102 protein-coding genes, 1 tRNA gene and 3 pseudogenes (1 of these 106 running past the window's edge) are annotated in these 115343 nt (G+C 63.7%); 36 read left to right on the top strand and 70 right to left on the bottom strand.

The features are described 5' to 3' along the window. Window positions 1-303 precede the first annotated feature (303 nt). From I4X03_RS00005 to apaG, 7 genes are all read right to left on the bottom strand, one after another. Window positions 304-1857: a hypothetical protein gene (locus tag I4X03_RS00005; RefSeq protein WP_223464025.1), complete on the bottom strand. Its 1554-nt coding sequence runs from the start codon at window positions 1855-1857 to the stop codon at window positions 304-306. Window position 1858: 1 nt separating this feature from the next. Next, window positions 1859-2791, bottom strand: coding sequence for an ATP-binding cassette domain-containing protein (locus tag I4X03_RS00010; RefSeq protein ID WP_223464026.1), 933 nt, complete (start codon window positions 2789-2791; stop codon window positions 1859-1861). 118 nt (window positions 2792-2909) lie between these two features. Continuing rightward, entirely contained in the window at window positions 2910-3632 is a 723-nt protein-coding gene (locus I4X03_RS00015; protein ID WP_223464027.1) for a LuxR family transcriptional regulator, read from the bottom strand. A gap of 134 nt (window positions 3633-3766) precedes the next feature. Beyond that, complete coding sequence (locus I4X03_RS00020) at window positions 3767-4543, bottom strand: enoyl-CoA hydratase (protein WP_223464028.1); 777 nt, start codon at window positions 4541-4543, stop codon at window positions 3767-3769. Between the two features lie 77 nt (window positions 4544-4620). Beyond that, window positions 4621-6252 (bottom strand): choice-of-anchor I family protein, encoded by a 1632-nt coding sequence (locus tag I4X03_RS00025; protein ID WP_223464029.1) that lies wholly within the window; start codon window positions 6250-6252, stop codon window positions 4621-4623. Between the two features lie 162 nt (window positions 6253-6414). Further along, window positions 6415-7644, bottom strand: coding sequence for a murein transglycosylase A (gene mltA, locus I4X03_RS00030; protein ID WP_223464030.1), 1230 nt, complete (start codon window positions 7642-7644; stop codon window positions 6415-6417). Between the two features lie 169 nt (window positions 7645-7813). Next, entirely contained in the window at window positions 7814-8188 is a 375-nt protein-coding gene (apaG, locus tag I4X03_RS00035) for a Co2+/Mg2+ efflux facilitator ApaG/CorD (protein ID WP_223464031.1), read from the bottom strand. Between the two features lie 299 nt (window positions 8189-8487). Here apaG and rpe point away from each other — a divergent pair, with 299 nt between their 5' ends. From rpe to trpC, 6 genes are all read left to right on the top strand, one after another. Further along, entirely contained in the window at window positions 8488-9159 is a 672-nt protein-coding gene (gene rpe / locus I4X03_RS00040) for a ribulose-phosphate 3-epimerase (RefSeq protein WP_223464032.1), read from the top strand. After that, window positions 9159-9857, top strand: coding sequence for a phosphoglycolate phosphatase (locus I4X03_RS00045; RefSeq protein WP_223464033.1), 699 nt, complete (start codon window positions 9159-9161; stop codon window positions 9855-9857). Before rpe ends, I4X03_RS00045 begins: the two co-directional genes overlap by 1 nt. Window positions 9858-10049: 192 nt before the next feature. Continuing rightward, window positions 10050-11546, top strand: a complete 1497-nt coding sequence (gene trpE / locus I4X03_RS00050) for an anthranilate synthase component I (protein ID WP_223464034.1) — start codon at window positions 10050-10052, stop codon at window positions 11544-11546. A 1-nt stretch (window position 11547) separates the two neighbouring features. Further along, window positions 11548-12120: an anthranilate synthase component II gene (locus I4X03_RS00055; protein ID WP_223464035.1), complete on the top strand. Its 573-nt coding sequence runs from the start codon at window positions 11548-11550 to the stop codon at window positions 12118-12120. Between the two features lie 15 nt (window positions 12121-12135). Then, window positions 12136-13170, top strand: a complete 1035-nt coding sequence (gene trpD / locus I4X03_RS00060) for an anthranilate phosphoribosyltransferase (protein ID WP_223464036.1) — start codon at window positions 12136-12138, stop codon at window positions 13168-13170. 6 nt (window positions 13171-13176) lie between these two features. Beyond that, complete coding sequence (trpC, locus tag I4X03_RS00065) at window positions 13177-13977, top strand: indole-3-glycerol phosphate synthase TrpC (protein WP_223464037.1); 801 nt, start codon at window positions 13177-13179, stop codon at window positions 13975-13977. Between the two features lie 89 nt (window positions 13978-14066). On the opposite strand, the gene I4X03_RS00070 is transcribed toward trpC, so the two are convergent. Genes I4X03_RS00070 through I4X03_RS00085 form a run of 4 tightly spaced genes read right to left on the bottom strand, consistent with a single transcriptional unit; the run spans window position 14067 to window position 18556 of the window. Next, the gene (locus I4X03_RS00070; RefSeq protein ID WP_223464038.1) at window positions 14067-15884 is read right to left on the bottom strand and encodes a M61 family metallopeptidase; all 1818 of its coding nucleotides are present in this window, start codon (window positions 15882-15884) and stop codon (window positions 14067-14069) included. A gap of 34 nt (window positions 15885-15918) precedes the next feature. Then, window positions 15919-16509 (bottom strand): nucleotidyltransferase family protein, encoded by a 591-nt coding sequence (locus I4X03_RS00075; protein ID WP_223464039.1) that lies wholly within the window; start codon window positions 16507-16509, stop codon window positions 15919-15921. A gap of 57 nt (window positions 16510-16566) precedes the next feature. After that, on the bottom strand, window positions 16567-17289 hold the full coding sequence (locus I4X03_RS00080) for a DsbC family protein (RefSeq protein WP_223464040.1): 723 nt from the start codon (window positions 17287-17289) through the stop codon (window positions 16567-16569). Between the two features lie 43 nt (window positions 17290-17332). Further along, window positions 17333-18556: an FAD-dependent monooxygenase gene (locus I4X03_RS00085; protein WP_223464041.1), complete on the bottom strand. Its 1224-nt coding sequence runs from the start codon at window positions 18554-18556 to the stop codon at window positions 17333-17335. A gap of 119 nt (window positions 18557-18675) precedes the next feature. On the opposite strand from I4X03_RS00085, the gene I4X03_RS00090 reads away from it, so the two are divergent. Continuing rightward, window positions 18676-18751 (top strand) — tRNA-Phe (locus I4X03_RS00090). A gap of 192 nt (window positions 18752-18943) precedes the next feature. Beyond that, on the top strand, window positions 18944-19579 hold the full coding sequence (locus I4X03_RS00095; RefSeq protein WP_223466127.1) for a flavin reductase family protein: 636 nt from the start codon (window positions 18944-18946) through the stop codon (window positions 19577-19579). 49 nt (window positions 19580-19628) lie between these two features. Here I4X03_RS00095 and I4X03_RS23080 read toward each other — a convergent pair whose 3' ends face one another. Beyond that, window positions 19629-19757, bottom strand: coding sequence for a hypothetical protein (locus I4X03_RS23080; protein WP_267874013.1), 129 nt, complete (start codon window positions 19755-19757; stop codon window positions 19629-19631). A 230-nt stretch (window positions 19758-19987) separates the two neighbouring features. Then, window positions 19988-20542, bottom strand: a complete 555-nt coding sequence (locus I4X03_RS00100; protein ID WP_223464042.1) for a TetR/AcrR family transcriptional regulator — start codon at window positions 20540-20542, stop codon at window positions 19988-19990. Window positions 20543-20678: 136 nt separating this feature from the next. Between I4X03_RS00100 and maiA the strand changes: the two genes are divergently transcribed. The 3 genes from maiA (at window position 20679) to I4X03_RS00115 (ending at window position 23665) form a co-directional block, all read left to right on the top strand. Continuing rightward, window positions 20679-21341, top strand: a complete 663-nt coding sequence (gene maiA / locus I4X03_RS00105) for a maleylacetoacetate isomerase (RefSeq protein WP_223464043.1) — start codon at window positions 20679-20681, stop codon at window positions 21339-21341. A gap of 164 nt (window positions 21342-21505) precedes the next feature. Beyond that, window positions 21506-22255 carry an alpha/beta fold hydrolase gene (locus I4X03_RS00110; protein WP_229428021.1) on the top strand — a complete coding sequence of 250 codons (750 nt, stop codon included), beginning with the start codon at window positions 21506-21508 and terminating at the stop codon, window positions 22253-22255. Between the two features lie 609 nt (window positions 22256-22864). After that, complete coding sequence (locus I4X03_RS00115; RefSeq protein WP_223464045.1) at window positions 22865-23665, top strand: HDOD domain-containing protein; 801 nt, start codon at window positions 22865-22867, stop codon at window positions 23663-23665. Window positions 23666-23886: 221 nt separating this feature from the next. Here the strand turns inward: I4X03_RS00115 and I4X03_RS00120 are convergent. The 3 genes and pseudogenes from I4X03_RS00120 to I4X03_RS00130 all read right to left on the bottom strand — a co-directional run. After that, a pseudogene (locus tag I4X03_RS00120) lies at window positions 23887-24147 on the bottom strand (IS3 family transposase); the annotation flags it as partial. A gap of 28 nt (window positions 24148-24175) precedes the next feature. After that, window positions 24176-25263 (bottom strand): annotated as a pseudogene (locus I4X03_RS23245) (low temperature requirement protein A). A gap of 303 nt (window positions 25264-25566) precedes the next feature. Next, the gene (locus I4X03_RS00130; protein WP_229428024.1) at window positions 25567-26487 is read right to left on the bottom strand and encodes an LLM class oxidoreductase; all 921 of its coding nucleotides are present in this window, start codon (window positions 26485-26487) and stop codon (window positions 25567-25569) included. Between the two features lie 623 nt (window positions 26488-27110). On the opposite strand from I4X03_RS00130, the pseudogene I4X03_RS00135 reads away from it, so the two are divergent. The 3 genes and pseudogenes from I4X03_RS00135 to I4X03_RS00145 form a co-directional block, all read left to right on the top strand. Continuing rightward, window positions 27111-28493, top strand: a pseudogene (locus I4X03_RS00135) (FAD-binding oxidoreductase); the annotation flags it as partial. Between the two features lie 30 nt (window positions 28494-28523). Next, complete coding sequence (locus I4X03_RS00140) at window positions 28524-28967, top strand: nuclear transport factor 2 family protein (RefSeq protein WP_370660482.1); 444 nt, start codon at window positions 28524-28526, stop codon at window positions 28965-28967. Window positions 28968-29215: 248 nt separating this feature from the next. Beyond that, the gene (locus tag I4X03_RS00145; RefSeq protein WP_223464046.1) at window positions 29216-30139 is read left to right on the top strand and encodes a cation diffusion facilitator family transporter; all 924 of its coding nucleotides are present in this window, start codon (window positions 29216-29218) and stop codon (window positions 30137-30139) included. 100 nt (window positions 30140-30239) lie between these two features. On the opposite strand, the gene I4X03_RS00150 is transcribed toward I4X03_RS00145, so the two are convergent. The 3 genes from I4X03_RS00150 to I4X03_RS00160 form a co-directional block, all read right to left on the bottom strand. Continuing rightward, window positions 30240-31820 carry a family 16 glycosylhydrolase gene (locus tag I4X03_RS00150; RefSeq protein WP_223464047.1) on the bottom strand — a complete coding sequence of 527 codons (1581 nt, stop codon included), beginning with the start codon at window positions 31818-31820 and terminating at the stop codon, window positions 30240-30242. Between the two features lie 451 nt (window positions 31821-32271). Further along, on the bottom strand, window positions 32272-33327 hold the full coding sequence (locus I4X03_RS00155) for a porin (RefSeq protein WP_223464048.1): 1056 nt from the start codon (window positions 33325-33327) through the stop codon (window positions 32272-32274). A gap of 23 nt (window positions 33328-33350) precedes the next feature. Beyond that, the gene (locus tag I4X03_RS00160; RefSeq protein WP_223464049.1) at window positions 33351-34064 is read right to left on the bottom strand and encodes a MarC family protein; all 714 of its coding nucleotides are present in this window, start codon (window positions 34062-34064) and stop codon (window positions 33351-33353) included. Between the two features lie 225 nt (window positions 34065-34289). On the opposite strand from I4X03_RS00160, the gene I4X03_RS00165 reads away from it, so the two are divergent. After that, entirely contained in the window at window positions 34290-34775 is a 486-nt protein-coding gene (locus tag I4X03_RS00165) for a DUF2231 domain-containing protein (protein ID WP_223464050.1), read from the top strand. Window positions 34776-34782: 7 nt separating this feature from the next. Here the strand turns inward: I4X03_RS00165 and I4X03_RS00170 are convergent, their stop codons facing one another. Next, window positions 34783-35196 (bottom strand): CopD family protein, encoded by a 414-nt coding sequence (locus tag I4X03_RS00170; RefSeq protein WP_229428025.1) that lies wholly within the window; start codon window positions 35194-35196, stop codon window positions 34783-34785. Window positions 35197-35287: 91 nt separating this feature from the next. Here I4X03_RS00170 and coxB point away from each other — a divergent pair, with 91 nt between their 5' ends. The 4 genes from coxB to I4X03_RS00190 are packed head-to-tail and all read left to right on the top strand — an operon-like array spanning window position 35288 to window position 40096. Further along, the gene (coxB, locus tag I4X03_RS00175) at window positions 35288-36301 is read left to right on the top strand and encodes a cytochrome c oxidase subunit II (RefSeq protein WP_223464052.1); all 1014 of its coding nucleotides are present in this window, start codon (window positions 35288-35290) and stop codon (window positions 36299-36301) included. Then, window positions 36301-38832 (top strand): cytochrome c oxidase subunit I, encoded by a 2532-nt coding sequence (gene ctaD / locus I4X03_RS00180; protein WP_223464053.1) that lies wholly within the window; start codon window positions 36301-36303, stop codon window positions 38830-38832. Before coxB ends, ctaD begins: the two co-directional genes overlap by 1 nt. Next, the gene (locus I4X03_RS00185) at window positions 38832-39191 is read left to right on the top strand and encodes a hypothetical protein (protein WP_223464054.1); all 360 of its coding nucleotides are present in this window, start codon (window positions 38832-38834) and stop codon (window positions 39189-39191) included. Before ctaD ends, I4X03_RS00185 begins: the two co-directional genes overlap by 1 nt. Beyond that, entirely contained in the window at window positions 39146-40096 is a 951-nt protein-coding gene (locus I4X03_RS00190; RefSeq protein ID WP_223464055.1) for a cytochrome c oxidase assembly protein, read from the top strand. The genes I4X03_RS00185 and I4X03_RS00190 overlap by 46 nt, the downstream gene beginning before the upstream one ends. Window positions 40097-40113: 17 nt before the next feature. Here I4X03_RS00190 and I4X03_RS00195 read toward each other — a convergent pair whose 3' ends face one another. From I4X03_RS00195 to I4X03_RS00230, 8 genes are all read right to left on the bottom strand, one after another. After that, entirely contained in the window at window positions 40114-40566 is a 453-nt protein-coding gene (locus I4X03_RS00195; protein WP_223464056.1) for an FxsA family protein, read from the bottom strand. A gap of 226 nt (window positions 40567-40792) precedes the next feature. Then, window positions 40793-41770, bottom strand: coding sequence for a substrate-binding periplasmic protein (locus tag I4X03_RS00200; protein ID WP_223464057.1), 978 nt, complete (start codon window positions 41768-41770; stop codon window positions 40793-40795). A 141-nt stretch (window positions 41771-41911) separates the two neighbouring features. Then, window positions 41912-43237 (bottom strand): DASH family cryptochrome, encoded by a 1326-nt coding sequence (locus I4X03_RS00205; protein ID WP_223464059.1) that lies wholly within the window; start codon window positions 43235-43237, stop codon window positions 41912-41914. Then, window positions 43234-43383: a DUF2256 domain-containing protein gene (locus I4X03_RS23250; RefSeq protein WP_223464061.1), complete on the bottom strand. Its 150-nt coding sequence runs from the start codon at window positions 43381-43383 to the stop codon at window positions 43234-43236. The genes I4X03_RS00205 and I4X03_RS23250 overlap by 4 nt, the downstream gene beginning before the upstream one ends. Before the next feature lie 298 nt (window positions 43384-43681). Beyond that, window positions 43682-44824, bottom strand: coding sequence for an ABC transporter permease (locus I4X03_RS00215; protein WP_223464063.1), 1143 nt, complete (start codon window positions 44822-44824; stop codon window positions 43682-43684). Next, the gene (locus I4X03_RS00220) at window positions 44821-46002 is read right to left on the bottom strand and encodes an ABC transporter permease (protein ID WP_223464065.1); all 1182 of its coding nucleotides are present in this window, start codon (window positions 46000-46002) and stop codon (window positions 44821-44823) included. The genes I4X03_RS00215 and I4X03_RS00220 overlap by 4 nt, the downstream gene beginning before the upstream one ends. 9 nt (window positions 46003-46011) lie before the next feature. Then, the gene (locus I4X03_RS00225) at window positions 46012-46989 is read right to left on the bottom strand and encodes an HlyD family secretion protein (RefSeq protein ID WP_223464068.1); all 978 of its coding nucleotides are present in this window, start codon (window positions 46987-46989) and stop codon (window positions 46012-46014) included. Window positions 46990-46991: 2 nt separating this feature from the next. After that, window positions 46992-48428, bottom strand: a complete 1437-nt coding sequence (locus tag I4X03_RS00230; RefSeq protein WP_223464076.1) for a TolC family protein — start codon at window positions 48426-48428, stop codon at window positions 46992-46994. Between the two features lie 292 nt (window positions 48429-48720). Here I4X03_RS00230 and I4X03_RS00235 point away from each other — a divergent pair, with 292 nt between their 5' ends. From I4X03_RS00235 to I4X03_RS00245, 3 genes are all read left to right on the top strand, one after another. Continuing rightward, window positions 48721-49326, top strand: a complete 606-nt coding sequence (locus tag I4X03_RS00235; RefSeq protein WP_223464078.1) for a TetR/AcrR family transcriptional regulator — start codon at window positions 48721-48723, stop codon at window positions 49324-49326. Window positions 49327-49407: 81 nt separating this feature from the next. Further along, window positions 49408-50565 (top strand): iron-containing alcohol dehydrogenase, encoded by a 1158-nt coding sequence (locus I4X03_RS00240; protein ID WP_223464080.1) that lies wholly within the window; start codon window positions 49408-49410, stop codon window positions 50563-50565. Between the two features lie 63 nt (window positions 50566-50628). Continuing rightward, on the top strand, window positions 50629-51306 hold the full coding sequence (locus tag I4X03_RS00245; protein ID WP_223464082.1) for a type 1 glutamine amidotransferase domain-containing protein: 678 nt from the start codon (window positions 50629-50631) through the stop codon (window positions 51304-51306). A 44-nt stretch (window positions 51307-51350) separates the two neighbouring features. Here I4X03_RS00245 and I4X03_RS00250 read toward each other — a convergent pair whose 3' ends face one another. Next, window positions 51351-52616 carry an amidohydrolase family protein gene (locus tag I4X03_RS00250; protein ID WP_223464092.1) on the bottom strand — a complete coding sequence of 422 codons (1266 nt, stop codon included), beginning with the start codon at window positions 52614-52616 and terminating at the stop codon, window positions 51351-51353. Window positions 52617-52832: 216 nt separating this feature from the next. On the opposite strand from I4X03_RS00250, the gene I4X03_RS00255 reads away from it, so the two are divergent. Continuing rightward, a complete protein-coding gene (locus tag I4X03_RS00255) occupies window positions 52833-53591 on the top strand; it encodes a YoaK family protein (RefSeq protein ID WP_223464094.1) in 759 nt (252 codons plus the stop codon). Between the two features lie 15 nt (window positions 53592-53606). Here I4X03_RS00255 and I4X03_RS00260 read toward each other — a convergent pair whose 3' ends face one another. The 3 genes from I4X03_RS00260 to I4X03_RS00270 are packed head-to-tail and all read right to left on the bottom strand — an operon-like array spanning window position 53607 to window position 56732. Further along, window positions 53607-54320 (bottom strand): ABC transporter ATP-binding protein, encoded by a 714-nt coding sequence (locus I4X03_RS00260; protein WP_223464096.1) that lies wholly within the window; start codon window positions 54318-54320, stop codon window positions 53607-53609. Further along, window positions 54313-55515 (bottom strand): ABC transporter permease, encoded by a 1203-nt coding sequence (locus I4X03_RS00265; protein WP_223464106.1) that lies wholly within the window; start codon window positions 55513-55515, stop codon window positions 54313-54315. Before I4X03_RS00265 ends, I4X03_RS00260 begins: the two co-directional genes overlap by 8 nt. A 5-nt stretch (window positions 55516-55520) precedes the next feature. After that, a complete protein-coding gene (locus tag I4X03_RS00270) occupies window positions 55521-56732 on the bottom strand; it encodes an efflux RND transporter periplasmic adaptor subunit (protein WP_223464108.1) in 1212 nt (403 codons plus the stop codon). A 214-nt stretch (window positions 56733-56946) separates the two neighbouring features. On the opposite strand from I4X03_RS00270, the gene I4X03_RS00275 reads away from it, so the two are divergent. Then, complete coding sequence (locus I4X03_RS00275; RefSeq protein ID WP_223464110.1) at window positions 56947-58629, top strand: DUF4394 domain-containing protein; 1683 nt, start codon at window positions 56947-56949, stop codon at window positions 58627-58629. Window positions 58630-58638: 9 nt separating this feature from the next. Here the strand turns inward: I4X03_RS00275 and I4X03_RS00280 are convergent, their stop codons facing one another. The 4 genes from I4X03_RS00280 to I4X03_RS00295 form a co-directional block, all read right to left on the bottom strand. Beyond that, on the bottom strand, window positions 58639-59355 hold the full coding sequence (locus tag I4X03_RS00280; protein WP_223464112.1) for an anti-sigma factor: 717 nt from the start codon (window positions 59353-59355) through the stop codon (window positions 58639-58641). Further along, window positions 59352-59912 (bottom strand): sigma-70 family RNA polymerase sigma factor, encoded by a 561-nt coding sequence (locus I4X03_RS00285; protein WP_223464113.1) that lies wholly within the window; start codon window positions 59910-59912, stop codon window positions 59352-59354. Before I4X03_RS00285 ends, I4X03_RS00280 begins: the two co-directional genes overlap by 4 nt. 48 nt (window positions 59913-59960) lie before the next feature. Next, complete coding sequence (locus I4X03_RS00290) at window positions 59961-60914, bottom strand: chemotaxis protein (protein WP_223464114.1); 954 nt, start codon at window positions 60912-60914, stop codon at window positions 59961-59963. A 101-nt stretch (window positions 60915-61015) separates the two neighbouring features. Then, window positions 61016-62569, bottom strand: coding sequence for a cryptochrome/photolyase family protein (locus I4X03_RS00295; protein ID WP_223464115.1), 1554 nt, complete (start codon window positions 62567-62569; stop codon window positions 61016-61018). A 52-nt stretch (window positions 62570-62621) separates the two neighbouring features. On the opposite strand from I4X03_RS00295, the gene I4X03_RS00300 reads away from it, so the two are divergent. After that, complete coding sequence (locus I4X03_RS00300; RefSeq protein WP_223466135.1) at window positions 62622-63317, top strand: SDR family NAD(P)-dependent oxidoreductase; 696 nt, start codon at window positions 62622-62624, stop codon at window positions 63315-63317. 5 nt (window positions 63318-63322) lie between these two features. Here the strand turns inward: I4X03_RS00300 and I4X03_RS00305 are convergent, their stop codons facing one another. From I4X03_RS00305 to I4X03_RS00320, 4 genes are all read right to left on the bottom strand, one after another. Next, entirely contained in the window at window positions 63323-64309 is a 987-nt protein-coding gene (locus I4X03_RS00305) for an NAD(P)/FAD-dependent oxidoreductase (RefSeq protein ID WP_223464116.1), read from the bottom strand. A 30-nt stretch (window positions 64310-64339) separates the two neighbouring features. Further along, window positions 64340-64561: a TIGR02450 family Trp-rich protein gene (locus I4X03_RS00310; RefSeq protein ID WP_223464117.1), complete on the bottom strand. Its 222-nt coding sequence runs from the start codon at window positions 64559-64561 to the stop codon at window positions 64340-64342. Window positions 64562-64660: 99 nt separating this feature from the next. Then, window positions 64661-67585, bottom strand: coding sequence for a bifunctional diguanylate cyclase/phosphodiesterase (locus I4X03_RS00315; RefSeq protein WP_223464118.1), 2925 nt, complete (start codon window positions 67583-67585; stop codon window positions 64661-64663). 98 nt (window positions 67586-67683) lie between these two features. Next, entirely contained in the window at window positions 67684-69789 is a 2106-nt protein-coding gene (locus I4X03_RS00320) for a putative bifunctional diguanylate cyclase/phosphodiesterase (RefSeq protein WP_307735322.1), read from the bottom strand. Window positions 69790-70042: 253 nt separating this feature from the next. Between I4X03_RS00320 and I4X03_RS00325 the strand changes: the two genes are divergently transcribed. Continuing rightward, window positions 70043-70747, top strand: coding sequence for a glutathione binding-like protein (locus tag I4X03_RS00325; protein WP_223464120.1), 705 nt, complete (start codon window positions 70043-70045; stop codon window positions 70745-70747). Window position 70748: 1 nt separating this feature from the next. On the opposite strand, the gene I4X03_RS00330 is transcribed toward I4X03_RS00325, so the two are convergent. Both I4X03_RS00330 and I4X03_RS00335 read right to left on the bottom strand, forming a co-directional pair. Next, a complete protein-coding gene (locus I4X03_RS00330) occupies window positions 70749-71594 on the bottom strand; it encodes a sugar phosphate isomerase/epimerase family protein (RefSeq protein ID WP_223464126.1) in 846 nt (281 codons plus the stop codon). A gap of 63 nt (window positions 71595-71657) precedes the next feature. Next, window positions 71658-73307 carry a M28 family metallopeptidase gene (locus I4X03_RS00335; protein ID WP_223464128.1) on the bottom strand — a complete coding sequence of 550 codons (1650 nt, stop codon included), beginning with the start codon at window positions 73305-73307 and terminating at the stop codon, window positions 71658-71660. A 138-nt stretch (window positions 73308-73445) separates the two neighbouring features. On the opposite strand from I4X03_RS00335, the gene I4X03_RS00340 reads away from it, so the two are divergent. Further along, window positions 73446-74084, top strand: a complete 639-nt coding sequence (locus I4X03_RS00340; RefSeq protein WP_223464129.1) for a CatA-like O-acetyltransferase — start codon at window positions 73446-73448, stop codon at window positions 74082-74084. Here I4X03_RS00340 and I4X03_RS00345 read toward each other — a convergent pair. After that, window positions 74078-75046: a MerR family transcriptional regulator gene (locus I4X03_RS00345; protein ID WP_223464130.1), complete on the bottom strand. Its 969-nt coding sequence runs from the start codon at window positions 75044-75046 to the stop codon at window positions 74078-74080. The two genes, I4X03_RS00340 and I4X03_RS00345, sit on opposite strands and share 7 nt — an antisense overlap. 158 nt (window positions 75047-75204) lie before the next feature. Here I4X03_RS00345 and I4X03_RS00350 point away from each other — a divergent pair, with 158 nt between their 5' ends. Next, window positions 75205-75660, top strand: coding sequence for a fasciclin domain-containing protein (locus I4X03_RS00350; RefSeq protein WP_223464131.1), 456 nt, complete (start codon window positions 75205-75207; stop codon window positions 75658-75660). Window positions 75661-75855: 195 nt separating this feature from the next. Continuing rightward, window positions 75856-76392 carry a pyridoxamine 5'-phosphate oxidase family protein gene (locus tag I4X03_RS00355; RefSeq protein WP_223464132.1) on the top strand — a complete coding sequence of 179 codons (537 nt, stop codon included), beginning with the start codon at window positions 75856-75858 and terminating at the stop codon, window positions 76390-76392. A 34-nt stretch (window positions 76393-76426) separates the two neighbouring features. Here I4X03_RS00355 and I4X03_RS00360 read toward each other — a convergent pair whose 3' ends face one another. Further along, window positions 76427-77287, bottom strand: a complete 861-nt coding sequence (locus tag I4X03_RS00360) for a DUF817 domain-containing protein (protein ID WP_370660483.1) — start codon at window positions 77285-77287, stop codon at window positions 76427-76429. A gap of 334 nt (window positions 77288-77621) precedes the next feature. Here I4X03_RS00360 and I4X03_RS00365 point away from each other — a divergent pair, with 334 nt between their 5' ends. Continuing rightward, window positions 77622-78083 (top strand): host attachment protein, encoded by a 462-nt coding sequence (locus I4X03_RS00365; RefSeq protein WP_223464135.1) that lies wholly within the window; start codon window positions 77622-77624, stop codon window positions 78081-78083. Between the two features lie 8 nt (window positions 78084-78091). Here I4X03_RS00365 and I4X03_RS00370 read toward each other — a convergent pair whose 3' ends face one another. Further along, window positions 78092-78628 (bottom strand): DUF2058 domain-containing protein, encoded by a 537-nt coding sequence (locus I4X03_RS00370; RefSeq protein WP_223464137.1) that lies wholly within the window; start codon window positions 78626-78628, stop codon window positions 78092-78094. Window positions 78629-78798: 170 nt separating this feature from the next. Here I4X03_RS00370 and I4X03_RS00375 point away from each other — a divergent pair, with 170 nt between their 5' ends. Continuing rightward, entirely contained in the window at window positions 78799-79686 is an 888-nt protein-coding gene (locus tag I4X03_RS00375; protein WP_223464139.1) for a CAP domain-containing protein, read from the top strand. Window positions 79687-79689: 3 nt separating this feature from the next. Here the strand turns inward: I4X03_RS00375 and I4X03_RS00380 are convergent, their stop codons facing one another. After that, complete coding sequence (locus I4X03_RS00380; RefSeq protein ID WP_223464144.1) at window positions 79690-81699, bottom strand: methyl-accepting chemotaxis protein; 2010 nt, start codon at window positions 81697-81699, stop codon at window positions 79690-79692. 239 nt (window positions 81700-81938) lie between these two features. Between I4X03_RS00380 and I4X03_RS00385 the strand changes: the two genes are divergently transcribed. Beyond that, on the top strand, window positions 81939-82964 hold the full coding sequence (locus I4X03_RS00385) for an LLM class flavin-dependent oxidoreductase (RefSeq protein ID WP_223464146.1): 1026 nt from the start codon (window positions 81939-81941) through the stop codon (window positions 82962-82964). Window positions 82965-82994: 30 nt separating this feature from the next. On the opposite strand, the gene I4X03_RS00390 is transcribed toward I4X03_RS00385, so the two are convergent. The 3 genes from I4X03_RS00390 to I4X03_RS00400 all read right to left on the bottom strand — a co-directional run bounded on the left by I4X03_RS00390 (window position 82995) and on the right by I4X03_RS00400 (window position 84710). Next, window positions 82995-83171 (bottom strand): hypothetical protein, encoded by a 177-nt coding sequence (locus tag I4X03_RS00390; protein ID WP_223464149.1) that lies wholly within the window; start codon window positions 83169-83171, stop codon window positions 82995-82997. A gap of 87 nt (window positions 83172-83258) precedes the next feature. Next, window positions 83259-83495 (bottom strand): hypothetical protein, encoded by a 237-nt coding sequence (locus tag I4X03_RS00395; RefSeq protein ID WP_223464151.1) that lies wholly within the window; start codon window positions 83493-83495, stop codon window positions 83259-83261. Window positions 83496-83603: 108 nt separating this feature from the next. Continuing rightward, on the bottom strand, window positions 83604-84710 hold the full coding sequence (locus I4X03_RS00400; RefSeq protein ID WP_223464153.1) for an S-(hydroxymethyl)glutathione dehydrogenase/class III alcohol dehydrogenase: 1107 nt from the start codon (window positions 84708-84710) through the stop codon (window positions 83604-83606). Window positions 84711-84875: 165 nt separating this feature from the next. On the opposite strand from I4X03_RS00400, the gene kefC reads away from it, so the two are divergent. Beyond that, the gene (kefC, locus tag I4X03_RS00405; protein ID WP_223464155.1) at window positions 84876-86651 is read left to right on the top strand and encodes a glutathione-regulated potassium-efflux system protein KefC; all 1776 of its coding nucleotides are present in this window, start codon (window positions 84876-84878) and stop codon (window positions 86649-86651) included. A 22-nt stretch (window positions 86652-86673) separates the two neighbouring features. Here the strand turns inward: kefC and I4X03_RS00410 are convergent, their stop codons facing one another. Continuing rightward, the gene (locus tag I4X03_RS00410; protein ID WP_223464157.1) at window positions 86674-87537 is read right to left on the bottom strand and encodes a class I SAM-dependent methyltransferase; all 864 of its coding nucleotides are present in this window, start codon (window positions 87535-87537) and stop codon (window positions 86674-86676) included. Window positions 87538-87611: 74 nt separating this feature from the next. Next, entirely contained in the window at window positions 87612-88922 is a 1311-nt protein-coding gene (locus I4X03_RS00415) for a metal-dependent hydrolase family protein (RefSeq protein ID WP_223464161.1), read from the bottom strand. A 174-nt stretch (window positions 88923-89096) separates the two neighbouring features. Here I4X03_RS00415 and I4X03_RS00420 point away from each other — a divergent pair, with 174 nt between their 5' ends. Then, window positions 89097-90896, top strand: coding sequence for a hypothetical protein (locus I4X03_RS00420; RefSeq protein ID WP_223464164.1), 1800 nt, complete (start codon window positions 89097-89099; stop codon window positions 90894-90896). 137 nt (window positions 90897-91033) lie between these two features. On the opposite strand, the gene I4X03_RS00425 is transcribed toward I4X03_RS00420, so the two are convergent. Together I4X03_RS00425 and I4X03_RS00430 are read right to left on the bottom strand one after the other, a co-directional pair. Next, the gene (locus I4X03_RS00425) at window positions 91034-91339 is read right to left on the bottom strand and encodes a hypothetical protein (RefSeq protein WP_223464166.1); all 306 of its coding nucleotides are present in this window, start codon (window positions 91337-91339) and stop codon (window positions 91034-91036) included. Window positions 91340-91424: 85 nt separating this feature from the next. Continuing rightward, window positions 91425-94109 (bottom strand): bifunctional diguanylate cyclase/phosphodiesterase, encoded by a 2685-nt coding sequence (locus I4X03_RS00430; RefSeq protein ID WP_223464169.1) that lies wholly within the window; start codon window positions 94107-94109, stop codon window positions 91425-91427. A 219-nt stretch (window positions 94110-94328) separates the two neighbouring features. Between I4X03_RS00430 and I4X03_RS00435 the strand changes: the two genes are divergently transcribed. Next, window positions 94329-95348, top strand: coding sequence for a sulfate ABC transporter substrate-binding protein (locus I4X03_RS00435; RefSeq protein ID WP_223464170.1), 1020 nt, complete (start codon window positions 94329-94331; stop codon window positions 95346-95348). 114 nt (window positions 95349-95462) lie between these two features. Further along, window positions 95463-96404: a CysB family HTH-type transcriptional regulator gene (locus tag I4X03_RS00440; protein WP_223464173.1), complete on the top strand. Its 942-nt coding sequence runs from the start codon at window positions 95463-95465 to the stop codon at window positions 96402-96404. Window positions 96405-96571: 167 nt separating this feature from the next. Here the strand turns inward: I4X03_RS00440 and I4X03_RS00445 are convergent, their stop codons facing one another. The 17 genes from I4X03_RS00445 to I4X03_RS00525 form a co-directional block, all read right to left on the bottom strand. Then, window positions 96572-98629 (bottom strand): S9 family peptidase, encoded by a 2058-nt coding sequence (locus tag I4X03_RS00445; RefSeq protein WP_223464175.1) that lies wholly within the window; start codon window positions 98627-98629, stop codon window positions 96572-96574. Window positions 98630-98674: 45 nt separating this feature from the next. Beyond that, window positions 98675-100939, bottom strand: a complete 2265-nt coding sequence (locus tag I4X03_RS00450; RefSeq protein ID WP_223464176.1) for a putative bifunctional diguanylate cyclase/phosphodiesterase — start codon at window positions 100937-100939, stop codon at window positions 98675-98677. A 169-nt stretch (window positions 100940-101108) separates the two neighbouring features. Beyond that, window positions 101109-102788, bottom strand: a complete 1680-nt coding sequence (locus I4X03_RS00455; protein ID WP_223464177.1) for a 4Fe-4S binding protein — start codon at window positions 102786-102788, stop codon at window positions 101109-101111. Next, window positions 102785-103405, bottom strand: a complete 621-nt coding sequence (locus I4X03_RS00460; RefSeq protein ID WP_223464178.1) for a DUF3306 domain-containing protein — start codon at window positions 103403-103405, stop codon at window positions 102785-102787. The genes I4X03_RS00455 and I4X03_RS00460 overlap by 4 nt, the downstream gene beginning before the upstream one ends. Continuing rightward, entirely contained in the window at window positions 103395-103859 is a 465-nt protein-coding gene (locus I4X03_RS00465) for a DUF3305 domain-containing protein (protein WP_223464185.1), read from the bottom strand. The genes I4X03_RS00460 and I4X03_RS00465 overlap by 11 nt, the downstream gene beginning before the upstream one ends. 10 nt (window positions 103860-103869) lie before the next feature. After that, window positions 103870-104289: a hypothetical protein gene (locus I4X03_RS00470; RefSeq protein WP_223464187.1), complete on the bottom strand. Its 420-nt coding sequence runs from the start codon at window positions 104287-104289 to the stop codon at window positions 103870-103872. A 4-nt stretch (window positions 104290-104293) separates the two neighbouring features. Beyond that, window positions 104294-104782, bottom strand: coding sequence for a hypothetical protein (locus tag I4X03_RS00475; protein WP_223464189.1), 489 nt, complete (start codon window positions 104780-104782; stop codon window positions 104294-104296). A 17-nt stretch (window positions 104783-104799) separates the two neighbouring features. Beyond that, complete coding sequence (locus I4X03_RS00480; RefSeq protein ID WP_223464191.1) at window positions 104800-105906, bottom strand: formate dehydrogenase subunit gamma; 1107 nt, start codon at window positions 105904-105906, stop codon at window positions 104800-104802. Between the two features lie 13 nt (window positions 105907-105919). Then, window positions 105920-106138 carry a hypothetical protein gene (locus tag I4X03_RS00485; RefSeq protein ID WP_223464193.1) on the bottom strand — a complete coding sequence of 73 codons (219 nt, stop codon included), beginning with the start codon at window positions 106136-106138 and terminating at the stop codon, window positions 105920-105922. Then, window positions 106135-106806 carry a formate dehydrogenase FDH3 subunit beta gene (gene fdh3B, locus I4X03_RS00490; protein ID WP_223464195.1) on the bottom strand — a complete coding sequence of 224 codons (672 nt, stop codon included), beginning with the start codon at window positions 106804-106806 and terminating at the stop codon, window positions 106135-106137. The genes I4X03_RS00485 and fdh3B overlap by 4 nt, the downstream gene beginning before the upstream one ends. Before the next feature lie 30 nt (window positions 106807-106836). Beyond that, window positions 106837-109701, bottom strand: coding sequence for a molybdopterin-dependent oxidoreductase (locus I4X03_RS00495; protein WP_223464204.1), 2865 nt, complete (start codon window positions 109699-109701; stop codon window positions 106837-106839). 26 nt (window positions 109702-109727) lie between these two features. Then, a complete protein-coding gene (locus tag I4X03_RS00500) occupies window positions 109728-109961 on the bottom strand; it encodes a formate dehydrogenase (protein WP_223464206.1) in 234 nt (77 codons plus the stop codon). Window positions 109962-109981: 20 nt separating this feature from the next. Then, window positions 109982-110635, bottom strand: coding sequence for a TorD/DmsD family molecular chaperone (locus tag I4X03_RS00505; RefSeq protein WP_223464208.1), 654 nt, complete (start codon window positions 110633-110635; stop codon window positions 109982-109984). 143 nt (window positions 110636-110778) lie between these two features. After that, entirely contained in the window at window positions 110779-111960 is a 1182-nt protein-coding gene (locus I4X03_RS00510) for a serine hydrolase domain-containing protein (protein ID WP_223464209.1), read from the bottom strand. A gap of 195 nt (window positions 111961-112155) precedes the next feature. After that, window positions 112156-112782, bottom strand: a complete 627-nt coding sequence (locus I4X03_RS00515) for an SAM-dependent methyltransferase (RefSeq protein WP_223464210.1) — start codon at window positions 112780-112782, stop codon at window positions 112156-112158. Window positions 112783-112820: 38 nt separating this feature from the next. Continuing rightward, on the bottom strand, window positions 112821-114227 hold the full coding sequence (locus I4X03_RS00520) for an APC family permease (protein ID WP_223464211.1): 1407 nt from the start codon (window positions 114225-114227) through the stop codon (window positions 112821-112823). 110 nt (window positions 114228-114337) lie between these two features. After that, window positions 114338-115343 carry the 3' portion of a M28 family metallopeptidase gene (locus tag I4X03_RS00525; protein ID WP_223464212.1) on the bottom strand. Its footprint extends 620 nt past the window's final position, so the window shows 1006 of its 1626 coding nt (coding positions 621-1626); the start codon falls outside the window, past its right edge; it ends in the stop codon at window positions 114338-114340.

Genomic DNA, 115343 nt, shown 5'->3' on the forward strand with positions numbered 1-115343 from the left:
TAAGTAATCAGTGACCGAAGTCACTGGCACCTTCATCAAACGCCCACACTTATCGACTGTTAATTTTTAAAGAACTTTATTCGGTAAAGCTTGCTTGCTGCTTGTCGACAAAGCGTTGTGTTTGTCAGCAACAGAGAAGCGAGATTATGCAGTGTTTCGCGATATTCGTCAACTTCTTTTTTACTACCGCCTCTTCAGAAGACGCCCGATGAATCTTTCGCAACTACTTGATTTCGTACGCTTAAATCTGCGGGAGGCGAACTATAGCAAACGTTGCAGGAACCGCGCAAGTATTTTGTTTTCTTACTTGCTCATCCGCGCCCATGCTGACAATGCGACAACAAACGCGACCGGAAAAGCAGCTATATGGATGAACGAAGTCCACGCCGGATCGGTGCCGACGTGCAATACCGCCACCCCATTCAGGGCGAGATAGCCGAAAACACAGGCCAACAACTCAAATGTGCGCGAGTTGCCCGTTAGTGCCCCGGCTGCCAGCGCCCATGCAGGAAGCGATGCCGCGACACTGACGATGGCCAAGGCAATCAAGGGCTGGGTCACGCCAAACCGCAGCACCGCAGGGAGGTTGACCAGCAGGCCGAGCGCAAACAGAACGATCCAGCGTGCTTGCAGAACACGTTTGCCTCCCCCGGTAGCACTAAAGATCATCGGCCCGGTCCTGGTCGTACGTTCATGCAGGGCTGCCTGGCCGTACTTGTCGAGCAGCAGGGCCCAACCGCCAACCACCGCGAACGCGGCAGCAGGCATCGGCGCCAGCAGCCCGGCGCCGGCGGTCCCCAGCAGCGCCAGCCACCACCATACCGGCCGCTGACGCAAGGTCAGTTGCGTCTCGGCGGCTACCAGCGCGCCCAGCTGGGAGTTCTGCAGCGGCGCCAGCAACACATCAAGGATGCGCAGTGTTCGCCCGCTGCCGCTGGCCGACGCCACGCGAGCCACTTGGCAGCTTGCAGCGGCCCGGTCGAGCCAGGGAGCGCACAGGAAGACGCCGCCAATCGCCAGCAACAGCCACACCAGGCGCCCGGCCATCATCGCCGCGTCTTGTTGCCACTCGTTCCAGACAAACGTTCCCCTGCGCTCGGTTTTCACCACACAGACCATGCAAAACCCCGTTTTGAGCTTTTCGTCGGCCAACTGGGGCGCCACCTGGCGGACCAGCGAATGCTGGAATACGACCATGCCGCGCGGATCGCCAAGCCACGGGCCGGCGCCATCGCCCGCCGCCGCAGCATTCATCGCAGGGACGGTAGCGGCGAGCGAGAACAGCCAAATGATGAAAAAGGTCACGTTACCCGCCGTGCGCCGCAGCCACGGCACCAGGTCGAACACCAGCGCCAGCAGCGACGTGACGGCGAGCGATGGAATTGCCAGGAACAGCGCCGGCTTGAGAAGCTCTACCAGGTCGATAGTCTGGCTCTCGCCGCGCACCATCTGCGCGATCAGGCCAACAGCCAGCGCACCTGCCAACACCAGCAACAGGACGGCCATGTTGCTGCACCACTTGGCCAGCAGGTACGCCGACCTGGTCAGCGGTGTGGCCACCAGCAGTTGCCAGACGCGGGTTTCAAAATCGCGCACCAGCGTGCCGCGCACCAGATAGAAGCCAACCAGCGTGAGCCAGACCGACAGCATGGCCACGACCATGCCGATCCATGCGCTGGTGTATTCGCCGCGCAGGTGGCCATTTATCGCAAGCACCACGTAGCTTTTGTCCATGGTGGGAAAGCTCCACCAGCTGGCGACGCAGATCAGGGCCTGGATGACCCAGAACCTCGTCGACCGGGTGCGTTCCAGCAGGTCGGCGCCGACAATCGCGCCAAAACGGCGCAGCGCTTCCATTTCAGCGCTCCTCGCTGGCGGCCAGCAGCGACACGTAGGCGTCTTCAAGGGACGGCTGCACCGCTTCCGCGCCAGGGCCCGGCGAGACTGGCGACATCAGGCGCACGCGTACACCGTCTGCCCTGCGCAGGCTGTTGCTGACATGGTAGGCGGCGCGAATTTCGTCGAGACGCTCCGGCGCCACCGTCCAGTCCCACACCTTGCCCACGGCACGACCGAGCAAGGCGTCGGGGCTCCCGGAGAACACCAGCCGTCCCTTGCGCATGACCGCCAGCGCAGTAGCGCTGGCCTCAACGTCGGACACAATGTGGGTACATAGTATTACAAGGCGCTGGCCGGCCAGTTCGGTGAGCAGGTGCCGGAAGCGCAAGCGCTCGCCAGGATCCAGGCCTACCGTCGGCTCGTCGGCGATCAGCAGCTGCGGATCATTCAGCAAGGCCTGGGCGATGCCGACGCGCTGGCGCATGCCGCCTGAAAAGTCCCCAAGGCGGCGATCGGCATCCGCCGTGAGTCCGACCTGCTCGATGCATTCATTGACGCGGCGGCGCGCCAGCGCTTGCGGCAGGCCCTTGACCGCGGCGAGATAGCGCAGGAACTCGCGCGCGCTCAGTGCCGGGTAGACGCCGAAATCCTGCGGCAGATAACCGAGCGACACGCGCAGCGCGTCGGGATCGCGCGAGATATCGACACCCTTCCAGATAATCCGCCCTCCGGTGGGCTGGGTCAGTGTCGCCAGCATCCGCATCATGGTCGACTTGCCGGCACCATTGGGCCCAAGCAGCCCAAGAATCCCAGGGCCGAGCGACAGGCTCACATCATCGACCGCGGCCTGGCCGCCCCGATACGTGAAGGTGACGCCTTCAAGGCGCAGCAGCTCGCCTGCGGCAAGCCGCGATTCGCCTGCCGCAGCCAGGGTTTGGTCCAGTGGTGCCATCATCGTCTCCAGAAGTGATTGCTGCACGGGTGCGCCATCGCGCGTGCAGGTACAAGGCTGTATTAGAAGTCAGGCGCGCCCGTTGCGGTACTGTCATTAGTGACAGACGCAGCGCGGGTCAGAGCAGGCGCAGCATTGCCGCCTTGATGACGGCGGCGGTTTTATTGGTCGTGCCAAGCTTGGCGATGGCGTTGTTGACGTGGAAGTTGACGGTGCGCTCGGCGATATTCATGATTTCGCCAACCTCGCTCGACGTCTTGCCGTCCGCGGTCCAGCGCAACACCTCGGCCTCGCGCCCGGTCAGCACCACTGGCTCGTCGCTGTAACCCTTGGCCGACAGCAGCGACGTCATGCGCTCATGAGCAAGCTGGACCAGCCACGCCATGCGCGGCGCGTTGTGGCGCAGCTCGGCCTCGGACAATGGATCGTCGGAACGCGCCAGCGACAGCAATCCGGCCACGCCCCTGGCGTCGAACGACGACTGGGCCCAGCCGACGCGCACGCCGTGCGAGTTGGCGTCTTCCCAAAAATCGCGGCAATCCTGGAACACGTTATCCGACCAGACCAGCGGCAACACGGATTTCATCCCGTGGGCGACAGTCGGGTCGATCGACAGGTAATTTTCGGCGGCATAACGCTCTTGCCACGCGGGTGCGTAGTTATTGAGCATGAAGGTCTTGGGATTGGAGAACGGCAGCGGCTTGCGCATGCCGTAGGCACAGTAGTCGAACCCGAGCTCCTTCACGGCCTTGGACAGGCTGGCAAAAAACTCAATCTCGTTTTGTGCGGAAAGAAATGCTTGCAGGTGCGCGTCCTGCCAGTCGATCATCTTGTAACCCACGCCGCGCTCCCGTCCTGCCTGTCATATGCAACCACAATAATGACGCGACAGTAGCACGGTGTTTACAGACGATCAAGACAAATAAGCAACACCCGCCGCCGCGCCGCCGGATGGCGCGAGGCGGGTGGCCGTGCTTACAGGCCGTCGAACTTCGGCGCGCGCTTTTCGAGGAAGGCGCTCATGCCTTCTTTTTGCGCAGGCGTGCCGAAACCGGCGTGGAAGTAGCGGCGTTCGTAGCGCACGCCTTCGGTCAGCGTGGTCTCGAACGCGCGGTTGACGCTGTCCTTGATCTGCATCGCCACCGACAACGGCATCGCCGAGATGGTCGTGGCAACTGCAATCGCCTCTTCCATCAGCTTGTCAGCAGCAACAACGCGCGACACCAGGCCGGTGCGCTCGGCTTCGGCGGCATCGATCATGCGCGTAGTCAACAGCATGTCCATGGCCTTCGATTTGCCGATGGTGCGCGGCAGGCGCTGGGTGCCACCGGCGCCCGGAGTGACGCCGACCTTGATTTCAGGCTGGCCAAACTTGGCGCTGTCGGCGGCGATCAGGAAGTCGCACATCATTGCCAGTTCGCAGCCGCCACCCAGGACATAACCGGCGACCGCGCCGATCACCGGCTTGCGCACGTTGAGGATGTGTTCCCAGTTGCGGCCGATGTAATTGCCGCCGTACGTATCGGTGTAATCGTACTTCGCCATCGCCGCGATATCGGCGCCGGCAGCAAATGCCTTCTCGCTGCCGGTCAGGATGATGCAGCCGATATTGCTGTCGGCATCGAACTTGTAGAGCGCGTCGCCCAGCTCGTTCATCATGTTGTCGTTAAGCGCATTCAGCGCCTTAGGGCGGTTCAGGCGAATCACGGCCACGCGGCCGTGGGTTTCGATAATCAGGTCTGCGTACTGCATCGGGCTCTCCATATATTAATGAACTTGTATCGCCGATTGTATCGCCTTACTCAGATCCCGGACGAAATGCCTGCTGCCTAGTAGGTCAGATTAAGCTGGAAGATGACTGTGGTTCCGCTGATTTCATTGCCGACGACAAGCAGTGGCTTGCCGTTAGGCGATTTATCGGCCAGGATCAACGCCAGCCCCTCCGGCCCCAGGTCGCCCGTGGTGCCGGTGCGGGTGTTCAGGTAGGTGACGAACACGGGCGCCGTTGGAATGCTGACGTCGTACACCATCACGCCGCCTACGCGCTCCAGGCCAATGAAGGCAAATGTCTTGGCGCCAAAGGTGCCAACGACCACGCCTTCAGGCTCTGGTCCCTTGTTGGCGCTGCGGGCGTCAAGGTTATTGTCTTCGTGACCGGCGTTAAAGTTGACATTGGCCAGCGCCTTGGTGCGCTGCTCCAGGTCATCGCCCGAATCGAACACCAGCGCCACATCCGCCGACCAGATCGAGAACGACCGCGCGCCGAACGAATACAGCTCGGTGCACTGCCCCGCCGCATTCTTTCCGGTCTTGCCACCGTTTGGCGCGGTGGTCACGCGCAAGCGTCCCAGGCTCGAATCGAACAGCAAGTTGGCAGCGTCGGCGCCGAACACCGCCGGATCGAGTCCTTGCGGGCAATGCGCGCGCACCCGGGTTTCTTCGTTAAAGCCTGGCCAGTCGGCGCGTGCATCGCCTTCGTTGGCGGTGACCAGGTAGCGGGTATTGTTCACCGTGAAGCTGGCGATCGCATCGGGAAGGTACATCCCCTTGACCGGTTGCGGTGCGATCTTGATGGCAGGCGTGCCGCTGTTGGTGTTGACGCCGCCGTCCTCATCGCTGGCATCCATGCCCGCGCCTGCCGCGTTGTGGTTCTTGAAGCCAAGCGGCTTGACCGAACTCACTTTCGCCGTGGCGATGTCGACGACCGCAATCGCATTGTTTTCCTGCAGCGTCACGTAAGCGGTCTTGCCGTCGGCGCTGACCGCGATGTATTCCGGCTCCAGGTCCTGCGCCGCATTGGCGCCCGGGCCATAAATGCGCACGCCAGCGTTGCGCAGTTCGCTTTCCTTGCCGATGAAGGACTTGAAATCGGCGGTAGTCACGGTCGAGGTGCCAGTGCGGTTGACGGTGATGACGCTGACCGAACCCTCAGGGTCGACCGAATCGGCCAGTCCGTAGCTGTTCGGCTCGCCTTCGTTGGCGACCAGCAGGGTTTTGCCGTCCGGGGTGAAAACGACCATGTCAGGCAAGGCGCCGACGCTAACCGAATGCAGCAATTTCAGGTCGGCGGCATTGTAGAAGCCGACCACGCCGGGCGAGGTCTTGACCTTGCCTTCGATCGCCAGCGCGACCAGTCCGTCATGCACCGCGACACTGTTCACGCCGGCGCCCAGCGCGGTCGCCTGGATCGTGCCGACCCGCGCAGGCGCGGCGGGATTGCTGATATCGAGCACATCGACCGAACCGTTCGCGCCATTCACGACGAACAAGCGCTTGCTCGCAGCATCGTAGGCAGTGATCTCAGCCGCCCCGGTCACCGCGCCATTGAACGCGCCGATTTTCTGCAGCGTCAGCGCGACCGGCGTGCGCTCGGGCTCGGGATTGTCACCGCCGCAGGCGGTCAACAACGCAAAAGGAAGGGTCAGGAGTGCCAGCAGGTGGCGGCGCGGACGGACTAGCATCGGATACCTTGAAAGGACATGGAAGCTAGACATTATTGCAACGCCATATGACGCGATCATGACATCGCAATCGTCATTCCGGCGCAGGCGGGAATCCATCGTGAGCCTGTCGATGACGCCGATCGATTCCCGCTTTCGCGGGAATGACGGAGCGACGCGGGTTTACCGTGCGGCCGGCTTCGGCATCAGCACCCACACCTGGCCGCGCTGCTTCATGCGGCCGGCCTTGTCGCCCGCTTCGTTGCCAAAGCCGTAGAAGAAGTCGGCCCGCACCGCGCCGCGGATCGCGCCGCCGGTGTCCTGCGCCATCATCAGGCGCTGCATCGGCACTTCGCTGGCCGCTTCGGTCGTCGACAAGTAAATTGGCGCGCCAAGCGGAATGAATTTAGGATCGATCGCCACCGACCGAGCCGGCGTCAGCGGCACGCCCATCGCCCCCTTCGGCCCTACGCGCGGGTCAGGCAGGCGCTCTTCCTTGAAGAAGATATAGCTCGGGTTGGCATTGAACAGTTCCTGGCGGCGCGCCGGGTTCGCCTCGATCCAGCCCTTGATGCCCTGCATCGTCGCCTGCTCGACGGTCAGCTCGCCCTGCTCGACCAGCCAGCGGCCGATGGCTTTGTACGGATGGCCGTTCTGGTCGGCGAAGGCCACGCGCACCGTCTCGCCGGTGTCGGCCAGCGCAACGCGGCCCGATCCCTGCACTTCGAGGAAGAAGGCATCGACTGCGCTGTCGACCCATAACAGTTCCTTGCCATTGACCTCGGCCCGGTCGATCTCGGCGCGGGTGCTGTACGGGATGACTTTCTTGCCGACCACGCGACCGCGCAGGCGCATGCCTTTCAGGCTCGGGTACACACTGGCCAGGTCCACCGTCAGCAAATCATCCGGCACTTTATACAGGGGCGTCTGGAATTCACCGCCGCGCGTGCGGGCGCCGCGCAGCAATGGCTCGTAGTAGCCGGTGATCAAGCCGGTGTCCGAGCCATCCTCGGCGCGGATCAGGTTCGGCACGAAATTGTTTTCAAAAAACGCGCGCACCGCTGCGCCGTCATTCGGATTCAGCGCGCGCGCCGCCGCGCAGGCCTGGCTCCAGTCGGGCCTGCGAATCAGGACGATGCACGAATTCAGGAACGACGGCAGTGCTTCGCGCACGTCGTCGCGATCCCAGCCCGGCAAGGCGCTGAACGTGGTCGGCGTCATCAGTGGCGCCGGCGCCGGTTTCGGTGGCGGCACCTCGACCGGAGGCGGCACCGGCGCGACGACCGGCGGCGAAACCACCTTCACCGGCGGCGGCATCACGATCGGCGGCGGCGGTGGCGTGGTGGTGCAGGCTGTCAGCGCCAATCCGACGACTGCCAGCGAAACGAGTAAACTGCTGCGTGTAGATAACATAAGGAATGATATGTGGTTGCTGATGATTGAAGCGGGTATCGCGCTGTTTTTGCTGGTGTTTATCGTATGGTGGACCATGTTTTCCGGCGCCAAACCCAACGACGACCAGCAGCCCGGCACGCCGCCCGCGCCCGCCGACGACAAGGCGCCGGGCGAGCAGGACCGCTAATTAATGCAGTGTGCGCGGCAGCGACAGCACGAATTCGGGAATCTTGACCTCGAACTGATGGCCGTCCTCCGCGACGCAGAAGTATTCACCGTGCATCGAGCCCTGCGGCGTCGACATCGACGTGCCGCTGGTGTATTCGAACTGTTCGTCCGGCTTCAGCAGCGGCTGATGGCCGACCACGCCCAGGCCGCGCACTTCCTGCACGTCGTTGTTTCCATCGGTGATCACCCAGTGCCGTGAAATCAGCTGGGCCGGCACCGTGCCGGTATTCTTGATCGTAATCGTGTAGGTGAAAAAATAGTTGCTGTTGCTTGGATCGGACTGCTCGGCCAGGTACTGGGTCCTGACGGTTACAGCGAAGTCATAAACGGCCATCGGTGCCCCTCGCGTAATGCTGTTTGTATTGCTTTTGTGAACTAAAGGTGCCCGCAGCGCGGTCATGGCGCTCAGTTGGCAGCGGCCGTCGTTCCCGCGAAAGCGGGAACCTATAGTTCGCATGAGTGAGCGCGCTATGGATTCCCGCCTTCGCGGGAACGACGAAGCAGACTGAACGAAATTACCGCGGCGCGGGTGGTTTGCCCATGATACAACGGGCTGCGAAATGGTGGCGTAGCGCAATGGCAGGTAGCGAACAGCGTAAAATAGCGCATCTTTCATTTTTGCCAGAACCCGTCATGACCACATTCCGCATCGCTCCCAGCATCCTGTCCGCCGACTTCGCCCGCCTGGGCGAGGAAGTCCGCAATGTTGTCGCCGCCGGCGCCGACATCATTCACTTCGATGTGATGGACAATCATTATGTTCCCAACCTGACGATCGGACCGCTGGTCTGCGCCGCGATCCGCCCGCACGTGCAAGTGCCGATCGACGTGCACCTGATGGTCAAGCCGGTCGACCGCCTGATTCCCGACTTTGCCAAGGCAGGCGCCAACATCATCACCTTCCACCCGGAAGCGTCCGAGCACATCGACCGCACGCTGCAGCTGATCCGCGACAACGGCTGCAAGGCCGGCCTGGTGTTCAACCCGGGCACCCCGATGCACTACCTCGACCACGTGATGGACAAGATCGACATGATCCTGATCATGTCGGTCAACCCGGGCTTCGGCGGCCAGTCGTTCATCCCTGAAGCCCTCACCAAGATCGCCTACGCGCGCAAGAAGATCGACGAATCGGGCCGCGACATCATGCTGGAAGTCGACGGCGGCATCAAGATCGACAACATCGCCGCCGCAGCCGCAGCAGGCGCCGACACCTTCGTCGCCGGCTCGGCCATCTTCGGCCAGCCAGACTACAAGGGCGTGATCGACGCGATGCGCGCGCAGCTGGCAACCACCGGCAAATAATGAAGCCAGGCGCCTCCCCGATCCGTGCGGCGATCATCGACCTTGACGGCACGATGCTCGACACGATCCCCGACTTCCACGTCGCAATCAACCGCATGCGCGCCGAGTTCGACCTGGCCGCCATCACCCAGGAAGCCATTGCGCTGATGGTCGGCAAAGGCTCGGAGAACCTGATCCGCGGCGTGCTGGCGCAGGACTTCGACAGCGCCGGCGTCGAACAGCGCATCGGGGAAGCGATGGACGCCTACCAGCGCCACTACCTCGACATCAACGGCCAGCACAGCACCCTGTACATCGACGTCGAAGCGGGCCTGAAGGCGCTGCGCGCGCAAGGCCTGCGCCTGGCGTGCGTGACCAACAAGCCGCTGGCGTTCGCGCTGCCGCTGCTGGCGCAGAAGGGCCTGGCGCCCTACTTCGAGATCGTCTACGGCGGCGACTCCTTCCCGCGCAAGAAGCCCGACCCGATGCCGCTGCTGCAGGTCTGCAGCGATTTCGACCTCGATCCGCGGCAAGTCGTGGCCATCGGCGACTCGTCCAACGACGCCGAAGCGGCGCGCGCGGCCGGCTGCTATGTACTCACTGTGCCATATGGTTATAACCACGGACGGTCTATACACGAAACGGATTCCGATGGTATAGTTGAATCGTTGCTCCAGGCAGCAACCCTGATTCAAACGCATAACCACAGCGCACACTAGACAAAAATCGCATGTTTTTCATCAAAAAACACAATGTCACGCAAGCCGGCTCGATTGAGGCCTGGCTTTGGCGACGCTGGCAATCCTGGGCTAAGTAACCCGTACTGATTGCTGTCGCGTGCCTGCGCACGCCGACAGGTTTTTTGAAACCCACCGCCATCTACAACTATGCCTGGCGGCCTGGAGAAAAGCATGACCGAACTCGAATTCCAATCGCTGGCCGCTGAAGGCTACAACCGTATTCCATTGATCGCGGAAGCCTTCGCCGATCTCGAAACCCCGCTCACGCTCTACCTCAAGCTGGCCCAGACCCAGAACGCAGGCAAGAACACCTTCCTGCTCGAATCGGTGGTCGGCGGCGAGCGCTTCGGCCGCTACTCCTTCATCGGCCTGCCGGCGACGACCGTGCTGCGCACGTTTGGAAGCCGCACCGAGATCGTCAAGAACGGCAGCGTCATCGAAACCCACGACGGCAATCCGCTCGACTTCATCGAACAATATCAGGCCCGCTTCAAGGTCGCGCTGCGCCCTGGCATGCCGCGCTTCTGCGGCGGCCTGGCCGGCTACTTCGGCTACGACACCGTGCGCCACATCGAGCGCAAGCTGGCCGACGGCGCGCCCAAGGACGACCTGGGCCTGCCCGACATCCAGCTGATGGTGACCGAGGAACTGGCGGTCATCGACAACCTGTCCGGCAAGCTGTACCTGATCGTCTACGCCGACACCACCCAGCCTGAGTCGTTCTCGAAAGCGCGCCAGCGCCTGAAAGACCTGCGCATGATGCTGCGCCGCGGCGTCGACGCGCCGGTTACCTCGAGCTCGGTACGCACCGAGGCGATCCGCGACTTCAGCAAGGAAGACTATCTGAAGGCGGTCGCGCGCGCGCATGAATACGTGATGGCCGGCGACCTGATGCAAGTGCAGATCGGCCAGCGCATCCGCAAGCCGTATGTCGACAACCCGCTGACCCTGTACCGCGCGCTGCGTTCGCTGAACCCGTCGCCGTATATGTACTACTACAATTTCGGCGACATGCAGATCGTCGGCGCCTCGCCGGAGATCCTGGTCCGCAACGAAACCCTGCCCGACGGCGGCCGCAAGGTCACGCTGCGCCCGATCGCCGGCACCCGTTCGCGCGGCGCCACCCCGGAGCGCGACGCCCAGCTGGCCGAAGAACTGCTGGCCGACCCGAAAGAAGTCGCCGAGCACGTGATGCTGATCGACCTGGCGCGCAATGACCTGGGCCGGATCTCGGAGATCGGCAGCGTCGCCGTCACCGACCGCATGGTCATCGAAAAATACTCGCACGTTCAGCACATCGTCTCGAACGTCGAAGGCAGGCTGAAAAAAGGCATGTCGAACCTCGACGTGCTGCGCGCCACCTTCCCTGCCGGGACCCTGACCGGCGCGCCGAAAGTGCGCGCCATGGAGGTCATCGACGAGCTGGAGCCGACCAAGCGCGGCATCTACGGCGGCGCCTGCGGCTACCTGAGTTTCGGCGGCGAGATGGATGTGGCGATCGCGATCCGCACCGGCGTCATCAAGGACGGCATGCTGTACGTCCAAGCCGCGGCCGGGATCGTGGCCGACTCGATTCCTGAGATGGAATGGCAAGAAACCGAAAACAAGGCACGCGCCGTGCTGCGCGCGGCGGAACAGGTGCAAGACGGCCTGGATGGGGAGCTCTGACATGCTGCTGATGATCGATAACTACGACTCGTTCACCTACAACCTGGTGCAGTACTTCGGCGAGTTGGGCGAGGAAGTGCGCACCGTGCGCAACGATGAAATCACGATCGAAGAGATCGAAGCGATGAAGCCCGACCGCATCTGCATTTCGCCGGGCCCGAAAACGCCGGCCGAAGCGGGCATTTCGATCGCGATCCTCGAACACTTCAAGGGCAAGCTGCCGATATTGGGCGTATGCCTCGGCCACCAGGCCATGGGCGCCGCGTTCGGCGGCAAGGTTATCCGCGCCAAGCAGGTCATGCACGGCAAAACCTCGCTGATCGCCCACACCGGCGAAGGCGTGTTCAAGGATTTGCCAAGCCCGTTCACCGTGATCCGCTACCACTCGCTGGCCATTGAACGTAGTTCGCTGCCGGCCTGCCTGGAAGTGACCGCGTGGACCGACGACGGCGAGATCATGGGAGTGCGCCACAAGGACTACGATATCGAGGGTGTGCAGTTCCACCCCGAGTCGATTTTGTCCGAGCACGGCCACGCACTGCTGAAGAACTTCCTCGAGCGCACAGCGCCATAACCCAGGAGCTACCGAATGCCTATCACCCCACAAGAAGCCCTGCTGCGCTGTATCGACCACCGCGAGATTTTCCACGACGAGATGCTGCACCTGTTCCGCCAGATCATGTCGGGCGAAATGTCGCCGACGATGGTCGCTGCGCTGACCATGGGACTGCGCGTCAAGAAGGAAACCATCGGCGAGATCGCGGCCGCCGCGCAAGTCATGCGCGAGTTTTCGACCAAGGTGCCGATGGCCGACACCACCAACCTGCTCGACATTGTCGGCACCGGCGGCGACGGCGCGCACACCTTCAATATCTCGACCGCGTCGATGTTCGTCGCCGCCGCTGGCGGCGCGCGCGTGGCCAAGCACGGCGGCCGCAGTGTGTCGTCGTCGTCCGGCAGCGCCGACGTGATCGAAGCGCTGGGCGCCAACATCAACCTCAAGCCCGAGCAGATCGCCCAGTCGATCGCGCAGACCGGCATCGGCTTCATGTTCGCCCCCAACCACCACGCCGCGATGAAGCACGCCGCGCCGGTGCGCAAGGAACTGGGCGTGCGCACCATCTTCAACATCCTCGGGCCGCTGACCAATCCAGCCGGCGCCCCGAATATCCTGATGGGCGTGTTCCATGCCGACCTGGTCGGCATCCAGGTACGCGTACTGCAGCGGCTCGGCGCACAGCACGCGATCGTGGTGTGGGGCCGCGACAACATGGACGAAGTATCGCTTGGCGCATCGACCATGGTCGGTGAACTGGTCAATGGCGAAATTCGCGAATACGAAATCCATCCGGAAGACTTCGGCATGCAGATGATCGCCAGCCGCAACCTGAAGGTGGCCAATTCGACCGAGTCGATGGCCATGATGATGGCAGCGCTTGGCGGCGAGCCGGGCGCACCGTACGACATCGTCTGCCTGAACGCCGCCACCGCGCTGTACGCGGCAGGTGTCGCATCGTCGATCGAAGATGGTCTGGTAAAGGCGCGCGAATCAATCAACTCCGGGGCCGCCAAGGCGAAGCTGCAGCAGTTCGTCCAGGTGACCCAGCAGCTCGGCGGAAGCTAACAGACCATGTCAGATATCCTCAACAAGATCCTCTCGGTAAAGGCAGACGAAGTCGCCGCCGCCAAAAAGCACCGCGACCTGGCCAGCCTGCGCCGCGACGTGGAAGCCGATGCTGAAGGCCGCCGCAACCTGCGCGGGTTTGAAGCGAGCATGCGCAAGCACATCGCGGCGGGCAAAGCCGGCGTGATCGCGGAAGTTAAGAAGGCGTCGCCGTCGAAAGGCGTGCTGCGCCAGGACTTCCGCCCGGCGAATATCGCCGAGACGTATGCGCGCCATGGTGCGGCGTGTTTGTCGGTGCTCACCGATGTGAACTTTTTTCAAGGCTCGGTCGAGTATTTGAAAGCCGCGCGCGCCGCGGTCGATATTCCGGTGATCCGCAAGGACTTTTTAATCGACCTGTACCAGGTGTACGAAGCCCGCGCGATGGGTGCGGATGCGATCTTGCTGATCGTCTCGGCGCTCGATCACGGGCTGATGGCGGAGATGGAAGCCTGCGCGCTGGAACTGGGACTCGATGTGCTGGTGGAAGTACACGACGGCGACGAGCTGACCGCGGCGCTCAAGCTGCGCACGCCGCTGGTGGGCATCAACAACCGCAACCTGCGCACCTTCGAGACCTCGCTGGACACCACGATCGACCTGCTGCCGCGCATACCGGCCGACAAGCTGGTGGTGACTGAATCGGGAATCATGGTGCCGGATGACGTGAAACGCATGCGCGACGCGAATGTGCACGCGTTTTTGGTTGGCGAAGCGTTCATGCGCGCGCCGGATCCGGGCGTCGAGCTTGAGCGGCTGTTCGGATAAAAACGGCGGATGACGCGCGTTGCGCTCTTCCGCCCTACGAGTTCCGGTCAAGACGGCATCACGATAAACTGCGATCCGCCGAATTGACCTCAACGCGCGGCGCTAGGCCTCGCGAATCCCTTGACCTTCTTCTCCGGCGCGGCCAGCGTAATGCCCGGCACCCGGTCACCCTGCAGCACCACATCGAACGTCATCAACTCATCGCGCCGGAACGCGTGTACCGTCACGGTATCGCCAACCTTGAAGCGCGACAGCAGTCCTTCAAGATTGTTCGGATTGCCCATCACCCGCAGCCCGTCCACAGCAACCAGCAAATCCCCCGCCGACAAGCCCGCCGCATGCGCTGCGCCGCTTTCGTGCACCTGGCTCAATTTACAGTCCGCCCCTTCGCGCCCGATGCTCACATCCAGCGAAGGCTTTGCATTCTTGCGCTCGTCGGTCAGCTTGACGCCAAATGGCGCATACAGCTTCGCCAACGGCAGGTCTTCGGTTCCGCGCACATAGCGCTCGAACATCGGTTTGAGCTTGAGTCCACTAATTTCGTCGAACAGCGCTTCGACCTCGGCCTCCGTCACGCCGCGTCCAACAGTCGGATAGAAGTCATGTCCGAAGCGCTGCCACAGCGCCAGCATGACGTCGTCGAGCGACTTGCGTCCCTCGGTCTTGGCCCGAATCGTCAGGTCGAACGCCAACGCGATCAGCGATCCCTTGCCGTAGTAGCTGACAATCGCGTTCGGCGCGTTCTCGTCCTGGCGATAGTACTTGCTCCATGCGTCGAAGCTCGAATCGGCGACACTTTGCTTGGTGCGTCCGCTGCCGCGCAGGACGCCGCCGATCGCCTTGCCAAGCAGCTTGAGGTACGAGGCTTCCGAAATGAGGCCACTACGCACCAGCAGCAGGTCGTCGTAGTAGCTGGTGAAACCCTCGAACAGCCAAAGAAGCGGAGTGTAGGTCTCGTTCTGCAGGTCGTACGGCGCAAACGCCGCAGGCTTGATGCGCTTGACGTTCCAGGTGTGGAAGTACTCGTGGCTGCACAGCCCGAGAAACTTGACATAGCCGTCGCTCGGTTCCGAAAACTTGGCGGCGCTGGTGCTTGGCAGGTCGTTGCGGTTGCAGATCAGCGCAGTGGAGGCGCGGTGTTCCAGGCCGCCGTAGCCGTCGCCGACGGCCATCGTCAGGAACACGTAGCGGTCCATCGGCGCGCGCCTGGTACGCGGTTCGAAGAAAGCGATCTGAGTTTCGCAGACGGCTTTCAGGTCTGCCTGCAGGCGCGACATGTCCAGGTTCGGCACCCGGCCGGTGATCACGATGTCATGCGGGATGCCATGCGCCTTGAAGGTGGCAAGGGCAAAGTCGCCCATCTCGACCGGGTGGTCGATCAGTTCATCGTAGTTAGACGCCACGTAGGTGCCGAAACCGTAGCGCTTCGCGCCCAGTTCGGCCATTGCGGTCGCAACGCGCCAGGTAGTGGCGGCCGGGTCAAGCGGGCGCTGGATGTCGACTTCATGCGCCATGTCTTCTTGCCCCAGCACCCGCAGGAAAACGCTGGTGCCGTTGAAAAAGCCGTGGGTCTGGTCGAGGTGGGCGGCGCGCACCGACAGGTCCCATGCGTAGACTTCGTACTGCACGGTGAGCGCGCCGGACACCGGGGCGGCGCGCCAGGTGTGCTTGTCGACCTTGGTGAGTGCCACCGGTTTGCCATTCGACTCGGCGCGGATCTGGACGATGTTGCGCGCGAACTCGCGGATCATGTAGCTGCCGGGGATCCATGCCGGCAGCGCGAATACCTGGCCGGCGTCCGCGGGCGCCGCAACGGTGACACTAACGTCGAACAGATGCCCAGCGAGGTTCTTCGGGATGATGGTGTACTGGATGGCAGGCGCTCGTTTTGCCGATGTCTTTTTCATACTGATCCTGTGTGTGTCACTTTGTCGATATAGTTTAGCCTGAAACCCTTTGCACGCTCAGGTCGGCAGCAGTGTCAATATCCTGGAATATGCCCGGATCGCTGACCTCTACTTCAAGTACCGGATGCGATCTCACGATGTTTCGCGCGCCCTGGTCGCCGTGCAGCGCCAGCAAGCCAGCCAGGTGCAGCCGGCTAAAAGCCACTGGATTGCCGCGCCGGCCCTGCATAACCGGTATCGCGATGTCGCTGCCCTGCTTGATCGCCTCGGCCAGCGCCTTGATGGTCGACGATTGAACCTCGGGCATGTCTGCCAGCGCGATCAGCCAGCCGTCGGCATCGTCCGCCGCGACCTTGACTGCATGGGCAAGCGACACGCCCATGCCATCGGCGGCAGCTGCGCATTCGGTCACCTGGCAGCCGAGGGCACGCAACTCGGCCGCAACGCCCTCTCCTTCCGGGCCCACCACCGCGACTACCCTCGGCAGCACGGCCAGCATTGCCGCGGCACTGCCCGCGACGACGGTGCCGGTGCCAGGCCATGGCTGCAGCAGCTTGTTACGCTCGCCCGTCGGATCGAAGCGGCGCCCTTTGCCAGCGGCCAGCAGTATGCCAACAACGGTCATGGGAGCCTTTAATTGGTGCCGCAGATGTAAAAAACGGGCCCGAAGGCCCGCGTGCGTTTATTTGATCGAAGCGAACTTCGTCTCGAGCGTCTTCAGGTCGACCGAGCCCGGGATACGGGTGCCATCGGTGAAGAAGATGGCCGGCGTACCTTCGATGCGCATCTTTCGGCCCAGCGCGAAGATCTGGTCGTGCGGGTCGGTGCACTTGGCCGGCGCGGCTGCGGCGACTTTACCGTTCAGCATCCAGTCATCCCACGCCTTGTTACGGTCCGCGGCGCACCAGATATTGCGCGACTTGGCGATCGAGTCCTCGGACAGGATGTTGTACATGAATGTGTACACCGTGACGTTGTCGATTTCCTTGAGCGTGGTCTGGCGGAAGCGCTTGCAGTAGCCGCAGTTAGGATCTTCGAAGATCGCCATCACGCGCTTGCCATTGCCCTTGACCATCTTGAGGGCCAGCTCGAACGGCAGGTCGTTGAAGTTGATCTTGTTGATGTCGTCGAGCCTGGCCTTGGTCAGGTCTTCCGACGTCTTGGCGTTGTAGACATGGCCGATAAACAGGTACTCGCCCTTCTTGTCGGTGTAGATGATATCGCCGCCGGCACGGATTTCGTACAGGCCGGAATAAGGCGTGGCCTTGACCGACTCGATCTTGACGCCTCCGCCGAGGCGCGGCTCGATCACTTTCTTGATGTTTGCTTCCACTGGCGACTGGGCATTGCCGCACGATGCAGCGAGCGCCGTCAACATCAACAGTGCGAGTTTATTTATTACCATGACTTCTCCGGTTGTCCTGCGAATGAATGCGAGCCGCTTACGACTACTTGCCCATCGCATGCGTGATGAGCCGACGCTTGAGCATCGGCAACTTATCCAGCAAGTTTAATCCCAAATTGCGCGCAATGCGAACCGGCTCGAGATCGGTGCTGAAAAGTCGCGCCAGGCTGTCGGTGGCGAACTGCATCAGGAAGATGTCTTCCTTGCGGGCGCGCGCATAGCGGGCCAGCACGCGCTCGTCGCCGATGGCGCGCTGCGGTTCGCGTTCGGCCACTGCCTTGAGCAGTTCGGCGACGTCGGCGAAGCCGAGGTTCATGCCGTGGCCAGCCAGCGGATGGACCACATGGGCGGCATCGCCCACCAGCGCCACGCGCGGCGCGGTAATGGCGTGCGGGCGGATCAGCGCCAGCGGAAAGTCCTTGGCCGTTTCCGGCTGCAGCGGGCGCAGGACCCCAAGCTTGTCTTCGGCCAGTTCCGCGAGGCGCACGGCCAGCTCGCCGAGGCTCTCGCGCATCAGCGTGTCGGCCAGCGCATCGGGCGCCGACCACACCAGCGACACGCGCTCGCCCGCCAGCGGCAGCAGCGCCACGATGCCGTCGGCGCCGGTGAACCACTGGTAAGCCACGCCATGGTGCGGCTTCTCGCAGGCGAAGTTGGCGACCACGGCGCGCTGGTTGTACGAGCGGTAATCGAGGCCGATGTCGCACTGGCCGCGCACCCACGAGTGGCCGCCGTCGGCGCCGACGACCAGCGAGCATGCCACCGACTTGCCGCCATCGAGGTGCACGGTGGCGCCGTCGTCGGTGGTCTCGATGCGCACGGCGCTGCCGCTGACGATCGTGACATTCGGGGCGAACTTGAGCGCGGCGTCGAGCGCCTGGCACAGGTTGCGGTCTTCGACGATCCACGCCAACGCGCCGACATGGGCGCCGAAGGCGTCGAATTCGATGTCGCCGCCTTTTTCGCCGTCGCCGTTGACCGCCATCGCATCGACCGCCTGCACCCGCGACTGGTCAAGCGCGCCCCAAACCTTCAGCGACGACAGAAGCGTGTGGGCGGTGTGATTGAGCGCGTAGACGCGCACGTCCCAGGGCTGTTCTCCCGCCGCTGGCGGTGCCGCTGCGGTCGGACCGGCCGGAGGCGCGATCAGCGTGACGCTGTGGCCGGCCTGGGAGAAGCCCAGCGCCGCCGTTTTGGCGATGGCGCCATTGCCGACGATGCAGATATCGCACGCCATCGGCGCAATAGAAGAAGTTGGAGTAGTCATGCATTCCATTATAGCGGGTAGGAAAAGCAACGTTTCGGCGCACGGCTGGCCGCATTTTGAAAAAATTCTCCCGCCTACCCTTGCAATCCGCAAACTGGCTGACTATAATCATGCCTCTTGGCCTGGTAGCTCAGTTGGTAGAGCAGAGGATTGAAAATCCTTGTGTCGGTGGTTCGATTCCGCCCCGGGCCACCAAGAACATCGTCCACGCAACGCCAACCATCACCGGTTGGCGTTTTTGTTTGTGGAACGTGTAGTCCGCGTGTCCGGTCCATGTCCGGTCCTCGACACAGATCGCGATGGCCGCGTCGTCCGTCTCGCTGTACCGGCGAGGCTATCATGGTCAAACTGCTGTATCGTACAACTCCCTCGACAATCGAATTGACAATGTCCGGTCCAGCGCACTTCTACGAACCCCGCAACGGCCACGGCCTGCCTCACGATCCGTTCAACGCCATCGTCGGGCCGCGCCCCATCGGCTGGATTTCTTCGCGTAGCCAAGCTGGCGTGCTCAACCTCGCCCCCTACAGTTTTTTTAACGCATTCAACTACACGCCGCCGATCGTTGGGTTTGCCAGCATCGGTTACAAGGATACGCTGCGCAATATCGAGCAGACCGGCGAGTTCGCATGGAACCTGGTTACGCGGCCGCTGGCCGAGGCAATGAACCTGAGCTGCGCGCCGGTGCCGCCAGACATCAGCGAATTCGCGCTGGCGGGCCTGACGCCGGCGGCATCGCACGTCATTGCCGTGCCGCGCGTGGCTGAATGTCCGGTCTCGTTCGAATGCCGCTGCACCCAGATCGTGCAGCTGGAGGCGGCCAGCGGCGAGAAAGTGGCGACCTGGCTCGTCCTCGGCGAAGTGGTGGGTGTGCATATTGCCAACACGCTGTTGACCGATGGTATCTACGACACGGCGTCTGCCGGCCACGTCTTGCGTGGCGGCGGTCCGGCCGACTATTTCTCCATCGGCCCCGAGCAATTGTTCCACATGACCCGTCCAGGCGACACCGGCCGCGGCTGACCCAAGCAGCCCCCCCTCACCCGCGCTGGGTCACACTTTACGCTTCTGCCTATACATTGGCCGACAGGACGTCAACGTAATCAAACTGCAGTTCGCTATCGTCGTCGTCCTGTCCCGGCAGGTCGCAGTGTTCGCAGACGAAACGCAGCATGTCCTGGCCACGCTGCTGGATCGTCATCCTGTACGCCGCTGCCTTGACACAACAATCGAACGCATTGACAGCGCGAACCGCGTGGCCTCTTCAGCGAGAACATCGGCGGCGCTGTCGGCCAGGCTCGCTCGCGGCGAGATCAAGACTTACGGTTCGCTGGCGTCGCCGAGCGCGGCGATGACATCGCGGTACAGCATTTCGTCGCACATCAAGTCGGAGAAGAATACGGTGGGCAGACGTGGTGACATGGGGCGCCGTCAAGCAGCAGAAGTGGTGTCGGCGAGCAGCAACTGCGCCTGGCTTAGTATTGCCTGGAGTTCCGCTACTGGCAGACCGGCTTTGCGCAGCGTGATCGTGCCGATCACCAGCGCCAGCAAGGCAGCGGCGCGCGCGTGCGCCGTCTCAGGGCCAAATCCAGCCCGCTCGAGCAAGCCAATGACCAGCGCTCCGGTGCGGGCCACGTGATGCTGACCGAAGGCCGCGAGGGCCGCATCGTGCGGTGCAAGTTCCGTAACGCTATTGACGAAGAAACAGCCACGGGGGCCCGCATCGACTTCTGCAATTGCCGCCAGTACGGCGTGGATGGACTCGATGGCAGGCATTGACGACGCTGCCAAGGCCTCGAGCCTCGCGAATAGCTCATTGGCATAGAGTTCGACTGCCGCCATCATCACGGCGTGCTTGGAGCCGAAGCAGGCATAGAAACTCGAACGGCTCAAGTGCATGGCAGCAGTCAGGTCGTCGAGCGAGGTTGCCTGGTACCCTTTTTCCCAGAACACCGCTAGTGCATCCCTGAGCGCTTCGGCCGGCACGAATTGGCGTGGCCGCCCCATGGCAGGTGAGGTCGCTGGAGTGTGCCCGGGTGCGGGACGGTGTAAAAGTCTGGACATGGTTATAATTATAGATCAATCAGTCCAGATGTCCATTTACCCCCAAAGGAAATCAGCCATGGCCACGCAACCGTCGTTCGAACTGTATGCTTACTGGCGCACCTCGGCCACCTACCGGGTGCGCGTCGCCCTCAATCTGAAGGGGCTGAAGGCGAACGAACGGATTGTCAACATCGATGCCGGGGAGCAGCGGGACGAAGAGTTTTTGAAGATCAATCCGCTCGGCGCGATCCCCGCCCTGGTTGAGATCGGGCATGCGCCGCTGACACAGTCGCTGGCGATCCTGGAATTTTTGGAGGAATTTCAGCCAGCCCCGCCGTTGCTGCCGCAGGATTTGCATGGGCGCGCCCGAGTCCGTTCAATCGCCGCGATGCTCGCTTCTGATACGCATCCGCTGATCACGGGGCGCGTCAAAAAATATCTGACGGCCTCCACTGGAATGGACGACACGGCTTGGCGTGCATGGCAGATCCAGTGGTTTGGGACTGGCTTGTCCGCCCTCGAGCAGCGCCTGGTCGCGGAGCCGCTGACAGGCGTATTTTGTCATGGCGACACGCCGACAATGGCTGACATTTGCCTGGCCAGTATTGTGGAGATGGTGAGGATCTTTAAGATTACGATTCCGGATATACCGACGATCGACCGGATCATGGCCGCTTGCGACGCCCATCCGGCGTTCGCCGAAGCGACGCCGAGCCGTCAGATAGGTGCTCCAGCCTGAACAGCAGGGATCGCAGCTTACCCCGTAATGCTGCCCGCACACTGGTGCATTGAGTGCGTCTGCGTTGGGTTTCACAAGGCCGGCACTGGCAACATCGCCGAATCGATATATCCTAGGTAGGAGAAGCAAACATGCATCATATAAGGCGCGGCGCAGGAAAGCCTTTGTTATTAATCCACGGTCTCGGGGGGAGATGGCAGTCGTGGCATCCCATCCTGGACGATCTCGCTGCACACCGGGAAGTCATCGCAGTCGACTTGCCCGGCTTCGGCCAGACGCCGCGCCTGGCCGGAGAGACTTCGATGCGTACGCTGGCCGACGAAACGAGTGCATTTATTAATGCCAATGGTCTCACCGGAGTCGACGTGGTTGGCAGTTCAATGGGCGCGCGGCTAGTCCTTGAACTAGCACGACGCGGCGGGGTGGTGGGCGGAGTAGTGTCGCTTAACCCCGGAGGGTTTTGGCAAGGGTGGCAACGACACGCGTTTTATAGCTCCATCTACCTGTCGATTCGGTTGCTGCGGCTGCTGCGCCCGGCACTGCCGCGCATCACCGCCAATACGGTTGGCCGTGCGCTGTTGCTGGCACAATTCTCCGCAAAGCCCACCGGAGTGCCGGCGAACATCGCGCGCGATGAGCTGTGCAGTTATGTCGCCTCTCCCGCTTTTGATGAACTGTTGAATCAGCTTGCATACGGTGAAGAGCAACAAGGCGCGCCACGACACGCAATCACGCACCCGCTCGTGATCGGATGGGGAAGACAGGACCGGGTGTGCTTTCCAGGAGAAGCCCAGCGTGCCATGGAACTGTTTCCCGATGCCCGCATGCACTGGTTCGAGCGATGCGGTCACTTTCCGCACTGGGACGCGCCGGCGGAAACGTCGCAACTCATTCTGAGCGCCTTGGCGCCGTGATCCCGGCGATGGTTGACCACGCTGCTGGGTGAAAAAGCTGCTCGAGCCGGCTTCCGTGCCTGGTGAAGCCCACTGGCGTACTATCCGAGTAGCAGAGCGTAGTCTTGAAAATCCTTGTGTCGGTGGTTCGATTCCGCCCCGGGCCACCAAGACATCGTTCACACAACGCTCACTCATCGAAGTGGGCGTTTTTGTTTCTGACTGTCGAAGTATTCGCGTCCGGTCTATTTCCAGTCGACGGCCTCTAGTCGGGAGCGACTTGACGTTCCGGACTCGGTCCAATCCAACACCCTGCCAATATTTTCCAACAGAAAATCGATCGACGTCATCCACAAGGCGCCAGCATCTGGCCACGCGCTGAGTGACTTGCCCTGCATTGCCATCGCGCCCATTGTCCGCGTTAGCGGGCCGACGCCGGGCGCAAGAGTCCTTGCCACACAGGCTTTACCAAGTGGGCTTTCCGGCATCCGCTATCCCCGTGTCCGGTCCAGGAAATAATTTTCCTGTCTAGTTCCCGGGTGCAACAATTATGCTATCGTGAACTTCCATTTCATCACATCGCGCGACCCTCAACCGGTCGCAGCGCCGGCGTTCCGTTGGAGGATAGTCATGAGCGAGTTGTCGTCTTTTTTTCATGCCGTAAAATTGCCCGTCATTTCAGAAGTCGCCCATGCATTAATCAAAACGCTCGATGATGAGGATGCGTCGGCCACCCAAATCAGCACGATCATCGCCCGCGACCCCGCCCTCACCGCCAAACTAATGCGCTTGGCCAATAGCGCCCGCTTCGGCGCTGCACGTGGTGTGACGTCACTGGACGATGCCATCGCCATGGCGGGCCTTGCGCACGTGCGCACCCTGGCCCTGGCTGCCTGCTTCGCCGAAACCTTCCCGGACCTGCCGGGCCTCGATAGCGACGAGTTCTGGAAAAGCAGCACGGCCTGCGCCGGCTACGCCAAGTGGCTGGCCATCTGCCTGGGCGACGATGGCCATGATGCCTGGCTCGCAGGCATGATGATGCGGCTGGGCGAACTGCTAATCTACCAGGCGGCACCGGCAACTTTTGCCCAGATCGAGGAGCAACCGCACCTGCCGGGCGGACGGTGGGAACGCGAAACGCGACTGCTAGGCTTTTCGGAAGGGCACATTACCGCTGAACTTTGTCGTCGCTGGAATTTTCCAGTTGTCATTGTGAACGCATTAACGAACTCATCCGATCCAATGGCCGCCCACCCGTTCAGCAAACTCGGGGCGATCATCCACCTGGCCAGCCTGCTGGCCGACACACCGAGCGACGATCCGGCCATTCTCGAGAGCTTGCCGCAAGATGTCGTCACCGCTTTGCAGCTGAACCGCGAGTGGATGCACAAAAAGTTTCCACCCCACGCTTCCTTCTCGGCCGCGCCATGATTCGCCTGGTCGCACTCACCGGCGAAGCCGTCTGGCGATGCGCGCGACCGGCAGCCTGGGCAGTGGAGCGCACTGTCTCCGGACGCTAATGGTTGCCTCCAAAATACCGGATCGGCAGGCAGGACCGCGCCTCCGGGGCGCCAGCGGGTCTGGCATTTGGTTGTATCCGCAACGATAAAATGCGCCTAACGGAAGTGTCCGGACTGCTGGGGGAATGCCATCGGTTCTTTAACATCGAATTGCCGCTGCAGGTGGTTCGGAGCCACGAGAGATGGCGCACCGCCGCGCTTGTACTTGCGCTTTCCATAGCCAGTCTGTGAGCGGATCCCGGCAGATCGCATAAGACGATAGACGCGGTTAATGCCGCACAGCTCACCAAGCTCGCGTAGATCTTCGCTGACCTTTCGATATCCGTACACGGCGCCGCTTTCTAGCCACGACTGCTTGGTCGGAACCAGTAGGCGTATATCTTCGCCGCTGCGTGTTCCATGCGCCACCTGATTGTGTCGCTCATGGCTGCTCGCCTGCGATCGCCTTGGTGCGCCGGTGGTCGTGACGCTTGGGGGGGACGTTCTGGTATCTGAAGCTGAGGAGAGCATAACAAATCATGGTGGCGGTCAAGCCAAGCAGGATGTAATCGGTTCTGGGCAATAGCAGGGCAAACCCGGTCAACACGAAGACGGCCAGGGTGTTGACGACCAGGTGGTGCCGCAGCTCGGGACGCTCCATGAAATAGGCGTACTGTTTGCCAATGAAAAAGCAGACCGCGCCGATCACCGACAGTACCCGGAAATCGGACAGCACGATGTCGTCCAGGATCGCGTGCCGGATCAGGCTGGACAGGATCGACAGGCCGATGAAGACGAACAAGTGCGAGTACACGATCGAATGGCCGGTCGTGAGCTTCTGTTCCGACAGCAGGTGAAAACTGTCGAAGTAGACCCACCAGATGCTCGATATCATCACGAAGCCAGTGGCGGCGGTCAGCAGCCTCTCCACAGTCCAGTTGATGTCGGCCAGTCCGACGGACAGGCTGATAATCGACTCTCCCAGCATGATGATCGTCAGCAGTCCCGTACGCTCGATCAGGTGTTCGGTATGCACCGGGATGAGCTGGAGCGGACGCGGCAAAAAAAGAGGAACGCTACCAGGTCGAACACTATTCCAAGGTAAAACACGCCATAGCGCTGTGGCGCCGGGAACAGGATCGCAGCAAGGCAAATGGTGGCGCCGGCGACGATTACCCAGCCAGCTGCCGTCGTGAGTTCCTCGCTTTCCTTGTGCCGCTGTTTCGACATGAAATACATCATGGCGATGATGTATTTCGCACCGGCGTAGCAGACGACGATGACCTCGAAGCTGGCCACGAATCGATCGCCAATCAAGCCCGAGATGATAATCAGCAGGAACATGATGAACAGGGTTGCCAGCCGATGCTTGCGGTCATCCGCGTCGAACCGGTTTGCGTACATCGTGTGGCTGGCCCAAATCCACCATAAAGGTATGAAAATCAGGACGAATTTCCAGAACTGGAGTGGGTCAAGATGACCTTCGTGCGTGTGGCTCAAGGTATGCGTTACGTCGCCGATCGTCACCACAAAAATCAGGTCGAAGAACAACTCGAGCTAGGTGGCATGCCGATTGGGATCGAAATATTTTGTATTGTGCATATCGTTTGATTGTCGTAGTACCTGACGAAGTTGCCCATGAAAAAGGTCGGATGTAGCCAGCGTGCCGCGCGAAACGGTGGATCAGTGCAACTTTCTCGCCATGTACGGATGGCGTGCGTTCCAGGGTTACCCGCTCGGGCCGCCGGTGTCGGCGCAGGTGCCGAGACGCCGCCTTTTCGGCGCCAATCCACGTCGTAGTGCGGGCAACGCCAACCCTGCCCTCAGTTTGGCTCAGGGCGCGGATGCCGCCAGCTGCGGCAGTATCTCCTTGCCGATCTCTTCGAGCACGTCGCCGGCATTGCGCTTGCTGTACTTGAAGTTAAGGATGACGTGATTGACCCCGATCGAGCGTACCGCCTCGAGAAAGCGCAGGACAAAATGGCGGCCGCCGCGAAAGCCCAGGTGGATCGGCGTGGGCGCCACGTCAGGATCGTCGCTCAGGTCGACATAGAACGATTGCACGAAGGGCTTGAAACCGCCGGGCACCGCAGTTGCCACCGCGGCGCGCCACTGCGCCGCGACCTCGGCCTGGCGCTGGAGTCCGCGCGGGTAGGTAATCCATCCGTCCGCATTTTTCGCGATCCATTCCAGCGGCTGGCCGCTGTGACCGGTAACGAGCATCGGCACGGGAGTGATCGGCTTGGGCACGAGATCTGCGGTTCCGTCCAGCGTGCCGTGGGACGACTGGAGTGTCGGGAATTCCTCGGCGAGGACGGTGCGCACGACGCGCAGGTTGTCGCGGAACAGCGCGGAACGCTGTTCAAAGTCGACGCCGAAGGCCGGGAACTCGACCGGCCGGTCGCCGGAGGCAATGCCGAGGACCAGGCGGTTGCCCGACAGTCGGTCGACCGATGCCATGCCCTTGGCGGTATGCAAGGGGTGGCGCAGGGTGAGGACCAGGGAGCCGGTGGCCAGCGCGATCTCGTTGGTCTGCGCCGCGATCCAGCCGAGATAGACCCACGGATCGTAGACCTGGCCTACGTCGCCGAAGGTGGGGTCGCGCATCGGAACGTCGCGGCACCACAGCGCGGCGTATCCAAGCTCTTCGGCGCGGCGGGCCAGGCGTTCCTGGCCGCGCATCGTCGGCTGGTCGCCGGAGAAAGCCTCGATCGGGAAGAACACACCGAGCGTCAGCCGATCCGGCGCGAACATGCGCTGAAAGCCTATGGAATCGCCTGGTTTGGCCGTCCGGTTCGGTGTCAACATGCTTGCCATGATCTCACCCCGCGCACTAATTCATTTCAGGATATGCTCATTCCGCTGCCGGTGCAAACGATCTAAACCGAATGGCGACACGATTGCCCTGCAGGCATTAAGCGATTCGCTCCCCCCGCGGCACCAGGTACCCAACTTAACGCGGACATGCGTCCACTCAACATGCTGTTGCTCTCCGCGCCGAATCGGCGAGCACAATTGTCGCAATTCGCCAGCCGACGATAGCGCCGATGCAAGTGGGCGTTGTCGTTTCTAGGGTCCGCAGGCTTCGGCTCCGTCCCTTCTCCGGTTCGCCTGGCGGCGCCTCACATGCTGCGACTTCCTCGGGTTACCAGAACCAACAGTCGCCCTCGGACACCGCGCAGCCGCTCCCTTCCGCAGAGAAGGCGGCTACCTCAATAAGATTCCTTCCATTCCGGACGCCTGTGCTTGCGTCAACGCGTATCGGCTCCTATGATGAATCACGCGCCCCCCGATCGTCTAAGTGCTGGCTGCGCGTCAAAAACCACGCCTGGCCCTAACGGTTATCGTCATCGTCAGCAGTCACTTGGAGACGCCCTATGAATGCCGTAACGAACGATCAGCTCGATGAGCTTCGGACCTCGCTGAGGGGACAACTCATACAACCCGGCGATGCGGACTATGAGGCTGCACGCACGATCTGGAATGGAATGATTGACCGGCGACCGGCCATTGTCGTTCGCTGCGCGGGCACCGCCGACGTCCGCACCGCGCTGGCTTTTGCGCGCGACCACGGCTTGCGCCTTGCTGTGCGCAGCGGCGGCCACAATATTGCCGGCAGCGCGCTGTGCGACGATGGACTGGTGATCGATCTCTCGGCCATGAAGTCGGTCCAGATTGATCCGGCGCAGCGCCGCGCCTACGTTGAAAGCGGGGCTACGCTCCACGACTTCGATCACGAAGCGCAGGCCTTCGGGCTGGCCACGCCGCTGGGGATCAACTCGACCACTGGCGTTGCGGGGCTGACACTCGGCGGCGGGTTCGGTTGGCTCAGCCGAACGCTGGGCCTGGCGGTGGACAATCTGCTGGCGGCAGACCTGATCACGGCCGACGGCCGGCATCGGCACGTCAGCGCCACCGAACACCCCGAGCTATTCTGGGCTATACGTGGCGGTGGCGGCAACTTCGGCGTGGTTACCCGGTTTGAATTCCAGCTGCATCCGGTCGGCCCCAACATCACCGCCGGGCTGATCGTTTTCCCTTCGGCCGAGGCCAAGACGGTGTTGGCGCAGTACCGCGCTCTCGTCGACCAGATGCCGGATGACCTGACAGTCTGGGCCGTCTTGCGCAAGGCGCCGCCGCTCCCCTTCCTGCCGCCGGAGGTGCATGGGCAGGACGTGCTGGTACTGCCCATCTTCTCGCGCATGCCACCCGATGCCGTGCAAGCTACGATTGATCGCATCGCCGGTTTCGGCAAGCCGCTGGGCATGCATGTCGGCGCCATGCCCTATCTCGCCTGGCAACAAATGTTTGATCCGCTGCTCACCCCAGGCGCACGCAACTATTGGAAATCGCATAATTTCACGCAGATTAGCGATCCTGCCATCGACACCATCATCGACTACGCCGGCAAGCTACCGACACCGCAATGCGAGATATTCCTCGGGCTGCTGGGCGGGCAGGCAGGCCGGCCGGCATCCGGCGACATGGCCTATCCACATCGCGATGCGCTGTACGTCTTGAACGTGCACACGCGCTGGGAAGATCCGGTCGACGACGTCCGCTGCATCGAATGGGCACGTGACTTTTTCAAGGCCACCGCGCCCTACGCCACCGGCAGCGTGTATGTCAATTTCCTGACCCAAGATGAGAGCGAGCGCACCGCCGATGCGTATGGCGCCAACTATCAGCGCCTGTCGCAGATAAAGCAACAATATGATCCCGACAATCTGTTCCGCACCAACCAGAACATCCGCCCGGCTACGCCGTCGGCGGCTACCGGCCACGGCATCATCAACACACAGCAAAACAAGCAAGTGGTAGTCGAAGGCTACCGCGATTTCCAAAGCGGCCATATCCAGAAACTGCTTGACCGCTATCACGACGATGCCGAGTGGAGCACTCCAGAATCAGACGTAGTACCGTTTTCCGGCAACTTCCACGGCAAGTCAGGCATTGCCCAGTTCTTCGCCAAGTTCAACGACTCCGTACAGACCATCCGGTTTGAACCAAAACAGTTCATCGCCGAGGGAGATAAAGTGGTCGTCACTGGCGATGCGAGCTGGCTAGCCAAGTTAAGCGGCCGCACCTACGACAGCCCCTGGGTTCATGTGCTCACTTTGCGCGAAGGCAAGGTGGCCCGCTTTGAGGCGTATTACGACACGGCGGCAAGCGAACGAGCGTTCCAGCCCGGGCAATTGGGTCAGCCATCGACCGCCACAGGGCTACATCATTAAGTTCAGGGATTGAAAATCCTTGTGTCGGTGGTTCGATTCCGCCCCGGACCACCAAGAACATCGTTGACGCGACGCCCACTCATGCACGTGGGCGTTTTGCATTGGAGGATACAAAGTCCTCAGCGCCGGTCCATTTCCGGTCACGACTCACCCTGTCCAAGACACAAGCTCGGGGATGCGCATGGTAACCTTGGCATCAGTCACGTGCCGAATCGGTGCCGTCAGCGCACATCAAATCGAGGAAATCAATGGCGACCGGAAGCAAGAAGGTAATTTACGTTGCGTTGCTGGGCAACCTGCTCATTGCGATCACCAAATTCGTCGCGGCCGCTTATACCGGCAGTTCGGCCATGCTCTCGGAAGGCATACATTCCCTGGTAGACACCGGCAATGGTGGCTTGCTGCTGTACGGCATGCGGCGCGCCAAGCGTCCACCAGACAAACGCTTTCCATTCGGCCATGGCAAAGAAATTTATTTCTGGAGCTTCGTGGTCGCACTACTTATCTTTTCGCTCGGTGCTGGCTTTTCCATCTACGAAGGCGTCCGTCACCTGCAAGAACCCAACGAAATTGACAATCCTCTGGTGAACTACGTTGTGCTCGGAGTAAGCATGCTGTTCGAGGGCGGTGCCTGGCTGGTAGCGCTCAAGGAATTCAGGCTCCAGAAGGGCAAACAAGGGTATCTTGAAGCCGTTGAGGCAGGAAAGGATCCAACCGCATTCGCCGTGCTGCTTGAAGACAGCGCCGCACTTCTGGGACTACTCGTTGCCATGACCGGACTGGCATTGAGTCAGTTGACTGGAAACATGATCTTCGACGGTGGCGCGTCGATCGTGATCGGATTGATCCTGGCTTCAACCGCTGTGATACTGGCCAGGGAGACGAAAGGATTGCTGATCGGCGAGAGCGCCAGTCAAGAAGTCGTAGAGGGTATTCGTGAACTAGTTGAAAAGATGCCTGGCGTCGACCGCACCAATGAAATTTTAACGATGCACGTTGGACCGGACTATGTCCTGGTCAACATAAGCCTGATGCTGTCCTCCAAACTGGACCGTGCTCAGGCGCACGAAATCTTCGATCTCATCGATGCACAAATCAAATCGCGCTACAGCCGCATCAAGCGTGTATTTATCGAATCAGAAACGCGTCTCTCTCCCCGCGATGTAGCGTGAATGGCTGCGGGCCGGGACAACAACGCCAAGCACTCCAGCTTGGCGTTGTTGTTTCAGATGCCGGCAAACGCCTCATCCACCCGGAATCTAGTGCCCGTACTCAGCGGGAATAGATTGCATAATTATCCAAATGATAGGTGTCGCCGGTAAAGCTGTTTGGGTTGATCAGCAACACCATCCGGGTGACGGCGGTATCGGCCGTGGCGCCGTCCAGCCGATCGTCGAGCACGAACTTCAGGCGCTGCCAACCGTTCTGGGTCACGGTGCGTGCCATGTAGCGTGAATGCCGGCCGGTCGGGAAGTTGCTGGCCGTGGCGGTGCTCCCGTTTTCCAGTTGAATCAGCATCGATGTCCCTACCGGCGCCGTGCTGTGCACGTCCAGATAGAAGGCCTTGTCGCCCCGGACATACGGCGCGGCGTCCGGTATCTGGTTGGTTGCGGCGGAAATCAGGTCGTACTGGGTGGCGGCGCTGCGCACATACCGGGCCACGGTGGGCGAACCGTTGACCGCATCGGGCGCCGGATTGGCAGCGGCCTGGCTGAGCGTACCTGTCACGCTGACATAGCTGAGCTTGCGATTGGCTTCGAAGTCGTCCAGCATCACCGACTGGCTCAGCACCGGGGACACCGTCACCGGCAACGTCTTGGTGAAGGAGCCGCAGCTGTTGGTCATCGCCACCGACACGTTGCCGCCGGTGGTGCCCCAATTGACGTTGAGCGACTTGCCAGTCGACGTCTGGCCGGTTGGCGAGGTCCAGGAATACGTGGAGCCTGTGCCGGCTTCATCGACGACGGTATAGCTGGCAGTGCTGTTCGGCTCGGCGATGTGCGGTCCGCTCAGCGAAGGCTGGGTGCCATCGTAGACGCGAACGTAATCCACCTGCAGGGTTTGCGGCAGCGCGGTGTTGTCGACCGTCCCGCCCAGGTTGCCACCCACTGCCAGGTTCAGGATCAGGTAGTACTTGTAGTTCTCGAACGTCCAGTCGGCCTGGTTGGCCATGTCGGCCGGCGTCTTGCTGGCGTACAGCAGGTCGTCGATATACCAGCTGATCTTGTACGGCGTCCATACTACCGAATATGTGTGGAAGGCATCAGCCCAGCTGTCCGGCTGCTTGAGGATAGAGCTGCTCAGGAATTGGTGATTCGCGTTGGACGATCCGTAATGGATGGTCCCCAGCGCAAACATGTGCTTTTGCCCGGTCGATTCCATCACGTCGATCTCGCCGCTGGCCGGCCAGGCGACGTTGGTATTTGCGGGCAACATCCAGAAGGCGGGCCACATGCCGCTGCCTTTCGGCGTCTTCATCCGTGCTTCGAACCGGCCATGCGTCCACTGGCCGCTGGCAAGCTTGTTCAGCGTCCGCAAGCGGGCCGACGTGTAGGCCTTGGCGCCCACGCGCTGCTTCTTGGCGGTAATGGTGAGGACCCCATTGGCAACGCTTGCATTGGCCGTTTGGTAGGACTGCAACTCACTGTTACCCCATCCGCAGATGCCGTAGCTGCAGCCATCGCCATTCTGGAACTCCCATTTGCTGGTATCGACCGCGGTGCCGTTGAATTCGTCCGCGAAGCGCGGCACGCTGGTGGGGCACTGCTGGGCCGCCGCCGGGCCGGCCGCCGCGCCCAGGAGGGTGCATGCCAACAGGCGTGCCCAGGTGGAAGAAAGGGTGTATCGGTACATGCGCGTCTCCTTGTTTTTGAATGATGGCGTACTGGCTGGTCGATCCTGACCCGCCGTCCTCACATCGAGCGGAACGGAAACCGATAAAATTGGAAACGATTCCAACGACGTGGGGCCATCTTGTTCCAATGCTCCGAGGTCGTCAAGCTGCAACGCAGCATCCAAGCCGCGCAGCCGAATCGGCGGTGGAATTTGCGAACAGATGGGATACATCGACGGCGGACCGGGTGTCTAGGTCGCCGATCGGTTCATCGGCCCTGGTCGAGGCTATGGCCGCGGCAGGCAACACCAAAGATGAGGCGAACGGCCTGGCAACGGCAGGGCGTTTCGTGGGTCGAGCAAATGCTTAAGGAAAGCGGCGGCCAGTATACGAAAGGCGCCGACCATCGATTTCCGGCGTGGCGAGTGCCACGCTGCCCCCATCCCTCAATGGCTTTCCGGCGCTACAGGCTTAAAAATCGTAGCGGATGCCGACAACCGCTGCATGGCCGCCGCTAACGCGCGCATCGAAATCGCTCAAGCCGCCCCGGCGCGGAGAGATGGCGGCCGTTTCGGCTTCGCGATAATATTCGACGAACACCTTGAAGTCGTCCGACAATGGACGATCGATGCCGAGATGAACAATATAGTCGCCGTAGTTCTCCACTTTCGCGAGCATCATCTTGATCGTGTTCTTGCCCAGCACATAGCTGGCAAACAAGTTGACTGCTTGATTGCCATCCGTCGAGAAGGCGCCGACTTGACGGTTTCCTGTGTCAAATAGCTCGTATTTAATCGCAAGAGATAGCTTGTCGGCCTGATGACTGGCAGACAGGCCATATAGCCGGTTGCGTCCATAGCCCGCATTGCCCCGGTCATCGATGCCCGCGGCGAGGCGGGTATTGCCAGCGGCATAGGTAACGGTGGTTTGCCAGCGCCGGTCATCGATACGCGAGGTTGAACGCCGGTTTCCGCCGCTGCCGGCGTACGCGGCAGCCACTGAGACACCTTTGTATTCCGGCGAGGAATAGGCAACAGTATTGGCGACGCGGAACACCGTGTACGTCGCAAAGCCGCTGTAATAGCTGCTGAACATGTCCACCGGCGCGGCGATCGCATTGTAATAAGGCATCCACTGCTGGCCGTAGGTGATCGATCCGGCGTTGCTCCGCAATCCGATCCGCGCGACCCTGAACCGCTGCCCACCAGGATGGATCGCATCACCCTGGTCGTATGGATCGCGCAGCCTGAAGTTGGCGGAATCGACGGCAAGTTCAAGCTGGCCGGTCAGCGCCAGCTCGGCGCCAAGTTCATGGTCGAGATTGACTCCCAGCCGCGAGTAGGCGTCCCGCAAGGAACTGTACGAGTCGAGGCGGTCTTGGCGATCGGGACTTACCGTCTCAACCTGGGTGCGCAGCGACCCGTAAAAGTCGAGCGGGGTAGCGTTTTGTGCAGCAAGGTCGGCACAGGCCATGGAACTCGCTATTGCGAGCAAGTAGCCAAGCTTCGTCCGGGGTAGCTTCAGCATAGTCGGTCTCCGTCAATGCGGCCTTAAAAATGCTTCCCGATACCGGCAAAGTGCGTGGGTGCGGACATAAACTCAAGCATTAATTCGCTGAGCCCGTCCCATACAATCTGCACGCCCAGACAGAGCAGGATGAAGGCAGTAAGGCGCAGGAAGACAGCTGTTCCAGCCTCGCCTATCAGGCGCAGCAGGTGCTCCCCATAGCGAAAAGCAAGATATAATAAAATGCCAATGATCGCCAGCGCCAGCAAAGCGCCGCCCATGCGTGCCAGCGATATCGCCAGCGTGACATCGTGCAGGGCGACGCCCACCGTGATGGCAACGGAGATCGAAGCCGGTCCGCAACTGATCGGAAAGGTAAGGGGATAAAAAGACTGCCGATATGCGTGATCTGGCGTGAACGCTTCTGCCAGGGCTGCCCTGCTGTCCGGCGTGCTCGGCGTCGCTCCAAGCAGGCGCCATGCAACGGAGGCGAGGATCAGGCCACCGCCGACGCGGACGATGGGCAGCGAAATGCCAAAGAAATCGAGGACATATGATCCAACCAGCATCGAGCCGGTCATCAGCCAGAACATGTTACGCGCGATGCGACGCGCCAGCAGCGCGCGGGTGGTGAACGATGCGCCGTCGGTCATGCTCAAAAAGATCGGCGCAGTGGCAGCGGGATTGAGAATAGGTAGCATCGTCGCGAGGACAAACAGGAAACTCTTGGCCGCTGCCACGATTAATTCGATTGTCATGGCAATTTGGTCAGCTTGGGGGAATGCACGCGTTGACGAGTATGCACTGTACAGGAAGTGCGGATGACCAAACGCACTGCTGGAGTCAGTGTGATCGTCCTGAAGGCGCGCAAGTTCCCGTACTCATCAATATGCTGTTGCTCTGTTGCCGATTCTTTCAATCACCCAAAGATCTATCCCGTACCCGCCTATACCTAAGTTAATGTCCACTCTGATCCTCCGCTCATGACCATCAAAAGCCCGCTGCTTAAACCGGCTCCCGACAGCACGCACAGTGCGTTCTCGATCGCAGGCCATCCGATTCACGCGATGCTGGTGTCTTTCCCAGTCGCCTTCACACTGGGCGGGCTGGCCACTGACCTGGCGTATTGGTGGACCGGCGATGTGTTCTGGTCGCGCGTCTCGGTATGGATGATAGGCGCCTCTTTCATCATGGGCAGCCTGGCCGGCCTGGCCGGCATGCTGGATTTCATGATCGTGCACAAGATACGGCGGCACGTGGCGAGCTGGAGCCACTTCATCGCCGCGGTTATGCTGATCTCGCTGATCGCTGCGAACTGGTGGTCTCGCGTCAATGATCACGAGGCAGCCGTGCTGCCCTGGGGTTTGTTCATGTCGGGGGTCAGTGCACTATCGTTGAGCGTGGTTGGCTGGTTTGGCGGCAAGCTCGTGTTCCATCACAGCATAGGCACCGACCTGGAAGAAACGTAAATCGGGCTCAGAATGGCTTTTGGACTACCAGGGTGATTACAGCTGGAATCAGCAGTATCGGCGGCGCTAGCAGCATGCGATAGAACCACTTCGAATGCACGGGACCTTCTTCCTTAAGCTGTTCCATCACATTCCCACAATAGACATGGAAGAACACCATGGCCAGCACCAAGGTCAGCTTGACAGGCAGCCAGCCGCCGGAAAAGCCGCGCTCGAACAGCATCCAGCTCCCGAACACAATCGTCAGCAAACCCGAAGGTGTCATGACGAAAGCGTACAGCGTGTGTTGCATCTTGAGAAAACGTTGGTGGTCCTCGCCGTCTACGGCAGACGCCTGCTGCGCCAGCAGATATGGGAAATAAAGCAAGGTGCCGGACCACAGCAAAAGAAAGGCAATATGCAAGGTAAGCATGAGTGACATTAGCGTAATTCCCATAGCAGTACTGTAGACAGCGACCAGCGCGGCGCAGATGGCGCTACAACATTCTCATCCTTAGAATAGAATCGGCGCCATGCTTGATGATATTTCAATACTTAATAAAAAGCGAACCTGTGTAACAGCAGCGTTACTGCTATTGACCGGCTGCGAGGGAATCCAGTCCACGCTTTCGCCGCGTGGGCCGGCGGCAGCGGAAATCGCGCATATCAGCTGGATCATGTTCATCGGCGCGGCGTTGATCTTGCTGGTCGTGATGGTGCTGGCCCTGTATGCGCTGTATCGCGACCCGGACAAGCGCATCGCTGTCTCGGCAAGCAAGTTGATTTTCGCAGGCGGCGTCGCCTTTCCGACTATCACATTGACCGCCCTGCTGGTCTATGGCGTGTGGTCGATGGGTTCCATACGCGTTGACCCTCAGCCCGAACTGACAATCGATGTGATTGGCAACCAGTGGTGGTGGGAAGTGCAATACCAACGCGACACGCCGGGTGCGGGCTTCACCACGGCAAACGAAATCCGCGTTCCGGTCGGTGCCAAGGTGCGGCTAAGGCTGCATTCAAACGACGTCATACACAGCTTCTGGGTGCCTAACCTGGCCGGCAAGATGGATGTGATACCGGGCCATATCAATACCCTGTTGATCCAGGCTGACAAGGAAGGGACATTCCGGGGCCAGTGTGCCGAGTTCTGCGGTGCGCAGCATGCGCGCATGGCGTTCTTCGTCATTTCCCAGCCACGGGAACAATTCGATGCCTGGATGGCGGAGCAGCGCGCGCCGGCCGCAGCGCCCACCACGGAGATCAGCCGGAGCGGCCTGGCTATCTTGCGGAACAATCGCTGCCTGGAATGCCATGCAGTACGCGGGATCGGCGCAACGGCCATCGTTCAGCGTCATGGGCCGGACCTGACCCATATTGCGAGCCGCACGCATCTGGCCGGCGGCACGCTGAAGAATAACCGCGCCAACCTGAAACGCATCATCGCCGACAGCCAGGGCGTGAAACCTGGAAATTACATGCCCTCTTATCCCCATCTCAGCGACGACGAACTCGAGGCCGTGGCCTCTTACCTGGAGGGCTTGCGCTGATGACAACGCCAGTTTCGCCTTCCACGCCCGAACCGGGCCGCGCCGCCTATCTGGCACGCCTGCAGGCAATCTGGGGAAACCCCTCCGGGCTCGGCATGTTCACGGTGGTCAATCACACGACAGTGGGTTTGCGCTTCATTATCACCGGCTTTATTTTCTTCCTGATCGGCGGCATCTTGTCGATGTGGATGCGCAGCCAGCTTACCTTCGCTGGCAACGACCTGCTCGACCATAAGGCGTATGCCGAAGCGTTCACCATGCACGGCACCACCATGATGTTCTTTTTCGCGGTGCCGATCATGGAAGGGATTGCGGTCTACCTGCTGCCCAAAATGTTGGGCACGCGTGACCTGATCTATCCGCGCCTGTCGGCTTTTGGTTATTGGTGTTACCTGTTCGGCGGCCTGTTGCTGTATTCAAGCTTCCTGTTCGACGCAGTGCCGGACGGCGGATGGTTCATGTACCTGCCGCTGAACAGTGCCCAGTTTTCGGCGGGCGCCAATGTCGATTTCTGGCTGCTGGGCGTGACCTTCGCCGAGATTTCGGCAGTGGCGGCCGGCGTGGAACTGATTGTCGCCATACTGAAAACCCGCACCTCCGGCATGGCCATCAATCGCATGCCGCTCTACGCGTGGTACATCCTGGTGATGGCGTTCATGATCGTGTTCGGATTTCCTCCGCTGATCCTGGGGTCCATCCTGCTGGAAATAGAACGCGCCTTCGGCCTGCCCTTTTACGATACCGCGCTGGGCGGCGACCCGCTGCTGTGGCAGCACTTGTTCTGGATCTTTGGCCACCCCGAGGTCTATATCATCTTCCTGCCTGCAGCCGGCCTGGTCACGACCATACTTCCCACATTTGCACGGCGCCCGATGGTGGGCTACAACTGGGTGGTCATGGCCGTGATTGCCACTGGCTTCATCAGTTTCGGCCTGTGGGTGCATCATATGTTTGCAGTCGGCATCCCATTGTTGTCGCTGGCCTTTTTCTCGGCCGCCAGCATGGCGGTTGCCGTGCCGACCGGGATACAAGTCTTTGCGTGGATCGCCACGCTGTGGAGCGGCAGGCCGGTAATGGGTACGCCCATGCTGTACATTCTTGGGTTCCTGTTCATCTTCGTGCTGGGCGGACTGACCGGCGTCATGCTGGCACTGGTGCCGTTCGACTGGCAGGTACACGACACGCATTTCGTCGTCGCCCACATGCACTACGTCTTGTTCGGCGGGATGATTTTCCCAATGTTTGCAGCCTTCTATTACTGGCTGCCGTTGCTGTCCGGCCGCGAGCCATCTCGTCACCTGAGCCGCGTTGCCTTCTGGACCATCTTCATCGGCTTTAACGTCACCTTCCTGCCGATGCACCTGACGGGGCTGCTCGGCATGCCGCGCCGCGTGTACACCTATTTGCCCGAGCTGGGCTGGGGCTGGCTGAACCTCATCTCCACCGTGGGTGGTTTCGTCACCGCGATAGGCGTGGCCATCCTGATGGTCGACGTTATCCTGCATTTTTTGTTCGGCAAGCGCGTCAAACCCAATGTCTGGAATGCGGGCACCCTCGAATGGGCGGTTCCAACACCGGTGCCACCCTACAACTTCGCGTCGCAGCCGCATGTCGATGACCGCGAGCCACTGTGGAAGAATCCCGCTCTGCCGCAAGAGATACAGGAAGGACGCCATCTCTTGGGCCATGCCGATGTCACCCGCCGTGAGATCCTGATGACCAGTATCACGCATGCCAGGCCGCAGGCGGTAGTAATCCTGCCTGGCAATACCATTGTGCCATTGATCGCCGCCGCCCTTACCTCGTTGTTCTTCATCGGCTTTCTGGCGAAGCTCTACTGGCTCGCCGGCATTGGTGCGGCGACATCGCTAGGCGCCCTGCTGGTATGGGCCTGGCAAAACGGATCGCGTGACGACCTGGGCGAGATCGACGGCGGCGCGGCCGGTCCCCTTCCGGTGCATTACAAGCTGTCGCTGACGCCTGGATGGTGGGGTACGCTGATCGCCCTGCTGGCTGACGGCACGCTCTTCATTTCACTGCTGTTTGCCTACTATTTCCTGTGGACCAAGTCGCCGCAGTGGCCACCAGCCGGATATCGCGAGATCGCCCTTGGCCTGCCGGTTGCCGCGCTTGCGGCACTGCTGCTGGGCGCACTGGCGGCGAGCCTGGCCGAAGTCTGCAACCGCGCCGCGCGCAGCGGCTTGAGCCAGATGCTCTATGGCACCGCCGCCGTGTTCGGCGCGCTGTTCATCACATTGCAGGTGCTGACGCTGCTGGGTGGCGACGTGCCGGCGAAACAACATGCGTATGGCGCGCTGCTTTACACCATCAGTGGATTCCAGATTGTGCATGTCGGCATTGGGACGGTGATGGCATTGTTTGCCTTGCTGCGGGTGCGGCATGGCTACCTGCATGCTACCCGCCCGGGCGAAGGCAAGGTGGTGTCACTGTTCTGGCAGTACACGATGCTGCAATGGCTATTGGGTTTCGCCACCATCCACGTGTTTCCTTTGCTGGTGCGGGGTAGTTGATGGGCTCCCTTACGCTGAGGCGGCTGCTCGCGCTGGTAGGCGCGCCGCTGATCTGGATTGTGCATTTCGTCGTCTGTTATGCCATCGTGGCGCTGATATGCGCGTCGCAACTGAGCGAACAACGCATCATGGGGCTTGACGCTGCACAATTCGGCGTGGCCGTTGCCACCCTGGTTGCCGGGGCGCTCATTCTCAGTATCGCTGTCGCCAGCTTTCGCCAGTGGCGCAATCCTCCGGGGCCCGATGTGGAGATCAGCAACTTCTTTGCCGTCAACACCTTACTGCTGTGCGCGATATCGGTGCTGGCCATGCTATGGGTAGCTTTTCCAACTTTAATACTGCCGGCATGCGTTTCCTGAAGCCTTGCTTCGTCGGCCGCTGTGGCGCCCTGGCCCTGCTGCCGACGCAGGCTTTCGCCCACGTGGGCGATCACGATAGCTGGTGGACGCTGGACCCGGTGATTATCGCGCCGATGTCCCTGCTTGGCTTGCTCTATCTCAGCGGCTTGCTTTGGCTGCGCCGGAGGAATCACGCCGGCGTTTCGATGCAACCCTTGGCGCTGTCGAGTGCGGCACTGGGAAGCCTGGCGCTTTTCTTCGCGCTGATCTGGCCGCTCGACGCCTTTTCAGAGTCCAGCTTTGCTGTACACATGGCGCAACATATGGTGCTGATCGCGGTTGCCGGCCCGCTACTGGCGATGGCAAGAATCAGCATTCCCATGAATGCTGCGCTTGCTGCCGTATCGCCTGCCGCGGCGACCGCCCTGTCGCATCCCCGCAAATGGCTCCGGCTGTTGCTGATGCCGTTCGTTATTTTCATCCTGCATGGCGCAACCATCTGGACCTGGCATTCACCGTCGCTGTTCGAGCTTGCACTGCGGATCGAGTGGATTCACACACTGGAACATCTGAGTTTCCTGCTTGCCGGCTACTGGTACTGGACGGTATTGATACGACACGGCGAGAACGAAGGCTACGCATCGGCATCACTGTCGGTGCTGGCCACGCTGATGCATACTGGCCTGCTAGGCGCATTGATCACCTTTGCACCACGCCCCCTCTATGCCACCTACGTGCAAACGCAGGGCAGCGTGGACATGGCGCTACAAGACCAGCAGCTCGCGGGACTGCTGATGTGGATTCCAATGGGCGCCTGCTACTTAATCGGCGGACTGGCATTTGCCGCGGCATGGCTGCGCAATGTTGACAGGAATCAGGAACGGCGATTGCAGACCAGTTCGCACACCATCCCGGGCAGCAAATAGTCTTATTCGGCCAAGCCTTATTCCTTCCTTTCCCTAAACTCTCCATCGATCACCATCTCATCCGTTCTGTTGGGGGGATTCTTGCCGGTGAATTTCGCGACGGACAATAGAATCCGATCGAAAATAGCGCGCCGCAACAACGGGAAGGTGAGCAGAAAACCCATCGCGAAACCTGTCAATGCCGCGGACGCGTAGTCGGCTAGCAACAGGAAGTGTAGCGAACAGAGTGCGAGCAAGCTGACGATGAGTGGCCGACGGACTGGCTTGGGTAACAAACCAACAACACGCAGCTTACCCTTGCTAATCCAGGGAAATCTTGCAAACAGTGCGCCCAGGAGTAATCCTGCCACGAGCCGGCTCGTGCCAAGATATTCGGCCAGAACCCCGACGACAAGGAAGCCGGTATAGGTCAGCGTGCTGGCCAAGATTGCCAGCGCCAGCACGGCGACTGCGATCGTGAGCCTTGGCATTCGCCACGCCGCCATGAGTAGGTAACGTAAGATTTTTTTACTCCTGTAATTGGATCGGAAGCCTTTGGATTTTAAACCCCGCCACCTGAATCGATGGAAGTTTAACCCAGCGTAAACTGTTCCGATGTCATGATTGAAATCTTGGTTCGGTGGTTCGATTCCGCCCCGCGCAAGAATAACAGCGCCACTCCGTGGCCTGGGGGGGCGTCCCTGGAAGCACGTGCTGTCAATCGGGCGGGCGTCTCGCAGTTTGGGTGGCAGGCAGTGCCGCAGCCTTGCAGGGATCCGCGGTGACAGGCGGCCGGGTGCGTCCGCTCGCGGCTTCAATAAAGGCCGGCCTGCGCAGTTCCGACAACGAGAACCATAGTTTGCTGCGGTCGACCGGCAACGACGGAGAGCGCGCGGGATTGGGCAGCTCGATGATACGGCGCCCATCGAGGCCGGCGGCGGCGATCTGGGCCGCGAAATAACTATAGAAAAGCTGGTCGAACGAGCCATCGGCCATGGCGCTCTCCAGGCCGCGGCGCACCTCCTCAGCCAAGCGCTTATTGCGGCGATTGACGAAAAAATAGGCATCGGCCGGGTAGCGCAACACGATATGCGGTTCGACCGCCAAGGCTGGATGCTCATCATGTTCGGCAAATACCTGCTGGATGGCGCGGGGGAAGTAGTCGATCCGTCCTGCTTCGAGCATCTTGAACATGCCCTCGTAGGTCGACGAGACCTCGACCGGCAAGCCATTGGCGCGCAGGATCGCGGTGTCCGGCCAGTCGTGCCCTTGCCCCGCCACGAACTTCTTCAACTGATCGGCTGCGCGCACTTCGGCGAACTGGTGCAATCGCTCCTTGCGCACCAGCGCGATGCGCCAGCCGAGCAAGCCCTTGGTGAGCGGCACCGGCACGCCGAGCAAGGCAGCTTCGCGTTCAGGCGAGGTCATCGTGATCATGATGTCTAGCTTGCCGGAATCGCGCCCAAGTTCGTACACCGCACGCACTTGTTTCATGCGCTGCTCACTGTAGATCAAGTTATGGCAGACCCCGGCTTTTGCGAACGCCAACTTCAACAGGGCGACCCCGTACGGATCGCGCTCAGTATCGCCCCATTCAGGACGCAGATAGGTGTAAGTGGCAGCGCTGCCGGGCAGCGTGCACAGACAAAGGGCACTCGACAGCAGAAGAGACGCTAGTCGCAACAAGTTGATCAACTTTCAAAAATTTTAGCAATGTTTCTGCCCGAGATGCTGATCCAATCTTGCGGTTTTCTCGAACCGCTTCCAGGACTTCAACGAGCACGTCATATTAATCGGCCTGCATGTCGGCACTGAAGGCCAAAACCCCGCCCCGCGTCAACGTTGTGCCCACAGGCGCCGATAACTCCCGTCCGGGTCATGCTCGCGGGCTTGCTTTTGCAGGTTGAAGCGCCGGTCGCTGCGCGGATCTGTCCCGCGGCCTGCAACATATAACCAGTTGCCTTGATTGCTGTAGACATCATAATCGATCAGTTGCGCTTCAAACCAGGCGGCGCCTGCGCGCCAATCGCACTCAAGATCATGGACCAGGTAGCTGGCAACGATTTGGCGCAGCCGATTGGAGAGATATCCGGTCGCCTTGAGCTCGGCCATGCCGGCGTCCACCAGCGGTTCGCCGGTGCGTGCCTGGCACCACGCATCGAATCGCTGCGTGTCGTGAGCGGGTTGGCCCAGGCTGCTCAAGCCTTGCGCCCGGTACAGCGCGACCCCGTGCTGCAGGTGCAGAAAGCGGAAATAGTCACGCCACAGCAATTCGAACCAGATCCAGTAAGTGCTGTCGTTGGCGCCGCGCGATGCTTCAAATTGCCTGAGCTCAGCGCACGCCACGCGCGCCGACATCGCTCCGCAGGCAAGCCACGGAGAAAACTTGGTTGAATAGTCGACGCCGGTCAAGCCATTGCGCGTGCGCTTGTAGGTGTGCGCCAGCGCGCCGCTGAAGTACTGGCGCAGATGTTCAGCGGCCGCACTCGCGCCACCGTCAAAGGCCGGTAAAGCGTATGGGAACGACGATGATTCGGCGGCCGGATCCGGGTCCGGGAGCGCGCCGGGCGCCATTGCCCAGATGTCGGCCAATGCGGCAAAGTCCGGCGGCAGCGGCGGGATCGCCGCCGGCCTTGCCCGCGGCGCTGGCGGCGCCAGCTGTTCTCTTTCTACCAGGGTGCGAAAGCTGGTGAAGACTGTGGGCAAGTCCGCGCGCGCAAAGGGCAGCGTGGCCGGATCGAGCAGACTCGATTGCCACAGCGACTCCACCGTCAGGCCAGCGGCGCGCAGTGCGGCAAGTTCACCTGCCTCTTCTGGCGCGGCAATCTCCTCGCAATGGATGGTCGTCGCGCCGATGGCTTGCGCGAGCAGCGGCAGCACCTGGGCAGGATCACCTTCGACCTCGAGCAACTGACTGCCGTGCGCGGCCAGTTGCGTGGCCAGGTCCGCCAGGCCCGATGTGAGGAAATGCTGGCGATGGCGGCTGGTGCGCGGCACGTTCCAGCGCGTCGGCACGGGCGCGCTGCGATGACAATACACCAGCAGCAGATGGCCGGCATGAGCGCAGGCCTGGCGCAAGGCCGGATTATCGATGAGCCGCAAATCATTGCGGAACCAGTAGATGCGCGTTTGCGCCGACCTTGCGGGGAGGTCGGTCATCATGAGTGACGCTTGCTATCCTGGCGACAGCGATCTGAACAGTACTTCACCTCGTCCCAGACCTTTTCCCATTTTTTACGCCATGTAAAAGGGAGCTGGCATTGCTGACAGGTTTTGGTCGGGAGCTCGGATTTTTTTCGCATGCGCATATGGACCTCCCGGGAACTGAACCGCGTTGTGCCGGTGGCATGACTACGCCCCGGGTCGCCAGACCTTACCCCAAGAAAAGCCAGCCATCAATGGCAGCCGATCCTGTTTGTGGTTCGGATCGTGCTGGTCCCCGGGTCATTTACGGTACGCCCGATGCAATGTACCGCGTTAGCGAAAAAGTCGGCAGCGTGCTGTCAACTCGGAACTCATCAGTAGGTGTATCGCATGACCAGCGAGGTGCAAGGCCTTGCCTGCAATATGGCTGACATCACGCGCGGCATGCCTGCCTGATTCCGTTCAGGCAGGCAGAACAAAACGACGCCACTTGCGCATGCCAAGCGCGACGAACAAGACCATCAGGCCAAGCAGCCCGGCCAGTTCCATGCGCACCTCGTGCAGTGACGCGCCCATCTGGTTGGTGGCGATGAAGCCCTGGATGGCTGCGGTCGAGGGCAAGCTCCAGCCAAGGACCTGCAGCGGGACCGGAATCGCGCTCATTGGCCAGGCCAGGCCGGACAAGAACATGATCGGCAACGAGGTGGCGACCAGTAGCTGCATGCTGCGCTCCCGGGTGCGGAAAAACATTCCAATCAACATCCCCAATGCCGCCACGCTGTAGGCGAAGAGCACGGTCAACACGGCGGTGCCGATCAGGTTGCCGCCGCGCGGATAGTCCTGCCACCAGAAAACGAAGCCGAAAAAATACAGCGCGTTCAAGGTGACCACCAGCGCGAACGCCGTCAGTGCGCCGCAATACGAGGCCGCACCCGGCGCATAAGGGAACGATTTCTCGCTGCGCCAGCTGCCGAACAGCAGTCCGATGCCGAGCAAGAAGGTCTGCTGGATGATCAGGACCACCACGCCCGGCACAATATACGATGCGTAGCCTTCGCGCACATTAAACAAGGGCAAAGGCTCAACGGTCAGCGGCTGGCGCGACGCTTCGGCCTGCATGGCCGATGCGGTGGTAGCGCCCAGGCGCCGCAGTTCAATGCCGGCTGACACAGTACCGGCAACCTCGGCCAGGCCATTTAACACCACCTTGTTCAGCAGGGGGTAGGCGCCGTGGCCGCTGACTTCAATTTCTGGCTGCAGACCGGCCAGCACTTTGCGGCTGAAGTCGGCGGGAATCACCATCGCGCCGGCGGCCTCGCCCTGCCAGACCAGCTCCTGCGCCGCCTCCGGCCGGGTGCTGACACCCACTACCAGGATCGACGGGTGCGCCCCGGCGAAGCGAATCAACTGGCGCGACAGCGCCGACTGGTCCTGGTCGACGATCGCAACGGGAACCCGGCGCACCGTTTCGGCGCTATACGGCAGCGGATAGAAGAATGAATATACGATGCCGGAGATAAAGAACAGCAGCAGCGCCGCCTTGTCCCGGAAGATCGATTGCCAGGTCAGCAAGAAGGCGCGCGACGCCGCGCGCACGGCGCTCATGCTGCGCCCCATGTCGCGGGCTGGTTCATCCGCCTGGCCAGGCGCCAGTGCGCCGCTGCGCCCAGGGCAAGCGTGAATCCCAGCAGTATTGCAAGCGCCGCCAGGCCGGCATGCAGCGGCGCGCCGGCCATCCATGTGTTGTTCAGCAGCTGCAAGTAATGCGTCAGCGGCAGCGACTCGGCCCAGATGCGCGCGCTGGTGGGCATGGCCAGCAGCGGAAATCCCTGGCCGGCGAAGGCAAACGCGGGCGCCGTCAGAAACGCGCAGGCCGACAGCGCCGCGCGCAGCGAGGACGTATAAGCGACCAGGAAAGCGCCGGCCGCAAGGTAGGCGGTGATGAACAGCAGTGTGCCGGCCAGCATGGCAGTGGCGCTGCCCGCGATCGGCCAGCCGAGCACCACGCCGAACAACACGAACAAAAACAGCGCATGCACCACGAAGGCGGCCAGCGGGATGAGCAGCTTGCCCAGCAATGCCGGACCCAGCCTTCCATCGGCGGCGCCGAGCCAGTCGTCCACCGTGGCGGCGCGAAATTCGCGGCCCAGCGCCGTTACCGCGGCCAGCGCCACAAAAATGTGCAGCAGGCTAAATGCCACCGGCATCGCCAGCGACGGCAGGTAGCTGCCGCTTTCATTGAACAGCGTCGCCGCGCGGATGCGCACCGGCTCGACCTGCGCGCTGGCCTGGACCGTGCCTGCGCCACGCCGGAGCCGGCCTTCCAGCTCGATCGCCGCCGACAGCGTCGACACCACCATCCGCACATCGCGCGTCATGACTCCCGCGTGCGAGGCGAACTGGCCGTTATAGGCCCACTGCACCCTGGCTCCCCTCCCGGCCTGCAGCGCTTCCTGCAACCCGGAGGGAATCGACACCAGGCCGAAGGCCGCGCGTGCGCGCATCAAGCGGAAGGCCTCCGCTTCATTGTTTGCTGCCAGCACCACCTGCAAGCCGGGCGACGCGTCGAGCATGCGGATCAAGCTGCGCGACATGGCCGACTGGTCGCGGTCGTGCACCACCAGCGGCAAGTCGCGCGCGACGCCGGCGGAAAATATCCACCATGTCATCAGGTACAGCGCCAGCGGGATTGCCGTCAGCATCGCCAGATCCCAAGGATCGGCGCGCAGGCGCCGCCACTCGCGCCGCACGGAAGACAGGATGGCATTGCCGGAGCGGGTCATCGCGGATGCTCAGCGATCGAATACAACCGTCATGCCCGGGCGCAGCCCAGGCACCGGCGCGGTCGGACGCAGCCTGACTTCAAACGTGCGCAAGTCGGTGCCGCCCGGGCGCGCCGCGCGCCAGGTGGCGAAGGCCGGCAGCGCAGACACCGTGGCGACCCTGAACTGGGCCTTGACCTGCAGCGCGGGAATGGTGCCCTGGTGCAGGGAATCCTTGGCATACGGCTTGAACTGGTCCTCGCGCACGGCCACCACGGCCCAGACATCGGACAGGTCGACCAGGGTCATGACGGGGAAACCCTGCGGCGCCAGTTCACCGGCCTGGATGGCGACCCTGGTGACTTCGCCGGCGGCCGGCGCCGTGATGCGCGTCTCGCCGAGCGCTGCACCGGTCTCGGCCACCACGCCGTCCACCTGGCGCAACTGCGCCTGGGCCGCCAGCTTGTCTTCCGGGCGGGCGCCCTGGCGCGCCATCTCGTATTGGGCCCTGGCCGCCGTTGCCAGTTCGCCGGCCGAGCGCGCCTGCGTCTCGGCGTCGTCGCGTTTCTGGCGCGCGACCACGCCTTCGGCATACATCGCCGCGATCCGCTGGTGGGTCAGCCTGGCCAGCCTGGCGCCGGCTTCGGCACGCTCCCAGTTCGCGCGCGCGGCCACGATTTCCTGGGGGCGCGCGCCGGCCAGCGCTTTCTCGCTGGCGGCGCGGGCGGCATCGCGCGCGGCCTCGGCCTGCGCCACCTTGGCGCGCACTTCCGGGCTGTCGAGCTCGAACAGCAGGTCGCCGCGCCGGACCGTCTGCCCGAGCTGCACATGAACCCGTCCGACCCGCCCTGGCACCTTCGACGAGACGTTGGTTTCCTGCGCTTCGACCTGGCCCTGGACCGGGTCGCGCGGGGGCTGGAATGCCTTGTACAGGCCCCATCCGAGCAGGGCAAGGACGGCGGCGGCGGCGACGGCGCCGATCAGGCGCCTGGTGCGAGGTTCAGCCATGGTTATTCTTTCGTGAGGTCGACGGTGTGCGTTGCGGTCCTGGACAGCGCAGCGAGCCGGTCCGGCTCGCCAGCGGTGGCGAGCAGCCTGGCCAGCGCCATGACGTACTCGTACGCCGCCTGTGCGCGCTCGAGCGAGGACTTGGTGTAATTGAGCGAGGCGTCGGCCACCTCGGTCGAGGTGGCCTGGCCATTCTGGAACGCGACCTGCGCCAGGCGCCGCGTCTCGAATGCCAGTTCGATCGCCGACGCCATCGACAGATAGCGCTGGCGGGCGTCCTCCATGGCGCGCCACTGGCTTTCCGCCAGCGTGGGAATATCGCGTCCGGCCTGTTCCGCGGCAACCTCGACGCGCTGCTGCTCGAGCCGCGCCGCGGACATCATCTTCGCGCGGTCGATCCGTTCAACCAGCGGGATGCTGACGGACACGCCAACCAGCCAGTTGGCGCGCGAGGAGCTGCCGCGGTTCAGGTTGTAGTTGGCGATCCCGAGGACGGTCGGGCTAAATTGTTTGCCTTGCATCTGCAGCGCACCCGCGGCCTGCTTGCGCTTGCCGTCAATTTGTTTCCACGCCGCGTTCGACGCCATCGCCGCATCGATGAACGAGGCCAGCGATCCGACCGGCTGGGCATGCACGAACAGGGCGGTGGTCGGGGTCACGGCGCCGGGCGCGTCGAGCAGGCGGCGCAAGGCGAGCTGCGCAATCTCGAGGTCGCTGCCAGCCTTCGCCGCTTCCCTGAGCGCATTGTCGACGGCGACATCGGCTTTCAGGCGCTCGACCTTGGCGATCAGGCCGGTGCGCTCCATCTTCAGCGCCGCGCTCTGGTGCTCTTTGGCGAGCGCTGCCGCAGAGCTGCGCAGTTGCCAGGCCTTGCGCGCCAGCTGCACCGTGAAGTAGCGCTGCGCCAGCTGGGTCGCCGCGTCATCCTGCGCCGCCTGCACGCTGGCGCCGGCCTCGTCGGCGCGCGCCTGCGCGACCTGCTTGAGCGCATCGAGGCGTCCGCCGGTGTAGATCGGCCAGACCGAGCTCACGCCAAGCGAGCGCACGTCGAACACCCGGTCCACCGTCAGCGAAGGCGGGATCTCAGGCAGGGTCAGGCCCGGCAGCGGCGGTAGCGAGTCGAGCAAGGGGTTGGCCAGTTGCGCGATACTGCCGGTGTCGACGCTCAGGGTGGTCGACACCCGCCCGGCGAATCCGGACAGGCGCGCATCCGGCCCGTCGATCCGGCGAACCGCCTCGGCCTGCAATTGTTTGGCCTGGAAATCAAGTCTGGCGCCATTGATCGCGCCCGACTTCGCCGTGGCCTGGCGCAACGCCTCGGCGTAGTCGACCGCGATAGCGGGGGGGGCGGCCTGGGCCTGCGTTTGCGCGTGGGCCGGCATCAACGCCAGCATCGCCGCTGCCGCTGGTAGCCAGACGTGGATCAACTTCTCTTTCATACATCACTCCGGTATGCGATCGCAAGGCAGGCGCTGCCTTGCGCGGCGGTTGGCCGATCCATCGATGGCCGATGTTAGCCATTCTGCATCAATGATAACGCTTCAGGCACGGCCATGGGCATGCCGTCGTGCCAGCCTGAAAAGCGATCTGCTTCACCGGTCGCGCCCGCCTGTCCAGCCGGTCACGGCGCGGGCGCCTGCGTGCTGCGCCTGGCTGTCGAGCCGGCAGCGGCTTGAAGCGGATCGCGCACGATTCAAGACGACTGGTCTAATTTGCGCTATACTGCCCCACATGAGCACTGACCAACACAGCGTACGCCAGCATATCCTTGACACCGGCAAGGCGATTATCGCGGGCAAGGGCTATTCCGCCGTTGGCCTGAACGAGATCCTCTCCGGCGCCGGGGTGCCCAAAGGCTCGTTCTACCATTACTTCAAGTCGAAGGAGCAGTTCGGCGAGGCCTTGCTCGACGATTATGTCGACGCTTACCTGACGGAACTCGATGCGATGCTCGCGGCCGACGGCAGCCCAGCGGCCACGCGCCTGATGCGCTACTGGGACAGCTGGCTGGTCGTGTGCGCCGATGAATGCGCCGGCAGCAAGTGCCTGGTGGTCAAGCTCAGCGGCGAGGTGGCCGACCTGTCGCCGTCGATGCGCGGCGCCCTGCTGCGCGGCACGAATCACATCGTGCAGCGGCTCGCCGCCTGCATCGCGGAAGGGGCTGGCGACGGCTCGATTCCAACCAGAATCAACCCGCAGCACGCCGCGCTCGCGCTCTACGAGCTGTGGCTGGGCGCCGCCCTGCTAACCAAGCTGCGGCGCGCACCGAGCGCATTCGATGGCGCCATGCGCGCCACCAGGGCACTGCTCGACCTGCCCGGCCCCGGCCTGGCCTGACACCCGCGCGCCACGCCCGATCACGGGCGCTGGCGCAGATTTTCCATGACAATTTAGACGACCAGTCTAATAGGAGTTTGAATGCTGAATTTTAATTTTTACAATCCCACCCGGATCATCTTTGGCAAGGACACCGTCGCATCGCTGTCTACGCTGGTACCGCCAACGGCACGCGTGCTGGTGCTGGTTGGCGGCGCCAGCGCCGAAAAGACCGGCACGCTGGCCGAAGTGCGCTCCGCGCTGGGCGAGCGCGTCGTCCACGTGTTTGCCGGCATCGAACCGAATCCCAGCTTTGAAACGCTGATGCGCGCGGTCGAACAGGTACGGCGCGACAAGCTCGACTTCCTGCTTGCTGTCGGCGGTGGATCGGTTATCGATGGCACCAAGTTCGTCGCCGCGGCAGCCAATTACGATGGCGATCCATGGGAAATCATGCAAACGGGCGGCGCCAGTATCGGCAGCGCATTGCCTTTCGGCACCGTCTTGACGCTGCCTGCCACCGGATCGGAAATGAACAACGGATCGGTGGTGACCCTGAAGGCGACCCACACCAAGCTGCCGTTCCGCAGCATCCATGTGTTCCCGCAGTTTTCGGTGCTCGATCCCACCAAGACCTACTCCCTGCCCGAGAAGCAGGTGGCAAATGGCCTGGTCGACGCATTCGTGCACATTACCGAGCAATACCTGACCTTCCCGGTGCAGGCGCTGGCGCAGGACCGGTTCGCCGAAGGACTGCTGCAAACGCTGGTGGAAATCGCCCCGCGCGCGATCAGCGAGCCTGAAGACTACGCCACCCGCAGCAACCTGATGTGGACCGCATCGCTGGCGCTCAACGGCCTGATCGGCGCTGGGGTGCCGCAGGACTGGGCCACCCACATGATCGGCCATGAATTGACGGCGCTCTACGACATCGACCATGCGCGCACGCTCGCGATCGTGCTGCCGGCCCTGCTCGATGTGCAGCGCGACAAGAAGCGCGCAAAGCTGCTTCAATATGCAGAGCGCGTGTGGGGGATCAAGTCAGGTAGCGAAGACCAGCGCATCGATGCCGCGCTGGAAGCGACACGCAACTTCTTCGAGAACCTTGGCATTCCGACCCGCCTGTCCGCCTATGGCCTTGGCGCGGCGGCAATCGACGAGGTCGTCGGCCAGCTCGGCAAGCACGGCATGACCCGCCTCGGCGAGCATGGCGATGTCGATCTCGCCGTCAGCCGCACGATTCTCGAAGCGGCCCTGTAAGCCAGGGGACGCCAGCCCAGCGCACGACAAACGCACGACAGATTTACTCACCAGGAGACTCACATGAATGTATTGATGGTAATGACCTCGCATGACCAACTCGGCGACACCGGCAAAAAGACCGGCTTCTGGCTCGAAGAATTCGCCGCGCCCTACTACACCCTGAAGGATGCCGGCGCCAACGTCACCGTGGTCTCGCCGCTCGGCGGCCAGCCGCCGCTCGATCCCAAGAGCGACGAGCCGGACGCGCAAACCGACGCGACCCGGCGTTTCAAGGAAGACGCCGCAGCGCAGGCGACGCTGGCCTCCACCGGCAAGCTGGCCGAGGTCAACGCGGCTGACTTCGACGCCGTGTTCTATCCTGGCGGACACGGCCCGCTATGGGACCTGGCCGAAGACAAGGCATCGATTGCCCTGATCGAAGCGATGGCCGCGGCGGGCAAACCGGTCGCCGCGGTGTGCCATGCCCCGGGCGTGCTGCGCCATGTCAAGGGCGCCGACGGCGCCCCACTGGTCAAGGGCAAGAAAGTCACCGGCTTCACCAACACGGAAGAAGAAGCCGTGGGGCTGACCGACGTGGTGCCGTTCCTGGTCGAAGACATGCTCAAGGAAAATGGCGGCAACTACTCGAAAGGCGCCGACTGGCAATCGTATGTGCTCACCGACGGCAAGCTGATCACCGGACAGAACCCGGCGTCGTCGGAGGAAGGCGCCAAAGCGCTGCTCAAGCTGCTGGCATAAGCGAAGGGGGCGCCTGCCCTGGCGCCCCTCCAGCGCGATGCCGCTCAATGATCGAGCGAGGAAACCTTGCCGGTGTTTATCACCATGTCGCCCTGTTTGACAACCAGGACTGGTGCCGATAGCCGGGCAAGGTCCTGCAACGGGTTTTGCTCGTAGAGATTGAAGCTCGCCTCACAGCCTAGTTCCAGGCAGCCGACACGTCGGCGCGGGAACATCCACTGCGCCGTCGCAACGGTGGACATGTTGATGAGTTCGGCCGGCTGGAACAGCCCTGTCGCGGCCAGCGCATTGATTTCATCGAGGACACTGCCTTCGAAACGGTCCGAACCCGTCAACAGCCTGACCTTGTGTTTGCGCAGCATGCGCAGGTTCTCTGCATACAGCCCGGCAACCGCCGGGCCATCGCCCGGTTTCGCTGCCAAATGATAGGCCGAGGCAGCCATTGTCGGGATCACCGTCACGCCTTTGACGGCAGCAGACTTCACAACCTTGTCGGAGAGGCGATAGTCGTCAACGCGCTGGTTTTTCGCGATACGGTAGCCGGGAAGATGCGCAATCGTGTCGACGCCCGCTTCCACGGCGAGCCGGAAATCGGCAGCCGTGTCGACATGTGCGACGACCCGCAGTCCGGCGCTGCGGGCCAGCGGCACAAGCGCCGACAACACATCTGGCGTGACGCCATTGAAACCATCGAGTTCCGGCCGTTTGGCGTTGCGCATGCCATTCACGGCATCGATCAGGACCACTTTCACAAAGTCTGTCCTGGTGGTCGCGAAGTGCGGCCATTTGCGCTGCAGATCCGAGGCGCTATCGGCAATCAACATTCCTTCGACGAGTTCGTCAAAGCTCATTGCCATGCCAGCCTCTTTGGCGCCGGCCCGGGCGATACCGATCGGGTGTCCGGTTGTGCTGGTGATGCCGATGCGGGCAAACGCGGTTGACGGCGCCGTGCGGCTGTCGAACAGTGCCGAGCACTGCAACGACGCGGGATCGGTCGCGAACAGCTGCGCGGAATACAGGACGCCGCGCTTGATGTAGCCTTGCGCCATCTGCGCCGCCATGTAGCAGTTCTGCAGGTTGTGGTTGTGCGCTTCGGCCAGGCCCGGAATGACATAGCCGCCGCGCAGGTCGACCGTTTTTGTTGCCGGCCCTCCAGCGACGATCTTGCCGTCGCGGACCGTAACGTCCCGCTTCACGAACGTGTCACCACCGAACCAGTGACCATTGGTATAACGTACTGTGTCCGCCGACGCGGGTTGAGCAACACCGATAAGCAACGCAAGAGAGCAGACGACTGAAGACGACTTCATGGACAGGATCCCAAAAAATCAATATAAGGATCGAAATATGGTGCCTAAGAAATAAATCGATGTCCAGAAGAATGTCGTGCCGCCATTCGAGCGTCGGTTTCATGAAGGGCTCAATCTAAGCCAACAACAAATCCCGATGCCTACATTCAGGCTGGCAAGATTACGGTAAGATGAAGTCGTTCGCTCCCATCAACCTGCAAAGGGATCTGCGCGCCCGTGCCGATTAATTTCGCAAGACGCCTCACCGGCCACCGGCGCAGCGCAGCGGCCGACCGCCATCTCGGCTTCGCGCTGGCCTTCATTGCCGGCGCCACCAATGCCGGTGGCTTCCTCGCGGTCCAGCAATACACTTCCCACATGACGGGCATCGTTTCCGGCATGGCCGATCACATGGCGCTCGCCGACTATGGCCTGGTGCTGGCCGGCCTCGCCGCCCTGCTGTCGTTCATGCTGGGCGCCGCTTGCACGGCCGTGATGGTCAACGTCGCGCGCGCGCGCCACCTGGTCAGCGCCTATGCGCTGCCGCTGCTGGTCGAGGCAATCCTGTTGCTGTGCTTCGGACTGCTTGGCCTGCGCCTGTCGGGCATGGACGGCGTGTTTGTCCCGGTCACCGTGATGCTTCTGTGTTTCATCATGGGGCTTCAAAACGCCGTGATCACCAAAATTTCGCGGGCCGAGATCCGTACCACCCACCTGACCGGCACCATCACCGACATCGGCATCGAACTGGGCAAACTAGCCTATCGCAGCGGCAGCCGCGGCGACCCCGCCCGCGTGCCGGTGAACACGACGCGGCTGCGGTTGCACAGCATGCTGGTGCTGTGCTTTTTTGCCGGCGGCGTGGCCGGCGCGGTGGGCTTCAAACACCTCGGTTATCTGTCGACGGTGCCCCTTGCAGTACTGTTGAGTGCCCTGGCGATCGTACCGGCAATGGACGATCTGGCGGTGTTCTACCGCCGCAGCGGGAAGAAATAGCGGCGCTGCCGCGCCCTAAGCGCGCACGCTATCGCTGTCGATCACGCCATCGACCAGCGCGATGGTGCGGTCGCACTGCGCCGACAGGCGCGGATCGTGCGTCACCAGCAACACCGCGCAACCGAACTCGCGGTTGAACTGACGGAATAACGCGAACACTTCGCCGGCCGATTTGGTGTCCAGGTTGCCGGTTGGCTCGTCGGCCAGAAGCAGCGCCGGACGGGTCACCAGGGCGCGGGCCACCGCCACGCGCTGCTGCTGGCCACCCGAGAGCTGGTCAGGCTTGCGCTGTTCCAGCCCCGCGAGGCCGACCTGCGCCAGCAGCAGGCGCGCGTGCTGCACTTGCGCGGCAGTCGGTTTGCCGGTGGCCACCATCAGCGGCATCAGCACATTCTCGAGCGCACTAAATGCCTGGATCAGGTGATGAAACTGGAACACGAAGCCGATCGCGCTGCCGCGCAGCGCGGTGCGGCCGGCATCATCCATGCTGCTGGTGGGCGCGCCGAGCAAAAACAGCTCACCGGCCGTCGGCCGATCGAGCAGCCCAATCAGATTGAGCAAGGTGCTCTTGCCCGAACCGGATGCGCCGACCAGCGCGGCAAAGTCGCGCCGCTGCAGCCGCAGGTCGAGCCCGTGCAGCACTTCGACTTCGGTGGGCTTGCCAACGTTGTAGCTTTTGCGCAGGCCTTGCAGGCGCAACACCTCCTGCCCGGCGTCGTGGTCAGACATGGCGAATCGCCTCCACCGGGTCCAGCGAAGCGGCGCGCCGCGCCGGCACCGCCGCCGCCAGGAGGCCGGTGACCGTCGCCAGCGCCGTGGCCGCCATCGGCAGCCATGGCGCCACCGGGATGTAGAACAGCTTGGGGCCGAAGGTGTTGAAGGCGCCGACCAGCCCGTAGCCCGCCAGGGCGCCCAGCAGCGAACCGGTCAAGCCAAACAGCGCGCCCTGGACCAGGAACACGCGCAGCATTTGCTGGCGCGTCGTGCCCATCGCGCGCAAGATCCCGATCTCGCGGGTGCGCTGGACAACGCTTACCGACAGCACGCTGGCAATCCCCAGCGCCACGCTGAGGGCAACGAACACGCTGATCATCTGTGTTGACAGGCTTTGCGAGCGCAAGGCATTCATCAGCTGGGCATTCGACTCCATCCAGCTTTCCGCCTTCAGGCCGGTGAGGCGGGCGATGCGCCGCGCGATCACCTGGGCGTCGAAGATATCGTCCACCGTCAAGTCGATCAGGGTCGCGGCGCCTGGCAGGTTGAGCAGGGACTGGGTTTGCTTCATGTCCAGGTAAACGTAGCGCGCATCCAGCTCGCGCACACCCAACGCAAAGATGCCAGCGACATTCACCACGCTTTCCCTTCCCTGGCCGCCGTCGAGGCGCAGCTTGTCGCCCACGCGCATGCCGAGATCGGCCGCGAGCTGCTTGCCGATCACGGCGTCGCCGGAGCCGATGCGGAAGACCCCGGCCACGATATCGTCCTGGACCGGAATGATGCGCAGGTAGCGGTCCGGGTCGATGCCCACCAGCGCGACCGACTGCAACGCCTCGCCGCGCCGCGCAAACGCCGGACCGGAAATCAGGGGCGACACGGCCATCACTTGCGGTAGCGTGTCGAGCACGTCGCGCACCTGTTGCCAGTTGTTGATCGAGCGCAGCCGCTGGGCGCGTTTGCTCTCCAACAGCAGTTGCACGGTGCCGTCCGGTGGCGCCAGGATGTGGTTGCTCTCCTCGGTCGGCTGCACCTTGATGTGCGCCTGCGTGCCAAGGGTACGGTTGATGATGTTGGCCTGCAGTCCCGTGATCAGCGCGGTAAGGAACACGATCACGGCGACGCCGACGGCAATGCCGGTCAGGATCAAGGTACTTTGCGCCTTGCCTTCACGCAGGAACCTGGTGGCGATGGTCCATTCGATCCACATCGCTGTCAGTCCAGCTTGACCGGCAGCTCGTTGCGCCCTGCCGTGGCCGCGACCGGGTCGGAAGCTTTCACCCGCACCCGCGCTCCCTGGGCCAGGTCGGCAGCGGGATCGGCCAGCACCCAGTCGCCAGCCTGCAAGCCGGCCGTCACTTCGGTCTGGGTCAGGCCCCGCAATCCCAGCTGTACCTGGCGGCGCGCGGCGCGGCCGTCGGCGACAACCCACACCTGGGCGCTGCTGCCCGCCGCCGCCGCCCCCAACGCATCGTTATTGACGACGATGGCGCGTTCGCGCCGGCCGGTCTTGACGTTCACCGAGACGGTCATGCCTTGACGCAAAAATGCGGGCGCGGGCGACACGCTCAAGCGCACCTCGACCGTGCCGCGCTGCGGATCGACACTCGGGGCGATGAAGCTGACCCTGGCTGGAAATGGCCTGAGCGGAAAGGCGTCGGCGATGCAGGTGGCCGATTGTCCGACCGCCAGCACTTCAAGGTTTTTTTCATCCAGCGGCACTAGTATTTCGGTGTCGCCCTCGCGCGCAATCTCGAACAGGACCCGGCCAGGCTGCACCAGGTCGCCAGGCTCGGCGTTGCGGGTGAGCACGGTGCCGGCCACTTCGGCACGGATCGTGGTTTTGGCCAGCAGCGCCCGGGCACTGGCCAACCTGGCACGCGCGCCAGCCTCGCCGGGATTGCCCGCCACCAGCGACCGCGCAGTCAGGCGCGCCTGCTCCAGCGCGGCGCGCGCCACCGTCTCGGCCTGGTTGGCCTGCTCCATCGATTCGCGGGTGATCATTTGACGCTGAAACAGCGCGCGACGGCGCTCGGCCTCGCGGCTGGCCTGTGCCAAGTTCGCTTCAGCCACGCGCAAGGCGGCCTGTGCCTGCGGACGTGTCGACTGCTGCAACTGGGCCAGGGCGGCTTCTGCCTCGCGCACTGCTGCCTCCAGCTCGTCTGCACGCAATACCGCCAGCACGTCGCCCGGACGCACCAGGTCGCCCTCGCGCACGCGCCGCTCGACGACCACCCCGGTGACCTGGCTGCCGACCTGGGCCCGCGAAACCGCCGCCACCCGGCCCGTCGCCACGACCACTTGTATCAGGGGCTGCGCGCTTACCTGGTACCCGGCCAGCACTGGGCCGCGGATTGTTGGCAGCAGCCATGACAAGGCGGCGACGGCAATACAGGCGGCCGCAACAACAAGGAGGGAACGCTTCATGGCGTGGGGCGGGTAAGCATGGTGAGAATATTAACCCATCGGATGGCCGCAGGATGGGGCCAACGGCCGGACATGCGCTCAGCGGCAAGTGAAGCAATAAAAATAATTTTGTATTTGCTGCATCCAATCGCGCTTCTGGCGGGTATTACCTGCATCGCCCCTGACTGCAGGGGTAAGTGTTGCTGTACCTACCCACTTTCTTAGGAGAACGACCATGAACAAACCTCTATTCGCCAAACTGGTTCTAGCCTCAGCCATCACGATGGCCCTCGCCGCCTGCGGCGGTGACGACGACGACGACATGGTCACGCCTGCTCCAACCCCCACCCCAACCCCGATGCCGACACCAACGCCAACGCCAACGCCGCCGGTCATGACCGCGGGCGACGTGTTTGCCTTAACAGCTAGCAACAAACTGATCTCGTTCAACCGCGATGCCGCCACGGCCGTGCGTACCAGCGTTGCCATCACCGGCCTGCCGAGCGGCGAAAACCTGGTCGGCATCGACTTCCGCCCGGCTGACGGCGTCCTGTATGGCGTCGGCAGCGCCGGCCGCCTGTACACCATCAATACCGATACCGGCGTGGCGACCCTGAAATCGACGCTCGCCGCCGATGCGGCCGACACCACCGCGCCGTTCACCGCGCTTGCCGGCACCGAGTTCGGCGTCGACTTCAACCCGGTTGCGGATCGCCTGCGCGTCGTCGGCAGCAGCGGCCAAAACCTGCGCATTAACGTCGACACCGGCGCCGTGACCACCGACGGTTCGATCAACGGCGGCGCCGCCACCTCGTCGGTGACCGGTTCGGCCTACACCAACTCGTTCGCCAACACCGGCACCACTACCCTGTTCAGCCTCGACGCGGCCACCGACACCCTGTACACGCAGAACCCGCCGAACGACGGCACCCTCAGCGTGCCGGTGACACTGGGCGTGGACGCGGCCAGCGTCAGCGGTTTTGATATCGACGCCGCCAGCAACACCGCCTATGCGGTGTTTACGGTCGGTGGCGCGCGCAACCTGTACAGCGTCAACCTGGCCGCCACCAGCGGCGCGGCGACCCTGATCGGCGCGCTTGGCGTCACCGAAGACATCCGCGGCATTGCCGTGCGCGCCGCCCGTACCCCGACCGTGGTCGGCCTGACCGACGACGCCCGCCTGGTCACTTTCGCGCCGCTGACGCCTAACACGCTCAGCGCGAATGTCGCCATCACCGGCCTGGCCGCCGGCGAAACGCTGCTGGGTATCGATGTCCGCCCGAAAGACCGCCTCCTGTATGCGGTATCGTCGACCGGCAAGATCTACACGATCGATCCGGCCACCGGCGCTGCGGTCGCCAAGGCGACGCTGGCTGCTGACGCGGCCGATACGACACTGCCGTTCACGGCCATTGCAGGCACCGCGTTCGCGGTCGACTTCAACCCGGTTGCCGACCGCATTCGCGTCGTCAGCAATACTGGCCAAAACCTGCGGATCAATGCCGATACCGGCGCGACCACGACCGATGGCGTGCTCAACGCGGTCGGCCTGACTCCGCTGGTCACCGCGGGCGCCTACACCAACAGCTTTGCCGGCACCACCACAACGATGCTGCTCAACATCGAAGCTGGCGCCGACACGCTGTCGCTGCAGAACCCGCCAAACGACGGCACCATGACGGTCGTCGGCGCGCTCGGCGTGAATGTCGCGGGTGATGTGGGCTTCGATATCGCCGGTGGCGCGAATGGCCTGGCCCTGGCGGCGCTGCGCACGTCGGCAGGCGGCGCAAGCGCGCTGTACCGCGTCAACCTGACCAGCGGCGCGGCAGTACTCGTCAATGGCACGGCGAACGCGGCGCTGTCGCAGGTGGGCACTGCTGCCACCGGCCTGCGCGACATCGCCATCATGATCAAGTAAGCACGCGCCCTAGATCACGACTGCCCGGCCAATAAACAGAATCGGCCCGGTCGGGCGGTCGATCGGCGAGCCCTTCTCGGGCTCGAGCGTGATCTCGAACAGCTGGTTCGCTTCCATCTTCGGCAGCTTATCGAGCGATACTTCAAGCGGCTGGCCAGGCTTGACGAGCCCAAGCGACACCGGCCCCTTCCAACCATCGGCCTTGGTCCAGAACTGCAGCGATTTCTGCTGCGGCACCGCCACATCGCCCAGCGGTACCAAGCGCAAGTTGCGCCCGTCGCTGGACTCAATCACCCAGCCTGGCTTCATGCTTTGCGGCGCGGCCAGCACCACCATCAATTTCTGTTCTGGCGCGGGGGAAAGCCCTGGCGTCAGGATGACCGCCATGATCGCCGCTGCGGCCATGCCGCCTGCGGCCAGACCGCGCCACAGGTTCAGGCTGTTCCACCACTGGGCGGCCGCGGCAGCCGGCTGCGCCGCCGCCGTGCGCACCGGCGCTGGCGCCAGCGATGTCTCGATGCGCTGCCACAGGCCCGGGCCCGGCTCAACCGGCGGGGCCAGTGCGGCAAGCGGCAGCAGCCGTTGCTGCCAGCCGTCCACCGCGGCGCGCAGCGCGGTGTTGTCAGGCATCGCGTGTTCCACGGCGCGGCGTCCACTCGCCGGCAACGTCCCCAGCACGTATTCGCCCGCCAGGTCGTGCAGGTTGTCGTCGTCGATGCGCGTCATGTCATGCACTCCTTCAGCGTGCTCATGCCGCGCTTGATCCACGCCTTGACGGTGCCGAGCGGCGATTTCAGGCGTTCTGCGATTTCAGAATGCGAGCAGCCATCCACGTAGGCGTACAGGATGCTGTTGCGCTTTGGAATATCGAGGTGGGACAGGCAGTCATGCAAGCGGCCAAGGTCGGCGCGCAATTCGAAGGCATCGGTCATCTGGCTGGAGCGTTGCAAGGATTCAGTGGACACCAGTTCGTCCAGCCGCTCGTCGCTGACGTCGACTTCGCGCTCGCCGTCGCGGATCAGGTTCAAGGCCTGGTTGCGCACGATGCTGACGATCCAGCCGCGCCCCGAACCACGGGCGCCGTCGAAGCTGGCGGCGCGGGTCCAGATTTTGAGGAAGGCGTCGTGCAGCACGTCTTCCGCCGCTTGCCGTCGCCGCACGATACGCATGGCAACGCCAAGGAGATGGCGGCTTTCCTGCAGGTAGATGCTTTTCAGCGCCTGCCGGTTACCTTGGGCGCAGGAACTTAACGCCGCTTCGTAATCAAAATCTTGGGGGACCATGGGTGCGCCGGTAAGTTTTAAATCAGGAATGCATGCCTGCCTGGGCGGTCAGTGCCGCAAGACCTTGCGCAGTGTCTCCGCCAGTTCTTCGGCGTTGAACTTGGCCACATAGGCATCGGCGCCAACCGACTTGACGTGGCCTTCGTTGGTTGTGCCCGACAGCGACGAGTGTATCACCACGGGAATCGACTTGAAGCGGGCATCCTGCTTGATGTTGCGGGTCAGGGTGAAGCCATCCATCTCCGGCATTTCCAGATCCGTCAGCACCAGCGCAACCTTGTCGCTGACCGCCTTGCCCTCTTTGCCAGCGGCCACCGTGAGCGCTTGCAATTTCTCCCACGCTTCCTTGCCCGATTTCGTCATGATGAACGGCACGCCCATCGCCGTCAGTCCAGCTTCGATCAAGGAACGCGCAACGCCGGAATCATCGGCCGCCAGGATGACCGCGCCTTCGGCAAGCGCGATCTTTGGACCAACGGTTCCGGCATCCGGCACGTCGACCGGTGGCGACAGTTCGCTCAGGATCTGCTCGACGTCGAGTACCTGCGCGAGGCGTGTGCCGTCGGTGTTGCCATCGATACGCGCGATGCTGGTCACCGATCCGCCCACCGCACTTGCTTCGGCCGACAGCACATCGCTCCAGTCGAGCCGGACGATTTCTTCCACCGACTCGACCGCAAATGCCTGCGTGGTGCGGGCATACTCGGTGATCAGCAGGATGTTCAAGCCGCTCTTCGGCGTGCAGCCGACCACGGCGGGCAAGTTGATGACCTGGATGATCTGGCCGCGCAAATTGACCACGCCCATGATGTGCGGCGTCGTGCCGGCGATCGCGGTGACCTCGGGCATGGCAAGAATTTCCCGTACCTTGAACACATTGATGCCGAACAGCTCAGCTCGCTCTGCGTTTCCGCTGACGCCGAGGCGGAACAGCAGCAGTTCAAATTTATTGGTGCCGGTCAGATTGGTACGCTCGTCCACTTCCTGCTGTACAGTTTTCATTTTTATCCTCGCATGCCTGCGCATTAAAAACCACGTAAATCGTCACTATGGATAAGAAACGCATCCGTGTAACTTGACCTTTGGTGCTAGTGCCGGGTTGGCTACAGCGCATCCAGATTCGATAACATCGTCTGCGCCTGCCGCTGGAAATCGGCAATGGTTGTCGAATCCATTTTTTCCAGCTGCCGATAGGCCATGCCAATGCGCGGATTGCGCGACAGGGTTGCCTTATTGCGCTGGAAGAAGTCCCAATATAGCGCATTAAATGGACAGGCAGTTGGACCAACGCGCAGCTTTTTATCGTAGTTGCAACCTTTGCAATAATCACTCATCCGGTCGATATAGGCGGCGCTGGACACATACGGTTTGGTGGCCAGCAGCCCGCCGTCGGCGAATTGGCTCATGCCTGCGGTGTTCGGAAGTTCCACCCATTCGAAGGCGTCGATGTAGATGCCGAGATACCAGCGATGCACTTGCACCGGATCGAGGCCGGCCAGCAGCGCGAAATTCCCGATCACCATCAGGCGCTGGATATGGTGGGCGTGCGCCTGTTCCAGCGACTGGGTAATCGCATGCGAGACGCAGTTCATCCTGGTGTTACCGTCCCAGAACCATGAGGGCAGCGCGCGCTGATGGCCGAAGAAATTCTTCCCGGCGTATTCAGGCATTTTCGCCCAATACACGCCGCGCACATATTCGCGCCAGCCCAGTATCTGGCGGATAAACCCTTCCACCGCGGCGAGCGGCGCGTGGCCGGCGTGATACGCCGCTTCGGCTTTTGCCACGACCTCGCGCGGATTAAGCATTTTGACGTTCAGCGCAAACGACAAAAGCGAATGAAACAGGCGCCACGCCTTGCTGCTCATCGCGTCCTGGAAATCGCCGAAGCGGGGCAAGGCATTGGCGATGAACGCATCGAGCTGTTGCAGCGCCTCTTCCCGGTTCAGGGCCCACGCGAGCCGATCCGCTTTCGGATCGCCGAAGCTGTTGACGCCCGCATCGACGATCGATCGCCACAGCAGCGAATGGTCGTGCACGGTGCGCGGATCGCTTGGCTCGGCCGGCTCGCCGCGCCACGGCTTGCGATTTTCGGCATCAAAATTCCATTGATCGCCAACCGGCTTTTTGGCGTCCGCCATTAACACCTGATGCGCTACCCGCATCTGGCGATAAAAGAACTCCATCAGCCACTGCTTGCGGTCCGCGAAGATATCCGCGGCCTCATTGCGGGTGGTATAAAAATGCTCGCTGTCGACCATCAGCCATGGAACTGCCGACTTGCGGCCATGCTGGTACAGCTGTTCATCCAGGCGCCATTCATCCGGCGCCTGGTATTCAAAAGCGGCGGCCTGGTACTGCGCCACCAGCGCATCGATATTCGCGGGGATCGATTGCAGGTTGGACGGGTCATCGATCTGCACATAATGTACGCGGTGGCCCGCCTGGCGCAGCTGGCGCGCCAGGTCGCGCATCGCCGCGAAGATCGCCAGGATCTTTTGCGCGTGGTGGAGCACGTAATCGGTCTCCTGGCGCACTTCCATCAACACGTAGACAGTCGCATCATCGATCTCGCTGAACCAGCGGTGCTGAAGATTAAGCTGGTCACCGAGGATCAGCCTGAGGGTGTGTCCCGGTGTCGGTGTCGTCGTCGTCATCTTCTCTCCTGTACACTCAAGCATCGCATCGCATGCCGGAGCCATTCACATGATGGGCAGTCTTCCCGACCAGTATCACGCGCTGGTCATCGGCGCGTCCGGCACCATCGGCGCCGCCTTTGTCGACCTGCTGAACCAGTCGCCGCGCTGCGCATCGGTGTGCGGCCTGCACCGCCATTCGATACCCCGGATCGACTTCGCCGACGAACACAGCGTCGCCGAAGCGGCGCAACAGCTTGCGGCCGGACCACGCTTTGACCTGATCATCAACGCCGCCGGCATGCTGCACAACGAGGCATTCATGCCGGAAAAGCGCCTGGCCGACCTGACGGCCAGGCAAATGCAGGCAACCTTCCAGGCCAATGCCTTCGGACCCGCGCTGTTGCTGCGCTACTTCGTGCCGCTGCTGGCCAGTGAACGCGCCATCATGGCGATGCTGTCGGCGAAGGTTGGCAGCATCGGCGACAACCGGCTGGGCGGCTGGTACAGCTACCGCGCTTCCAAGGCCGCCCTGAACATGCTGGTAAAAACCGCGGCCATCGAAGTTGCCCGCAACCAGAAGAACAGCGTGCTGGTCGCGCTGCATCCGGGCACGGTCAACTCCCGCCTGTCGAAGCCCTTCCGCGGCGAATCCATCGGCCGCCGCGCCCACGATGCCGCCAGCGACATGCTGGACGTGCTCGATGCGCTCACGCCGGCCGACAGCGGTTCGTTCAAGTCGTACAACGGCGCCGACCTGCCCTGGTAGGGCAGCTATGCCGGCCCTTGGGCAATGCGCTGCGCCAACGCGCGTCCGCTCAACCAGGCCGCCTCGACGGTTCCGCCGTTGAGCCAGTCGCCGCACATGCCCACGCCCAGCCCGGCGTCCCAGCTGCATGCCTCGGTACGGCTGGTGGCGGTGCTGGCGTAGCGCCAGCGATGCACATTCCAGTGCTGCGGCGCCGGACCGCCCAGTTCGGCAAATGCCGGCAGCAGCTGCGCGGCAACGCCGTCGGCATCAAGCGCCATGTGCGCTTCGCTCCATGCGGCGCTGGCGTGCAGCAGCCAGCTCTCGGTGCCGTCGCGGCCCGGCTTGGCACTGTCGCGGGCCACCCAGCGCAGCGGGCCGCGGTTGACGAAGGCGGCCTCGAATCCAAGCGCCAGCGGCGCGGCGTACTGCAGCATCATGGCCCAGCAGCCTTGCATGCTGGTTTCATCGGCCAGCGCGGCTTGTCGCGGCGCCACCGCGCGCAGCAACGGCCCGGCTTGCGGCGCTGGCACTGCCAGCACCACCGCATCGTAGACATCCCCAAACGCGCCGATGTCCTGCGCGTGCAAGCGCCAGCCGGTGGACGCGCGTTGCAGTTCGCTGATCGCCGCACCGCTGCGCAGCGCCAGCGTCGACGCCAGCAAGGCGGCCGGCGCGGTCATGCGCGGCGTGCCGACGAAGCGTTCGGCAGGGTCGGCAACTGCGCTGCTGCCGTCGGCATCGAAGCGCCGCAGCGCGGGAAACCACTGCGCGGCCGCGCCAGCCTGCTCCCAGCGCGCCACCTCGGCGCGGAAACCGGTATCGCGCGCGGTGAAATACTGGGCGCCGTGGTCGCATTGCCAGCCGTCGCCGCGCCGCGTGCTCATGCGGCCGGCAGGACCGCGGCTCTTGTCGAAGATGCTCACGCGAAAACCTGCCTGCTGCAGCGCGGTGGCGCATGACAAGCCAGCCATGCCGGCGCCAATGACGGCGATGTGGGGAGGAGAAGTCATGCGTGTCCTGGGTGGTGTTGAGCGCGCGGTTTAGCGCCAGCCTCGCCGCCATTGGGCAGCGTCGTTCAGCTCGCGCCAGCGCAAGGTGAAGCTGCGCCCGCTGAGCACGGCTTCCATCGTGATGCTGTCGACCTGCGTGCCCGGCGCTTCCGGCGCGATCAGCGCGGTAACGATGAAATGCTTTTCCTTGTTGACCGGGACGGCCGCCGTCCACTTGCTGCGTAGCAGCTTTGTCGCGACGTGAACCTTCATGGACCGCCTCTCGAACATGGCGTTCGATTATAGCGCGCGCGATGCCGGCGATCAGGCCGTGCAGCGGCAGGTGCGGTTCAATTCCTGTTCATGACGGCGTCAGTGCGCCAGCCGCATCTCGATGCGGTCGATGACATGGCGCACGTCTTCCGGCGGCACGGGCGGACTGAAGAAATACCCCTGGCCAATATGGCAGCCATGCGCCTGCAGCCAGTTCATCTGCTCCCGGGTTTCCACGCCTTCGGCCACGATCACCATTTTCAGCGCCAGCCCCATGGCCACGATGGCCTCGGTCAGGGTTTCGGCGTTCGGATCCTGCAACATGCTGTGGGTAAAGGATTGGTCGATCTTGAGACACTGCAGCGGCAGCTGGCGCAAATAGCTGAGCGAGGAAAAGCCCGTGCCGAAGTCGTCCAGCGCGGTAGCGATGCCGTTGTCGTTGAGGTCGCGCAGCACGCTCTGGGTCGGCGCCAGCTCGCGCATGATGCACGACTCGGTGACCTCGATTTCGAGCGCGTCGGGCGGCACGCCGTAGTCGCGCAACAACTGCGTCAGGTACACGACCAGGTTCGGCGACAGGATATCGACCGTCGACAGGTTGATCGACACCGGCAGCCGGGCCATGTCGCCGGTGCGCCAGCGCGCCTGTTCGGCGATGGCGCTGCGCATCACCCAGCGGTCGATCGCGATGATCTGGTCGCTATGCTCGGCAATCGGAATGAAGGCCGCCGGGCTGTTCTGGCCGCGGGTCGGGTGGTTCCAGCGCACCAGCGCTTCGAGGCCGACCACTTTATGGCTGTTGAGGTCAACCTTCGGCTGGAACACCAGCGACAGCTGGTCGCGCTCCACCGCTTCGTTCAGGTCGCGCTCAAGCAGGTAATACGCCAGCTGGTCCGATGCCATCGCCAGCTCGAACACCACGCTGCGCGAGCGCCCCAGCGCCTTGGCCTGGTACAGGGCCAGGTCGGCATGGCGCAGCAGCTCGCTGACGGTGCGGCCGTGGCCAGGCGGAATCGCAATGCCCACCGATATCCCGAGCCGCAGTTCCTGTCCATTGATGTGGAACGGGCCCGATACCGCCTGGTGCAAGCGCTCGGCAAACGTCAGGGCGATCGCGGCACTGGGGTGCGGTATCTGCAACAGCAGCAGGAATTCATCGCCACCCAGCCGCGCCAGCAAGTCGAACTCGCGCACCACCGCCTTCAGCCTGGCGGTGAGCTGCTGCAGCACCTGGTCGCCGGTTTCATGGCCGTAGGTGTCATTCACTTTCTTGAAGTGGTCCAGGTCCAGCAACATCAGCGCGGTATTGAACTGGCCGTCTTCGAGGCGCCGGGCGACCTCGTCCTCCATCGCCCGGCGGTTGTACAGCCCGGTCAGGTGGTCATGGTGGGCGCGCCAGTGCAGGGTTTCCTGCAGCTTGCGGTTCACTTGCAGCTTGTTCACCTCGCTCAGGATGCGCAACAGGCTTTGCAAACCTTCCGCGTCCATCGGCGACCACGGATCGGAATGCCCTTTGACCTGCTGCTGCCAGATGGCGAACGAGCGGCGCGGCTCGAGCCGAACCCGGCCGTCCGGCAAGGTCACCCTCTCCTTGGCGGGCTGGCCGCCCCAATGCACTTGCTGCACCACCTCGCGCCGCGTCACGAAGCAGAAAATGCCTTCTTCTTCATAGCGGTGCGCCACCAGCATTCCGGCCGCGTCCGGCAGAGACGCCAGCGCCGGCCGTTCTCCCGTCAGCAGGTCGTCCCGCATGCGCACGTCCGGGGTGCGCTCTTGCATGTCGAGGGTGGCCCGGACCTCATCGACGATCTGGTGCGGCGAGCCGTGCCGGCCCTCCCCGCCCACATACACCAGCGAGCCGATCTGCACGCCGAGGTTGGTCGCGTCGAAGGCCCGCAGCAGATGCGGCAGCCAGACGTCGAGCACGATGGGAATGTCGCCGTCCTGCAGCAGCACCTGGTTGAAATGGTTGAGCAGGCGGTCGAGCGCGAGGCGCCGGCGCACGCTTTCCAGGTTGAGGAAAGCGGCAATGCGCATGGTGGCGATTTCCGCCAGCAGGTCGCAAGCCTGGCGCAATCCTGAGCGGATATGGCGCGGCGGCGTCATTGCCTGGTGATGATGGCAGGCGATCAGCCCCCACAGCGTGCCCTCGCAGACGATGGACATGGTCATGGTGGCGCGCACGCCCATGTTGCGCAGGTAAACCAGATGCACCGGCGACAAGCCGCGCAGTATGCAATGGCTCTGGTCGAGCTGCGCGCCGTCGGGCAAGGTGGGGGGCAGCAGCGGATCCATCGCGGCCTCGACATCGGCCAGCAAGCGCAGCTTGTTGGTCAGGTACAGCGCCCGCGCCTGGCTTGGGATGTCCGAGGCCGGAAAGCGCAAGCCAAGGTACTTGGTCTGGTAACCGGCCGAGGTATGCTCGGCAACGACTTCGCCGCAGCCGTCAGGCAGGAAGCGGTAGATCATCACGCGGTCGAAACCGCTGAATTGCTGGATCGCCTGGGTCGCTTCGTCCAGGAACTCGCCGAGGCTTTCAGCGTGCCGCAGGCGCGCCACCACGTCGGCGAAATCGCCGAATGCCTGGCTCTGGCGGGCGGCATCGTCGATGTCGCCCGCCACCGGCAGCCATTCAAGCAGCGCCAGCGCGCCGAGCCGGTGGCCGAGACACTCCCAGTGAGCGGCCACCTGCTGCGCATCGGCCGGACTGGTCTGTTCGATGCGCAGGCGCAGCCGCAGGCCGACGCAATGCGAGGTCGGCAGCGCGGCGAGGTCGGGCGGGCCGGAGGCTTCCAGGCCCGCCACCCAGTCGGACAGCGCTGCGTTGACGAGCCTGGCGGGGTCGCCCAGGCCCGGCCAATGGCGCACAATGCCGGCCGACACTTGCACAATGTGTTGGCTGGCCAGGTCGACGACCATCAGGAAACCATACGCCTGCACCGTACCCAGCAGCTGTATCGGTTCGTCGGCGCAGGATTTCTCCAGCTCTGCCGAAATGGTGTCGCCATGCCCGCCCGAATTCATGCGCCGCGCCTCCCTGGCTTTTGCAGGAACCAACAAGGATTGAGACCGGCGCCACAGGCGATGGTTCCGGGCGCGGCGGCCCGGAGAATGGCCGTACGCTAGACGGCGCGCAGCAACGGCGCCTCGGTCAACATGGCGCCGCGCAGCATTGCCTCGAACTCGCCGGCCGGCAGTGGCTTGCTGCGCAGGTAGCCCTGGTATTGATCGCAGCCGAGTTCGCGCAGGTAGTCCAGCTGTTCCTTGGTCTCCACGCCTTCGGCGATCACTTCCAGGCGCAGGCTGTGCGCCAGCGCGATCACCGAACGCACGATGGCGGCGTCGTCCGCGTTCGAACTGATGTCACGCACGAACGAGCGGTCGATCTTGAGCGTATCGAGACGGAACTGTTTCAGGTAGCCCAGGCTGGAATAGCCGGTGCCAAAATCGTCGACCGAAATATGGATGCCCTGGGCATGCAGGCGCTCAAGGATCTGCGCCGCCTCGGCCGGATTGTGCATGACCACGCTTTCGGTCACTTCCAGCTCCAGGCAGGCACCATCGAGGCCGGTTTCAAGCAGCACGGCGGCGACAAATTCGGGCAGGTCCTTCTGGCGGAACTGGTAGGCCGACAGGTTGACCGCGACGCGCAGGTGCGGCAAGCCATCGCGTTGCCAGGCGCGGTTCTGCCGGCAAGCTTCGCGCAGCACCCAGGCGCCGAGCGGGATGATCAGGCCGATCTCTTCGCTGACCGCGATGAACTCGTTGGGCGGGACCAGGCCGCGCTCAGGGCTGCGCCAGCGCACCAGCGCTTCCATCGCCATCACCGCGCCGCTCGCCACATTGATCTTCGGCTGGTAATGCAACTCGAATTCATCGTTCTCCAGCGCGCGGCGCAGTTGCTGTTCGAGCAGCAGGCGCGCGCCGGCGGCGGCGTTCATTTCCGGCGCAAAGAACTGATGGTTGGCGCGGCCCATTTTCTTGGCGTGGTACATCGCGCTGTCGGCATTGCTCATCAGCTCGCGCAGCGTGGTTCCGTCGTTCGGGAACATGCTGATGCCGATGCTCACCGACACGCTCTGCTGCTGCTCTTCGATCACGATCGGCAGGGCTAGCGTATCGAGCAACTTCTGGGCAATGTTGGCCGCGACCGTAGGACCGGCCACTTCGCCCAGCAGCACCACGAATTCGTCGCCGCCGAGCCGCGCCACGGTATCTTCGGCGCGCAGGCAGCCGGTCAGCCGCGTGGCGACGCCCTGCAGCAGCTTGTCGCCGTAATGGTGTCCGAGCGAATCGTTGATCGTTTTGAAGCGGTCGAGGTCGAGGAACATCAGCGCAAAACGCTTGTTGTTGCGCTCGCCCGTGGCGATCGCCTGTTCGATCCGGTCTTCCAGCAGGCTGCGGTTAGGCAAGCGGGTCAGGGCGTCATGCAGGGCAAGGTGGTGCAGCTGGCGGTTGGCGTGGCTGAGCGAATGCACCAGCCTGGCGGTGCGCGCAGCCAGGCGCGAATCGACCACCGACAGCAGCAAGGTAATTGTCAGCAAGGTCAGCGCGGCGGCGCCGACCAGTACGCCCAGCAGGTCGTTGTCGATGCCGCCCGCCGCCATGCAAATGCTGCCCGCGGTGAAGCGCGCCGCCTCCATCCCGGTGTAGTGCATGGTGATGATCGCCATACCCATGATCACGGCGGCGCCGGCTTTCTTGGTATGGCCCAGCATCGACTGGTCGGTGCGCAAGGTAAACGCAAGCCACAGCGCGGCAATGGATGCCACAATCGCAATCACGATCGACAGGCCGACGATCGGGTAGTCGTAGTCGATCGCCGGATTCATCTGCATGGCGTGCATGCCGGTATAGTGCATCGCGCCTATGCCCAAACCCATCAGCAAGCCGCCGATCAGGAAGTGCGAACGGCTGACGGTGGGCCGGGTGACGATGCGCAGCGCGAAGGCCGATACCAAAATCGCTACCAGCAACGACAGCGCGGTGATCCACAAATCGTAGCTCATGCGGATCGGCAAGTTATAGGCGAGCATGCCGATAAAATGCATCGACCAGATGCCGCCACCCATCGCGACGGCGCCGCCGCCCAGCCACAGCAAACTGGCCAGGCCCTTGGTCTCGGCAACGCGGCCGGTCAGGTTCAAGGCGGTATACGACGCCAGCATCGCGACGACGATGGAAAGCAGCACGAAGCCAGTATGATAGTTGCCAGCGAGATAAGACAAGTGAGGATCCTGTGGATAGGGACCATGCGGCGAACGGTCCTGAAAGGACATTGTGGCATCGGGGGTTAGCCGAGTGTTGCCCAGTTACACTTTATGTTGCCAAGTGTGGCGTTCCGGCGGCATGTTGAGCTGATATCCGTCCAATTGTAATCATCACTCAAGACGACGCGCTCACCTTCGGTAACTTTCCGGTCGCCTGCGAGGGCGCGCCAATTCAACGATAATCATTGTCATTACTCACAGGAGAATGACTATGACCGGTGTCGCCGACTTCCCGATTCATGCCAAATGGCCCGCCAGTTTTCCCGACCGCATCCAGCTGTATTCGCTGCCAACGCCAAATGGCGTCAAGGCATCGATCATGCTCGAAGAGACGGGCCTTGCCTACGAACCGCACCTGGTGAACTTCGACACCAACGATCAGTTGTCGCCGGAATTCATCTCGCTCAACCCCAACAACAAGATTCCAGCGATGATCGACCCCGACGGCCCGGGCGGCAAACCGCTGGCCCTGTTCGAGTCCGGCGCCATCCTGATGTATTTGGCCGAGAAGAGCGGCAAGCTGTTGCCGCAGGACGCAGGCGAGCGTTATCAGACGCTGCAGTGGGTGATGTTCCAGATGGGGGGCATAGGCCCGATGTTCGGCCAGCTTGGCTTCTTCCACAAGTTTGCCGGCAAAGACTACGACGACAAGCGCCCGCGCGACCGCTACCTGGCCGAAACGGTGCGCCTGCTTGGCGTGCTGGAGCGCCACCTCGAAGGGCGCCAGTGGATGATGGGCGACCAGTACACCATCGCCGACATCGCCATCTTCCCCTGGGTGCGCAACCTTGTGGGTTTTTACGGCGCAGGCGAGCTGGTCGGCATCGACAAGTTCCCCAACGTGCAGCGCGTGGTGGCCGCATTTGCCGCGCGGCCCGCGGTCGCGCGCGGCCTGAACATCCCGGCCCGGCCGTAACCTAGTGCGCCGCCAGCGCGGCACGCAAGCCGCGCAGCGAGGCGCCCACGGCCTCGACCTGGCCCATCCCGTCCGGGTATTCCTCCTGCTCGATAATCAGCCAGGCGGTGCCGCCGATGCTGGTGGCCGCCGCCGTCAGGCCGGCCCAGTTGGTACGGTCCTGGCCGATGATCGGGGTGCCGCTGGTGCCTGCTGCGAACTTGGCCTTGTAGTGCAGGCTGACCGAGCGGCCCGGGTAGCGCCTGACATAGGCCACCGGGTCCTTGCCCGCAAACGTCGTCCAGCCGACGTCTTGCTGCAGGATCACCTGCGCGGGCGTGCCCCTGGCCAGGATATCCCAAGGGGTGTTTCCCACGCTGCCCGCCATCTCTTCGGCATGGTTATGGTAGCCGATGCGCATGCCGAGCGCGGCCAGCCGCGCCGCCAGCGCGCTCAGTTCAACGGCCACTTGCGGGCTGCCCTCGACACTCAGCGCGCGCCGCTCCCAGGGGACGATCAGGTCGTTGCAGCCGAGGGTTCGATAGAAGCGCGTGGTTGTGCCGAAGCCGGCGCCGCTCAACTGGGCGAGGCCGACGTGGGCACTGGCGCAGCGCAAGCCGGCCTTGTCGAGGAATGCGCGCAGCGCCGCGGGATCGTCGCCGTAGCGGCCGAACTCGCCGGCGAACTCGACGCCCTGGAATCCGAGCGCGGCCAGCCTGGCCAGGGTACCCTCGAAGTCTTGCTTGATTTCGTCCTTGACCGACCAGAGCTGGACGCCGATGCGCGGATTAAACGGCGCCGCCGTGCCGGCGGTGCCCGCACAACCCAACAGCATGGACAGCACCAGTAACAATGCGGATCGCTTCATCGTCGTCACTCCCTGAATGCAAACGCCACCTTGGAAGGTGGCGTCTGGTGTTAAGCGGGCTGGTTACTTGCGCTCGGCTGCCGACTTGTCGCGCGCCGCGCGGAACTCGGAATCGGCCGACCAGTTCGGCCACGTCGTGCCGTTGGCCAGGTCCATTCCCAGTCCATACAGCACTTCAAGGTCGCGCGCCATGCCGGTGAAGGTCCACTTCGGATTGAATTCATCGGCCGGCTGGTGATACGCCTTCTCGGTGTACTCGGCTTCCGACGCCTGGCCGGCTTTGACGCCGCCCTCGATCCAGTCATTGCCGGAACCGAAAGAAATCGCCGGCACGCCGCGCTTGGCGAACGGGAAGTGGTCGGAGCGGAAGAAGTAGCCTGCCTCAGGTTTCGGGTCCGGCGCGTAGGCGATGTTCCACTTCTTGGCCTTGGCAACGAGCAAGTCGACCAGGTCCATTTTGGCGCTGCCCGAAATGTTGAAGTTACGCGCAGGTCCGTACGGGCTCAGCGCATCCATGTTGATGACCGCAACCGTCGACGCCAGCGGGTACAGCGGGTTCGACGCGTAGTACTCGGAACCGAGCAGGCCTTTTTCTTCCGCCGTCACCGCGAGGAACACCACGCTGCGTTGCGGCGCGGGCTGCCGGGCGTAGACGCGCGCCATTTCAAGCATGGCGGCAATGCCGGTGGCGTTGTCGACCGCGCCGTTATAGATCTTGTCGCCCTTGGCGTCCGGCTGGCCGACGCCAAGGTGATCCCAGTGGCCGCTGTACATCACGTACTGCTTCGGATACTTGCTGCCTTCGCGGATCGCGACCACGTTCTTCGACTTGATCACTTGCGCATCGACGGCGTAGTTGGCCGACAGGGTCACGCCCTTGAGTTCCATGGGCCTGAATTCGCGCGTCTGGGCCTGCTTCTTGGCCGCTTCGAAATCGAGGCCGGCGGCCTTGAACATCGCGGCCGCGAGGTCGCGCTGGATCCATGCTTCCATCGGCGCGTGCGACTTGGCCGGCTCCTTGCGCACCACGTCGTACATGACGTTGGTATTGGAGTTCTTGACCGTCGGCCAGCCGTACGACGCGGGCGCGGTCTCATGCACGATGATGGTGCCGAGCGCGCCGCGGCGCGCCATTTCTTCAAACTTGTAGGTCCAGCGGCCATAGTAGGTCATGGCCTTGCCGCCGAATTCGCCCTTGCCGGTTTCAAAGTCCGGGTCGTTGATCAGCACCACGGCCAGCTTGCCCTTCAGGTCCATGCCCTTGAAGTCATCCCACTTGCGCTCGGGCGCGGTGACACCGTAGCCGACGAACACCAGCGGCGCGTTCTTGAAGTCGACCAGCTTGGCGCCGCTCATCGAGGCGCGCACGGCCATGTCGTCGCCCTGCGCGAGCTGGCGCGTGTTCTTGCCCTCGGCCAGGGTCAGCTTGACCGGCCCCTTGATCTCGAAGCGGCCCAGCGGCACGTCCTGGGTCCAGCTGCGCTTGCCGCCCGACAGGTCGCCGCCCGGCTGCATGCCGGCGGCCTTGAACTGTTCGACCAGGTAATTGACGGTCTTGGTTTCGCCGGCGGTATTCGGTCCGCGGCCTTCAAATGCGTCGGAGGACAGTACCTTGACGTCGCGCGACAAGCGCTGGGGATCGAATGTCGGCGCATCGGCGGCTTGCGCGGAGGCGGTGGCGAGGGTCAGCAGGACCAGGGTGGCGTTTTTCAATGCGGGTCTCCATTGGGTAAAAATCGCAAGATGGCACAGTACCATAATGAATGCTGAGCAAGCATGGCTGTTCGGCAACAGCGATCTTGAATTGCTGGATAATACGCCATTGAGCATGATTGGAAAGAGCAGGACCGCATGATGAATTTTGAACGCCGGCGCGACCGCTTTGAATTGTTCGACAGCATGGACAGCCCTGCCGTCAACCTGAGCTTCACCTTGGAGTTGCCGGACTTTCGGCCCTGGTGCAAGGCGCAAGGCTTGCCGCCGTTTCACGTACTGCTGTTTGCCGTGCTGAACGCCGTGCTGAAAGTCGAAAACTTCCGCTACCGCATTTTTGAAGGGGAGGTGATCCGCATCGACCGGCTCACCCCGTCCTATACCGTGGTCAACCAGCACCACGACCTGAACTTCGCCCAGTTCGCCTGGTCCGATGAGTTGCGCGAATTTGTCGCGCGCAGCCTGGCGGCGCGCGACCAGGCCAGCAACATGGCTGCGCTGAACGACACCTACCAGGGCATGTCGCCGCGCGAATGCAAGAACCAGGTGTTTGTCACCTGCATTCCCTGGCTCGACTTTACCTCGATCCAGCATCCCGCGGCATCGCTCGGCTGCCCCGACGTTCCTTCACTGGCCTGGGGCAAATTCCGGTACGGCGGCAACGGCCGCCTGCAGCTGCCGTTTTCGGTGCAAGCGCATCACGGCTTTGTCGATGGCTACCATATCCATCAACTGGCGCAGACGATCGCCGCCGAACTGAAGCAGCTGATTCAGTAACGCCGATCCTTGTCGAGGCCTTCGGCAAGCGCCAGCTTTTCCATCGCGCCCTCGAGGATCGTGCGCGCGGCCCCAGCGGCGTATTGCAGCTCCGCATGCAGCCTTGCATCGGCCTCGTTGCGCGACGCGCACTGCGCGCTGTAGCGTTCAAAGCTGCCGACCATCATCAGCAGATCGGACAGGTGGCGCGGGCACTCGCACTCCAGGCTGGTGCCGGCGGCAGCGTACGCAGCGAGCCGGGCGTCATCGAAACGGCGCGGGGCAATCGCCTCGCGCACTGGCGCTGCTGCCAGCTGGGTGCCGGCCGATGCGCTGCGGCACAGCATCAGCAGCTCGCCAATTTCCGCCGGGACCCGCGCCACCAGGCAACCATGCGAGCGCAATTCGCGAATCGTCGCGCTGGCGCAGAAGCGGTACAGCACCAGCGTGGCACCGGCCCCCGTGTGATCGCGCAAGGCCGCGATCAGCGGCACCGCCGGGGCATCGAGCTCCGACACTTCGATCAGCAACACGTCAGGCCGGGTAGCGCGCAGGCTGGCTGGCGCCTGGTCCAGCGTGTCGCAGCCGCGCAGCACCTCGAGCTGGCTGGCGTGCTGGCCTTCAGCGGCGATGCGGCGGCGCAAGCCCTCGCCCACGACCGCGACGCGCACCGGCCCGGCGTTCTGGGCCTTGCCCGCCGCTGGCGCCGCCACCAGCGCGCCCAGCTGCTCGACAGGCAAGCCGGCGATCGAGCCGATTGGATGGCCCTGGTCCACCAGCTGTTTCAACAGGCCCAGGCGCCTGACCTGCTCGGCCGAATAGAGCCGCTGTCCATGCTCCGAACGGTGGGTGTCGGACAGTCCGTAACGCCGTTCCCAGACACGCAGGGTTTCGACCGGAAGACCTGCCAGTCGTGCCGCCACGCCGCTTCGGTAGGCCGGCGGCGACTCCGGGGCACTGGTTTGTTTTGAAATATTTTTCATTCTAATGACCCGATATTGAACCGCTAATGCCCCAATATTATCGCGTCATCAATCGAACGCCAAGATGTTTCGGCGCATACTTTACTCACACAACGGTTCAAAGTCTGTACAAAACCGTTTTTAGCGATGTCGTTTAATTTACCAACCAGGAGCTTGTGATGAAAAAAGTTTTGATGGCAGTTTCCATGTCCCTCGCCTTCGGCGCAGCGCAAGCGGCCGATATCGTCGACACCGCCAAGTCGGCCGGCACTTTCAACACCCTGATCGCAGCAGTGGAAGCGGCAGGACTGGTCGATACGCTCAAGGGTCCGGGGCCGTTCACCGTATTCGCGCCGACGGACAAGGCATTTGCCAAGATCCCGAAAGCCAAGCTCGATGCGCTGCTGAAGGACAAGGCCGCACTGACCAAGGTCCTGACCTACCACGTGGTGCCAGGCAAGGTCATGGCCGCGGACGTCAAGCCGGGCGCCGTGAAGTCGGTCGAAGGCAGCAACCTGACCGTCAGCATGATGGGCAACAAGGTTCGCCTCGACAAGGCCACCGTGACGCAGACCGATATTGCCGCCGACAACGGCGTGATTCACGTCATCGATACGGTCGTGATGCCCAAGTAAGTTCAACAGGATGGCCGGGCGCGCCTGCCCGGCCAATGGCGTTACCGCTGATCAGCGTCCGCCTTAAATGTTCACCCTGCAACGGCGCGAATGCGCGCCATCGGTTAGTCATCCAACACTTGCCGCCTCACCGGCTGGGTACGATGTGGTTCAAAGACGCGTTGGTATGGTCCAAGCGCATACAGGAGGAACAAGATGGATTCAATCAACAAAGAGCAGCCGGAACACAATATGGAAAATCTTTCCGGTGCAAAGGCGATCGAGAAATTGACGGAACTGGCCAAGGAAGCGGAAACCTGCTTCTTCTGCACCACGGCGGGCCTCGGCGGCAGCGCGGGTGTGCGCCCGATGAGCGTTCAGCAGGTCGATGAGCAGGGCAACCTGTGGTTCCTCAGCGCCAGCGACAGCCACAAGAACGCCGAAATTGAAGCCGACCCGTCGGTGAAGCTGTTCTTCCAGGGCTCGAAGCACGCCGAATTTTTGAGCATGGAAGGCCGCGCCAGCATTTCGCGCGACAAGACCAAAATCAAGGAACTGTGGAACTTCGTTCTGAAGACCTGGTTCACCGAGGGCGAGGACGATGCGCGCATCACGGTCATCAAGGTTGAGCCAACGCACGGCTACTATTGGGACAACAAGCACGGCACGGCGATTGCCGGCGCCAAGATGCTGATTGGAGCAACGATCGGCGTCACGCTCGACGACTCCATCGAAGGGCAACTGCGCGTGTAAGCAACAACGCCGCCTTCCGGTGGCGCATTGCCGGCTACTCGACGCTGCCGGACGAGCCGCGGCGCCAGCCGTCATGCCAGCTGCGCTCGGACACGTGGATCTTCGACTTCACGTGCTTGAGGTTGGCCACAATCGTGAACGTCATGATCACCATCAGCGACCACGAGCTCCACTTGCTGACATGAACCAGCGACCACGCGCCGAGCTGGTTCGGATAGCGCCACACGCCCCAGAAGGTGCCGATGTTTTCGGCCAGCCAGACGAAGAAGCCGATCAGCACGAAGCCCAGCATCAGCGGCATCTGGCGGTCGCGGTCCAGCGGTCGGTACACCACCGACGTACGCAGATACAGCAGCAGCGCGCAGCCCGCAAGATACCAGCGGTAATCGCCGATGTAATGGTGGGTGAAGAAGTTGGCATAAATAAGGATGGCCACCGTGGCCGCCATCCAGTACGGCGGATGGTGGCGGATGCGCAGGTCGAACAGGCGCCAGGCCTGGACCACGTAACTGCCCACCGCCGCATACATGAAGCCGGCAAACAGCGGCACGTCGAGCACCTTGGTATGGCCGAAGTCGGGATAACTCCATGACCTGATGCCGTCCGACACCTTGAACGCCTCCAGCGCGAAGCCGACCATGTGAAACAAGCAAATCGCCTTGAGCTCGTCCATGGTTTCGAGCCGCGAACAGACCATCCAGAACTGGATCAGCAGCGCCACTGCCAGCAACACGTCGTAGCGCGGCATGCCCGCAATGCCGCCGCGCGGAATCACCATCATGGCGATGAAAAACAGCCCGACGAACAGGCAGGCGCGCGCATTTTTGATACCGAAATACCAGAACTCGACCAGGCCGCGGCGCCATCCGGAGAGCTCGCGCGCACGCATGTCCATCAGGTGCACATCGAGGGCTGAGAGCGCCCTCATGGCGCCACTGCGCCAAGGCGGGCGGGAACGTTGTAGGGGGTCGCAGCCGTGGTATTTTTCATGTTGGCGTCAAGGAGAGAGACAGATGCTGCGGTCGAAATGATGTCCTGACGAAAACTTACCTTAATTCATAAATCCACGCACGTAAAATTGCCGGCGCGTCGCGAATTTTGAACACCAGCGCGTGCCTAATCGTGCCACCGCCGACAGCGGCATACGATAGACTTGCACAACCGCTCTACACGCAAGCGGTCGCCGGCCTGTCGATATCAATGCGTTCTTTTGACATGGAGGGATACCAATGGATACCGTCTGGATTGTTTCCGCCAACGCTGGCCGGGCCCGGATTTTTGCCGAGTCGAAGCCGGATGGCGCATTGCAGGAAGTCGATAGCCTCGTCAACACGTCGGCGCGCATGCGCGTCAACGAAAAATACACCGACCGGATCGGCCCGCTGGCGGCAGGCCAGAGCAGCCACAACACCGGCGGCGCGCTGCCAAGCACCCAGTACGAACCGCAGCAGACACCGGATGAGCGCGAGGCCGAAGCGTTTGCCAAGGATGTGTCGGCGCGCCTGGTGGCAGGCTTGCGCGAAGGCCAGTTCCAGAAACTGTCGCTGGTCGCCGCGCCCAAGTTCCTTGGCGTGCTGCGCAGCGTTCTCGATCCCGAACTCAAGCAGTTGGTCAACCTTGAGCTCGATAAAGATTACACGCAGTCGAATGCGCAGCAGCTGCGCGAGCAGCTACAAGCGCAGCGGCAGTAGCTTGCCGATTACCACATCAGGTCGTCCGGGATCTGGAAGGCCGCGTATGGATCGTCCTCGTCGACCTCGTTGCTGACCTTCTTGACCCGGACCACCAGCGAGGCATCGCGTTCGGCGATTTTGTCGGCAATGACGCGCGGGACCAGTTCGGTCGCGCCGGCAAGGCAGACGATGACCAGGCGTCCGGCCATCAGGTGCGCCTGCACCGCTGCCGAGACATAGATGCGGTCGATCTTGCTGCCGTGGGTAAAGTTGTAGGCGACATCGCCATTGCCCTTGCTCTGGCGGTTCAGCTTGACCATCTGGGCAATCTGCGCCGCGATGGCTTTCTGCGACGCGGCCGCATCGCGCTGGGCGTTCAGTTCGCGCGCGCGCTCGGCGTTCTTGCGTTGCAGCTCCTGGGCGGCGACCCGCGCTTCGTCGACCGTCACCGTGCCGGTGCGGCGTTCGACCTTCTTCTGTTTGGTCTTATCCTGGTTGACCAGTTTGACCTTGTTTTTGTCGACCAGTCCGGCTTTCAAAAACTGCTCTTGCAAAGAGGCCATGTTTGCTGCTCCCTAATGAAATGGCGCCAGGGCGGACGGCGTTCGCGGCCCCTGGAAAGGCGTTAGCATAGCAAACTGCGCGCTGCGGCAGTCAAAAAACCCCAGCGCCCTGATCGCGCGCGGCCGCTTGCGGTGTATCCTTTCCTGTCAGTAGATTACAGGCCCATCATTTGACCATCACTCCCCCGCCCTTCACGCCCAGCAAGCTCGCCGCCGGCCTGCTCGCCGCCGCCAGCGTGTTGCTGGCCTGCCCTGCGCAGGCCCAGGGTAGCGCGCAACTTGTCGACCTGATCAATGCCTACCGCGCCTCGCCGCGCACTTGCGACGGCCGCCGCACGGCGCCGCTGGCGCCGCTGGCGATGGATCCGGCGCTTGGCCGCGTCGCGGTCACGACGGGAACCTTGCTCGAGCATGCGATCGAGCAGGCCGGCTACAAGGTGGCGCGGGCCGAGGCGATCTCCGTGACGGGCCCGCCCGACGCGCGCGCGGCGATGGCCGCGATCGAAACACCGTACTGCAGCACGCTGCTCAATCCAACGTTTTCCGAGATTGGCGCGTCGCGCCGCGGCGACAGCTGGCAGATCGTGCTGGCCGAACCGGCGCCCCCACCGGCGAGCAATTTTCTACCTGATTCGGAAACCGCGGGAAAGGCCATTCTTGACGCGGTCAATGATGCGCGCGCCAAGGCGCGCAGCTGCGGCACCCAACGTTTTCCGGCTGCCCGGCAGGTGACATGGAACGGCACGCTAGGCGACGCGGCGCTGAGCCACAGCCGCGACATGGCCGCGCACCGCTACTTCAGCCACAAGGGCCGCGATGGCCAGGGGGCCGCCGAGCGCGCAGTGCGCGCCGGCTACCGCTGGCTGCGGATCGGCGAGAATATCGCTGCCGGCCAGAACTCGCCGGCCGAAGTGGTGGCGGGCTGGCTGTCGAGCCCGGGCCACTGCGCCAACATCATGCAGGGCGGCTTTACCGAGATGGGCGCCGCGTATGCGATCAACCAGAGCCGCACCGGCGAACGGATCTACTGGACCCAGGTGTTCGCGGCGCCGCGCTGATGCTTAGTACTGGCCGAGCAGCGCGACCGGCTTGCCTTGGCTGGCGCCGTCGAGCTTGAACACGCTGACCGACTGCGCCAGCGTGGCGGCCATGTCCTGCATCGCGTGAGCAGCAGCCGAGGCTTCCTCGACCAGTGCCGCGTTCTGCTGGGTGACCTTGTCCATCGACACGATGGCCTGGTTGACCTCGTCGATGCCAACCGATTGTTCCTTGGTGGCGGCCATGATGTCGCCCATGATGTCAGTGACTTTCTTGACACTCAGCACGACGTCGTTCATGGTCTGTCCAGCGATGCCGACCAGCTTGCTGCCAGTCTCCACCTTGTCGACCGAATCGCCGATCAGGGCCTTGATTTCGTGCGCCGCCGCAGCTGAGCGCTGCGCCAGGGAACGCACTTCCGAAGCGACCACCGCAAAACCACGGCCCTGCTCGCCGGCGCGGGCCGCTTCCACCGCCGCGTTCAACGCGAGGATATTGGTCTGGAATGCAATGCTGTCGATCACGCCAATGATGTCGACAATTTTCTTGGATGAATCGTTAATCTGGCCCATGGTCGCGACCACCTGGGACACAACGTCGCCGCCCTTGACGGCCACCGACGATGCCGAAGACGCAAGGTCGTTCGCTTCGCGGGCGTTGTCGGCATTCTGGCGAACCGTTGCCGTCAACTGCTCCATCGACGATGCCGTTTCTTCAAGCGAACCGGCCTGGTGTTCGGTCCGCGACGACAGATCCTGGTTACCCGCCGCAATCTCCGCAGACGCCGTCGCAACCTGTTCAGTGCCGTCGCGAATGGTCGCGACAACCCCGGCCAGGCCACTACTGATGCCATTCATGGCCGTCAGCAGCTGACCGATCTCGTCCTGGCTGGCGGCGGCCAGCTGCACGGTCAGGTCGCCATGCGCCAGGCGCTCAGCGGCGTCGGTGGCAACGCGCAGCGGCTTGGTCACGACGTGGCGCACGATGAATACCAGCGCCGCGGCGAAACCGAGCAAGGCGAGAACGCCAATGGCCAGCAACTGGTTGCGCAGGCTGGTCACTTCAAAGTTGATTTCGTCGACGAAGGCGATGCCGGCAATGGTCCAGTTCCAATCCTTATTGGTCTGGTAGACAACGATGCGCTCGCGCTCGGCGACGCCTTGCTGGTCCTGCGGGGTGACGCGCATCATGCCTTCGCCGGTTTGCAGGATGTCCTTGATGAATTCGCGGCCGGCGACGTCGCGGCGCTCCAGGCCCTTTTCGCCCTCCTGTTCAGGATGGACGACGAAGGTGCCGAAGGTATCGCCCGCCTTCGCGTCAACCACGAAGAAGTAGCCAGTCTCGCCGACCTTCAGCGATTTGATCCGCGTCTTCAGTGCCGCCACTTCGCTCGAAATGTCGATGCCGACATAGAGGATGCCCAGCACCTGGCCGCTGGCATCCTTGATAGGCACATACTCGGTCACGTGCGGCTTGCCGAACAACACCGCCATGCCGCGGAATGTCTCCCCCTGCATCAGCTTGCTATAAGCCGGGTGCTTGTTGCCCAGGTTGGTGCCGACCGCGCGGTTGCCATCGGCCTTCTTGACGGAGGTTGCCACGCGGATGAAGTCATCGCCCTGCTTGATGAAGATCGTCGCGTTCCCGCCGGTCATGGCCGAGAAGCGGTCGACCGACTCGAAATTGAGGTTCAGGTCGGTCTCGTCATGCTTCATCACTGGCAAGTCCTTGCCGCCGGTATCGAGCGTGCGGCTGGCGTCCACCGAGAACGTACCCGGCAGCAAGCTGGCAAAGACGCGCGAAAACTTCTCGACCGCATTAAGCTGGGTGCGGTTGAAGGTCTCGATCATGGTCTTGACGCCGTCCGCCTGCGTATTGACAAGTTCAATACTCCTGCGTTCCATGGAACCGGACATCGTGTGCACGACGAACAGGATGAACGCCAAGAAAATGCTGGCGATCAAACCGAGGGTAAAGGCAGTGAGCTTGGTGCCAACCATGAACTGGCGGCTGGCTGCAATCGAGGTTTTCATTGACGGTATGTGAAGTCGCCCACCTATCGTCATGTATGGACGCGGAGCAATACTCGACGATACCGTAACTTTTTCTGCAGAGCACTATTTTGGGGAGCGGATTATACGTAGTGGTGCTTGCACGCAACGGTTTCAAAAAGCCGTTATCGAAACAGCAAGAGCAAAAAATCTAACACTTTCAAATGCCGCTGGCGCCCCCATAATTAAGAGAACATTCATTTGCGCACTCGAAAGAAGTCATGATTCCGTTTTCCGTACTCGATCTCTCCCCTATTACCGAAGGCAGCGACGCCCGCACCTCGTTTCACAACTCCCTGGACCTGGCACAGAGCGCGGAACGCTGGGGTTTCCAGCGTTACTGGCTGGCCGAACATCACGGCATGCCGGGCATTGCCAGCGCGGCTACCGCTGTGCTGCTGGGCTACATCGCCGGCGGCACCTCGACGATTCGCGTCGGCGCCGGCGGCATCATGCTGCCGAACCACTCCCCGCTCGTCATCGCCGAGCAATTCGGCACGCTCGAGTCGCTGTACCCGGGCCGAATCGACCTGGGCCTTGGACGCGCGCCCGGTTCCGACCACGCCGCCGCGCGCGCGATGCGGCGCAACCTGGCGTCGAACGCGGACGAGTTCCCGCAAGATGTCGTCGAACTGATGGATTACTTCGCCGGTTCGACGCGCCGCTCGGTACAGGCGGTGCCGGGCGCCGGGCTGGAGGTGCCAATCTGGATTCTTGGATCGAGCCTGTTCGGCGCGCAGCTGGCAGCACATTTGGGCCTGCCGTACGCATTCGCCTCGCATTTCGCGCCGACGATGATGATGCAAGCCATTGACTTCTACCGCAGCAACTTCAGGCCATCGGCCCAGCTGGGCAAGCCACATGTGATGCTCGGCTATAACGTATTCGCGGCGGATACGGACGCTGAAGGCCAATTGCTGGCCAGTTCGATGCAGCAAGCGTTTGTCAACCTGCACAGCGGCCGCGCTTCGCGCCTGCAGCCGCCGGTGGCGGGCTACCTGGAGCAGATCGGACCGACCGGCCGTGCCATGCTGGAGCAGGTGCTGTCGTGCTCGGCGATCGGTGCGCCGGATACCGTTCAGCGCCAGATGCAGGAGTTTATCGCCCGCACCGGTGCGGACGAGCTGATGATCACGTCGCAGATCTACGACCATGCCGCACGCCTGCGCTCGTACCAGATCACGGCGCAGGTGCACCGCGCGCTGTCCGAGCCAAGCGATTCGGCTGACCGGCCTCACAGGGCGTAGGACGCCTGAAACAGCCGGGATTTTCCTGCCTCAATGTCGCCGCTTGCCGAAAATCGCCATCCCGGCGGCCAATAAATCCATCAGCATCGTCCCAGCCAGCCATGCCTGGCCCGGCAAGAGAAAAGCTCGCATCTCCTCCATTCCCTGATGGTGAAGATGTCCTGCTGGCGGGAGCGCCGTTATCATCGGCGCATCGGCAAAGGTCACGAAGAATCGGCTTGCGCCGAAGTAGCGAGCCAATAAATTCTATAACACGAGGCAAAGGAAGATGACCCTCTTCATCGCCTGTGCCGGTCAGCGATTTTCCGGATCAATACGCCGCTCGGGAGGATCACCCTCTTCGAAACCGGCGACAAACACCAGCAGTATGTCGTTGGCAATTTTCCCATGTCCCGCTTCCAGCAAGTTGTTCGCCATCGCCGTCAGCTCGGCGACGCTGGCCTGGCCGCGCGCGTTATCGTTCGCGCGCCGTGTTGCTTTTCCAAGTGCAAATACCAACTCGGCAATCGCCGTTTTTTCTCTGTCGCTCATGTCACATTCTTCTATATAGGGGGCGCGTGAGTATCACGCTAACAACGGCGTCTGGCCGTATCAGGACAATAACGGCGCGCTGCGCCGTTATTCATATTGCAGATCGATTTAGAACACGACGATCGAACGGATCGATTCGCCGCGCTTCATCAGGTCGAAGCCTTCGTTGATCCGTTCGAGCGGCAACCGGTGGGTGATCAGCTCGTCAATACGGATCTTGCGTTCCATGTACCAGTCGACGATCTTCGGTACGTCGGTACGTCCGCGGGCGCCGCCAAAGGCCGACCCCTTCCATTCGCGCCCGGTCACCAGCTGGAACGGACGGGTGCTGATCTCTTCGCCCGCCGCCGCCACGCCGATGATGTACGACTGGCCCCAGCCCTTGTGGCAGCATTCGAGCGCCTGGCGCATCGTTGTGGTGTTGCCGATGCACTCGAACGAGTAATCGGCGCCGCCGTCGGTCAACTGGACGATGTGGTCAACCACATTCGCCACTTCCTTTGGATTGATAAAATCGGTCATGCCGAAGGATTTGGCCATCTCGATGCGCGCCGGGTTGATGTCGACACCGATGATCTTGTTGGCGCCAACCATCTTGGCCGCCTGGATCACGTTCAGGCCAATGCCGCCCAGCCCAAACACCACCACATTCGCGCCCGCTTCGACCTTGGCCGAGAACACCACCGCGCCGACCCCGGTGGTCACGCCGCAGCCGATGTAGCAGGCGGTCTCGAACGGCGCGTCCTTGCGGATGTTGGCCAGCGCGATTTCCGGCACCACGATGTAGTTCGAAAACGTCGACGTGCCCATGTAGTGGAACAGCGGCTTGCCGTCGATCGAGAAGCGCGAGGTCGCATCGGGCATCAGGCCGCGGCCCTGGGTCGAGCGGATCGCCTGGCACAGGTTGGTCTTGCGCGACAGGCAGAACTTGCACTGGCGGCATTCCGGCGTGTACAGCGGAATCACGTGATCGTCTTTTTTCACCGACGTTACGCCCGGTCCGACATCGACCACCACGCCGGCACCCTCATGTCCCAGAATCGCCGGGAAGATGCCTTCCGGATCGGCGCCCGACAGGGTGTAGTAATCTGTGTGGCAAATGCCGGTGGCCTTGATCTCGACCAGCACTTCGCCGGCCTTCGGACCTTCCAGGTCCACTTCTTCGATCGTCAGCGGCGCGCCGGCCTTCCATGCGATTGCGGCTTTGGTTTTCATAATGGGCAATTAGTCGTTGGATAAGATGAAGAAAGATCATAGCGCACCCCGGGCTCCCGCGCACTTACACCAGGTATCTTGCGGGCCGATATAATCCTGCCAAGGCCTTGCGGCCAGGCGCCCGGCGCAGCAACCCGGGACAACTCCATCCTTGCCCATCGCCCCATGCATGAACTTCTCCTGACCCCCATCGTCTTCCTGATCGCCGCCGTCACGCTGGTGCCGCTGGCCCAGCGGCTCGGACTGGGCTCGGTGCTCGGCTACCTGATCGGCGGCTGCATCATCGGCCCCTGGGGCCTGGCGATGGTGAAAAATGTCGAGCTGATCAGTCATATAGCCGAGATCGGCGTGGTGCTGATGCTGTTCCTGATCGGCCTGGAGCTGCAGCCAAAAAAACTGCTGGCCATGCGCAAGCTGGTGCTGGGCGGCGGCGCCTTCCAGGTGGCGCTGTGCGGCATGGCGCTCGCCACCGCGGCCTGGCTGATGGACCTGCGCTGGGGCGCCGCCTTGGTGGCCGGCTTCGCGCTGGCGCTGTCGTCGACCGCCATCGTGGTGCAGAACATGCAGGAGCGCCACCTCGACCATACTCCGGCGGGCCGGGCGGCGTTTGCCATCCTGCTGTTCCAGGATATGGCGGCCATTCCGCTGCTGGTCATCACGCCCCTGCTCGGCACGGCCGCCGCCAGCGGTCCCGGCTTTAACTGGCCGCTGGCCGCCGCCGTGATCGCCGCCGTGCTGGTGATCGGCCGCTACGCACTGCCGTTGGCGTTGCGGCTGATCGCCAAGACCGGCCTGCGCGAAATCTTTACCGCGTTCGCATTGCTGCTGGTGCTGGGCATTGCCCAGCTGATGATCCTGGCCGACCTGTCGATGGGCCTGGGGGCATTCCTCGCCGGCGTGCTGCTGGCCGGCTCGGAATACCGCAGGGCGCTGGAGGCCGACCTCGAGCCGTTCAAGGGTTTGTTGCTGGGGTTGTTCTTCACCTCGGTCGGCATGTCGGTCAACATCGGCTTGCTGTCCGACGGTCCGCTCACGATCCTGGGTTTGACGCTCGCCTACATGCTGTTGAAGATGGGGCTGCTGGCGCTGATCGCACGCGCCCTGCCGATACCGGCGGTGCAGCGCTGGCAGTTTGCCGGCTTGCTGGCGCAGGGCAGCGAATTCGCCTTCGTGGTGTTCGCGGTCGCGCGCGATGCGCAGGTGCTGCCGCCGGCGATCAACGAAACGCTGGTGGTGGTGGTCGCCGTGTCGATGGCGCTGACCCCGCTGGCGGTCATGGCCGGCAACTGGCTGGGCACCCGCCTGCACGCCAAACCGGCCAAGGCACCGGACGTGATCGAACCGGATGGCGCAAGAGTCATCGTCGCGGGCATGGGCCGGGTCGGACAGATTACCGCCCGCATGCTGATCGCGTCGGGCTTCAAGGTCACGGTTCTGGACAACGACCCCGACCTGATCGAACTGGTGCGCAAGTTCGGCATGCGCGTGTTCTACGGCGATGCCACCCGCCTCGACCTGCTGCGCGCCGCCCAGGCGGACAAGGCGCACCTGCTGGTTAACGCGATCGATGACATGGATGCCAGCCTGAAACTGACCGATGTCGTCCGCGAAAACTTTCCTGATCTGAAAATCATCGCCCGGGCGCGCAACCTTACCCACCTGTACGAACTGCGCACCCGCGGCGTCGAACAGGTCGAACGCGAAACCTTCGAGTCGGCCTTGCTGATCGGCCAGCAAGCGCTCGAGCGCATGGGCATCGAACCGGCGCTTGCCGAACGCGCAAGGGTCAAGTTCCGCGCACACAACCTGTCGACGCTCGATACGATCTTCCCGCATTACCGCGACGAGAAGACCCGGATCTCCATCGAACAGGCGGCGCGCGACGAACTGGCCCGCTCGTTCGAGCAAGACCGTATCCGGCTCGGCGACGGCAAGCAGTAAGTGCCGTCGCGCTGCGCACTGGTCAGCCGCTGCGTTTCGTGATGACCACTTCCAGGTATTCGCCCGGTACCACCAGCGATGATGGGCCGGCGATATTACAGCGGTCCAGCACGGCGAGGATGTCCTTCTCCAGTGCCTGCTGGCCAGCCGGGTCGAGCGCGGCGAACGCCTTGCAGGTGGGGCCGTAGAAATCGCGGAACACCTGCAAAAAGTGTTGCGGCGACGCGTAGCGGAAATTGAACAGCTTGCGCGTGACCTGGATGTTGGCCGCGCGGTCGCCGAACAACTCGGCCAGATAGCTTTCGGTACCCCACAGCGCGGGCGACTTGACGCCGGCCGGTGGCGGCACGTGGGCGCCGATGACCTTGAACAGCTGGCCGACGAAGCCTTCTGGCGTCCAGTTCGCCAAGGCGATGCGTCCGCCATCGCGCACCACCCGCAGCATTTCGCTGGCGCAGCGGGCGTGGTTGGGCGCGAACATCACGCCGACGGTGGACATGGCGACGTCGAAGCTGGCATCGGGAAACGGCAGGTTTTCGGCGTCGGCTTCGCGGAAGTCGACCTGCAGGCCTTCCGCCTCGGCGCGGCGGCGGCCTTTTTCAAGCAGCGCCGGCACATAATCGGTGGAAGTGACTTTGGCAAAGCGGCGCGCCGCCGCCAGCGTGGCGTTGCCGTTGCCGGCGGCGATATCGAGCACCTTTTCATTGGCGCGGATATCGGCCGCCTCGGCCAGCGACTCACCCATGATCTGCAAGGTGACGCCGATGACGGCGAAGTCGCCGCTGGCCCAAATTGCCTGCTGGCGCTGTTTGATGGCGTCGAAGTCAGGCGCGTCGGGCGGACGCGGCGCCTGGCCTGACGTGGGGAAGGGAGTGGGCGTGCTCATGACACATTCTCCTTGTTTGGGATTGATACCATTTGACGCAGCGCGGCGCGCCAAGTTCTCCCCCTCCCCTGGATTTACTGCTGGTGCTTGACCACTTCGCCAGCCTTCATCACGAACGCGACTCTCTTGAGCACGCTGACATCGGCCAGCGGATCGCCGCCAACGGCGATCAGGTCGGCACTCTTGCCGGCTTCGAGCGAGCCGGCCACGGCGCCGATGCCCAGCAGGTCGGCGGCGTTCACCGTGGCCGCCTTGATCGCTTCGGCCGGCTTCATGCCGAACTGGACCATCAATTCGAATTCATCGGCATTGCGGCCGTGCTTCGACACGCCCGCATCGGTGCCGAACGCGATCTTGATGCCGCGCGCGTGGGCCTGGCGCAAGGCCTTGCCGGTGATGCCGATGCGCCAGTCGATCTTGGCGCGCACCGCTGGCGGGTAGGCATCGGGGTTGTTGGCGATGCGCTCCTTGTAGCCGTTGATGGTCGACAGGGTCGGCACGTAGTAGGCGCCCGATTTCAGGAACAGCTTGACGCCTTCGTCGTCGAGCAGGGTGCCATGCTCGATCGAGTCGGCGCCGGCCGCCAGCGCCAGGTTGATGCCGGAGGCGCCGTGCGCGTGCACGGCAACCTTCTTGCCATACAGGTGAGCCGCCTCGATCAGCGACTTCGCCTCATCGTCGAACATCTGCTTGTTGACGCCGGCGCCGATCACGCTGTTGACCCCGCCGGTGGTGGCGATCTTGATGACATCGACCCCGCGCCCGATCTGCATGCGTACCGCCTTGCGGCAGCTTTCCGGACCGTCGCACAGGTTGGTGGTGGCGACGCCATGCTGGACCCAGTCGGAGTAGCCGAGCCGGCCGTCCATGTGGCCAGAGGTGGTGGAAATCGAGGTGCCGGCGTCGATGATGCGCGGACCCTGCACCCAGCCCCTGGCGATAGCGTCGCGCAGCGCCAGCGTGATGCCGTTGCCGTCGCCAAGATTGCGCACCGTGGTGAATCCGGCCTGCAGCGTTTTCCTGGCGTTCATCTGCGCCTCGTAAGCGCCCGCCGCGACGCTGTCGGTGACGCCGGCCAGCTGGCCCTCGATACCGGCGCGGTCGCTGGTCAGGTGCACATGGCTGTCGATCAGGCCTGGCAGCACGTAGCGGTTGCGCAGGTCGATCACGGCGGCGCCGGCGTAGCGCTCGGGATTGACGAAGCCATCGAGCACCTCAAGCACCTTGCCGTCCCTGAGCACCAGCGTCGATGCGCCGCGCGGCGCCTGGCCGGGCCGGTCCAGCAGGTGGCCGGCGTGGACCAGCGTGACGGCGGTGTCGGCGCTGGCGTTGATCGACAGTGCCAGCAAGGCGGTGGCGAGGAAAGTGTGGATTGGCGTAGGCATCGATATCGTCCGGAATATTAAGTCGATGCATGCTGGCACAAGAATGCGCGCAAGGCAATCACGGCCGGTTGCGCCGATGATCGTGCCGGCATCCGGTAAATACAGGTAATGTGGAACTCGAAAAAACGACGCGGCTCTAACCAACGTTCAGCGGATGCATCCGCAGAAGGGGCGATGATGAAAAAGATAAAGCTGGCAGTTGCGCTTTCCGGCGCAGCGTGCATGGGGCTGTCGTTCACGCCGACACTGGCCGAACGTCAGCCTGACGCGGCCTTCGACCCCTTGTTTGCCGACGGCGCGCGCTGCGCACCGGCCCGCGGGGGGCGCCCGCCGCTGCTCGAGCAACTGGTGCTGGCGCAGGCCGAAACCGCGCCGTTCAGGCCCAGCCAGCAAGCGCAGGCCCCCATCGCGGTCGAGAAGCCGCCACTGTTCAAGGACCTGGGCAAACTGCATGTCCCGGTCAGCACGCGCAGTGCCGCTGCGCAGGCGTATTTCAACCAGGGGATCCGGCTGACGTTCGCATTCAACCATGCCGAAGCTGCGCGCGCCTTCCGTGCCGCCCAGCAGCTCGATCCCAATTGCGCGATGTGCTTCTGGGGCGAGGCGCTGGTGCTCGGGCCAAACATCAACGCGCCGATGTTCCCGGCTGCGGTTGCCCCGGCGGTGGCAGCGGCAGCCAGCGCCGTCCGGCTCGCTGCCGGCGCCACGCCGCCGGAACAGGCGCTGATCCGCGCCGTGGCGCGCCGCTATGACGCATCCCCGGGCGCAGACCGCACGGCGCTCGACAAAGCCTACGCCGACGCCATGGCCGACGCGGCCCGCGCATTTCCCAACAACGACACCATCCAGGTCCTGTTTGCCGAATCGCTGATGGACCTGTCGCCGTGGGACTACTGGGAAGCCGGCGGCAGCAGGCCCAAGAACCGTACCGCCGAGCTGGTCGACGCGCTTGAGCGCGTGCTCGAACGCAATCCCACTCACCCCGGTGCCGCGCACTATTACATCCATGCGATGGAAGCGTCGGTCACTCCCGAAAAAGCACTGGCGCCCGCGCGGGTGCTGGCGCAACAGATCCCCGGCGCCGGACACGTGGTGCACATGCCCTCGCATATCTATTACCGGATCGGCCTGTACAAGGAGGCGCTGCAGTCGAACCTCGACGCCATCGCGGTGGACGAGCGCTACTTCCGCCGTTCGGGCAGCGACCCGGTTTACCGGGGCGCCTACTATCCCCACAACATCCACTTCGTGATGGTCTCGGCGCTGATGGGCGGCGACGGCAAGACCGCGCTCGACGCGGCGGCCAAGCTGGACAAGTCGCTGCCGCCCGAACTGGTCAAGGAATTTTCCGGCATGCAGCCGGTCAAGGCCGCGCCGTATTTCTCGCACGTGCAGTTCAGCAGCCCCGATGTACTGGTGGCGCTGCCCGATCCGGGCCCGGATTTCGTGCTGGTCAAGGCGATGTGGCACTACGCCCGCGCCACCGGCTTTGCCCGCCAAGGGGCGCTGGCCGCGAGCCGCAAGGAAATCGACGCGCTGGCCCAGCTGGAGCGCACCGCCGACTTCAAGCCGATCGCCGACTGGGGTGTGCCGGCACAAGCCATCGTGCAGACGGCGCGGGCCGTCGCGACCGGGCGGCTTGCCGACGCCGGCAACGACCTGCCGGGCGCGATCAAGGCATACCAGGAGGCCATCGCGGTGCAGGACGCCCTGCCCTACACCGAGCCGCCATACTGGTATTACCCGGTGCGCCAGTCACTCGGCGCAGCCTTGCTGCGCACTGGCAAACTTGATGAGGCAGAGCAAGTATTTCGCGCCTCGCTGGCGCGCACGCCCAGCAATGGATGGGCGCTCAGGGGCTTGATGGAGGTGTATCGCCAGCGCGGAGATGACGCGGCGCTGGCGGCGGTGCGCAAGCGCTTTGACACCACGTGGCTGGGCAAGAAGGGCGGGCCCGACCTGGCGCTATTGTGAACGCAAGGTCGACCGGCCGGCGCTGTCACCCTTGGCAGGGCGGCACAGCGCGGCGTCCTTGGCCGCATGACCGCCGCGCTGACTCCAGCCCGGCGGATCACGCTGCGCGCTTCCGCCCGGCCTTCGGCGCTGTGGCGTTACTTCGGCGCGTCAGCGACGCATTTCTTCATGAACGACGCCTTCGCAGCGCCGGCCAGCGCCTTGCCGTTCTTGCCCATCGCCTTCGCTTCGCAGGCTTGCGCCGCCGGACCCATGGCGTCGGCTTCGCACTTCTTCATGAACGATTTCTTCGCCGCGCCGGCCAGGTTCTTGCCGTTTTTGTCGATCGCGCGCATTTCGCAGCCCTGCGCGCCGGGAGCGGTGACCGCCGAGGCGACGGGTGCCTGGGCAAAGGCCAGGCCCGACAACAGCAGACCGGCTACTGCAATACTGAATTTGTTCATCGCGTTTTCCTCGTTAGATGGCGAAATGCCAAGAAGAAAACGCGCGGCAGAACTGTCTCGTTGACATGTTTCTTCACGCCGGCCATCAGGCCAGCGACTTGTTCGCTTCCAGCATTTCAAGCACCCGGTCGGCCGCGATCGGCCGGCTGAACAGGTAACCCTGGAACTCGTCGCATTGCATCTCGCGCAGCATCGACAATTGCTCTTCGGTCTCGACGCCCTCGGCGACCACCAGCAGCTTCAGGTTGCGCGCCAGGCTGATGACGGAGTGAACGATGGCGGCGCTGTCGTCGTCCTGGCCGAGGTCGCGGATGAAGGCGCGGTCGACCTTCAGGCGCTGCACCGGGAAACGCTTCAGGTAGGCCAGGCTGGAGTAACCGGTGCCGAAATCATCGATCGACAATTCGACGCCGAGCGCGCGGATGCCGCGCATCAGCACATCGACTTCCTGTTCGCGGCTGACGAGCGCGGTTTCGGTAATCTCCAGCTCCAGCGATCCCGCTGCCACGCCCCAGCGCGCGATGCAATCGCGGATGCTCGGCAGCAGGTCCTTCTGATGGAACTGGCGCGGCGACAGGTTTACCGCGACCTTGACCGGCGCGCCGGTCGCCGCCGCCCAGCTGCCCATCTGGCGGCAGGTTTCCTCCAGCACCCAGGCGCCGATCGCAATGATCAGGCCAGTACGCTCGGCAATCGGAATGAAGCGGACTGGCGAAACCTCGCCCAACACCGGGTTGGACCAGCGCAGCAGCGCTTCGAAGCCGACGATGCGGCCGTCACGGATGCTGACCTTGGGCTGGTACTCGACGCGGAATTCTTTGCGCTCGAGCGCGCGGCGCAGTTGCGCTTCGATCGCCAGCCGTTCGTCGAGGTCGGTATGGGTGCTGGGGGAGAAGAAGTGGATCGTATCTTCCTCGCTGCCGCCCTCGCGGTTGCGGGCGCTTTCGGCGCGCCGGTACAGCTCGTCCGCGCTGGCGCCATCGTCCGGGAACACCGACACCCCCATCACCGGACCGAGGTAAAAGTCGCGTCCGCCGATCGTCATCGGGCCCGACAGCCGTTGCTGGAGGCCGAGCACGAATTCGTCGATCGACAGGCGGCCGCGGTCGGCGGCGATCACGACAGCAAATTCGGCGCTTTTGATGCGCGCCACCACCACTGCCTGCGGCGACAGCGTGTGGAAGGCCTCGCCGACCTGGCGCAACGCACGCTCGCCTGCGTCTTGTCCAAGCAGGTCGCTGATTTCATGCAGCCGTTTGAGCGAGACGACCACGATGCCGATGCTGCGCCCGTTAGCGGCGGCATCGGCGACGGCGTTTTCCAGCACGCGGCGGAACTGGTTCTGGTTCGGCAGTCCGGTCAGCGCATCGAAGTCGGCCAGGTAGGCCAGGCGCTGCTCGGCACGCTGACGCTCGGTGATATCGGTCAGCACGCTGACCACCTGGGGGTGGCCGGCTTCATCGACCAGCCTGGACGACATCTGGATCACCGTCCGCGCTTCGCCGCTGCCGTCGCGCAACTGGGCCACCGCCGCGCTGCCGGGCGCGCCGTCCAGAACGTGGCGGTAGCGGCGCTCACGGTCGTCCAGGTTGCTGGAATCGAGCACCTCGTGTTCAGGACGGCCGTTCAGCTCGGCCGCCGGGCGCCCGACGAAGCGGCTGAACGCCTCGTTCATCATGACGAAGCGGCGCGCGCTGTCGAGTACCCAGATCGGGGTGCCGACCGCGTTGAGGATATTGGCCAGGTAATCGGCGCTTGCGCCTGCCCGCGCTTCGCTGGCGGCGAGCTTGTCGATCAGTGCCGCCTTGCGCGTGGCTTCACGCGCCACCCTGCGCGCGAGCAATGCCAGCGACAGCGAGATCAGGCCAAAGAAAGCCAGCGCGGTCCAGAGCCGGCCATACCAGTCGGCCAGCGCATCGCCCAGGTCCATGCCGGTGATGATCACCAGCGGGAAGCCGGGTACCGAATCGTAGCCGTACAGGCGGTTGATGCCGTCGACCGGGCTCACCGACTGGAAGCCGCCGCGTTCGGCCACCGGCAGCTTGTCGGTGAATAAGATGGTGTTCCTGAAGCTGCGCCCGATGGCCCACGGCAGGATCGGGCCGCGCACCAGCATGGTACCGTCGCGCTGGAGCAGCGTGACCGAGCCGCCCTGACCCATGTCGAGCAGCATGTAGATCTGCTCGAAGCGTTCGGAATCGACCCGAGCCAGGATGGTGCCGATACGCTCGCCCCGGGAGTCGCTGATGGCACGGGCAAAATTGATGACGCCGCGGCCGCTACCGGGATCGACATTGCTGATGGTGACGCTGACACTTTCCGAACTGTCCAGCAGCGGGGGGCGCGCGGGCGCGCCAGCGGAAGGCAGGCGGGCGCCGGCGGCGCCAGGGGGGGCCGCGCTGGCCACCAGCTGCCCGCTGGCATCGTACAGGTGCACGCCGAGCAGGTACTGCTGGGCGGGCCCGTTGCCGTCGAAATACGGCGCCAGCGGCGGCGGCAAGGCGCCGTTGTTGCGGTAGGCACGTCCGACCTGGAGCGTGACCTGGTCGACCGCCTGTGCCACGGTCAGGGTCTGGGCTGCGAAGGCGATGGCCAGGTTGCGCAGGCTGGCCTGCTGGGCACGCACCGCGTCGTGGTAACTGACATACAACATCGCCGCGGTCGCCGCGCCCAGGACCGCAATCAGCAAGGCGGTCACGCCAGCCAGGCGCCCGAGGGAGTACGGCCTGGCCTTGGCAGCGGTAGCGGTCGAATCGTGGGACACGGTCATGTGCGATGTGCAGTTAGCTGCGATGAAGGGCTAATTCTACACGCGGCGCCAGCGCAGATCCTGATTCCCTCGGCGCACCGCCAAGCCGGCCGCTCTGCCGCCAAATAGCAATTGCGTATTTACTAATTAACTGATAAGCAATGCAGAATTTCTTGGTTCGATTTCGCGAATCCGGCCGTTAGACTCGATCCATACCCACTCCACCACATCGAGGAAACCATGCTTCGCCCTGCCCGCCGTGCTGTCATCGTTGCCGCCCTGCTTTCCGGACTCGCCGGCTTGGCCGGGGCCGCGCTGGCGCAAACCACCTTGCTGAACGTGTCCTACGACCCGACCCGGGAACTGTATGCCGACTATGACAAGGCGTTCGCCACATACTGGAAGGACAAGACTGGCGACACCGTGACGGTGCGCCAGTCGCATGGCGGTTCGGGCAAGCAGGCGCGCGCCGTCATCGACGGGCTGGAAGCCGACGTCGTCACGCTGGCGCTGGCCTACGACATCGACGCCATCGCCGAAAAGACCAAACGCCTGCCGGCCGACTGGCAAAAGGCCCGCGCCAACAACAGCTCGCCGTATACCTCGACCATCGTGTTCCTGGTTCGCAAGGGAAACCCGAAGGGCATCAAGGACTGGGGCGACCTGGTCAAGCCGGGCGTCCAGGTCATCACGCCCAATCCGAAGACCTCGGGCGGCGCGCGCTGGAACTACCTGGCGGCCTGGGGCTACGCGCTGAAGCGCCCCGGCGGCAGCGACGACAAGGCCAAGGCCTTCGTGGCGGAACTGTTCAAGCACGTGCCGGTGTTCGATTCGGGCGCGCGCGCCTCGACCAACACCTTCGTGCAGCGCGGCCTGGGCGACGTCCTGCTCGCATGGGAAAACGAAGCCTTCCTGTCGGTGAACGAACTGGGGCCGGACAAGTTCGAGATCGTGGTGCCGTCGGTATCGGTGCTGGCTGAGCCGCCTGTGGCCGTGGTGCAAGGCGTGACCGAGCGCCGCGGCACCACCCGGCTGGCCTCCGCCTACCTGGACTACCTGTACTCGCCGGTCGGGCAGAAACTGATCGCCAAGCATTACTACCGTCCGGTCAAGCCTGAACTGGCCGATCCGAAGGATGTGGCGCGCTTTCCGAAACTCAAGACCTTTACCGTGGACGACACCTTCGGCGGCTGGCAGAAGGCGCAGAAGACGCACTTTGCCGACGGCGGCACCTTCGACCAGATCTATGCGTCGAAGTAAGGCAGCGGCGCGCCCGCTTAGCTCTTTTAGTAATAAATTGTTGCGGATTCTGTATTTCGGGATGCAGGGCCTCCCGGCATAGACTGGCTGCCAGACCAGCATTCCGGAACCATCATGAACTTCCAACAATTGCGCATCATTCGCGAAACCGTGCGCTGCGGCTTCAACCTGACCGACGTGGCCGCGGCATTGTTCACATCGCAGTCGGGGGTGTCCAAGCACATCAAGGATCTCGAAGATGAGCTCGGCATCGAGCTGTTCGCGCGCAAGGGCAAGCGGTTGCTGGGGCTCACCGAACCGGGGCGCGAACTGCTGGTCATGGTTGAGCGGATGCTGCTGGAGGCGGGCAACATCAAGCGTCTGGGCGACCAGTACAGCCAGCGCGACGTCGGCCAGCTGACCGTGGCCACCACGCACACGCAGGCGCGCTATGCCTTGCCGGCCGTGATCACCGAGTTCAAGCGGGCGTACCCAAAAGTCCACCTGAAGCTGCACCAGGCCAGCCCGGGCGAGATCGTCAAGCTGCTGCGCGATGGCGAGGCCGATATTGGCGTGGCGACCGAGGCGCTGGCCGATGTGCCCGCGTTCGCATCCTTCCCCTTCTACCGCTGGCACCATTCGGTGATCGTGCCGGCCGGCCATCCGCTGCAAGACGTGCGGCCGCTGACGCTTGACGCGATCGCCGACTATCCCGTCATTACCTACCACGAAGGCTTTACCGGCCGCACCCACCTGGACCAGGCATTCGCGGCCGCCGGGGCGGTGCCCGATATCGTGATGTCGGCGCTGGACGCCGATGTGATCAAGACGTATGTCGAGCTGGGGCTCGGCGTGGGCATCGTCGCATCGATGGCGGTGGATCCGCTGCGCGACAGCGCCCTGCGCCAGCTCGACAGCACCCATCTGTTCCCCGAGAACGTGGCGCGCATCGCGGTGCGGCGCGGCCACTACCTGCGCCGCTACGCCTACCGCTTCATCGAGCTGTGCGCGGCCGAGCTGACCGAAGCGAAAGTCACACAGGCGCTGCGCAACGATGCCGAGGCTGAAACCCTGTAACGCCGATCCGCGACATGCCAGAAACAGCGCCGCCCGCTAGGCACGTCATTGCCGCGCACGCGGGACTCCATACTGACGCCGCGTGGCGGACGCGATTATAGGGTGGCCTGGGGGAAAAAAAACCCGCCTGATCGCTCCATCAGGCGGGTTTTCGAAGTGGCTTGCGCTTATTTCTTCGGCTTCAGGTACTGGTCGAGCCAGCCGATCACGGTGTGATGCCACAGCAGTGAATTGGCCGGTTTCAGCACCCAGTGATTCTCATCCGGGAACACCAGCAATTTGCTCTCGATGCCGCGGCGCTGCAGCGCAGTGAAGGCGCCCAGTGCCTGCTCGGTCGGAATGCGGTAATCCTTTTCACCCTGGATTACCAGCATCGGGGTCTTCCACTTGGCGACGTGGTGCACCGGATTGAAACGCTCGTAGTTGTCCGGCTTGGCGAAGTAGGTGCCGCCGTTTTCCCACTCGGTGAACCAGAGTTCCTCGGTGGCGTAGGCCATGCCGCGGTTGTCGAACACGCCGTCGTGGTTGACGATGCAGCGGAAGCCGTCGGACCAGTTACCCTGGATCCAGTTCATCATGTAACCGCCGTAGGACGCGCCCAGCGCGCAGCTGCGCTCGCGGTCAAGCCACGGGAACTTGGCCACTGCCGCTTCCAGGCCCTTCTGCAAATCGACCAGCGGCTTGCCGCCCCAGTCATTGCTGATCGAATCGGTGAACGCCTGGCCGTAGCCGGTCGAACCGTGGAAGTCGATGAACACGGTGGCGTAGCCGGCGCCCGCGTACACCTGCGGGTTCCAGCGGTAGCTCCAGCCATTGCCGAAGCTGCCTTGCGGGCCGCCGTGCACCAGGAAGGCGATCGGGTATTTCTGGCCCGGCACCGCGTTCCATGGCTTCATCACGTGGCCGTAGACGGTGGCGCCGTTGGCGCCGGCGAACGAGAACTGTTCGTACTGGCCCCAGCGGACATCGGCCAGCGCTTCGCGGTTCTGCCAGGTCAGCTGGACCGGCTTGCCGCCCAGCTTGGCCTTGAACAGCTGCGCGCCCGACTCCAGCGTCGACAGGGAATACGCGACGGTATCGCCGCGCACATCGTAGCCGCCTACCGAACCGGCGCCCGTCAGGGGAGTCGCCTTGCCGCTGGCGACATCGATGCCGAACAGGCGGTGATGGCCGACGTCCTGCGCATCGACCACCAGGGTCTTGCCGTCGGCGGTCCAGCGCAGGTCGCCTGCTGAGCGGTCCCAGTTCTCGGCCAGCTTGCGCTTCTTGCCGGTCGCGACATCCATCAGCATGACCTGGTAGCGGTCGGCTTCAAAACCAGGGCGCGCCATCGCCAGGTAGGCCAAGGTGCGGCCGTCCGGCGAGAACGTCCCCTTGGCGTCCCATGCCGGGTTGTCCGGCGTCAGGTTGCGCGGCGCCGCGCCGCCCGCGGCCGGCACGCTGTACAGGTCGAAGTTGGTCGACCACGATTCTTCCTTGCCGGCGATACGCACCGAGAACACGATGGTCTTGCCGTCCGGGCTGAAACGGTATTCCTCATGGTCGCCGAACGGCTTGGATGGCACGTCGCCGTCCAGGCTGCCGCTCAGGCTGACCGGTGCGGCGCTGACTTTGCCGCTGCTGTCGATCGGGGCCGAGTACAGCACGGCGTTGCGGCCGTCGGCCCAGGTATCCCAATGGCGCACGAACATGCGGTCGTACACGCGGCCCGAGGCTTTTTTCTTGCTGGCCTGGTCGAGGCGGGTCTTGGTGCATGCGAGGTCGGCGCAGTCGCGGAACACCGACACGCTCATGGCGATGCGCTCGCCAGTCGGCGCCAGGCGGAAGTTGTCGATGTCGAGCGGCAGATCGGTCACGCGCGCCGCTTCGCCGCCGCCAAGGGGCAGGCGCCAGACCTGCGACGAGCCGGACCGGCCCGACAGGAAGTAGACGGCGTCGCCCGCCGGCGCCCATTGCGGGTCGCTGCTGCTGGCGGCATGGTTGGTCAGGCGCTGCGGCACCGGCTTGGCGGCGCGCAGGTCCACCATCCACAGCTCGGTATGGCCACGGTTCTTGTCCAGTTCGGTAGTGCGCACGGTGTACACGGCGCGGCTGGCATCCGGCGACAGCACCGGTGCGCCGACCCGCTCCATCGCGACCAGGTCTTCGACGGTAAAGCCGCGCGGCGCAGCGATGGCGCTGCCGGCCGCGACAGCCGTTCCCAACAACAGCAAACGTAACTTCATTCGATCCCCTTTTGGCAAGCAGCCAATGATTTATCGTGGAGTAATTCAGGAAGGGGATTGTAGCCGATGCGGCGGCGCGTCCAGCAATGGCTTGCCGGCCAGCAGCTGCTCAAAGTCTTCCGGCGGCACCGCCGGGCCGAACAGGAAGCCTTGCAGGTAATCGCAGTGCTGGGCCGCGAGCCAGTCGCGCTGCTCGGCCGATTCGACGCCTTCGGCGATGACTTTCAAGCCAAGTTTATGGGCCATCACGATGATGGTTTCGGTGATGGTCCGGCTGGTGTGGTCGTGCAGCATTTCGCTGACGAAGGAGCGGTCGATCTTCAGGTAATCGATGTCGAGCCGCTTCAGGTAGTTCATCGACGAATAGCCGGTGCCGAAGTCGTCGATCGACACTTCCATGCCGGCGCGCTGCAATTCGTCCAGCCGCTCGTGCACGTCGTCGGTCAGGTTCAGCAGCACGCCTTCGGTGATCTCGACAGCGATGCTATTGTGCGGCATGTCACACTGGTCGAGGTAACTGATCCAGTTCATCGAGCGCGCGTGCGGCTGGAATTGCACAGGCGACTTGTTGATGCTGACCTGGAAAGGCTTGCCGAGCATGCCGCTCCAGCGCTGCGACCAGCGCGCGGCCTCGCGGAAGACCCAGTTGCCGATCTCGTGAATGAGTCCGGTCTCTTCGGCGATCCAGACGAAGTCGGCCGGCAGCGCCAGCGTGCCATTCGGCCTGCGCCAGCGCAGCAGGGCTTCGGCCTTGCAGACGGCGCCGCTGGCGCCGTCGACGATCGGCTGGAAATGCAGCTCCAGCTGCTTAGCCTCTTGCGCGCGGCGCAGTTCGCTGCTGAGCGTGAGGCGCCGCATCGCCGCTTCCTGCATGCCCGCTTCGAAGAAGGTCAGCTGGTTGCGCCCCCTGCCCTTGGAGCGGTACATCGCATGGTCGGCGTGGCGCATCAGTTCTTCCGGCTCGCTGCCGTCGCCAGGATACACGGCCACACCGATGCTGGCCGACACGTACGCTTGCTCGATGCCCAGCTGGAATGGCTGGCGCAACACGTCGAGGATCGCCTGCGCGGTCTGTTCGATGTGCGAGGTTTCGGCCATGTCGGCGAGGATGACGGTGAATTCGTCGCCGGCCAGCCGCGCCACGGTGTCGCCGGGCCGCAGGCAGCGCTCGATGCGGCGCGCCGCGCCGGTCAGCAACTGGTCGCCGGCATCGTGCCCGAGCAGGTCATTGACTTCCTTGAAGCGGTCGAGGTCGATGAACAGCAGCGCCATCGCGTGGGCGGCGCCTTGCGCGTGCTTCATCTCCTGCTCCAGCCGGTCGCGGAACAGTACGCGGTTCGGTAGCCCGGTGAGTGCATCGTAGTGGGCGCGGCGCTCCAGCTTTTCATTGAACTGGCGGATCGTGTGTTCGTTGCGCTTGCGGTCGGAAATGTCGGTGGTGAAACCATGCCAGGTGATGGCGCCATCGCCGTTGCGGGTCGGCCTGGCGCACAGCTCGCGCCAGCACAGGCCTTTCCTTGGCAGCATCACGCGGTAATCAATCTGCCAGGCCTGCATGCTGTCGGCCGCCAGGCGCAGCGACTGGCGCAGGCGCGCACGGTCGGGCTGGTAGATACGGCTATTGAGGCAATTGATGTCGTCTTCGATTTCTTTCGGCGTGTGCTCGAACATCTCTTCGCTCATCGCGCTGATGTAGGTGCACACCAGCTGTCCGTCCGGCTGCATGACGAACTCGAACAGCGCGCCGGGCACCTGGCTGGTCAGCTTGGCAAGTAGTTGGTGGCTGGTTTCGAGTTCTTCGCGCAGCAGTCTTGTGGCGGTGATGTCGGTGATGGTGCCGACCATGCGCTGCGGCTTGCCATCGGCATCGCGCGCGACGATGTTGCCGCGTGTCTCCACCCAAACCCAATGGCCGTCGGCATGCCGCAGCCGATGTTCGCAAACGAACAGGCGCCGCTCCAGGCCAAGCAGGTAGTGGGCGAATTTGGCCGGATCGGCCACGTCGCCCGGATGGATGCGGCTCCACCAGTAGCCGGTATCGTCGCGCGCGTCGTCGGGCAGGCCGAGGATGGCGCGAAAGCGCGCCGAATAAAACACCGTGTCGGCAGCGATGTTCCAGTCCCAGACGCCTTCGCCGGTGCTCTCGAGCGCGAACTCTAGGCGCTCCTCGCTGATGCGCAGTTCATGCGTCAGCCTGGCATATTCGGCGCCGGGATCGGCGCCCGCCGGGCCCACGCAACTATCGTGAGTGGCGCGCCGATCGCGCGATGGCGCGCCCTTGTTGCCGTCTTGCCGGGTTGCGATCGACATCTCTCCCCCTCCGCATGGGCGAGACCGCAGACCAGTTTGCACCGGCGAAAATCCTGCTGGTTCGCACCATCATGGCGTTGTGATCGAAACGAAAATCATAACGCTTTACGGGGCGCAGATACAGTGCGCACGCGTTCGCTGCTGCTGTTTTTCGCGCCGTTAGTGGCGCTTACCGGAGCTTGCTGGCATCGCCCGTCCCCTGGGACTGCAGCATGTCGATCACGCGGCAGTCGCCGCACATGCGGATGCGGTCGAGGTTGCCCTGGAAGGCGCTGTGCTGCGCCAGCTTGCCCAGCATGCTCTGGATCATCAGCACGGTGCCGAAGGGCTTGCTGCAACGAATACAGCAGAACGGCTGGGTTTCGTTGAGCAGGACGGCCTGGTTTGCGTTGCCGGCGAACGACATGCGCGGCACCAGCGCGATGGCGTCCTCGGGGCAGGTGTTGGCGCACAAGCCGCATTGCACGCAATTTTTTTCCACGAAACGCAGTTGTGGCGCGTTGTCGCTGTCCATCAGGGCCGATGACGGGCAGGCGCCAACGCACGACATGCATAGCGTGCAACGGCCCTGGTCGACAGTGATCGCGCCGAATGGCGACCGCGGCGGCAGCGGCACGTGGGCCGGTTTCAGCGTGGCGTGACGGAACAGGTGGTCGAGCGCCATGTCGAGGGCGTTGCGCTTTTCCTGGGCAACGTGGAAGGTGGCAGGCTGCAGCGGCGCCACGCCGGCCGGCGCGCCGGCCAGCGCCTCGCCCAGGCCGGCAGCGGTGGTGGCGCGCACCAGCTGGAAATGCACACCGGCGTAGCCGAGGCCGGACAGGATTTCCTGCGCCATTCCCATCTGGTCTTCCAGCGCGTCGGCATACTGCGCCGCTTCCGCGCCGGTGACGACGACGGCGACGCCGCTGGCGCCGTACGCCACCGCGCTCAGCCAGACGTCGATGCCGGCCGATGCCATGTGATGCAGTTCCATCGGAATGACCCGCGCCGGCAGGCCGCGCGGCGCGCCTTCGCTGTGTGCGTGGAGCATCGACACCAGCTCGCTGCCCTGTCCGGCGCCATGGAACAGGATCACCGGATCGAGCCCGCCTTCACGCCGGTAGTGCGCGAGCACGGTACGCAGGCGCTCGCCGGTGTAGGGCGCGCCCGGATAGGCATAGGCCAGCGCGCCGGTCGGGCAGACGGTGGTGCAGGCGCCGCAGCCGGCGCACAGGTAAGGATTGACGCGCACCAGGTCGCCCACGCTGGCGATTGCCTTTGCCGAGCAGATGTCGATGCAGGCGTTACAGCCGGTCTGGCCGTTGCGGCTGTGCGCGCACAGCCTTTCCTTGTACTTGAAATATTTCGGCTTTTCGAATTCGCCGATCATCTGGGCCAGGTCCGCGATCGCCGCGGCGATGCCCGCTTCGCTGACGCCTGGCGCAACATAACCATGCGGCTTCTGGTGGGCCTCGATGAGCGGCTCGGGCGACAGGTCGAGCACCAGGTCGAACTTGCCCTCGCGCCGCATTACCCCGCGGCCGGCATCGCGCCAGCGGGCATCGAATGCGCCCAGCCAGCCGCTGACCTGGATGTCGGCGCAGTGCATGACGCTGTAGGCGCGCAGCGGTTGCGGGGCCGCGCTTGGCGGGCTGGTCAGCAGCACGGTCACGGCCAGCACGCCGCACAGCTGGTCGGCGCACGGCAGGGCGCGTTCCGCGCTGCCGATGATCAGGGTGGTGCCGGCCGATGTGTAGGTAACCGTCTGCAGGGTGTCCGATGGCGGCGGCAGCGCAATGGCCAGCGCGGCGGCGCGGGCGGCGGCGTTGCGGTGTTCCTGCACCCAGTCGATGGCGGGCCGGTCATTCATCGGTGAACCTCGCAGGTGGCGTCGGTGGAAAAGGCGGTTTCGGTGGAACCGGCGGCGTCGGTTGAAGATGCGTCGTCGGTGGAACAGGCGGCGCCGGCGCTGTCGGGCCGCTGCGCTTGCTGCCGGGCCAGTGTCACGGGCGCGCCTGTGTCGCCGGCCTCCAGCGCTGGCGCGTCGGCAGCATCGCCTTCCTTCTTGTCCGGGTAGGCCTGGGCGAAGAAGCTCTGGGTGTGGCGCAGTGCGCTCATCATGGCGGCGGGAATCGGATCGGGCTTGTTGTAGTCACCCATGTACAGGTCGAGCCCATCGCCGATATTGAAATGCGGATCGGCGAACAGCTTTTTCAATGCGCCGCGCCGGACCGACGTGTCGACCCCGCGTGCGACGAATGCCGCATAGTCGGACCCGGCGTGCAGCCGCGCCACGTCGTCCAGGGTGGGCTGGTGCGCCGCTTCGCTGCCTGCGTGCGCCTGCCGGGCCGGCTGCCCGCCTGGTGGGATGGGCGCCTGCGCAGCGGGGGCCGTGGCTGCCGGGTCGCTCGGCGTGCCGGGCGCCACCGGCGCGGCAGGTTCGGCTTTCAGCCGCGACCAGCGCTGGAAAAAGCGTTCAGCCGGCATGCTCGCCCTGCTTGCGTTGTTTGTACTCCTTGCCGCGCCGCGCAGGCGGCTCGTAGTGCGTGCGCAGGTAATCTGCCAGCCACGCGTGGATGTCAGCCGGCATGGCGACGCCGTCGGCGCTCTCGCCCGAATCGAACATGCGGGCGCCGTCGGCGTAACTGACCGATGCCTGCACCGGCATCGCGCGGCCGTCCGTCATGCGCCATTTGATGAAGACCTTGGCTTCCGGCGCAACGCAGTTTTCAAAGTAGCCGTCGTTTTCATCGGGATACAGGTCGAGCGTCAGGCCGCCGACCAGATAGGTTTCGCGCGCCGGCTCGTGGCTGAGCACGCGATACGGCGGCAAGCCGCCGTCGGCGACGACGCCGACGGCCGACCACGACTCCGAGGCCCAGCGGTGGTTCAATGAGCGCCGCTGCATGATGACGGCAATCGGCAGGCTGGCCATGCGCATGGGGCATCCTTTATTTTTTTTGAGGATAAGTCAGGGTGGGCCGCGTCTTGACGTCCTCGCTGGGCGCGGCGGTGCCGCTTTTCTCGCTGGTAAGCGGCGCGTCCTTGGCCGCCGGTCCCATCACGCCGCCCGGCTGGCCAGCGGCGCTGGTCTGGGTGTTCGGCTGCGCCAGCGCCGGCAGCGGAGCTGCCACCGCGACCGGCGGGTTCAGTTCCCAGCCTTCCGTCGCGGCGCGGCCCCGCCAGCGCGCCGTCAGCGCGTCCATCGAGGCCAGCAGTGCCTGCTTGTCTTTCTCGGCCGCTGCCTGCGCCTTGGCCTTTTTCTCGGCAGCCAGCTGCGCCTGGGCCGGTGTCGGCGGCGGCAGTTCCGCCACCGCCAGCACCGGAATGGCCAGCAACAGCAAGGCGATCGTGGTTTTTAGCATGGTCATGGCATCACCGCCGTTCAGGGTTGGGCTGACCGGATGGCTGCGGACTGCCGGCCGTCGGAATGTCGCCGCTGGTTGGAGCAGTGCCGCCGCGCGGCGACGCGCCCACTGGCGGCGCCGTGCCGGCAGGCGCGGGAGTTGCGGCTGCCGCGGATGGCGCTGGCGCGGTCGCGCCGGCGCCGGTCACCGGCGTGGTGCCGCTGGACGGGCCCTGCCCGGCCTCGACGACGGTACCGGCCGTCGCCGCGCCGCCGGTGTTGCCGCCGCTGCCGCCGGCAATGCCCGGCGTGCCACCGGCATAGGTGGCGTTGGTTTCCGGCCGCGCCGTGCGCGCCATCACCGCGCCGCTGCTGCCGCCGCCGGCGGTAATCTGTCCGGGGAAGCTGGTCTGGTGCACGCCGGTCTTGGCGCTGGTGCCTGCCAGATCGCGCTCGCCGCACGCCGCGACCGCGGCCAGCACGGCCAGCGCTGCAAGAATGTGGTTGTTGCAGTTCATCTGCCGTCTCTCCATGGTCAGCTCGCGCGGCCCGGGCCGGTGGGCTCGGGCGCATAGGGGGCGGACCCGGGCGGCGCGGCGCCCGGTGTGCCATCGATGACCTTGTGGTACCAGATCTCGTGATGGGTGCGCGCCCATTCCTCATCGACCGTGCCGTGGCGCATGCCTTCGTAGGCGCCCGGCGTGCCCAGCGTACCGATGTAGATGTGGCCGATCGACGCGGCGATATACAAGGTGGCGCCGACGATGTGCAGGATGTTAGCGACCTGCAGCACGTAGCGGGTCTGGCCAACGGTGACGAAGTCGAGTATCAGCCCGGTGACCGACATCAGCAGCCCGAGCAGGACGACGCCGCCCCAGAACCAGATTTTTTCACCGGCGTTGAAGTAGTCTGCCGGGATATGCTTTTTACCAAACAGTCCGCCACCCTGCTTGACCCAGTTCCAGTCCCAGCGGCGGAAGAAATTGCGCCGCAAGAAGGTGAAGAACATGATGACCGAACACACAATGAACAGCGGCCCGACGAAATTGTGGACGTACTTGGAAATGATCGCCAGCCACGAGAACGCGTCAGGGCCGATCAGCGGGATGATCAGCTTGCCGAACATGAGCAGCAATCCGGTGATGGCCAGCACGATGAAACTGATCGCCGTGGCCCAGTGCACCAGCCGCTCCCAGGCCGTGAAGCGGGTGATGCGGCGTCCCGACTCGCGCAGCGGCGGCGCCTGCGCCGGGCGCGTCACCAGGTAAAAGCCCAGCAGCAGCAGCGGCACCACCAGCAGCACCGTGCCGCTGACCGTGGCCATCGGGCCGTTGCGCAGCACGCGCCAGGTATTGCCGCCGCGCTGGAGGATCACATTGGCTTCGCCGGCGCCGTACTGGCCGAGGAAGTGGCGATCGAGATGCACCTTGCCCGACGCCGCCGAACCCCAGCCGGGGCTGCGCGCGGTCGAATCGTGTTCGGCTTGCAGGATGGTTTGTTCCTCGGCGTAGGCGGGCACCGCATCTTTGTGCGGCACCTCGGCCCGGCCGGTCGACGGCAGCAGCATCAGCACAAACAGCGCGCACAACAGCGCCAGCAGGGCGCCGCGGGGCAGCCGGCGCAGGGGCTTGATCGGAGTCATGGTGTGTCCTTCCTCATGGCAAGGCGCGAAGGTACTCGTTCTGTTTCAGCGTACGGTTCTGGATGGCAGCGGACCACGCCAGCTTGTCGTTGTGGAACCAGACCTGGTACGGCAGGTTGTCGGGCTTGCCCGCGATCTCGCCGTGGACCCATGCCGGGTGCTGCTCGACTTCGAGACAGCCGCCGAGCAGGGCGCACAGTGCAGCCAGCGCTGCGATGCGGACGGGCTTCATGTGGGGAACCTGCGCGGGTTGTTCTGGACGTCGTCGATCTTCTGGTTTTCGCGCCGCACCCGGGTGGACTCGTCGCGCGGCTTGCGGCCGTAGGCGATCTTCCAGCCCCACAGTTCCGGGCCGTAGCCGCGGATTTCGACGCGCTGGCGGTATATGTCGGCGATCACGTCGGCGTCACCGGCCAGCAGCGCCTTGGTCGCGCACTGCTCGGCGCAGGCCGGCAGCTTGCCTTCGGCGATCCGGTTGCGCCCGTACTTCTTGAACTCGGCCTCGGAGGTGTCCACTTCCGGGCCGCCGGCGCAGAACGTGCACTTGTCCATCTTGCCGCGGTGGTTGAACATGCCGGTCTCGGGGAACTGCGGCGCGCCGAACGGGCAGGCGTAGTAGCAATAGCCGCAGCCGATGCACTGGTCCTTGCTGTGCAAGACGATGCCGTCCTCGGTGTGATAGATGCAATTGGTCGGGCATACGGCAAGGCAAGGCGCATCGGTGCAGTGCATGCAGGCGACCGAGATCGAGCGCTCGCCCGGTATGCCGTCGTTGATGGTGACGACCCGCCTGCGGTTGACGCCCCACGGCGTCTCATTCTCGCTCTTGCACGCGGTCACGCAGCCGTTACAGTCGATGCAACGCTCTGTGTCGCAAATGAACTTCATCCTTGCTGCCATCTCTGTCTCCTGTTGTTTTCAGGTCAGCCGTCAGGCGGTCGCCAGCCTGCATAGCGACACCTTGGTTTCCTGCATCATCGTCACCACGTCATAGCCATAGGTCCAGCCGGTGTTGACCGCCTCGCCGCGGGCAATCGGGGCCGCGCCTTCCGGATACTTGTCGAGCTGGTCCTCGCCCATCCACCAGCCGGCGAAATGGAACGGCATCCAGACCGTGCCGGCGGGCACCCGTGGCGTGACCATCGCCATGATCTTCATGCGCACCCCGCTGGGCGTCTCGACCCACAGGTAGCGCCCGGTCACCGCGCCGACCTGGCTGGCGTCGTGCGGGTTGACCTCGACAAACATGTTCTGCTGTAGCTCGGCCAGCCACGGATTGGAGCGCGTTTCGTCGCCGCCGCCTTCGTATTCGACCAGCCGGCCGGACGTCATGATCAGCGGATAGTCCTTGGAAAAATCGACCGCCTGCACCGACTTGTAGAGGGTCGGCAGGCGCCAGAAGTTGGCCTTGTCGTCGTAGGTCGGGTACTTGGCGACCAGGTCGCGGCGCGGCGACATCAGCGGCTCGCGGTGCACCGGCACCGGGTCGGGGAAGTTCCACACGTGGCAGCGGGCCCTGGCGTTGCCGAACGGCGCGCAGCCGTGCCCGATGACGACGCGGATGATGCCGCCGGAGGCGTCGGTCTTCCAGTTCTTGCCCTCGGCCTGGGCCTGTTCGGCCGGGGTCAGCTCGTTCCACCAGCCCAGCTTTTTCAGGAACACGTGGTCGAATTCCGGGTAGCCGGTGTCGAGCTCGCTATCCCTGGTGGCCGAGCCATCGGCCGCGAGCAGGGTGTTGCCGTCGTGCTCGACACCCCAGTTGGCGCGGAACGGCAGCCCGCCTTCGGCCACCGACTTCGACTCGTCGTACAGGATCGGCGTGCCGGGGTGCTTCATCTCGGGCGTGCCCCAGCACGGCCACGGCAGGCCGTAGTAGTCGCCCTTGCACGGTCCGGACTCGGCGCGCAGCGTGGTCGGGTCGAAGGTGTGCTTGTTCTCCATGTGCAGCTTGAGACGCTCGGGCGAGCAGCCGGTGTAGCCGATGGTCCAGCACGAGCGGTTGATCTCGCGCAGGATGTCTTCGATCACAGGTTCGTTCTGCACCACCTTGATGTTCTTGCACAGTTCGTTAGCGAAGCCAAACTTCTTGGCGAACAGGTACATGATCTCGTGGTCGGTCTTGCACTCGAACAGCGGCTGGATGACCCGCTCGCGCCACTGGATGCTGCGGTTCGACGCCGTCACCGAGCCCTGGGTTTCGAACTGGGTGGTGGCCGGCAGCAGGTAGACGCCATCCTGGCGGCCATGCATGGAGGCGGTGGCGGTCGGGTATGGATCGATGACCACCAGCAGCTCGAGCTTTTGCATCGCCTCTTTCATGTCGGGCAGGCGGGTCTGGCTGTTGGGCGCGTGGCCCCAGTACAGCACGGCGCGCAGGTTGGTCGGCTGGTCGACATAATCGTTGCGCTCGAGGACGCCGTCGAACCAGCGCGAGACCGTCAGGCCGGGCTTTTCCATTAGCTCTTTCGAGCCGAAGCGCGACAGCAGCCAGTTGTAGTCGACGCCCCAGGCGTTGGCGAAATGCTTCCACGCGCCCTCGGCGATGCCGTAATAGCCGGGCAGCGAATCGGGATTGGGGCCGACGTCGGTGGCGCCCTGCACATTGTCATGGCCGCGGTAGATGTTGGCGCCGCCGCCGGCCACGCCGATGTTGCCGAGCGCAAGCTGCAGGATCGACAGCGCGCGCACATTGGCGGTGCCGACGTGGTGCTGGGTGATGCCCATGCACCAGACCACCGAGGAGGGGCGGTTCTTCGCCAGCATCTCGGCCGCCATGTGCACTGCCGACTCCGGCACGCCGGTCACATCCGACACCTTGTCCGGGGTCCACTTGGCCACTTCCTTGCGCACCTCGTCCATGCCGTAGGTGCGCTGCTCGATGAAGGCCTTGTCTTCCCAGCCGTTGTGGAAAATGTGCCACAGGATGCCCCACACCAGCGGGATGTCGGTGCCGGGACGCACCCGCACGTAATGGTCGGCAAAGCGCGCCGTGCGCGTGAAGCGTGGATCGATGACGATCATCTTCGCGCCCAGTTCCTTGGCATGCAAGAAATGCAGCATCGAGATCGGGTGGGCCTCGGCCGGATTGGAGCCGATGAACAACACCGCCTTGCTGAAATGCAGGTCGTTGAACGAGTTGGTCATCGCGCCGTAGCCGAAGGTCTGGGCGACGCCCGCCACCGTGGTCGAGTGGCAGATGCGGGCCTGGTGGTCGCAGTTGTTCGAGCCCCACATCGAGGAGAACTTGCGCATCAGGTAAGCCTGCTCATTGTTGTGCTTGCTGCCGCCGATGATCATCATCGCATCGGGGCCGGCCTGCTGGCGCAGCGCCAGCAGCTTGTCGCCGATTTCATTGATGGCCTGGTCCCACGGGATGCGCTGGTATTTTCCGCCGACCAGTTTCATCGGGTAGCGCAGCCGGTGCTCGCCATGGCCATGCTCGCGCACCGACGCCCCCTTGGCGCAGTGCGCGCCCATGTTGATGGGCGAATCGAAGGCGGCTTCCTGGCGGATCCACACGCCATTGCTGACCACCGCGTCGACCGAGCAGCCGACCGAACAGTGGGTGCAGACGGTGTGCTTGATCTCGGGAGGCGCCGCCGGTTTGACCTGGTCGGCGGCCTGGGCCGGCTGGATGACGTTGAGCGGCAGCTTGCGCGCCAGCGCGGCGGCGCCGGCGGTGACGCCGGCGCCGACCAGGAAGGTGCGGCGCCTCAGCGTGGACCCGGGTGAGCGGGTGATCCCCGTGGGCAGCGCGCCGCGTTCGGCAGTCTTGTCGGTCTTTACCAGCGTCATGGAGTATTGCTCCTGTGCTTGTCGCCCTACCAGTAACGGGCGGTACTGTAGTACTTCCGGATATGGTCGGTAACGCGATAGCCTTTGGACTCGGGCGCGGCGGCGCCAGGCGCCGGCTGCGGCGCAGCCTCGGCGGCCCCGCTGGCGGCGGCCGCCGCCAGTACGCCAAGCGCGCCCGCCCCTTTGAAGAATGCGCGCCTGGCCGGGTCGGGCGTGTGGCTGTCGTGCGGGTGCTCGTGCGGGTCCTCGTGCTTGTCCATGTGTGCTCCGTTGGCGCCGCCTAGGCGGCTTCGCATGCGTCGTCGAGCGCGAATGCTGCGGCCTCGACGTCAAGAAACGCTTCGGCAAGGTCGGCCACCAGGCGATAGAAGTTTGCCTCGGGAGCCGCGCGGATATCGTTCAGGCAGCGCCGGTACCATGGCGCCAGATGGGTCTCGAAAAACTGGCGCTGGCGCGCCAGCGGCGTGGCATTGGTGATCATCAGGCGCATCGCTTCGCACAGGGCCGCGAGATGGTCTTCCATCTCGCGCTGCCCGGGCGCGCGGCCGAGGCCCAGGCGCGCGAGGTCGGCGCGCAAGGCGGCCAGTGGCTTCTCGTTGATGAAGCCGGTCAGGTAGAGCGAGGCGTAGGGATTGAGCTTGGGGGTGCCGACACTGATGAACAGCGCGTCGAATTCAGCCGCCGGCGCAGCGGCGTCCATCACGCCCGCGGCCAGCACCAGGCGTTCCCAGGCGCGGTCGAGCGGATGGCCGGACTGCCCCGCCACGATGGCGTCGGCGCCGGCCAGGGTGGACAGCATGGGGGCGTCGGGCGCGGCAAGCCACATGCGGGCAAGTAGCGCGTACATGTCGGCGCGAGCCTGTTCTTCCGGCTCCACCGCCATGCCGGCGCTTGCGCCTGCATCGAGCTGCCCAGCTGTTGGCGACTGCCTCACAAGGACCCCCTGTCGTAATAGACAGACCCGAGTCTATGCGGGTATGCATGCGTTGTCTACCCCGCACGATTGACGGTTGGAGTAGATTTTTTGGCAAACCGCGCGGCCCGGATGACGCTGGCGGCGCCGCCTGGACGCGGCGCTCACTCGGGCGCTTTGGCATTGCGCAGCGCGGCGAAATCGAAGCCGGCCACCGCTTCGGCGGCCAGCGTGCCAAGCGTGGCGTACAGGTCGAGGATGTTGTTCTGGCCGTCTGGATAGACCCGGTTCGACAGCAACACATAGAAAGTGCCCGAGGCCGGGTCGATCCACAGGATGCAGCCGGTGAACCCGGTGTGCCCGTAGCTGCCCACCGGGAACAGTGTGCCGCGCGGGCGCGCGAACGGCGAGTCGATGTCCATCCCCATGCCGCGCTGCGCCACGATTGCCGGGCCCGACTGCGCCGTCGTCATCAGGCGCACGCTGTCGCGCGACAGCACCCGCACGCCGTCGAGCTCGCCGCCGGCCAGCAGCATGCGGGCAAACCGCGCCAAGTCGCGCGCGGTGGTAAACATGCCGGCCGAGCCGGCCACGCCATCCATCCGGCGCGCAGTCGGGTCGTGCACCTCGCCCTGCAGCAGGCGCGGTGCCTCGCCCGGCAAGCGCTGGGTCGGCGCGATGCGCGCCGGCGCCATCGCCGGCAGCGGCACGAAGCGGCTGTCGCGCATGCCCAGTGGCGCGAAGATGCGCTCATCGGCGAAGCGGTCGAGCGGCTGGCCCGACACCCGCCGCACCAGCTCGCCCAACAGGATGTAGTTGACGTCCGAATAGCGGAACGCCGTGCCGGGCGCATCGGTCGGGGTGCGGCTGCAAGCCAGCGCGAGGGCGCGCGTCAGGCCGTGCCAGGCCGGCGTGGCCGGCAACCCGGCCGGCAGGCCCGAGGTGTGGGTCAGCAGGTGGCGCACGGTGATCGGGTCGCGGCCCTGGCCGGCGCATTCGGGCAGGTAGCGTACCAGCGGCGCATCGAGATCGACGCGCCCGTCCTCGGCCAACAGCATCACCGAGGGCGCGGTGGCCACGACCTTGGTCAGCGAAGCGGCGTCGAACACCGTGGCCGGCGTCACGGCGGCGGCGCCGGCCTCGTAGCTGTGGTTGCCGTAGGCCTTCTGGTAGGCCATCCCGGCGCGCTCGAGGTGGAATACCGCGCCCGGCATGCGCCGCTCGGCGATCACGCCGCCGATCGCCGCGTCGATGCGGGCAAAGCGCGCGAAATCGAGTGTAGCCGGATGCGGCCGGTTCCAGGCGCAGCCGGCCATACTGAGGGCGATGCAGGCACTGGCGGTCATGGCAATGGCACGGAAGGGCAACCTCATTGGCAAGTCGGCATCGGCGGATCCAGGTCATGGCAGGTGAATGATGGCCGTCTCCAATTGGCGAACACGGCGGCATGCGAAAAGCATAAGTAGTTCGCGCCGCCAGGTCAAGGCCGGCATGCCGCCGCAGGGCGCGCCGGCCGGCGCGCGCGGCCGGCGGTGATCCGCTCAGCGCCCGGCCCGCCCGGCGCCGCCCGCACGCTGCGCCGCTTTCTTGTTGGCGTCCGTGATGGTCCAGTAGTAGATCGTGCGCCCATCGACCTCTTCAGTGCGCTGCGGCGGCCACTCCTCGCCCATGTCGAATGCATGCGAGACCACCCGCGTGCCGACCTTCAGCTGTTTCCACAGCTGGGGACGCAGGTCGCGGTTGACGCTGTTGAGCAGATACAGGGTCACCACGCTGGCTTTCGACAGGTCGGTCTTGAACAGGTCGCCATTGACGAACTGCACCTTGCCGTCGACCCCGGCTTCGCGGGCATTCGCGCGTGCCTCGCTGATGCGCTGCGGATCGAGGTCGATGCCGATGCCGCGCGCGCCGTAGCGTTTGGCGGCGGTGATGACGATGCGCCCGTCGCCGCTGCCGAGGTCGTAGATCAGGTCGCCGGGCCCGACCTTGGCCAGTTCGAGCATGCGGTCGACGACCGGCTGCGGGGTGGGCACGAACGGCACATCCAGCCGCGGCGACTGGCTCCATGCCTGCCCCATGGCGGCCCCAACCAAAAGCAAAAGCAGCGCCAGCCGTGACAGCAGGCCGGCGCGGCCGGCGTTATGCGCGATGCGGTGCGGATATCTCATGTCTGACTCCTTTAGGAAATACACGGCGATGGGATTGCTCAGCCTGGCGCCTGCACGCGGTTGGCGAACAGCAGCACCACGCAGCCCAGCGCCAGCACGGCCACGCCGACCCAGGCCGCGTTCCAGCCGCCCAGCTGCTGGCTGTAGACATACGACAGGCTCGACCACAGCATGTAGGCGCACATGGCGCAGAACGCCAGCGGCACGAACGGGAACAGCGGCACCCGGAACGGCCGTGCGGTGGCCGGCTCGCGCACTCGCAGCACGAACAGCGACAGCCCGGCCAGCAGGAAGAACAGCCAGAACACGGGGGCGGTGAATTCGACCATCGACTTGAAGCCGCTGCCGGTCCAGGCGCCGGCCAGCACCAGCAGCAGCGCGGCGCCGCACTGCACCCGCAGCGCGTTGGCCGGGGTGCCGCGGCGCGGGTCCCAGATGGCCAGCCGGCGCAGCACCGGCCAGTCGCGCCCGGCGGCGTAGCTGCAGCGCGCGCCGACGATGATGGTGGCGTTGATCGAGGTGAGCGCGGCGATCGCGATGACCAGCGAGATGACGGCGGCGCCGGGCGCGCCGAAGGCTGCGCGCAGCAGGTCGGCGGCGACGGCGTCGGAGCGGCTCATGGCGGCCATGCCGAGGCCTCTCCAGTAGGCCCAGGTGACCAGCAGGTACAGCGCGGTGATGATGAGCAGCGACAGCACCAGCGCGCGCACCATGTTGCGGCGCGCGTCGAGCAGTTCGGCGCTGAGATACGCCGCCTCGTTCCAGCCGCCGTAAGTGAGCAGCACGAACACCATCGCCAGCCCGAACGAGGCCGGCCAGGCCGGCCCGGCGGCGGGCGCCGCGGCGGCGGCCGGCGCGCCGCCGCCGGCCACCAGGAACAGTGCGGCCAGTACGATCAGCACCAGCCCGCCCACTTCGATGGCGGTCAGCCAGGCCTGGGCGAAGGTGCCGGCCTTGACGCTGCGCAGGTTGAGCCAGGACAGCGCGATGATGGCCAGCGCCGCGTACGCGGCGGCGCCCCATGGCGCGGCCGCGTCGCCCAGCGGCAGCACGCGCTGCATGTAGTCGCCGAAGACGAAGCCGAGCAGCGCGATGGAGCCGGTGGCGATGACCGAAAAGCGCGCCCAGGCAAACAGGAAGGAGACGCGGCGCCCGTAGGCGCGGTGCAGGAAATGGTAGTCGCCGCCGACATGGGCGTAGGCGGTGCTGAGTTCAGCGTAGCAGAGCGCGCCGGCCACCGACATCAGCCCGCCCAGCGCCCAGGCCGCGAACATCCAGCCCGGCGCGCCGGTGAGCCCGGCCACCAGCGAAGGCGCCTTGAAGATGCCGGCGCCGATCACCACGCCGATGATCAGCGCGATCGCCTCGCCCAGCCCGATGACCTCGCGCGGCGCGGCGGCGCCGGCGTGGAGGTCTGCTTGCAAATCGGGCGGAAGTCTGGCCATGGGGAAGCACGCGCGGTCGTCGAGGGTCCCTGTCAGATGGACCTGCGGGTGCTTCGTTTTGCCATTCCGTGCTGCGCTTGAGGCATCTCAAACATGCCTGCGCAGCGCGTTTATTTCGAGAACGTATCGCCGAAGAAGTCGTCCTTGTTCCAGGCCGGGCGCACCGGCGCATCGGCGATCTCGCGCGCGATGTTGTAATTGAGCTGGGCGAAGCGCGCGGCGGCGTCGTAGTTGATCGGCTGGGTCAGGTCATCGTTGGGCTGGTGGTAGCGCCTGGACAGGAACTCGTTCCACAGCTTGCCCGGGTTTTCGTCCTTGCGCGCCGAGCCCATGCCGGTGGCCAGGAAAATCGACGGGATCCCCTGGCGCACGAACATATAATGGTCGGAGCGGGTAAACAGGCCCAGTTCCGGCCACGGGTCGGGGATCAGCGCCATGCCCATCTTCTGCAGCGCGCGGCTGGCGGTGTCCTTCAGGCTCGAGTGCTCGGCGCCGAACGCCATCACGTTGTTGAAGTCGTACACCAGCAGCGGCATGTCGAGGTTGACGTTGGCGACGATGCTGCCGCGCGGCACCGTCGGGTTGGTGGCGAAGTAGTCGGCGCCCAGCAAGCCCTTCTCTTCACCGGTCACGGCGACGAACAGGATCGAGCGCTTCGGCGCCACGCCCGACTGGGTGAACAGGCGCGCCGCTTCGATCAGGGTGGCCACGCCGGTGGCGTTGTCCATCGCGCCATTGAAAATATTGTCGCCGCTGCGCTCCTTCACCTGCCCGAGGTGGTCGAGGTGGGCGGAAAACACCACGTACTCGTGCTTGAGCGCCGGATCGGCGCCTTCGATCATGCCGATCACGTTGCTGCTGGCAAGCTCGCTGATCGCGCTCTTCTTGAACATCCGCATCGACATCTTCAGGTCGAGGCGCGGCAGCGGCTGGTTGGCGGCGGCCAGCGCATAGATATCGTCGAGCCGCACGCCGACTTGGGAAAACAGCTTCTTCGATGCGGGGATGCTCAGGCCGATCCGGTTCTGCATCGCCGCCGCCTCGCGCGCCGGCTTGCCGTCGGCCTGCACCCAGCTCATCGACGGTATGTAGCGGTACTCCTTGTTCTTGGCGAAC

Origin of the sequence: Massilia soli (assembly GCF_016809835.1) — a bacterium.
GTDB classification, from domain to species: Bacteria; Pseudomonadota; Gammaproteobacteria; order Burkholderiales; family Burkholderiaceae_D; genus Telluria_A; species Telluria_A soli.

Coding starts and splice junctions, on each gene's coding strand:
- I4X03_RS00295 (WP_223464115.1), bottom strand. CDS start 62,569: ATGACGACGACGACACCGACACCGGGACACACCCTCAGGCTGATCCTC.
- I4X03_RS00245 (WP_223464082.1), top strand. CDS start 50,629: ATGAATGTATTGATGGTAATGACCTCGCATGACCAACTCGGCGACACC.
- I4X03_RS00240 (WP_223464080.1), top strand. CDS start 49,408: ATGCTGAATTTTAATTTTTACAATCCCACCCGGATCATCTTTGGCAAG.
- I4X03_RS00370 (WP_223464137.1), bottom strand. CDS start 78,628: ATGGCCTCTTTGCAAGAGCAGTTTTTGAAAGCCGGACTGGTCGACAAA.
- I4X03_RS00155 (WP_223464048.1), bottom strand. CDS start 33,327: ATGCTGAAGCTACCCCGGACGAAGCTTGGCTACTTGCTCGCAATAGCG.
- I4X03_RS00445 (WP_223464175.1), bottom strand. CDS start 98,629: ATGAAGTTACGTTTGCTGTTGTTGGGAACGGCTGTCGCGGCCGGCAGC.
- I4X03_RS00300 (WP_223466135.1), top strand. CDS start 62,622: ATGGGCAGTCTTCCCGACCAGTATCACGCGCTGGTCATCGGCGCGTCC.
- I4X03_RS00455 (WP_223464177.1), bottom strand. CDS start 102,788: ATGAATGACCGGCCCGCCATCGACTGGGTGCAGGAACACCGCAACGCC.
- mltA (WP_223464030.1), bottom strand. CDS start 7,644: ATGTTATCTACACGCAGCAGTTTACTCGTTTCGCTGGCAGTCGTCGGA.
- fdh3B (WP_223464195.1), bottom strand. CDS start 106,806: ATGGCAGCAAGGATGAAGTTCATTTGCGACACAGAGCGTTGCATCGAC.
- I4X03_RS00150 (WP_223464047.1), bottom strand. CDS start 31,820: ATGTACCGATACACCCTTTCTTCCACCTGGGCACGCCTGTTGGCATGC.
- I4X03_RS00220 (WP_223464065.1), bottom strand. CDS start 46,002: ATGACCCGCTCCGGCAATGCCATCCTGTCTTCCGTGCGGCGCGAGTGG.
- I4X03_RS00450 (WP_223464176.1), bottom strand. CDS start 100,939: ATGTCGATCGCAACCCGGCAAGACGGCAACAAGGGCGCGCCATCGCGC.
- maiA (WP_223464043.1), top strand. CDS start 20,679: ATGGCCACGCAACCGTCGTTCGAACTGTATGCTTACTGGCGCACCTCG.
- I4X03_RS00365 (WP_223464135.1), top strand. CDS start 77,622: ATGGATACCGTCTGGATTGTTTCCGCCAACGCTGGCCGGGCCCGGATT.
- I4X03_RS00055 (WP_223464035.1), top strand. CDS start 11,548: ATGCTGCTGATGATCGATAACTACGACTCGTTCACCTACAACCTGGTG.
- I4X03_RS00470 (WP_223464187.1), bottom strand. CDS start 104,289: ATGACCATGCTAAAAACCACGATCGCCTTGCTGTTGCTGGCCATTCCG.
- I4X03_RS00355 (WP_223464132.1), top strand. CDS start 75,856: ATGGATTCAATCAACAAAGAGCAGCCGGAACACAATATGGAAAATCTT.
- I4X03_RS00160 (WP_223464049.1), bottom strand. CDS start 34,064: ATGACAATCGAATTAATCGTGGCAGCGGCCAAGAGTTTCCTGTTTGTC.
- I4X03_RS00440 (WP_223464173.1), top strand. CDS start 95,463: ATGAACTTCCAACAATTGCGCATCATTCGCGAAACCGTGCGCTGCGGC.
- ctaD (WP_223464053.1), top strand. CDS start 36,301: ATGACAACGCCAGTTTCGCCTTCCACGCCCGAACCGGGCCGCGCCGCC.
- I4X03_RS00485 (WP_223464193.1), bottom strand. CDS start 106,138: ATGAAGCCCGTCCGCATCGCAGCGCTGGCTGCACTGTGCGCCCTGCTC.
- I4X03_RS00290 (WP_223464114.1), bottom strand. CDS start 60,914: ATGAAAACTGTACAGCAGGAAGTGGACGAGCGTACCAATCTGACCGGC.
- I4X03_RS00520 (WP_223464211.1), bottom strand. CDS start 114,227: ATGGCCAGACTTCCGCCCGATTTGCAAGCAGACCTCCACGCCGGCGCC.
- I4X03_RS00225 (WP_223464068.1), bottom strand. CDS start 46,989: ATGGCTGAACCTCGCACCAGGCGCCTGATCGGCGCCGTCGCCGCCGCC.
- trpD (WP_223464036.1), top strand. CDS start 12,136: ATGCCTATCACCCCACAAGAAGCCCTGCTGCGCTGTATCGACCACCGC.
- I4X03_RS00330 (WP_223464126.1), bottom strand. CDS start 71,594: ATGAAGCGATCCGCATTGTTACTGGTGCTGTCCATGCTGTTGGGTTGT.
- I4X03_RS00415 (WP_223464161.1), bottom strand. CDS start 88,922: ATGCCTACGCCAATCCACACTTTCCTCGCCACCGCCTTGCTGGCACTG.
- I4X03_RS00425 (WP_223464166.1), bottom strand. CDS start 91,339: ATGAACAAATTCAGTATTGCAGTAGCCGGTCTGCTGTTGTCGGGCCTG.
- I4X03_RS00420 (WP_223464164.1), top strand. CDS start 89,097: ATGATGAAAAAGATAAAGCTGGCAGTTGCGCTTTCCGGCGCAGCGTGC.
- I4X03_RS00270 (WP_223464108.1), bottom strand. CDS start 56,732: ATGAAGCGTTCCCTCCTTGTTGTTGCGGCCGCCTGTATTGCCGTCGCC.
- I4X03_RS00250 (WP_223464092.1), bottom strand. CDS start 52,616: ATGAAGTCGTCTTCAGTCGTCTGCTCTCTTGCGTTGCTTATCGGTGTT.
- I4X03_RS00285 (WP_223464113.1), bottom strand. CDS start 59,912: ATGGTCCCCCAAGATTTTGATTACGAAGCGGCGTTAAGTTCCTGCGCC.
- I4X03_RS00380 (WP_223464144.1), bottom strand. CDS start 81,699: ATGAAAACCTCGATTGCAGCCAGCCGCCAGTTCATGGTTGGCACCAAG.
- rpe (WP_223464032.1), top strand. CDS start 8,488: ATGACCACATTCCGCATCGCTCCCAGCATCCTGTCCGCCGACTTCGCC.
- I4X03_RS00045 (WP_223464033.1), top strand. CDS start 9,159: ATGAAGCCAGGCGCCTCCCCGATCCGTGCGGCGATCATCGACCTTGAC.
- I4X03_RS00010 (WP_223464026.1), bottom strand. CDS start 2,791: ATGGCACCACTGGACCAAACCCTGGCTGCGGCAGGCGAATCGCGGCTT.
- I4X03_RS00400 (WP_223464153.1), bottom strand. CDS start 84,710: ATGAAAACCAAAGCCGCAATCGCATGGAAGGCCGGCGCGCCGCTGACG.
- I4X03_RS00020 (WP_223464028.1), bottom strand. CDS start 4,543: ATGCAGTACGCAGACCTGATTATCGAAACCCACGGCCGCGTGGCCGTG.
- I4X03_RS00005 (WP_223464025.1), bottom strand. CDS start 1,857: ATGGAAGCGCTGCGCCGTTTTGGCGCGATTGTCGGCGCCGACCTGCTG.
- I4X03_RS00305 (WP_223464116.1), bottom strand. CDS start 64,309: ATGACTTCTCCTCCCCACATCGCCGTCATTGGCGCCGGCATGGCTGGC.
- I4X03_RS00460 (WP_223464178.1), bottom strand. CDS start 103,405: ATGCCGGCTGAACGCTTTTTCCAGCGCTGGTCGCGGCTGAAAGCCGAA.
- I4X03_RS00435 (WP_223464170.1), top strand. CDS start 94,329: ATGCTTCGCCCTGCCCGCCGTGCTGTCATCGTTGCCGCCCTGCTTTCC.
- I4X03_RS00310 (WP_223464117.1), bottom strand. CDS start 64,561: ATGAAGGTTCACGTCGCGACAAAGCTGCTACGCAGCAAGTGGACGGCG.
- I4X03_RS00430 (WP_223464169.1), bottom strand. CDS start 94,109: ATGACCGTGTCCCACGATTCGACCGCTACCGCTGCCAAGGCCAGGCCG.
- I4X03_RS00195 (WP_223464056.1), bottom strand. CDS start 40,566: ATGCCAAGGCTCACGATCGCAGTCGCCGTGCTGGCGCTGGCAATCTTG.
- I4X03_RS00265 (WP_223464106.1), bottom strand. CDS start 55,515: ATGTGGATCGAATGGACCATCGCCACCAGGTTCCTGCGTGAAGGCAAG.
- I4X03_RS00495 (WP_223464204.1), bottom strand. CDS start 109,701: ATGACGCTGGTAAAGACCGACAAGACTGCCGAACGCGGCGCGCTGCCC.
- I4X03_RS00475 (WP_223464189.1), bottom strand. CDS start 104,782: ATGAACTGCAACAACCACATTCTTGCAGCGCTGGCCGTGCTGGCCGCG.
- I4X03_RS00185 (WP_223464054.1), top strand. CDS start 38,832: ATGGGCTCCCTTACGCTGAGGCGGCTGCTCGCGCTGGTAGGCGCGCCG.
- trpE (WP_223464034.1), top strand. CDS start 10,050: ATGACCGAACTCGAATTCCAATCGCTGGCCGCTGAAGGCTACAACCGT.
- I4X03_RS00385 (WP_223464146.1), top strand. CDS start 81,939: ATGATTCCGTTTTCCGTACTCGATCTCTCCCCTATTACCGAAGGCAGC.
- I4X03_RS00480 (WP_223464191.1), bottom strand. CDS start 105,906: ATGACTCCGATCAAGCCCCTGCGCCGGCTGCCCCGCGGCGCCCTGCTG.
- kefC (WP_223464155.1), top strand. CDS start 84,876: ATGCATGAACTTCTCCTGACCCCCATCGTCTTCCTGATCGCCGCCGTC.
- I4X03_RS00350 (WP_223464131.1), top strand. CDS start 75,205: ATGAAAAAAGTTTTGATGGCAGTTTCCATGTCCCTCGCCTTCGGCGCA.
- coxB (WP_223464052.1), top strand. CDS start 35,288: ATGCTTGATGATATTTCAATACTTAATAAAAAGCGAACCTGTGTAACA.
- apaG (WP_223464031.1), bottom strand. CDS start 8,188: ATGGCCGTTTATGACTTCGCTGTAACCGTCAGGACCCAGTACCTGGCC.
- I4X03_RS00235 (WP_223464078.1), top strand. CDS start 48,721: ATGAGCACTGACCAACACAGCGTACGCCAGCATATCCTTGACACCGGC.
- I4X03_RS00500 (WP_223464206.1), bottom strand. CDS start 109,961: ATGGACAAGCACGAGGACCCGCACGAGCACCCGCACGACAGCCACACG.
- I4X03_RS00395 (WP_223464151.1), bottom strand. CDS start 83,495: ATGAGCGACAGAGAAAAAACGGCGATTGCCGAGTTGGTATTTGCACTT.
- I4X03_RS00360 (WP_370660483.1), bottom strand. CDS start 77,287: ATGGACATGCGTGCGCGCGAGCTCTCCGGATGGCGCCGCGGCCTGGTC.
- I4X03_RS00130 (WP_229428024.1), bottom strand. CDS start 26,487: ATGTTCGCGCCGGATCGGCTGACGCTCGGTGTGTTCTTCCCGATCGAG.
- I4X03_RS00410 (WP_223464157.1), bottom strand. CDS start 87,537: ATGAGCACGCCCACTCCCTTCCCCACGTCAGGCCAGGCGCCGCGTCCG.
- I4X03_RS00315 (WP_223464118.1), bottom strand. CDS start 67,585: ATGAATTCGGGCGGGCATGGCGACACCATTTCGGCAGAGCTGGAGAAA.
- I4X03_RS00095 (WP_223466127.1), top strand. CDS start 18,944: ATGTCCGGTCCAGCGCACTTCTACGAACCCCGCAACGGCCACGGCCTG.
- I4X03_RS00115 (WP_223464045.1), top strand. CDS start 22,865: ATGAGCGAGTTGTCGTCTTTTTTTCATGCCGTAAAATTGCCCGTCATT.
- I4X03_RS23080 (WP_267874013.1), bottom strand. CDS start 19,757: ATGACGATCCAGCAGCGTGGCCAGGACATGCTGCGTTTCGTCTGCGAA.
- trpC (WP_223464037.1), top strand. CDS start 13,177: ATGTCAGATATCCTCAACAAGATCCTCTCGGTAAAGGCAGACGAAGTC.
- I4X03_RS00465 (WP_223464185.1), bottom strand. CDS start 103,859: ATGCGCATGGCCAGCCTGCCGATTGCCGTCATCATGCAGCGGCGCTCA.
- I4X03_RS00230 (WP_223464076.1), bottom strand. CDS start 48,428: ATGAAAGAGAAGTTGATCCACGTCTGGCTACCAGCGGCAGCGGCGATG.
- I4X03_RS00190 (WP_223464055.1), top strand. CDS start 39,146: ATGGGTAGCTTTTCCAACTTTAATACTGCCGGCATGCGTTTCCTGAAG.
- I4X03_RS00075 (WP_223464039.1), bottom strand. CDS start 16,509: ATGACCGTTGTTGGCATACTGCTGGCCGCTGGCAAAGGGCGCCGCTTC.
- I4X03_RS00205 (WP_223464059.1), bottom strand. CDS start 43,237: ATGATGACCGACCTCCCCGCAAGGTCGGCGCAAACGCGCATCTACTGG.
- I4X03_RS00345 (WP_223464130.1), bottom strand. CDS start 75,046: ATGAAAAATATTTCAAAACAAACCAGTGCCCCGGAGTCGCCGCCGGCC.
- I4X03_RS23250 (WP_223464061.1), bottom strand. CDS start 43,383: ATGCGCATGCGAAAAAAATCCGAGCTCCCGACCAAAACCTGTCAGCAA.
- I4X03_RS00510 (WP_223464209.1), bottom strand. CDS start 111,960: ATGACCGCCAGTGCCTGCATCGCCCTCAGTATGGCCGGCTGCGCCTGG.
- I4X03_RS00165 (WP_223464050.1), top strand. CDS start 34,290: ATGACCATCAAAAGCCCGCTGCTTAAACCGGCTCCCGACAGCACGCAC.
- I4X03_RS00260 (WP_223464096.1), bottom strand. CDS start 54,320: ATGTCTGACCACGACGCCGGGCAGGAGGTGTTGCGCCTGCAAGGCCTG.
- I4X03_RS00080 (WP_223464040.1), bottom strand. CDS start 17,289: ATGGTAATAAATAAACTCGCACTGTTGATGTTGACGGCGCTCGCTGCA.
- I4X03_RS00215 (WP_223464063.1), bottom strand. CDS start 44,824: ATGAGCGCCGTGCGCGCGGCGTCGCGCGCCTTCTTGCTGACCTGGCAA.
- I4X03_RS00145 (WP_223464046.1), top strand. CDS start 29,216: ATGGCGACCGGAAGCAAGAAGGTAATTTACGTTGCGTTGCTGGGCAAC.
- I4X03_RS00275 (WP_223464110.1), top strand. CDS start 56,947: ATGAACAAACCTCTATTCGCCAAACTGGTTCTAGCCTCAGCCATCACG.
- I4X03_RS00340 (WP_223464129.1), top strand. CDS start 73,446: ATGATGAATTTTGAACGCCGGCGCGACCGCTTTGAATTGTTCGACAGC.
- I4X03_RS00025 (WP_223464029.1), bottom strand. CDS start 6,252: ATGCTAGTCCGTCCGCGCCGCCACCTGCTGGCACTCCTGACCCTTCCT.
- I4X03_RS00280 (WP_223464112.1), bottom strand. CDS start 59,355: ATGACGCGCATCGACGACGACAACCTGCACGACCTGGCGGGCGAATAC.
- I4X03_RS00325 (WP_223464120.1), top strand. CDS start 70,043: ATGACCGGTGTCGCCGACTTCCCGATTCATGCCAAATGGCCCGCCAGT.
- I4X03_RS00070 (WP_223464038.1), bottom strand. CDS start 15,884: ATGAAAAAGACATCGGCAAAACGAGCGCCTGCCATCCAGTACACCATC.
- I4X03_RS00170 (WP_229428025.1), bottom strand. CDS start 35,196: ATGTCACTCATGCTTACCTTGCATATTGCCTTTCTTTTGCTGTGGTCC.
- I4X03_RS00515 (WP_223464210.1), bottom strand. CDS start 112,782: ATGAGATATCCGCACCGCATCGCGCATAACGCCGGCCGCGCCGGCCTG.
- I4X03_RS00085 (WP_223464041.1), bottom strand. CDS start 18,556: ATGACTACTCCAACTTCTTCTATTGCGCCGATGGCGTGCGATATCTGC.